Annotated in this window: 86 protein-coding genes and 1 pseudogene; 26 read left to right on the top strand and 61 right to left on the bottom strand. The window is 60.1% G+C overall.

The window, feature by feature from the left end; genetic code table 11:
* The 10 genes from IB248_RS23385 to IB248_RS23430 all read right to left on the bottom strand — a co-directional run.
* Nucleotides 1–715: NAD(P)/FAD-dependent oxidoreductase (locus tag IB248_RS23385; protein ID WP_192241707.1), on the bottom strand; the 715-nt coding region annotated here is incomplete at its 3' end.
* Nucleotides 715–1,659, bottom strand: a complete 945-nt coding sequence (locus IB248_RS23390; protein ID WP_192241708.1) for an electron transfer flavoprotein subunit alpha/FixB family protein — start codon at nt 1,657–1,659, stop codon at nt 715–717. The genes IB248_RS23390 and IB248_RS23385, both read right to left, overlap by 1 nt.
* Nucleotides 1,660–1,684: 25 nt before the next feature.
* Complete coding sequence (locus IB248_RS23395) at nt 1,685–2,446, bottom strand: electron transfer flavoprotein subunit beta/FixA family protein (protein ID WP_192241709.1); 762 nt, start codon at nt 2,444–2,446, stop codon at nt 1,685–1,687.
* A gap of 15 nt (nt 2,447–2,461) precedes the next feature.
* Nucleotides 2,462–3,322, bottom strand: coding sequence for a sugar phosphate isomerase/epimerase family protein (locus IB248_RS23400; RefSeq protein ID WP_192241710.1), 861 nt, complete (start codon nt 3,320–3,322; stop codon nt 2,462–2,464).
* Complete coding sequence (locus tag IB248_RS23405; RefSeq protein ID WP_192241711.1) at nt 3,315–4,475, bottom strand: dihydrodipicolinate synthase family protein; 1,161 nt, start codon at nt 4,473–4,475, stop codon at nt 3,315–3,317. The genes IB248_RS23400 and IB248_RS23405 overlap by 8 nt, the downstream gene beginning before the upstream one ends.
* 11 nt (nt 4,476–4,486) lie before the next feature.
* Nucleotides 4,487–5,266: a 3-ketoacyl-ACP reductase gene (locus IB248_RS23410; RefSeq protein ID WP_192241712.1), complete on the bottom strand. Its 780-nt coding sequence runs from the start codon at nt 5,264–5,266 to the stop codon at nt 4,487–4,489.
* Nucleotides 5,266–6,408 (bottom strand): acyl-CoA dehydrogenase family protein, encoded by a 1,143-nt coding sequence (locus IB248_RS23415; RefSeq protein ID WP_192241713.1) that lies wholly within the window; start codon nt 6,406–6,408, stop codon nt 5,266–5,268. Before IB248_RS23415 ends, IB248_RS23410 begins: the two co-directional genes overlap by 1 nt.
* An 85-nt stretch (nt 6,409–6,493) precedes the next feature.
* Nucleotides 6,494–7,546, bottom strand: coding sequence for a zinc-binding dehydrogenase (locus tag IB248_RS23420; RefSeq protein ID WP_246779286.1), 1,053 nt, complete (start codon nt 7,544–7,546; stop codon nt 6,494–6,496).
* Nucleotides 7,547–7,638: 92 nt separating this feature from the next.
* Entirely contained in the window at nt 7,639–8,148 is a 510-nt protein-coding gene (locus IB248_RS23425) for a VOC family protein (RefSeq protein WP_192241714.1), read from the bottom strand.
* A 248-nt stretch (nt 8,149–8,396) separates the two neighbouring features.
* Complete coding sequence (locus IB248_RS23430) at nt 8,397–10,049, bottom strand: GMC family oxidoreductase N-terminal domain-containing protein (RefSeq protein ID WP_192241715.1); 1,653 nt, start codon at nt 10,047–10,049, stop codon at nt 8,397–8,399.
* 82 nt (nt 10,050–10,131) lie between these two features.
* Here IB248_RS23430 and IB248_RS23435 point away from each other — a divergent pair, with 82 nt between their 5' ends.
* Entirely contained in the window at nt 10,132–11,151 is a 1,020-nt protein-coding gene (locus IB248_RS23435; protein ID WP_192241716.1) for an aldo/keto reductase, read from the top strand.
* 53 nt (nt 11,152–11,204) lie between these two features.
* Here IB248_RS23435 and IB248_RS23440 read toward each other — a convergent pair whose 3' ends face one another.
* Genes IB248_RS23440 through IB248_RS23450 form a run of 3 tightly spaced genes read right to left on the bottom strand, consistent with a single transcriptional unit; the run spans nt 11,205 to nt 14,852 of the window.
* On the bottom strand, nt 11,205–12,476 hold the full coding sequence (locus tag IB248_RS23440; RefSeq protein ID WP_192241717.1) for a glycerate kinase: 1,272 nt from the start codon (nt 12,474–12,476) through the stop codon (nt 11,205–11,207).
* A gap of 1 nt (nt 12,477) precedes the next feature.
* The gene (locus IB248_RS23445; protein ID WP_246779287.1) at nt 12,478–13,266 is read right to left on the bottom strand and encodes an enoyl-CoA hydratase/isomerase family protein; all 789 of its coding nucleotides are present in this window, start codon (nt 13,264–13,266) and stop codon (nt 12,478–12,480) included.
* Nucleotides 13,263–14,852 (bottom strand): acyl CoA:acetate/3-ketoacid CoA transferase, encoded by a 1,590-nt coding sequence (locus IB248_RS23450; RefSeq protein WP_192241718.1) that lies wholly within the window; start codon nt 14,850–14,852, stop codon nt 13,263–13,265. The genes IB248_RS23445 and IB248_RS23450 overlap by 4 nt, the downstream gene beginning before the upstream one ends.
* Before the next feature lie 154 nt (nt 14,853–15,006).
* Here IB248_RS23450 and IB248_RS23455 point away from each other — a divergent pair, with 154 nt between their 5' ends.
* Nucleotides 15,007–15,837 (top strand): aldo/keto reductase, encoded by an 831-nt coding sequence (locus IB248_RS23455; RefSeq protein WP_192241719.1) that lies wholly within the window; start codon nt 15,007–15,009, stop codon nt 15,835–15,837.
* A gap of 299 nt (nt 15,838–16,136) precedes the next feature.
* On the opposite strand, the gene IB248_RS23460 is transcribed toward IB248_RS23455, so the two are convergent.
* The 7 genes from IB248_RS23460 to IB248_RS23490 form a co-directional block, all read right to left on the bottom strand.
* Nucleotides 16,137–17,732, bottom strand: a complete 1,596-nt coding sequence (locus IB248_RS23460) for a GMC family oxidoreductase N-terminal domain-containing protein (RefSeq protein ID WP_192241720.1) — start codon at nt 17,730–17,732, stop codon at nt 16,137–16,139.
* The gene (locus tag IB248_RS23465) at nt 17,732–19,228 is read right to left on the bottom strand and encodes an aldehyde dehydrogenase family protein (RefSeq protein WP_192241721.1); all 1,497 of its coding nucleotides are present in this window, start codon (nt 19,226–19,228) and stop codon (nt 17,732–17,734) included. The genes IB248_RS23460 and IB248_RS23465 overlap by 1 nt, the downstream gene beginning before the upstream one ends.
* A 65-nt stretch (nt 19,229–19,293) precedes the next feature.
* A complete protein-coding gene (locus IB248_RS23470) occupies nt 19,294–20,334 on the bottom strand; it encodes an alcohol dehydrogenase catalytic domain-containing protein (protein WP_348648617.1) in 1,041 nt (346 codons plus the stop codon).
* A gap of 1 nt (nt 20,335) precedes the next feature.
* Entirely contained in the window at nt 20,336–21,277 is a 942-nt protein-coding gene (locus tag IB248_RS23475; RefSeq protein WP_192241722.1) for an ABC transporter permease, read from the bottom strand.
* Nucleotides 21,278–21,284: 7 nt separating this feature from the next.
* The gene (locus IB248_RS23480) at nt 21,285–22,790 is read right to left on the bottom strand and encodes a sugar ABC transporter ATP-binding protein (protein ID WP_192241723.1); all 1,506 of its coding nucleotides are present in this window, start codon (nt 22,788–22,790) and stop codon (nt 21,285–21,287) included.
* 8 nt (nt 22,791–22,798) lie between these two features.
* A complete protein-coding gene (locus IB248_RS23485; RefSeq protein ID WP_192241724.1) occupies nt 22,799–23,761 on the bottom strand; it encodes an ABC transporter permease in 963 nt (320 codons plus the stop codon).
* A 77-nt stretch (nt 23,762–23,838) separates the two neighbouring features.
* On the bottom strand, nt 23,839–24,954 hold the full coding sequence (locus tag IB248_RS23490; protein WP_192241725.1) for a sugar ABC transporter substrate-binding protein: 1,116 nt from the start codon (nt 24,952–24,954) through the stop codon (nt 23,839–23,841).
* A gap of 191 nt (nt 24,955–25,145) precedes the next feature.
* Here IB248_RS23490 and IB248_RS23495 point away from each other — a divergent pair, with 191 nt between their 5' ends.
* Nucleotides 25,146–25,829, top strand: coding sequence for a TetR family transcriptional regulator (locus tag IB248_RS23495; protein WP_192241766.1), 684 nt, complete (start codon nt 25,146–25,148; stop codon nt 25,827–25,829).
* A 1-nt stretch (nt 25,830) separates the two neighbouring features.
* On the opposite strand, the gene IB248_RS23500 is transcribed toward IB248_RS23495, so the two are convergent.
* From IB248_RS23500 to IB248_RS31380, 6 genes are all read right to left on the bottom strand, one after another.
* Entirely contained in the window at nt 25,831–26,256 is a 426-nt protein-coding gene (locus IB248_RS23500) for a heme-binding protein (RefSeq protein ID WP_192241726.1), read from the bottom strand.
* A gap of 85 nt (nt 26,257–26,341) precedes the next feature.
* Nucleotides 26,342–26,584 (bottom strand): helix-turn-helix transcriptional regulator, encoded by a 243-nt coding sequence (locus IB248_RS23505; protein ID WP_192241727.1) that lies wholly within the window; start codon nt 26,582–26,584, stop codon nt 26,342–26,344.
* 358 nt (nt 26,585–26,942) lie between these two features.
* Nucleotides 26,943–28,280 carry an HlyD family type I secretion periplasmic adaptor subunit gene (locus tag IB248_RS23510; RefSeq protein ID WP_192241728.1) on the bottom strand — a complete coding sequence of 446 codons (1,338 nt, stop codon included), beginning with the start codon at nt 28,278–28,280 and terminating at the stop codon, nt 26,943–26,945.
* 34 nt (nt 28,281–28,314) lie between these two features.
* Nucleotides 28,315–30,603 (bottom strand): cadherin-like domain-containing protein, encoded by a 2,289-nt coding sequence (locus IB248_RS23515; RefSeq protein ID WP_192241729.1) that lies wholly within the window; start codon nt 30,601–30,603, stop codon nt 28,315–28,317.
* On the bottom strand, nt 30,600–32,360 hold the full coding sequence (locus tag IB248_RS23520; RefSeq protein WP_192241730.1) for a type I secretion system permease/ATPase: 1,761 nt from the start codon (nt 32,358–32,360) through the stop codon (nt 30,600–30,602). The genes IB248_RS23515 and IB248_RS23520 overlap by 4 nt, the downstream gene beginning before the upstream one ends.
* A gap of 190 nt (nt 32,361–32,550) precedes the next feature.
* Complete coding sequence (locus IB248_RS31380; RefSeq protein WP_210333051.1) at nt 32,551–40,947, bottom strand: peroxidase family protein; 8,397 nt, start codon at nt 40,945–40,947, stop codon at nt 32,551–32,553.
* A 247-nt stretch (nt 40,948–41,194) separates the two neighbouring features.
* Here IB248_RS31380 and IB248_RS23550 point away from each other — a divergent pair, with 247 nt between their 5' ends.
* Complete coding sequence (locus tag IB248_RS23550; RefSeq protein WP_210333052.1) at nt 41,195–42,667, top strand: ATP-binding protein; 1,473 nt, start codon at nt 41,195–41,197, stop codon at nt 42,665–42,667.
* 50 nt (nt 42,668–42,717) lie between these two features.
* On the opposite strand, the gene IB248_RS23555 is transcribed toward IB248_RS23550, so the two are convergent.
* The 5 genes from IB248_RS23555 to IB248_RS23575 form a co-directional block, all read right to left on the bottom strand.
* Nucleotides 42,718–43,392: a response regulator transcription factor gene (locus IB248_RS23555; RefSeq protein ID WP_192241732.1), complete on the bottom strand. Its 675-nt coding sequence runs from the start codon at nt 43,390–43,392 to the stop codon at nt 42,718–42,720.
* 307 nt (nt 43,393–43,699) lie between these two features.
* Nucleotides 43,700–44,617 (bottom strand): MBL fold metallo-hydrolase, encoded by a 918-nt coding sequence (locus IB248_RS23560; protein ID WP_192241768.1) that lies wholly within the window; start codon nt 44,615–44,617, stop codon nt 43,700–43,702.
* A gap of 549 nt (nt 44,618–45,166) precedes the next feature.
* Nucleotides 45,167–45,934, bottom strand: coding sequence for an SDR family oxidoreductase (locus IB248_RS23565; protein WP_192241769.1), 768 nt, complete (start codon nt 45,932–45,934; stop codon nt 45,167–45,169).
* A 197-nt stretch (nt 45,935–46,131) separates the two neighbouring features.
* On the bottom strand, nt 46,132–47,586 hold the full coding sequence (locus IB248_RS23570; RefSeq protein ID WP_192241733.1) for a GntP family permease: 1,455 nt from the start codon (nt 47,584–47,586) through the stop codon (nt 46,132–46,134).
* Between the two features lie 23 nt (nt 47,587–47,609).
* Nucleotides 47,610–48,695 (bottom strand): patatin-like phospholipase family protein, encoded by a 1,086-nt coding sequence (locus IB248_RS23575; RefSeq protein ID WP_192241734.1) that lies wholly within the window; start codon nt 48,693–48,695, stop codon nt 47,610–47,612.
* Between the two features lie 224 nt (nt 48,696–48,919).
* Between IB248_RS23575 and IB248_RS23580 the strand changes: the two genes are divergently transcribed.
* The 4 genes from IB248_RS23580 to IB248_RS23595 all read left to right on the top strand — a co-directional run bounded on the left by IB248_RS23580 (nt 48,920) and on the right by IB248_RS23595 (nt 51,311).
* Nucleotides 48,920–49,426 carry a hypothetical protein gene (locus IB248_RS23580; protein ID WP_062369021.1) on the top strand — a complete coding sequence of 169 codons (507 nt, stop codon included), beginning with the start codon at nt 48,920–48,922 and terminating at the stop codon, nt 49,424–49,426.
* A gap of 97 nt (nt 49,427–49,523) precedes the next feature.
* The gene (locus tag IB248_RS23585) at nt 49,524–50,438 is read left to right on the top strand and encodes a J domain-containing protein (RefSeq protein WP_025660666.1); all 915 of its coding nucleotides are present in this window, start codon (nt 49,524–49,526) and stop codon (nt 50,436–50,438) included.
* 2 nt (nt 50,439–50,440) lie between these two features.
* Nucleotides 50,441–50,773, top strand: coding sequence for a chaperone modulator CbpM (locus IB248_RS23590; RefSeq protein ID WP_192241735.1), 333 nt, complete (start codon nt 50,441–50,443; stop codon nt 50,771–50,773).
* A 52-nt stretch (nt 50,774–50,825) separates the two neighbouring features.
* Nucleotides 50,826–51,311, top strand: a complete 486-nt coding sequence (locus tag IB248_RS23595; protein WP_018856033.1) for a cupin domain-containing protein — start codon at nt 50,826–50,828, stop codon at nt 51,309–51,311.
* Nucleotides 51,312–51,317: 6 nt separating this feature from the next.
* Here IB248_RS23595 and IB248_RS23600 read toward each other — a convergent pair whose 3' ends face one another.
* Complete coding sequence (locus IB248_RS23600) at nt 51,318–52,523, bottom strand: ROK family transcriptional regulator (protein ID WP_192241736.1); 1,206 nt, start codon at nt 52,521–52,523, stop codon at nt 51,318–51,320.
* A 223-nt stretch (nt 52,524–52,746) separates the two neighbouring features.
* Between IB248_RS23600 and IB248_RS23605 the strand changes: the two genes are divergently transcribed.
* The 6 genes from IB248_RS23605 (at nt 52,747) to ugpC (ending at nt 58,802) form a co-directional block, all read left to right on the top strand.
* Nucleotides 52,747–53,982, top strand: coding sequence for an extracellular solute-binding protein (locus IB248_RS23605; RefSeq protein WP_062369017.1), 1,236 nt, complete (start codon nt 52,747–52,749; stop codon nt 53,980–53,982).
* A gap of 75 nt (nt 53,983–54,057) precedes the next feature.
* Nucleotides 54,058–54,942, top strand: a complete 885-nt coding sequence (locus IB248_RS23610; protein ID WP_192241737.1) for a sugar ABC transporter permease — start codon at nt 54,058–54,060, stop codon at nt 54,940–54,942.
* A complete protein-coding gene (locus IB248_RS23615; protein WP_169680501.1) occupies nt 54,942–55,787 on the top strand; it encodes a carbohydrate ABC transporter permease in 846 nt (281 codons plus the stop codon). The genes IB248_RS23610 and IB248_RS23615 overlap by 1 nt, the downstream gene beginning before the upstream one ends.
* Nucleotides 55,784–56,806 (top strand): SIS domain-containing protein, encoded by a 1,023-nt coding sequence (locus IB248_RS23620; protein WP_192241738.1) that lies wholly within the window; start codon nt 55,784–55,786, stop codon nt 56,804–56,806. The genes IB248_RS23615 and IB248_RS23620 overlap by 4 nt, the downstream gene beginning before the upstream one ends.
* Nucleotides 56,806–57,735, top strand: coding sequence for a carbohydrate kinase family protein (locus IB248_RS23625; protein ID WP_192241739.1), 930 nt, complete (start codon nt 56,806–56,808; stop codon nt 57,733–57,735). The genes IB248_RS23620 and IB248_RS23625 overlap by 1 nt, the downstream gene beginning before the upstream one ends.
* Nucleotides 57,732–58,802, top strand: coding sequence for a sn-glycerol-3-phosphate ABC transporter ATP-binding protein UgpC (ugpC, locus tag IB248_RS23630; RefSeq protein ID WP_192241740.1), 1,071 nt, complete (start codon nt 57,732–57,734; stop codon nt 58,800–58,802). Before IB248_RS23625 ends, ugpC begins: the two co-directional genes overlap by 4 nt.
* 9 nt (nt 58,803–58,811) lie before the next feature.
* On the opposite strand, the gene solA is transcribed toward ugpC, so the two are convergent.
* The 6 genes from solA to IB248_RS23660 form a co-directional block, all read right to left on the bottom strand.
* Nucleotides 58,812–59,972, bottom strand: coding sequence for an N-methyl-L-tryptophan oxidase (solA, locus tag IB248_RS23635; RefSeq protein ID WP_192241741.1), 1,161 nt, complete (start codon nt 59,970–59,972; stop codon nt 58,812–58,814).
* A 9-nt stretch (nt 59,973–59,981) separates the two neighbouring features.
* Complete coding sequence (gene hutH / locus IB248_RS23640) at nt 59,982–61,475, bottom strand: histidine ammonia-lyase (RefSeq protein ID WP_192241742.1); 1,494 nt, start codon at nt 61,473–61,475, stop codon at nt 59,982–59,984.
* The gene (locus tag IB248_RS23645) at nt 61,472–62,248 is read right to left on the bottom strand and encodes an ATP-binding cassette domain-containing protein (RefSeq protein ID WP_018856023.1); all 777 of its coding nucleotides are present in this window, start codon (nt 62,246–62,248) and stop codon (nt 61,472–61,474) included. Before IB248_RS23645 ends, hutH begins: the two co-directional genes overlap by 4 nt.
* Nucleotides 62,249–62,276: 28 nt before the next feature.
* On the bottom strand, nt 62,277–62,981 hold the full coding sequence (locus IB248_RS23650) for an ABC transporter permease subunit (RefSeq protein WP_169680511.1): 705 nt from the start codon (nt 62,979–62,981) through the stop codon (nt 62,277–62,279).
* Between the two features lie 9 nt (nt 62,982–62,990).
* The gene (locus IB248_RS23655) at nt 62,991–63,716 is read right to left on the bottom strand and encodes an ABC transporter permease subunit (RefSeq protein ID WP_169680513.1); all 726 of its coding nucleotides are present in this window, start codon (nt 63,714–63,716) and stop codon (nt 62,991–62,993) included.
* A gap of 100 nt (nt 63,717–63,816) precedes the next feature.
* Nucleotides 63,817–64,659, bottom strand: coding sequence for a transporter substrate-binding domain-containing protein (locus IB248_RS23660; RefSeq protein WP_018856020.1), 843 nt, complete (start codon nt 64,657–64,659; stop codon nt 63,817–63,819).
* 189 nt (nt 64,660–64,848) lie between these two features.
* On the opposite strand from IB248_RS23660, the gene hutC reads away from it, so the two are divergent.
* Nucleotides 64,849–65,595, top strand: coding sequence for a histidine utilization repressor (gene hutC / locus IB248_RS23665; protein WP_192241743.1), 747 nt, complete (start codon nt 64,849–64,851; stop codon nt 65,593–65,595).
* A 117-nt stretch (nt 65,596–65,712) separates the two neighbouring features.
* On the opposite strand, the gene IB248_RS23670 is transcribed toward hutC, so the two are convergent.
* The 4 genes from IB248_RS23670 to IB248_RS23685 all read right to left on the bottom strand — a co-directional run bounded on the left by IB248_RS23670 (nt 65,713) and on the right by IB248_RS23685 (nt 70,287).
* Nucleotides 65,713–66,912, bottom strand: coding sequence for a mandelate racemase/muconate lactonizing enzyme family protein (locus tag IB248_RS23670; RefSeq protein ID WP_192241744.1), 1,200 nt, complete (start codon nt 66,910–66,912; stop codon nt 65,713–65,715).
* A gap of 17 nt (nt 66,913–66,929) precedes the next feature.
* Nucleotides 66,930–68,291: a mandelate racemase/muconate lactonizing enzyme family protein gene (locus tag IB248_RS23675; protein ID WP_192241745.1), complete on the bottom strand. Its 1,362-nt coding sequence runs from the start codon at nt 68,289–68,291 to the stop codon at nt 66,930–66,932.
* Nucleotides 68,292–68,355: 64 nt separating this feature from the next.
* Nucleotides 68,356–69,522, bottom strand: a complete 1,167-nt coding sequence (locus tag IB248_RS23680; RefSeq protein WP_192241746.1) for a mandelate racemase/muconate lactonizing enzyme family protein — start codon at nt 69,520–69,522, stop codon at nt 68,356–68,358.
* Nucleotides 69,523–69,576: 54 nt separating this feature from the next.
* On the bottom strand, nt 69,577–70,287 hold the full coding sequence (locus tag IB248_RS23685; RefSeq protein ID WP_062369108.1) for a GntR family transcriptional regulator: 711 nt from the start codon (nt 70,285–70,287) through the stop codon (nt 69,577–69,579).
* A 210-nt stretch (nt 70,288–70,497) separates the two neighbouring features.
* Between IB248_RS23685 and IB248_RS23690 the strand changes: the two genes are divergently transcribed.
* From IB248_RS23690 to IB248_RS23715, 6 genes are all read left to right on the top strand, one after another.
* Entirely contained in the window at nt 70,498–71,976 is a 1,479-nt protein-coding gene (locus IB248_RS23690; RefSeq protein WP_169680522.1) for a sugar ABC transporter substrate-binding protein, read from the top strand.
* Nucleotides 71,977–72,047: 71 nt separating this feature from the next.
* Entirely contained in the window at nt 72,048–73,007 is a 960-nt protein-coding gene (locus IB248_RS23695; protein ID WP_169680524.1) for a sugar ABC transporter permease, read from the top strand.
* Nucleotides 73,004–73,894 (top strand): carbohydrate ABC transporter permease, encoded by an 891-nt coding sequence (locus IB248_RS23700; protein WP_112641009.1) that lies wholly within the window; start codon nt 73,004–73,006, stop codon nt 73,892–73,894. The genes IB248_RS23695 and IB248_RS23700 overlap by 4 nt, the downstream gene beginning before the upstream one ends.
* Nucleotides 73,895–73,905: 11 nt before the next feature.
* Complete coding sequence (locus tag IB248_RS23705) at nt 73,906–75,003, top strand: ABC transporter ATP-binding protein (RefSeq protein ID WP_169680528.1); 1,098 nt, start codon at nt 73,906–73,908, stop codon at nt 75,001–75,003.
* A 33-nt stretch (nt 75,004–75,036) separates the two neighbouring features.
* Nucleotides 75,037–76,200, top strand: coding sequence for a mandelate racemase/muconate lactonizing enzyme family protein (locus IB248_RS23710; RefSeq protein WP_192241747.1), 1,164 nt, complete (start codon nt 75,037–75,039; stop codon nt 76,198–76,200).
* Nucleotides 76,201–76,222: 22 nt separating this feature from the next.
* Nucleotides 76,223–76,969, top strand: coding sequence for a ribonuclease activity regulator RraA (locus tag IB248_RS23715; protein WP_025660642.1), 747 nt, complete (start codon nt 76,223–76,225; stop codon nt 76,967–76,969).
* Nucleotides 76,970–77,215: 246 nt separating this feature from the next.
* On the opposite strand, the gene IB248_RS23720 is transcribed toward IB248_RS23715, so the two are convergent.
* From IB248_RS23720 to IB248_RS23745, 6 genes are all read right to left on the bottom strand, one after another.
* Complete coding sequence (locus IB248_RS23720) at nt 77,216–78,115, bottom strand: sugar phosphate isomerase/epimerase (RefSeq protein WP_169680532.1); 900 nt, start codon at nt 78,113–78,115, stop codon at nt 77,216–77,218.
* Between the two features lie 83 nt (nt 78,116–78,198).
* Nucleotides 78,199–79,137, bottom strand: a complete 939-nt coding sequence (locus tag IB248_RS23725; protein WP_192241748.1) for an ABC transporter substrate-binding protein — start codon at nt 79,135–79,137, stop codon at nt 78,199–78,201.
* A 65-nt stretch (nt 79,138–79,202) separates the two neighbouring features.
* Complete coding sequence (locus tag IB248_RS23730; protein ID WP_245307374.1) at nt 79,203–80,177, bottom strand: ribose ABC transporter permease; 975 nt, start codon at nt 80,175–80,177, stop codon at nt 79,203–79,205.
* 22 nt (nt 80,178–80,199) lie between these two features.
* Nucleotides 80,200–81,762, bottom strand: coding sequence for a sugar ABC transporter ATP-binding protein (locus IB248_RS23735; protein ID WP_192241749.1), 1,563 nt, complete (start codon nt 81,760–81,762; stop codon nt 80,200–80,202).
* Entirely contained in the window at nt 81,759–83,162 is a 1,404-nt protein-coding gene (locus IB248_RS23740; RefSeq protein ID WP_192241750.1) for a carbohydrate kinase, read from the bottom strand. Before IB248_RS23740 ends, IB248_RS23735 begins: the two co-directional genes overlap by 4 nt.
* Nucleotides 83,159–83,932 carry a DeoR/GlpR family DNA-binding transcription regulator gene (locus IB248_RS23745; protein ID WP_018856003.1) on the bottom strand — a complete coding sequence of 258 codons (774 nt, stop codon included), beginning with the start codon at nt 83,930–83,932 and terminating at the stop codon, nt 83,159–83,161. The genes IB248_RS23740 and IB248_RS23745 overlap by 4 nt, the downstream gene beginning before the upstream one ends.
* A gap of 174 nt (nt 83,933–84,106) precedes the next feature.
* Between IB248_RS23745 and IB248_RS23750 the strand changes: the two genes are divergently transcribed.
* From IB248_RS23750 to IB248_RS23760, 3 genes are read left to right on the top strand one after another with little or no spacing between them, the layout of a single operon-like run.
* On the top strand, nt 84,107–85,174 hold the full coding sequence (locus IB248_RS23750) for a class II aldolase/adducin family protein (protein WP_192241751.1): 1,068 nt from the start codon (nt 84,107–84,109) through the stop codon (nt 85,172–85,174).
* Complete coding sequence (locus IB248_RS23755) at nt 85,171–86,454, top strand: FGGY-family carbohydrate kinase (protein WP_192241752.1); 1,284 nt, start codon at nt 85,171–85,173, stop codon at nt 86,452–86,454. The genes IB248_RS23750 and IB248_RS23755 overlap by 4 nt, the downstream gene beginning before the upstream one ends.
* Nucleotides 86,451–87,317: a TIGR01459 family HAD-type hydrolase gene (locus IB248_RS23760; protein WP_192241753.1), complete on the top strand. Its 867-nt coding sequence runs from the start codon at nt 86,451–86,453 to the stop codon at nt 87,315–87,317. The genes IB248_RS23755 and IB248_RS23760 overlap by 4 nt, the downstream gene beginning before the upstream one ends.
* A 214-nt stretch (nt 87,318–87,531) precedes the next feature.
* Here IB248_RS23760 and IB248_RS23765 read toward each other — a convergent pair whose 3' ends face one another.
* The 13 genes and pseudogenes from IB248_RS23765 to IB248_RS31890 form a co-directional block, all read right to left on the bottom strand.
* The gene (locus IB248_RS23765) at nt 87,532–89,157 is read right to left on the bottom strand and encodes a GMC family oxidoreductase (protein ID WP_192241754.1); all 1,626 of its coding nucleotides are present in this window, start codon (nt 89,155–89,157) and stop codon (nt 87,532–87,534) included.
* Nucleotides 89,154–90,683 carry an FGGY-family carbohydrate kinase gene (locus IB248_RS23770; protein ID WP_192241755.1) on the bottom strand — a complete coding sequence of 510 codons (1,530 nt, stop codon included), beginning with the start codon at nt 90,681–90,683 and terminating at the stop codon, nt 89,154–89,156. Before IB248_RS23770 ends, IB248_RS23765 begins: the two co-directional genes overlap by 4 nt.
* 206 nt (nt 90,684–90,889) lie before the next feature.
* Nucleotides 90,890–91,732: a class I fructose-bisphosphate aldolase gene (locus tag IB248_RS23775; protein WP_246779288.1), complete on the bottom strand. Its 843-nt coding sequence runs from the start codon at nt 91,730–91,732 to the stop codon at nt 90,890–90,892.
* Nucleotides 91,705–93,468: a glycerol-3-phosphate dehydrogenase/oxidase gene (locus tag IB248_RS23780; protein ID WP_192241756.1), complete on the bottom strand. Its 1,764-nt coding sequence runs from the start codon at nt 93,466–93,468 to the stop codon at nt 91,705–91,707. Before IB248_RS23780 ends, IB248_RS23775 begins: the two co-directional genes overlap by 28 nt.
* A gap of 12 nt (nt 93,469–93,480) precedes the next feature.
* A complete protein-coding gene (locus IB248_RS23785) occupies nt 93,481–94,476 on the bottom strand; it encodes an aldo/keto reductase (RefSeq protein WP_192241757.1) in 996 nt (331 codons plus the stop codon).
* The gene (locus IB248_RS23790) at nt 94,473–95,480 is read right to left on the bottom strand and encodes a sugar-binding transcriptional regulator (protein ID WP_192241758.1); all 1,008 of its coding nucleotides are present in this window, start codon (nt 95,478–95,480) and stop codon (nt 94,473–94,475) included. The genes IB248_RS23785 and IB248_RS23790 overlap by 4 nt, the downstream gene beginning before the upstream one ends.
* 1 nt (nt 95,481) lies before the next feature.
* Entirely contained in the window at nt 95,482–96,471 is a 990-nt protein-coding gene (locus IB248_RS23795) for an ABC transporter permease (protein ID WP_192241759.1), read from the bottom strand.
* A gap of 16 nt (nt 96,472–96,487) precedes the next feature.
* On the bottom strand, nt 96,488–98,014 hold the full coding sequence (locus tag IB248_RS23800) for a sugar ABC transporter ATP-binding protein (RefSeq protein WP_192241771.1): 1,527 nt from the start codon (nt 98,012–98,014) through the stop codon (nt 96,488–96,490).
* 187 nt (nt 98,015–98,201) lie between these two features.
* The gene (locus tag IB248_RS23805; RefSeq protein WP_192241760.1) at nt 98,202–99,230 is read right to left on the bottom strand and encodes a substrate-binding domain-containing protein; all 1,029 of its coding nucleotides are present in this window, start codon (nt 99,228–99,230) and stop codon (nt 98,202–98,204) included.
* Between the two features lie 714 nt (nt 99,231–99,944).
* A complete protein-coding gene (locus IB248_RS23810) occupies nt 99,945–101,228 on the bottom strand; it encodes an ATP-binding protein (RefSeq protein ID WP_192241761.1) in 1,284 nt (427 codons plus the stop codon).
* A gap of 237 nt (nt 101,229–101,465) precedes the next feature.
* A complete protein-coding gene (locus tag IB248_RS31885; protein ID WP_246779289.1) occupies nt 101,466–101,630 on the bottom strand; it encodes a hypothetical protein in 165 nt (54 codons plus the stop codon).
* 271 nt (nt 101,631–101,901) lie between these two features.
* Nucleotides 101,902–102,549 carry a hypothetical protein gene (locus tag IB248_RS23820; RefSeq protein WP_169680561.1) on the bottom strand — a complete coding sequence of 216 codons (648 nt, stop codon included), beginning with the start codon at nt 102,547–102,549 and terminating at the stop codon, nt 101,902–101,904.
* Nucleotides 102,550–102,804: 255 nt separating this feature from the next.
* Nucleotides 102,805–102,921: pseudogene (locus IB248_RS31890) on the bottom strand (phosphate ABC transporter substrate-binding protein); the annotation flags it as partial.
* Nucleotides 102,922–103,176: 255 nt separating this feature from the next.
* Between IB248_RS31890 and IB248_RS31895 the strand changes: the two are divergent.
* The gene (locus IB248_RS31895) at nt 103,177–103,476 is read left to right on the top strand and encodes a Rap1a/Tai family immunity protein (protein WP_245267922.1); all 300 of its coding nucleotides are present in this window, start codon (nt 103,177–103,179) and stop codon (nt 103,474–103,476) included.
* Between the two features lie 5 nt (nt 103,477–103,481).
* The gene (locus tag IB248_RS23830; protein WP_192241762.1) at nt 103,482–103,838 is read left to right on the top strand and encodes a hypothetical protein; all 357 of its coding nucleotides are present in this window, start codon (nt 103,482–103,484) and stop codon (nt 103,836–103,838) included.
* Nucleotides 103,839–104,404 lie beyond the last annotated feature (566 nt).

Consider the following 104,404-nt stretch of genomic DNA (forward strand, 5'->3'; position numbering starts at 1 on the left):
ACGAGTGCTGCACGAGACCTCGGCTGTGGTGCTCGGGCTTCACCTGCCAGAGTTCCTTGATGCCGATACCGAACTTTTGCGGCTGGCGATCCCTCGACAGATCGAACTTGGCGATCAACTGCTTGGCGAGCGAACCGCGGACCCCCTCGCCGATCAGCACATACTTGCCTGTTAGCGCCATGCCGCGGGTGTAGTTCGGGCCGGGCTCGCCGTTCTTCTCGATGCCCATGTCGCCGGTGGCGACGCCAATGACGGCCCCCTCGTCGTTGTAGAGCACCTCGGTCGCGGCAAAGCCCGGATAGATCTCGACGCCGAGTTCTTCCGCCTTGGTGGCCAGCCAACGACAGACGTTGCCAAGCGAAACGATGTAGTTGCCGTGATTGCTCATCAGCGGCGGCATCATGAAATTCGGCAGGCGCACCGAGCCGGCCGGACCGAGCACCAGGAAGTGGTCGTCCTTCACCTCGGTCTTGAACGGATGGTCAGCCTCATCGCGCCAGCCAGGCAGCAGACGGTCGATGCCGATGGGATCGACAACGGCTCCCGACAGGATGTGCGCGCCGACCTCAGCCCCCTTCTCGAGCACGACGACCGACAGTACCGGATTGACCTGTTTCAGGCGGATCGCAGCCGACAATCCCGCAGGGCCGCCACCGACGATCACAACGTCGAATTCCATGCTTTCGCGCTCGGGCAGTTCAGTCGTATCGGTCATCACAACGCCGTCTGCAATTCCGGCAGTGCTTCGAAGAGATCGGCGACGAGACCGTAGTCGGCCACCTGGAAGATCGGGGCTTCCTCGTCCTTGTTGATGGCGACGATGACCTTGGAATCTTTCATGCCGGCGAGGTGCTGGATGGCACCCGAGATGCCGCAGGCGATGTAGAGATCAGGAGCGACGACCTTGCCGGTCTGGCCGACCTGCCAGTCGTTCGGGGCGTAGCCGGCATCGACGGCAGCGCGCGAGGCGCCGACGGCAGCACCGAGCCTGTCGGCAACCGGCAGGATGACTTCGTTGAACTTTTCGGCCGAGCCAAGCGCACGTCCCCCGGAGATGATGATCTTCGCCGAGGACAGTTCCGGACGGTCGGACGTGGACATCGCCTGGCTCACAAAGCTCGACAGGTGTTGATCGGCTACCGCTGCGACGCTTTCAACAGCGGTAGCCGATCCGCTTCCTTCGGCAGGTGCGAAGGAAGCCGTGCGCACGGTGATGACTCGTCTGGCGTCGGTCGCCTGCACCGTCTGAATGGCGTTGCCGGCATAGATCGGCCGCTTGAAGGTGTCTGCGGAGACGACCTCGATGATCTCGGAGACCTGGGCGACATCGAGCAGGGCTGCGACGCGCGGCATGACGTTCTTGCCGGTCGAGGTGGCGGCGGCGATGATCGTATCATAGCTTGCGGCCAGCGAAACGATCAGGGCGGCCAGCGGCTCGGCCAGATTGTTGGCAAGGCTTGCGTCCTCGGCAACCAGCACCCTGGAAACGCCCGAGAGCTTGGCAGCCTGTTCGGCCGCAGCCTTGGCGCCGGCGCCGGCGACAAGCACGGTGACGTCGCTTCCCTGTTCCTTGGCGATCTGTGTCGCCGCCGTCAGCGTCTTGGCGGTCTGGTCGGAAAGGTGGCTGCCGTCGTGATCAGCCAGAAGAAGAATGGCCATTGTAATATCTCCCTTTCTCGAACCTTTAGAGCACGCCGGCTTCGGTCTTCAGCTTTTCGACCAGCTCGGCGACCGACTTGACCTTGACGCCCGCCTTGCGGCCGGACGGTTCCTCGGTCTTCAGCACCTTCAGACGTGGCGCGGTGGAAACGCCGAAGTCGGCAGGGCTCTTCTTGTCGAGCGGCTTCTTCTTCGCCTTCATGATGTTCGGCAGCGAGGCGTAGCGCGGTTCGTTCAGACGCAGATCTGAAGTGACGACGGCCGGCAGCTTGACTTCGATCGTCTGCAGGCCGCCATCGACCTCGCGCGTCACCTGGGCCTTGCCCCCAGGGCCAGCAACGTCGATCTCGATCTTCGAGGCAAAGGTCGCCTGCGCCGTGCCGAGCAGGGCTGCGAGCATCTGGCCGGTCTGGTTCGAGTCGTCATCGATTGCCTGCTTGCCTGTTATGATCAGGCCCGGCTGTTCGGCGTCGACGACGCCCTTGAGGATCTTGGCAACGGCGAGCGGTTCGACTTGATCGTCGGTCTCCACCAGGATGGCGCGGTCGGCGCCCATGGCAAGCGCCGTGCGCAGCGTTTCTTCGGCCTTGGCCGGACCAATCGAGACGACGATCACCTCCTCGGCCTTGCCGGCTTCCTTCAGCCGCAGCGCCTCCTCGACCGAGATCTCGTCGAACGGGTTCATCGACATCTTCACATTCGAAAGTTCGACGCCTGTGCCATCCGGCTTCACGCGGATCTTCACGTTGTAATCAACCACCCGCTTGACGGGGACGAGAATTTTCATGGAACCGCTCCTGAGTTAACATACCGCGCGGAAGCGCTCGACAACGACGTCGAGGACCTCGTTCGGATCGCGCTTCCACCAGTTGTCTTTCGAAAATACTTCGACTTCGCAGACGCCGTTGTAGCCGGCTTCCTCGACCGCGTGCCTGATGCCGCGGAGGTCAGCGACGCCGTCGCCCATCATGCCTCTATCGAGCAGGATGTCTCTCGTCTCCGAAAGCCAATCGCAAAGATGAAAGCCATAAATCAGGTTCTCGCCCGCCCGTTTAAGCTGGGCGGCCAGATCAGTGTCCCACCAGACGTGATAAACGTCGATCGCGAGTCCGAGATTTGTCGCATTGACGGCATTGCATAGATCAACTGCATCCCGGACCGTGACCAGGCAAGATCGATCGCCACCATAGACCGGATGCAACGGCTCAAGAGCGAGTCTCACGCCCACCTTCTCGGCATATTCACACGCGTCCGCGACGCGTTCGGCGACAAGCTTGAGACTGTCGCGCATACCTTTTGTGCCGGGTTCGACGCCGCCCACGACAATGGTGAGGATTGGCGCGGTCAATCCCGCGGCCATGTCGATCGACGAGCGGAAGTCGTCGCGGATGGCGTCTTTATCTTTCGGAGCAAGCGGGCCCACCAGGAAAGGCGATCGGCAAAGTCCGGCGACCTTCAATCCTGCGGATTTCGCCCTCTCACCGATGGCGATCGCATTTACGCCAATCTCCCTCCGCCAGAACACCACGCCGCCATAGCCGCGGGCCGCGCAGCCATCAATCACCTGTTCCGGCGACCATCCTGCCCCGAAGCCGTCGAGATTGTGCCCGAGGGTGGCGGTGTTCAAAGCAAGCGCGGAGTGATCGTTTGAAAAATCACGCATTTCCGTCGGCTCCGTGAAGCGCCAGCAGCTGCTTGAAGCGATGAACAGCAAGCTCGGGATCGCGAAGTACCCCGCACTGGTCCGCAAGCTTGAAGACCTCTGCGAAATAGGGGAGCGGCCTCATGGCCTGATGCCCGTTCAACATGACGAAGTGGTTCTGGAAACCGTTCAGCCAAGCCAAGAATACGACGCCGGTCTTGTAGTACTGCGTCGGGCTACGGAAGATGGTTCTTGCGAGCGGCACCGTCGGGTCTAGCGTCCGGTGGAAGCCTTCCTTGTCACCGCCGGCAAGCTGCGACATTGCGAACGCAGCAGCGGAAGCAAGCGGATCGAAGATACCCAACAGTGCGTGCGAATATCCGACGTCATCGCCCGCAATGAGTTCCGGATAGTTAAAGTCGTCGCCCGTATACATCTTTACGCTCGGCGGTAGAAGCCGACGCATACGGATTTCCTTCTCCTTATCGAGAAGCGATATCTTGATGCCGTCAACCTTGCTCGCATTTTCAGAGATGATCTGGAGGCAGGTCTCCATTGCCTGTTCAAAGTCCTTACCACCCCAGTAGCCGGCAAGCGCGGGGTCGAACATTTCGCCCAACCAGTGAAGGATGACCGGCCTGTCGCAAAGCGCGAGCGCCTTCCGATACGCCGTCACGTAGTCGCGCGGACTCGCCGCCGTTGCTGCTAGCGCCCGACTTGCCATCAGGATGATGTCGCTTCCGGCATTCTGTACGGCTTCGATCTGGCTGGCGTAGGCACGGTCGACGTCCCCAAGCGAGCGCGTCTCCTTGGGATCGAGATGGTCCGTCCCGGCCCCGCTATAGACAAGGGCATCGGGTAGTTCGGACTTGGTACGACGAACAAGTTCCAGCGCTCCAGCCCAGTCAAGCCCCATTCCACGTTGAGCGGTATCCATCGCCTCGGCTATTCCGAGTCCCAAGCCGTGGAGATGATGACGAAACGCCAGTGTTGCCTCCCAGTCGACCGCTGCCGCGCTACCAGGGTTCGTCGATGCAAACGGGTCGGCAACCACATGCGCCGCGGAAAACACACGACGATTGAAAGATCGCGAGTAATCACCTGAGGGGAGCGGGTTGGCTACAAGCTGGTAGCTCTCGATACGTCCGGTTTCGTTGGGTATAGCAATGCGCATCGTTGTACCTTTCAGAATCTGGGGAGCAGGAGGCCAGCGTCGGCCGAAAGAACTTGGCCGGTCATGTAGGGCAACGCCCCGGTGGCCACGGTGCGGATGATAGTTCCGATGTCATCGGGCTGGCCGAGCCGCGGGAAAAGGGTCAGTCCCTCCTCGGCCCTGGTCCGGTAGCTGTCCTTCACGGCTGCAGTCATCTCGGTTTCGATCAGTCCCGGCTGGACGTCGAAGACCGCGATGCCTTCCTGCCCAAGACGAGCCGCGAACACTTTGGAAATCATTGCAGCCGCTGCTTTCGAAGCGCAGTACTCGCCGCGTTGGACCGCTACCGCTACCGCGTTCGAAGACGTCACATTGATGACGGAATAGAAGAGATGAGGCGAGCGCTTTGCATTGACGAGCGACTTCGCGAAGGCCTGTGTCAGAAAGAAGTGTGCCTTCGCGTTGACCGCCATGCAGCGATCGTAGCTCTCTTCGCTCACCTCAAGCAGATCACCTCTCGAGAGAACCCCTACCCCAGCATTGTTCACGAGCGTTGTCATCGGACCGAGGGCGTCGGTTGCGGTCCGCAACATCCACTCGTGCTTCGATAAATCGGAGACGTCTCCTGGAACGGCGACCGCCTTTGCGCCGTCGTCACTCAAAGCTTCCACAGCTCGAGCCAGTTCGTCATTCCGCCCGAAGTCATTGAGCGCCACCGAAAAGCCTGCAGTTGCCAGAGCCTTGGCAATCGCCAGTCCGATGCCACGCGCAGCGCCCGTGACAAGAGCGACTTGACTCGAAGTGTCCGCCATCACCGCGCACCGTTCTTAACGAGCTGCCGCGCGATAATCATGCGCTGGATCTGGTTTGTCCCTTCGTAGATCTGCGTGATCTTCGCGTCGCGGTAGAGTCTCTCGACCTCGAAGCCCCGAATATAGCCACTTCCGCCGAAGATCTGGACCGCGTCCGCAGTGCGAGCCACTGCCATATCCCCTGCGAAGCATTTGGCCATGGAGCATGCCTTGGTAGCGTCTTCACCTCGATCGATTTTGCTCGCTGCGCTATGGACCAAAAGGCGGGCCGCCTCGACATCCTTGGCCATGTCGGCAAGCAGCCACTGGACCCCCTGGAATTCGGCGATCGGCGAATTGAATTGCTTGCGCTGCACTGCGTAGTCGAGGGCGGCCTCCAGCCCTGCCTGACCGATACCCACTGCAAGTGAGGCAATGCCCACTCGGCCCTTGTCGAGAACGCTCATCATCATGTGAAATCCGCGTCCCTCCTCACCGAGAAGCGCGTCCCCGGGAAGCGAGACATTGTTGAAATTCAAGGCCCCGACCTGGCTCGCGCGCTGGCCCATCTTGTGTTCCTTGGGACCACGCTCGACGCCCTCCGCATTGAGATCGACTATGAAAATACTCATCCCCCGATGACCGGCATTTTTGTCGGTGCGGGCGAGAACGAATCCCACGTCAGCGACTGGGGCGTTGTGAATCCAGATCTTGCCCCCATTGAGCTTCCATCCGCTTCCGTCTCGCTCGGCAGATGTCCGCAGACCCGACAGATCGCTTCCCGCCTCCGGCTCGGTCAAGCAATAGGCGACCTTGGTGCGCATCGACATCACATCGGCCAACAATCGCTCCCGCTGCTCCTTCGTTCCGTGGCGGACGAGAAGTGTCGTGATCAATTCGACAAGTCCGCATTGGTCGGCGATGGAGGCGTAACCGCGCGAGAGTTCTTCCATAACCACCGAGTATGCAAGCGTGTCGAGACCGGGTCCGCCCATTTCTTCAGGCACACAGATCCCGAAAAGTCCGAGTTGCCCCATCTGCTCGTAAATCTCCGAGGGAAACCGCTCTTGCTCATCGAGCGCCTGGGCAACTGGGCGAATTACATCGTCCGCAAACTGGCGCGCAGTTTCTCGAACCTGCTCGTGAATCTCGGTCAGCAGCATGATAGTGTTCCTCATAACTATGTAACTGGTTAGTTACTGATTAACAAATAAACCAGCCTGCGTCAACGCGTTGGCTGGCAAACTTCTAGATTTCAGACGAGAGGTTCCAATCGAAAACGATGAACGGCTCTTCGAAGCCCCGGGCTTTCAACGTTTCATAGGCAGCGGCCGGGTTGGCAGGTGAAATTCTTCGGATCAGACCTGCGGCATGAATCCGATCGTCGGCCAGCCACGCGAGAATCTTCTCGAATCCGGAGAAGACACTCTGAGGGGTGTTGTTATACCCTTCGAGCAATTCTTCCCACTTGAACGACCTTGCCAGTATAGGCACTTCCCATTCCCAGCCACTTCTCAAGTGGACGAAATTGTTGAAGACAGCATGCAGGATATCGTGAGCGTGGATCTCCGTGAGACGTCTCCAAGGAACCCCCACCAGAACCACCTCGCCGTGAGGGCGGACGATCCTGCATCCGTCAAGCACAGCGCCTTCGTGACCGGAACAGTCGACCACAAGCGCTACCTTCCCCGCTATTTGCTCGTTGTCCAAAGGCATTGATGCATAGACGTTCCCGACGCCACCGGATTCGACCTGCCGCCGGCGAACCGGGTCTGGATCCACGACCGACACATCGTAGCCAGAAAGCCGGAAAAGCTGGGCGGCGAGATATCCGACGGGCCCGCCTCCGGCCACGACAACCCTGTCTCCAGGTCTCGCCTTTGTTGTCATCAACGTCGTCATCGAGACACCGGCGAGGCGGGCAAGCACCGCGATCTCCGCCGGCAGTTCTGGAGGCACCTTGAGAACATAATTGCAGTCGACCTGCTGCATGTTTTGATGAGGCCCCATGCAAAACAGCCGATCGCCGACCTCGATGCCAACCACCGCCGCCCCGAGTTCCTCAGCCTCAAAGATGGCGGCGTAACCCGGCCGGATTGGAAATGCCTCGCCGCCAAGCCAAGCAAACTCGGTCCCCGGACTGATCAGTGTAACCATAGTCCGCCCCCGGACCTCGGTAGGCTTGAGTGCCGGCAACTCCACGGATTCGAGGTGGGCCTGGTTCTTCCCGGTAAAAACAATTCCCTTTGCCATCTTCTCGTTCCTAATTCGCGTCCAGAGAATCGCCGGTCTCGCTGTCAAAAAAGTGCAGACTGATAGGATCGAAGGCGAGCCCGATGGAGCTATCGACTACGGCCCCATCCGGCGGCACGACCTTCAGCCGCGCGACTTTTTCAGTCGAGCGGCGACCACAATTTCGGCCCACCGTCCCTCGCGTAGCCAAGCGGGCCATCCATGCTGACGATCTCAAGGAACAGTCCCCACGGCGCACGCAGGTAGAGCCATGTAAGGCCAGCCATTGGACCGGATTCGACGAACGTGGGCCCCTCCAGCAGGTCGACACCCTTCGCGCGAAGGCGGTCCGCCGCTGCCTTCGCGTCGTCGACCTGAAACGCGATGTGAAAGCCGCCTGGCTGGCTGTTGCGCTTCGGTTCCACGCTGCCGTCATCGCCCGAGTACTGGAAGATTTCGAGGTTGCTGCCGTTGCCCACGCGCAGGACCTTAATATTCTCGATGCGGCAATTACCCGGCACTCCGAGCCGACGCTTCATGTATTCGTCGTCGGCTTCAATCTTACCGGTCTCAAGAGCGGTGACCGCGCCGAATATTGTTTCGAAGAACTCCACTGCCTCGTCCATGTCGGGAACTGTGAAGCCAAAATGCTCTATTCCGAAGATTTTCATGGTACCTCCCGCGCGGCGCAACGCCGTGCAAATGCTCGATTATTCGAACTGCAATTATGTATCTAGTTAGTGCGTTACATAGAGCTTATATTTCCCCGCTGTCAATCCGCGCAACCGCGCGATCTGCACAAAGTATGTTGTTATTTCAGTTGCTTGCAGTCAGATCTGGAAGCTCTACAGACGCGCGTTTACTCCGCGCCACCATCCCTTCGGACGCACGTCTCGATCATTGGTTTTTTGGTCCGCGACTACCTAGCCAGACGGACGCGATCGTTTCTTTCATGTTCGAAGATTGCTGGCGGCAATGCCGGCAGTCCGCGGACAAGGTCTGATGCCTTCTCGCCAATCATGATTGTCGGAGCATTCGTGTTCGAAGAGTTGATGAGAGGCATTATGGACGAGTCGCACACACGAAGACCTTCCAGTCCGTGAACCTTCAGTTCCGGTGATACGACCGCCATCGGGTCGCGTCCCATCTTGCACGCGCCTGCCGGATGATGATCGGTCTTTGCCACGCGGCAGGCGAAGTCCACCAGTTCCTGTTCGCCTGAAACGACTGAACCGGGAAGTGCCTCACGCAGAAGGAATGGCTTCAATGCCGGAGCACTCATGATCTCCCGCGCCATCTCAAGTCCGCGAAGCGACATCTCCCTATCATAAGGATCCGCCCAGTAGTTTGGGTCGATAAGAGGAGCCTCTGCTATGTCCGCGCTACGGAGTCTGACCGTTCCGCGCGAGCGAGGTCGCATGAACGCTGAGTTAAGCGTGACGCCTGGATTATCGAGTTTTGCGATCCCCTTTTCAATTCCAGACCCCTGGCCGAAGTGAAATTGGATGTCCGGCGAACGGGCGTCAGGATCTGCGTACCAGAAGCCTCCCGTCTCGAAGAGCGAGGATGCAACAGGCCCCGCGCGAAAGAGCAGGTATTGCAGGCCCGCGACAACGGTTCTGTCAAGTCGCTGGACCGTGTCGTAGCTGAAGTCTCCGGAGCATTCGGAGATCACGCTCAGGTCAAGATGGTCCTGGAGGTTTTCCCCGACACCCTTTAGATCGTGCCGAACCTCGATGCCAATGTTCCGCAGGTGATCCGCGGGGCCTATGCCGGAGAGCAGAAGAAGACGCGGTGATCCTATTCCTCCCGAGGTTACAAGCACCTCTCGATCCGCGCGAACGATCGCCTTCTTGTTCCGACGACGATCTACCAGCTCGACACCGATCGCCCGCCCTTTCTCTATGACCACGCGCGACACTTCCGTTGACGTCATGACGGTTAGGTTCGGTCTGGTCATCGCTGGACGAAGGAACGCCGAAGCCGCTGACGAACGCGCCACGTCTTTCTGCGTCAACTGGTAGAAGCCGACTCCTTCCTGCTTGCGCCCATTGAAGTCATGATTGTAGGGGATGCCACACTGCTGCGCCGCGCGAATGAATGCGTCGCATATTGGTAGCGCCGCACGGGGCATGGACACACCAAGCGGCCCCTCGCTTCCGTGGAAGTCGTCGTGAAAGCGCTCATTTCCCTCCGCCCTTTTGAAATAGGGCAGCACATCGCGGTAACTCCACCCTGCGCAATCAGCCTCGTCGTTCCACCCGTCGAAATCGCGGGCATTGCCGCGCGTGTAGATCTGCGCGTTGATGGTTGATCCCCCGCCGATCACCTTGGCCTGCGTATACCAGAGCACTCGCCCCTGCATGTGCTTCTGCGGCACGGTGGACCAACCCCAGCTGGCTATCCCTTTCGTCATTTTCGCGAATCCAGCCGGCATGCGGAAGAAGGGATGACTGTCTCGTCCTCCCGCCTCGAGCAGCAGCACTGAAACGTCGCGGTCTTCGGTGAGTCTATTCGCCAGCACGCACCCCGCAGGTCCCGCTCCGGTGATGATGTAGTCGTAATTAAGCAAGATCTCCCCTCCAAAGTCTTGTCACCCGTCGCCGGATCTGCAATGTAACTAACTACATGGTGCATTAGCAAGGAGGAAGCTCATGAATCCCGGAACCAAGGTAAAATTTGGAAGGACTAGCCTCGAAGTCACTTCATTCGCTTTCGGCGCAGCGCCCATCGGGAATTTCGCACGTCCGATCGATGAGGCGACCTCCGATGGGATGGTGCAACTGGCGTGGGATGCGGGCGTTCGGTATTACGACACAGCCCCGATGTACGGGCACGGCTTGTCTGAGCTTCGGTGCGGCCACTCGCTCCGCTGGAAGGATCGCGATCAATTCGTGCTTTCCACGAAGGTCGGTCGCCTCCTGAAGCCCAGAAAGCGGCGCGAGATCGACTTCTCTCCGTGGAGCAACGCCGCACCCAACGAGATGGTATTCGACTACACCTACGATGGAGCAATGCGTTCATTCGAAGATTCACTTCAGCGCCTCGCGCTGGAGCGGATCGATATCTGCTTCATCCACGACATTGATGTGTTCACACGCGGATCCGAGCAGCCCGACGTGTTCAAGGCGGCGATGGATGGAACCTGGAAGGCGCTATCAAGGCTTCGGGACGAGGGTGTGGTCGGTGCAATTGGTGTGGGCGTGAATGAGTGGGAAGTCTGTTACGAGGCATTGCAGCAGCGCGACTTCGACTGCTTCCTTCTGGCGGGGCGCTATACGCTCCTGGAACAGGAATCGCTCGATAAATTCCTGCCCCTTTGCGAAGAACGAGGCGCTGCCGTGGTGATCGGTGGCGGCTTCAATTCCGGCATTCTCGCAACGGGGGCGATCGAAGGCGCGAAGTACAACTACGTTCCGGCCTCTCCCGAAATTCTTGATCGCGTCAGCCGTATCGAGAAGGTGTGCAAGGAGTACTCCATTCCCCTTCCCGCCGCAGCCATGCAATTCGTCGTCGCCCATCCGGCGATCCCGTCCTTTATCGCGGGAACCCGAACGGTTGAACAGCTGCGGAAAAACCTTGAGTGGTTTAGCCACCCGATACCTGGCGAATTCTGGAAGGAGCTGAAGCGGCAAGGACTGCTTCGGGAGGACGCGCCTGTTCCGATCGCGTAGGGGCAGACGGCAAGAACAGCGAATGGGCCGGATCGAAAATCCGGCCCATTCTTTTAGGCCCTATCTCCAATGAGAATTGCTCGGAAGTCGTTCACATTCGTCCCTGTCGGACCAGGGGCAAAGAGATCACCCACCAAAGAAAACGCGGTCCAGGAGTCGTTGTCGGCAAGAAGCGAAGCGGGATCAAATCCACACTGGCGTATTCGGGCGGTCGTCGTTCCATCCGCGAATGCCCCGGCGTTGTTCTCACTGCCATCGATCCCGTCGGTATCTGCCGCGAAAGCATGAATGCTGTCGTTGCCTGCAATGCCCAAGGCCACCGAAAGAAGGAACTCCGTGTTGCGGCCGCCCTTTCCGCTACCCTTCAGCGTGACAGTCGTCTCGCCTCCCGACAAAAGCACTACAGGACGCTTGAACGGTCTATCGTTAATGGCGACCTCCCTTGCAAGCGCAGAGTGTACGTGACCGACCTCGCGAGCCTCCCCCTCGATGGAGTCTGACAGGATTGCTGCCCGAATTCCAAGGTTCTCCGCAACACGGGCAGCAGCCTCCAAGGAACGCCCCGCCGACGCCACGACATGGACCTCGTTCCGGCCGAATGCGGGATTATCCGGTCGCGGCGCATCTGCCTTTTCATCGTGGAGGTGGGCCAATATTCTTTCGGGAAGGGAGATCCGATGCTGATTGATTGCTGCAAGTGCATCTTCACGAGTAGTATCGTCAGGCACGGTCGGGCCAGAGGCGACAAACGCGGCGTTGTCGCCAGGAATGTCTGACACGACGAGTGTAACCACCTTTGCCGGGTAAGATGTCTGTGCAAGACGACCGCCCTTTATCCGTGAGAAGTGTTTCCGGATAGAGTTCATCGCTGAAATGGGAGCACCGGACGCGAGAAGCGCCCGGTTCAGCGCGATTTCGTCATCAAGCACAAATCCGGTCGGAGGAGCCGGCAGCAGCGCCGACCCGCCACCACAGATGAGGGCGACGACCAGATCGTCCTCGGTGAGACCCTCGACCGCAGCGAGCAGTCGTCCTGCGGCCCGCAAACCAGCCTCGTCGGGCAACGGGTGTGATGCTTCCAGAACTTCTATGCGCTCGCAGGGAACCGCGTATCCGTAACGTGTCACCACAACGCCTTCGAGGGGGCCGTTCCAGTTCTTTTCAAACGCCCTCGCTAGTTGGGCCGCACCTTTTCCCGCCCCGACGACGATTGTTCGGCCTTTCGGCTGTGCCGGCATGAAATTCAAGAGCGCTTGCTCCGGGTCCGCCGCAGCGATCGCCGCGTCGAAAAGCGCCGTTAGAAAGGCGCGCTTGTCGAGATCCATGTCATGAGTCCTTGAACCGCGCCTTGCGCTTTTCGGTGAATGCCGAAACACCCTCCTTCAGATCATCCGTAAAGGCGACACACATACCTGCGACCGTATCCAGCACACGGGGGCCCTCCTCTTCCTCGGCGGCATTGATAAGCATCTTGACGATCTCGGTCGCAAGAGGAGCGCGGGACCTTACGGAAGTCAGCACGTCCCTGGCCTTCGTCATGCCATCGCCCTTCGGGACAAGGATTTCGACGAGTCCCGACGCCAGGGCCTGCTCTGCGTTCAGGACCTCACCGAACAATGCCATGCGGCGTATCACTGCCGATCCGAAACGTCGCACCGCCCGTTGCGTGCCCGACCATCCGGGAATAACTCCAAGCCCCGCCTCAGGCAGACCAAACTTGACATGCGCCTCCGCAATGCGAAGGTCGGCTGCGGCCGCAAGTTCCAGCCCGCCTCCGAATGTATGGCCATTGAGCACCGCAACGACAGGCACCCGCAGACGCGCCACGGCATCAAACGCATCGTGACCGCGTCGGATCCAGTCACGACCGAACTGCTGGGGCGTCAGCGCGCCCCAGGCCTTGATGTCGCCTCCGGCAGAGAATGTCTTTTCGCCCTCGCCCGTGATTACGAGTGCCCTCACCGAGGTGTTACCCTCGATCTCCCTGCACGCCAGGTAGATCTGCTCCACCGCCATAGCGTCTATGGCGTTCAGGCTCTCCTTATGCCGGATGGTCATCACGGCAATGTCTTCCTCGTATTCGAGGAATATCCTCCGGGACGCCTCTTCCATCATGCGGCATCCAGTTTCCGCTGCGGGACGGCAGCTGGATGGGGAAGAAAGAGCTCAGGGTCCATGATCCTGAGGTTCGGCGAGATGCGTAGCGGGGTCTCGGCCTGGTCAAGAATGTGTGTCTGAAGGTCGACCCCCGGAGCTATCTCCGTCACCACCAGTCCGTCGGCAGTCAACTTGATAACGCAGCGCTCCGTCACGTAGGTGACGTCCTGTCCCTGCGCGATAGCCCGCTTGCCGGAGAAGGAAACCTGCTCCACCTTGTCGACGATCTTCGCAATTTTGCCTTCGCGATCGATGACGAGCTTTCCGTCAGCGATGGAGAGTTTTGCGGCAGCGTTGAAATAACCGGAAAACACTATCTTCTTGGCACGAGAGGTGATGTCTACGAAGCCACCCGCGCCGGCAGTCACGTGCGGCCTTGCCGAAAGCTTCGAGACGTTCACGGAGCCATCCTTGTCAATCTGCAGGAAGGACAGAAGTGAAGCATCAAATCCCGCCGCCTGGAAATACGCGAACTGATGAGGAGACGCGACGAACGCTTCGGCATTCGACGAGCAGCCGAACTTGAAGTCGAGCAACGGGATTCCGCCTACAGCCCCCTGCTCGATAACCCAGGTGACATCGCCGTGACGTCCTTCTTCCAGAAGAATGCGAGGAACGTTCGCCGATATCCCGAAACCGATGTTGACTGCCCAGCCACCCTGAAGTTCGCGCGCCACTCGGCGGGCAATCACTTTCGCAACGTCGAACTCGGGGATACGGAAGCTGTCGAGAGGCCGAAACAATTCACCCGAAATCGCCGGGTCATACGATGTCGCCGTTGTTTGCAGTTGCTCCGGTGCCTCTACGATGTAGTCAACCAGGATGCCCGGCACGCGAACGTCATGCGGCTTCAATGATCCAGCCTTCGCGATACGCTTTACCTGGGCGATGACGATCCCGCCGCCATTGTGCCCGGCGAGCGCCAGTTCCATCGCGCCGAGATAGGCACCCTCGTGCTCGAATGTCAGGTTACCGCGCTCATCGGCTGTGCTTGCCCGAATGATCGCTACATCCGGACGGATCGCCGGGAAATACAGCCAATCCTCCCCCGCGAAATTCTGGCGGAATACGATCGGCTCCTCCTTGGCTGCATCGTTCATTGCGCAGCCTTCGTTTTCCGGATCAACGAAGGTCTCCATCCCGACCTTCGTAAGGACCCCTGGTCGCATCGCTGCGCCCTCGCGGAGAATATCAAACAGCACGCCACTCGGAACGTTGTATGCCGCGATTTCGTTGCGTCCAAGCATCTGCCAGATCAGCGGCGGCTCCGCGGACGACGGACCGGAAGGGTACGATCCGCCGATGATCTTCTTGATCAGTCCCGGCTGCGCCAGGTGATCCACTCCTTTGGTGCCGAACATGTCACCGGCGGCGATCGGATGGATGGTCGTGAGGCCGCGGGGCGCGCCCTCGCCACGGTAGCGTTCGCCAATTGCTGCCAGCACCTCATCAGGGCAGCAGAGACCGCTCGAGGAGTTCACCGCGACGATGGCGTCGTTCTTGATTAGTGCCGCGACTTCCGCAGCGGTTTTCACCTTGGACATGTGTTTCCTTCCCGACCGTTGCAAGTAACTGGTTAGTGCGTTATAGGTGTTCATGCAATGAAGCGCAAGCTAGAAAAAACAATGTGTTCCGGCATGTTTTGCAACTCCGGAATTGCCAAACTTTTTCTGAGACTTATCGTGTGGAGGAGAGAAAATGTCTGTTTGCTTCAAGCCTGGATTCGAGCGTTCGTTCGGAACTTACCCCCTCAATGGGAAGGAGTTGGAGGACGCATTCGCGGCAGCCTATGAAATCGGATACCGGGCGTTCGATACCGCCCAGATGTACGGCAACGAAGCAGATCTCGGAAACGCGATCCGGGCTGCGAACGTCTCCCCCACGGAATTGCTCCTCACCACGAAAGTACATCCGGACAACTACCCGGAGGACCGCTTTCTGAAATCAGTCGAAACCAGTCTGAAGGCCCTTGGGGTTTCGCAGGCTGACGTCCTTCTTCTCCACTGGCCGGACCCGGCCGGAAGCAATCGCCCTGTGTTGTCTCTCCTTCGCGAAGCGAAGCGCCACGGACTGGCAAAAGAGATTGGTGTTTCCAATTTTACGGCCGCGATGATGCACGAAGCTCACTCCGTGCTCGACGGAGAAATCGCGATCAACCAGGTCGAATTCCACCCGCTCCTCGATCAATCAATCCTCCTCGAGGCATCGTATCGCACGGGCATTCCACTGGCGTCGTTTTCGTCGGTCGCCAGAGGTGAGATCTTCAGATATCCCGAATTTGGCCAGATCGGCGAATCCTACGGAAAGACGGCGGCTCAGGTCGCGCTCAGATGGATTCTGCAGAAGGGAGTGGCAATCAACACGATGTCGACCAAGCCCGAGAACATCAAAGCCAATTTCGAGGTCATGGACTTCATCCTCAGCAGCGTCGATATGCGACGCATCGATGCTCTGACGGCAATCAACTACAGATGCGTGGACAAAACCAAGGTTCCGTGGGCACCCGAATGGGACACATCCGAAGCGTAAAAATCCGGATGGGATACGACGTCCAAGGATAGTGAAGACGAGCGCCTAGTGCGCAATCGTCTTCACAATCAGCCAGCGGTAACTCTTCGCCACCAGCTTTCGCTGCAGCGGACACCAATTTCAGATTTTACTCGTGGGGAACGCCGAAGTCGGATTGTCGACGAGAAGGAAGCGCGAGTGTAGCTATTCGAAAATGGATCAAGACAAAGATAGCAACGACCGGTGTCTGATCAGCTATGGCCGAAGTAGCGACCCTCTGCATCACAGATGGGTCGCCTCTCGGCAGGCGTCTTTCGTGCTTAGCGGTTGCCCTTTATGAAATCGGAAGCGCGTTCCGCGATCATGATCGTCGGGGCGTTCGTATTCGAGCCAACCAAGGATGGCATCACCGAACTGTCGCAAATTCGGATTCCCTCCAGGCCGTGAATGCGAAGCTTTGGATCCACAACCGACATCTCGTCCGTGCCCATCCTGCATGTGCAGGTGGGATGATAGGACGTTCTTCCAAATTTGCGCGCATAGTCTTCGAAATCTGCCTGCGTTCGAACGTTCGGGTCCGGAAAATGGATCGTCTTCACGTATTTCTGAAGCGATGCCTGCCGCATGATTTCGCAACTTATTTTCACGCCTTCCACCGAGATCCTGAGGTCATCCGGATCTGAGAGGAAGTTGGGATCCACGAGCGGCAAATCGCGGGGATCAGATGACCTCAGCGTAACTGTTCCCCTCGACTTCGGTCTTAGAGTGTAACTGTTGAGGGTCACGCCCGAGGTTCCCTTCGGAACCGATGGAACGCCTGCCTCTGCTCCCGCTCCGGCGAGGAAATGGAACTGGAGGTCCGGCCGCGTCTCCGACTTGTCGCCGTACCAGAACGCGCCGCCTTCGACGACATTGGAAGTCACGGGGCCGGAGTTGAACAGCGCGTATTGAAGCCCTGCCCATAGCATCCAACGGAGCTCGTTATACTTGTCGAGGCTCTCGCGGTTCCTGATCTCCGCCACGATATCGACACCGTAGTGATCGGTAAGGTTCTGGCCAACCCCACCCAGATCCTGGATGATCGGAATGCCCAGCGATCGAAGATGCGCTGCCGGACCTACCCCAGAATGCATAAGCAACTTCGGCGTTCCGATCGCCCCCGCCGTGACGACGACCTCGGTCGCGGCGCCAGCATGGAGTTTTTTTCCGCCGACGACATAATCGATCCCGACCGCCCTGGCGCCCTCGAACACCACCCGAAGCACCAGCGCACCGGTGACAAGTGTAAGGTTTGGCCGTCCAAGAACAGGCTTCAGGTATCCTACCGCGGCCGAGCAGCGTCGATTGTTGCGGGTCGTTAGCTGGTAGATGCCCGCTCCTTCCTGACGCTCTCCGTTGAAATCCGGATTATAGGGGATGCCGTACTCCTGACAGCTCTTCGCGAAGGCTTTGGTGAGTGGGTTGGGGTCAGGAATATTCGAGACTCCCAGCGGCCCCTCGGTACCATGAAGAGCTCCGGAATAGACGGTGTTGCCTTCGGCTCGAAGGAAGTATTTCTGGACCTCTTTGAAGCCCCATCCTTCGGCTCCTTCTTGCTCCCACCGATCGTAGTCGCTTGGATGACCCCGCGTATATACCTCGGCGTTAATCGAGGAGCCGCCGCCCAGCACCTTCGCTTGGGCATAGGGTATTACGCGGTTCATGGCGTACTTCTGTGGAACAGTTTCGAGGCCCCAGGTCAGCGGCCCGGTCGTCATCTTTGCAAAGCCGACGGGCATGTGTATCAGCGGGTTCTTATCGCGGTCGCCAGCTTCGATGAGGCACACCCGCGCCGCCGGGTCCTCGGACAGGCGAGCTGCGAGCACGCAGCCTGCCGATCCGCCGCCGACGATGACATAGTCAAACGAATTGATCATCACACGATCCAGGGCTGGCGTTTGCCGATGTCGACGTGAACCGACTTTATCTGGGTGTATTCCTCAACGCCGTAGATGCCGGCTTCACGACCCCATCCGGACTGCTTGAATCCCCCGAGCGGCATTTCCGGCCCACCCGCCATGATAGTGTTCACCCAGAAACGTCCTGCCCGAACGCGACGCGTGACTGACAGCGCCTTGCTGACGTCGGATGTCCATAGGCTCGCTGCCAGGCCGTACACCGTGTCGTTCGCCAGTTGCACCGCCTCGTCGACCGTCTCGAAGCTAAAGCTCGACAATACGGGACCGAAAATCTCGTCGGTTGCGATCTCCATGTCGCGACGAACCCCAGTGAATAGGGTCGGCTGAATGTACTGGCCACCGTCATGCTCCATTTTCGAACCGCCCACAAGAACTCGCGCTCCAGCCGACTTGCCCTTTTCGATGTAATCGAGGATCGTTCTGTTCTGTGCCTCCGTCGTGATCGCACCGACCTGAGTAGCCGGATCGAGCGGGTCCCCAACGACGATTTTTTTCATCTTCGACGCCAAGAGCTCCTCGAACTGCTGGGCGACCTTGGCTTCGACGATCAGTCGGCTCGATGAAACGCAGCACTGTCCGGTATTGAAAGAAATGCCAAAGGCGGCAGCGTCCGCCGCCGCTTCAAGGTCGGCGTCGGCGAACACGATAATCGGGTTCTTGCCGCCGAGTTCCAATCCGAGCTTTTTGAAGTTGGAGTCGGCTGCGGCATGCACGCAGGCACGGCCTACGGCAGTCGATCCGGTGAACGACACCATGTCGATATCAGGATGTTCGGTAATCGCCTGCCCGATGGTGCGCCCGGACCCGGTGACGACGTTGTAGACGCCGCGCGGCAGCCCGGCTTCGACGAGAATCTCCGCGAGCAGCAACGTCGTGACGCTGGTGACCTCGGAAGGCTTCACGACGAGCGTGCATCCGGACGCGAGAATGAACGGAACGCGTTCGCACAGGATCAGGAAAGGAAAATTCCATGGCGTTATCAATCCAACGACGCCGATCGGCTCGCGCAGGACCATGCCGAACAGGTTCTTTCCGAGATTGTTGAAGCTGTCGCCGTGCAATGCGCGCGCAGCTCCAGCCGCTGTCTCGAAACACGCAATGCAGTGATCGATTTCACCGAGTGCCTGCGAGATCGGCTTGCCGTTCTCGAGCGTTTCCCAATAAGCCACCTCATCGCGTCGGCGCTTCAGAATTTCTGCGACACGCAAGAGGACGCCAGCTCGTTCCGCCCCGGAAAGGTCAGACCAGGAGCCATTTTCGAAGGCTGCCCTTGCAGCGGCAACGGCTGCGTTCAGATCCTCGACCGTGCAACGGGAGGTTCGAGAGACGGGCACACCATGACCTGGGGAGACTCGCTCGAAGTGGTCGCTACCCTGCCTCCATTGACCATCGACAAAAAAGCCGAAAGTCTTGGGTTGTTCGGGAAGGCGAAGCATTGGTGAGAGCTGATCCATGTGATCCTCCATTTAATCGGTTTCAGCAAGTCAACGCCGTTCAAGCGGCGGTGACCGATGGGGTCTCACGACACCCGCAACTGGGTTTTCAGATCGTTCGATCTTTTTGGCAGGCTCTCGAAAGCTTCCTGGATTTCCGCAAGCGGGAAGACCGCACCAGTGAAAGCCTTCACGTCGAAGCGTTGATGGGTCAGCAGTTTCAAGGCCTGATACATGTCTTCGCCCATCGCGGCGACCGAGCCCTTCAGGCCGTTCTCGTGGAGCACCGTTCCAAGGATCGGTAGGTCGACGGTATCCTGGGGGCCCGTGATACCGAAGAATGACACGTGTCCACCCTTCCTGATGAGATCGAAGGCCGTGGAGTAGAGTCTTGCATTCCCCACGCTCTCGATAACGAAATCCGCACCCACACCGTCCGTCGCGGCGAGAACCGCATCCTTGAGCTTGGCGGGATCCGTTACGATCACATCGGCTCCGGCTGCCAATGCTGCCTCGCAACGGGATGTGGACAGATCAAAAACGATGATCGGTGCAGCGCCGACCAACCGCATCATTTGAACATGAAGATTGCCGATGGGCCCTGCTCCGAGGACGACAACGGAATCGCCGACACCTATTCCGGCCTTCTTCGCGGCGCGCACAACGCACCCGACGGGTTCGGTGAGGGCCAGGACTTCAGGAGCTACCTCTGCGGGAGCGGGAATAACGAGACGCGCTGGAACGGCTACGTACTCAGCAAACGCACCGTCTCGCCCGATTCCAATCTGGGAGACTTCAGCGCAGTTCAATACCTCGTTCCGCCGGCACCAGTAGCAGTTACCACAGCCGATGTTTATGTCGGCCACGACGGTTGTGCCGACGCTCAAGTGCGTGACGTCACTTCCGACAGCATCTATCGTCCCGCAGAATTCGTGCCCGGGTATCAGGGGCAACGCATCGGCGGCGTATCTCCCGTGGAACATGTGAATATCGGTGCCGCAAATCCCGATCTGAGAAACCTTGACAAGTACGTCATTCGGTCCGATCCGGGGGATGGCGACCTGCTTTACCTCGAACTTTCCGGGCTCGACGAGTACCGCCGCCGTCATGGTTCTTTGCGCATTCATCTCATTTCACCGTCTTCAGTTTGGAGCGGTCAATCGTCAGCGCAATTGCCACGATGAGAACAAGGCCGAACAACATCTGCTGCTGCGTTGCTTCGATGCCGAAGTACAACATGGATGCCCTGATGACCGCGACAATCATTGCGCCAATCGCAGTGTTCAGCACACCTCCCACGCCACCAGTCAGCGGCGTTCCTCCAACGAGGACAGCCACAATTGCCGGAAGCAGGAAACCATTGGCGATAGTCGGCGCTCCACCTGAGAGCTTCACGGCGAAGAGAAGGCCGGCGATGGCTGCGAGTGCACCGGAGATTGCGAACGCCAAAATCTTGTAGAAACCGACATCGACACCGGACGCTGCCGCCGCGGGCTCGCCTGCGCCGATCGCCTTGAACACACGTCCGAGACGGGTCCGACGTTCAATAAAGAGGCAAATCAAAAGCAGTCCTGCCGCTATGAAGAGTTCGTTCGGGATGATACCGACATGCCCAATCATCCATCCGAATACCTCGTCCCGCTGGGCGGCGTCCATGTTGAGGGCGCGCTGGCCGGAGAGCCATTGAGCGACGGAGAAGGCAACGCCGCCCACCGCGAGCGTCGAAATGAACGATGGAACAAAGAGCCTGGTGGTTGCGTATCCCGACACCATTCCAAGAAGAAATCCGCAGGCGATACAGAGCACGGCCACCCACGGGCCCATACTGGCGAGGTAAACGGATGCGATGACCGTCACCATGTTCGCCATTGATTGGGCAGAGAGATCTATCCCCCCAATGTAGATAGCGAACGTCAATCCCAATGCCATAATGAACAGCGGTACGATATCGCTGGCCAGCTCAAGCAGATTTGTAAGCTTGAGAAAATCCGGGTTCGGAATCCCTACGATCGCCGTCAGTGCAAGCAGCGTAATCCAGGGAAGATGGGTTTTGAGTTTGTAGAGGTCCATGGTTCCCTCAAATCATGTAGTGGAGAAGGTCATAAAGGGTCGGCTTCGATCCAGGCGTATATTCGAACCGCTTGGTGACCTTACCGTCTTTGACGACAACTATGGTGTGAGCCAGACCGATGGCTTCCTCGAGCGTGTCGGCGACAAGGACGATGCCGACGCCCAAAGCGGACATGTCACGCACCATCTCGTAGACGTCTTCCTTTGCGCCGATGTCCAGTCCACGGGTGGGATGGTCTAGCAGCATGATGTCCGATCCGCCGGACCGCCACTTGGCCAGGACTACCTTCTGTTGGTTGCCACCCGAGAGATTGCCGCAGTCCGCGTATTCGGAGTGCGCCTTGATCGAAAGTTTGCGTATCCAGTCCCGCGCGAGGGCGCGTTCCTCGCCGATACGCATGACGCCAGCGTTCGAGCGCCGCCCGAGTTGGGAAAGGGTCATGTTCTCGTAGACGTTCATGCCGGCGACGATTCCTTCGATCTTTCGCTCGCGCGGCACGTAGCCAAGGCCCCGTGCGACGGCCTTCATTGGATTGAAGCGGGAAATTGATCGTCCTTTGATTTTGAGTTGTCCCTTGGTCGGCGACACCATTCCGTAGATCGCGCGCATGATGCCTTCGCGGCCGGATCCCTCCGTACCCACGAGGCAGACAACCTCACCCGCATGTACCTTGAGCGATACATCCCGGACCTTGCCGGGCAAGGACACGTTATCGAGTTCGACAAGCACCTTCGAAGCGTCGTAGGCCGTCTGTCGGGTCTCTCGATAATATTCGCGGTCAATGCTTCGACCCACCATCTTGTGCTGGATCGCGTCAACATCCGCTTTTCCGCTTTCGACGACGTCGACCACCTGACCGTCCTTCATGACGTAGACACGGTTGCTAAGTTCCATCACCTCATCCATGCGGTGTGAGACGAATATGAACGATGCTCGTGTGGTCAGTTCACGCACAAGCTTGAAGAGGAGCTGCACTTCGTCCTGGCTGAGAACGGAGGTCGGTTCATCGAGAAGAATAATGAGATCGCCCTTCACGCGCTCTTCGAGCGTCAGGACCTTGGCCAGTTCGACCAACTGCCGTTGTGCGAACGAGAGTTTCGACGTCACGGTCGCCGGGTCGATATCCAGCTTCACCTTCGCGAGTTGAAACTTCGCAGCGGCCGCCATCGCCCGCCAGTTTACGACACCCGCACGAGTGAACTGGCCTTCGTAACCGAGAAAGATGTTCTCCATCACAGACAGGTTGGTGATCAGCGACTGCTCCTGAAACACCATCCCCACTCCATGCTCCATGGCCTGGCGGGGATTGGCAAACCGGACAGACTTTCCGTTGATGGTGATCTGCCCGGAATCGGGCTGATAAGCGCCGTAGATCACCTTCATGAGGCTCGACTTGCCTGCGCCGTTCTCGCCCACCAAACCAACGATTTCGCCGCGTCCAATTTCGAAATTCACCGTCTTCAGCGCGTGTACGCCGGGGAACTTTTTGTCGACTGCTTTGAGCTGAAACATCGCCGGCCTCACTTCACAAAGGAAATCGAAAGACGGTCGGTGGAAAGCACCACCGATAGGATGACCAGTGCACCGAGGACACCCTGTTGCATGAAGTCCGGAAGGCCGATGACGACCATGCCGTTGTTGATCACGCCGACAATCAGCACACCGACGAGAGCGTTCCAAACGCCGCCGATACCACCCCAAAGCGCAACCCCGCCGACCACCACCGAGGTGATGGAAACAAACATGAAGTTTGCGCCGGAAATCGACTCAGCCTGCCCGATACGACCGACGACCAGGATCGCGGCGAGTGCGTAGAAGATGCCCGCGAGGCCAAATCCGAGCACCCTGACCTTCGCAACATTGACGCCGGACGCGTGTGCGAGATCCTCGCCACCCCCAACCGCATAGAAGTTCCTGCCAAGGATCGTGTAACGCTGAATGAACCATGCGACCAGCAATCCGAGGACGGCGACATAGACCATCAGCGGGAAACCGAGAAAGCGGAATGTCAGGAGACTACGGAACGCCGGATCGGATACCTTCACTATATCCCCACCTGTCAGGAGAATGCCCGCTCCGGTTCCAATGAAGCCCATCGCGAGGCTGGCCATAAAGGATGGTATTCGAAGCTTCACATGGACCAGACCATTCAGAATTCCGACCAGCCCACCGATTAGAAGCGTAGCCGGAATCGCAAGCCAACCGATCCAGTTCAATGTCTCACCGAGGCCGAGGAACATGTAGGCAAAGAGGACTGCGGCCAGAGTGACAGCGCCCTCCATCGAAAGGTCGATTGACCCCATGACGATAATGAACGTCACGCCGACGGCAACCATCAGAGCGGGCGCTGACGCCACGGCAATTCTGGAGAAGTTCCGGACTGAGAGGAACGTTGGGTTGATGACGGTGAACAGTATCACCAGTGCAAGCAGCACCAGAAATGGAGCCCACTTGATAAGATTCTCACGCGACACCGACGTCATCGGACCGCTCCTCCCTTACTTGTATGCGATGGCCTCGGGCGGGCGCGATCCGTCGAGGTCGCGCCCGCCCAATCCAATTAGTTGCTGTACTTGATCTGACCCTTGGTCGGCGACCAGTAGTCCTTCCAGTCATAGGCAGGGGTCGCATCCATGTACTTCGCCTTGAATTCCGCTGCATCCTTGCTGGAAATCAGGATTGTCGGTCCGTAGAACTCGCGATGTTCCTTGGGCTCTTCCGAAGGCTTGAACGCGCCTGTCGCAGCGTAGTAAGCAAGCGCTGCGGAAACGCCGCCACCCCAGTATGGATTGGTGAAGACGGTGGCGAGAAGCTTGCCATCCATGACCAGTTTGACGGCTTCGGGATTGCCATCGTACGCGACGATCGGCATGTCCTCGATACCCTCCGCGCGCAACGCCTCGATGACGCCATAGGCAATGTTGTCGTTCGCGCAATGTACGCCCTTGATCTTGTCTCCATAGCGCGTCAGGAACGACGACATCAGCGCAGCGCCCTTCTGCGTATCCCAATCCGCCGGCTGGGCGTCGAGGATTTCGATCTTCGGGAATTCGGCGGCGGCCTTCTTCAATCCTGCCAGGCGCTCAATTGCCGGGTTATTCGCGGCGATACCTCCCAAGTGAACGACGCCGCCTTCGCCGCCCATGGCTTCAAAGAGGATACGGGCCGTCTGGGCGGCGGGCTCAACGTCCGACCAAGTCATGTGGCTGACGTAACTGTCGCCAAAATCCCAGGGGTGAAGGTCGTCCGTCTTGTTCCAGATGGTCGAGACATATCCTCCAGCCGCCTTCACCGCTTCCACGACCGGTCGAGCGTTCGGGCTGTCATTGGCGTCGCAGGCAATGGCGCAATTTCCATTGTTCTTGGCCAGGAAAGCCTTGATATCGGCGAGCGACTTCTCGGACGAACCCTCGTTGATGAGGCTGACGAGGTCGCCTTTCTGCTTGCCGATCGACTCAGCGAAGGCTTCTCCGCCGGACACGATCGCATTCCAGTAAGCGGACGCGCGGTCGCGGTAGCTCCATGCGATCGCCGGGTCTTTCAGGGCAGCCTGCGCAACGCCGCGCTGGCCGACACCCGGCACGAACATCGCACCCATTCCAACTGCGGACGCCAGCATGAAGTTTCGACGCGAAATCGTCTCCCGCTCGATGAAGTCCTTGATAAAGGTCGACATGACTCTCTCCTCCCGTTTAGCCAAAAAACATGCGCCTAGGAACGCATCCATGTACCGCTCGGGGCGGTTCTGGAGCGTGTGCCTTATCGTAGAAACGCACTAACCAGTTACTTGGTTATGGCATCGTTCGTCAAGTGCAAACTGTTGACCTACGTCCACTTTCATGCACCAACCAGTTCGTGTATATTGAAATGCACGATTTGCTAGAATTTGCTTGGAGACGACCTTTGGATTCGAAAGTACGGACTAAATCAGCCAAGCCACCGCGCGACGCTGAGGCAACGAAGGCCAGAATACTGGAGGCCGCGAAAAAGGAATTCGCAAAGAACGGACTGGCCGGCGCCCGGGTGGACGTGATCGCTGAGCGATCGCTCAACAACAAGCGCATGATGTATCACTACTTCGAAGGTAAAGATCACCTTTTCCAAATGGTTCTTGAACAGGCGTACGTCGACATACGCACGGCCGAACAGAAACTAAACCTGGAAAGTCTCCCGCCGAAGGAGGCGCTTGAGGCCTTTGTGCGGTTTACCTGGGCGTATTATCTGAAACACCCCGAATTCATCACCCTGGTCAACAGTGCCAACCTTCACAGGGCGAAGCACCTCAAGGGCTCGGAGGTGGTCAAGGTCACCAATCGCAAGCTTGTCAGCCTGGTCGGCGGCATCCTCGCCAGGGGCGTAGAGGCCGGCGTTTTCCGGGATGGCATAGACCCCGTTCAGCTCAACATCACGATCGCGGCGATCGGATATTACTACCTCACAAACCGCTTCACAGGCTCCATTATTTTCGAACGCGACCTTATGGACAAGGATGCGCTAGATGATCGCCTCAACTTCAATATCGAGACGATCATGCGCATGGTGTGCGCGTAGCCTACTCCCAGGCGAGGCCCACACATCGAAGCGCCTCCTGCGCACAGGCGACATCCTCGAAGTCCTGTGCGCCGGACACTCCGATCCCGCCGACGATACTACCCTCGAATTTGACGGGAACGCCGCCGCCCCAGACTAGGAGCCGATCGCGGTTTGCGATGCCGAGCCGCAGTGAAGGGCTCTGATCCATCCTGTCGAAAAAGGCCGCCGTTGATCGTCTCATCGTCGCAGCTGTGAACGCCTTGTCCTCGGCAAACGTGAGGGTCTGGGAGGAAACCCCGTCCATACGCGCCGAGGCTACTGTCGCTCCGGCGGCGTCCACAACGCAGACAGCAATCTTCCATTCTTTCGTCGCAGCAAACTCGAATGCCGACGACACCAATTCCAGGGCAGTCGCCGTGTTTACGTGCGAAACCGTAACGATCATGCGGATTCCTTCCTCAAGGTGAACCTTCAAACTCTCTAACTAGATAGTTACTTTCTATGAGATCGACTTCGTTCGGTCAATCGCTTCAATCGGCAGTCGGCACCTTCAGAAGCGGCCCGCCTTGCGGACTACATGAGACCAAATTCCGATGCCTCCGCGACGGCATGCGTTCTGTTCTTGCATCTAGCTTCTTCACGGCAGTTTGCATGTACGAGTTGACGGTATGGGGCGAGAGGCTAGGTATCAGGCCGATTTCCACTGAGCCCTTGCCCTGGGCAGAAAATTTCAGACATTCGATCTCCCGCTCCGTCAAATGTTCGGTCTTCATAACGACCCAGCTTCGCGAATACTGGTCGATTGCCTGAACTGTGCGCCGGAGCAAAAGGCATATAAGGGGAGTTTCCGAAGGTGTTCACGCGCTTCCAAAAGCGCGAAGTATCTGGTCTCCCGTGCGTCGCGAAGTGCAAGCAGCGAACCGTGCCAGGTCGCAGCCTGCAATCTGTTTGTCCTCGTCGAACAAAGACCTGCCATTCACGACCAGAAGAGCCGATATCCAGTTGCAGTCCTGACAGGCTCTCAGCTCTCGGCGACGCCCTTTCCGCCGTGCGATCCACAATGTTTGAACCGCAGCTGCGCTGAAGCCTGCGCGCTTTCCAGTTGGCTAAAACCTTCCCGCCCAGCCGCCCCTATTCTTCCCTGAATGCGCGGCTGAATTGGTCCATCAGTGGCTTCGAGAGAAACGACATCGCAGTCCGCTCCTGCGTCGAGACGAAAGCCTCCACAGGCATTCCCGGAACGAGCTTGTTGTTTCCCAGTTTTGCCAGTTCAGCCGGCGAAACGACAATGTCGGCCAGGTAATAGGTTTGCCCGGTCGATGGGTCGCTGCTGGTCGCGGCAGAGACGTAGTCGACCTTGCCGTGAAGTTCGGGCGTAGAGCGCTGGTTGAAGGCTGAGAAGCGCAGTTTGGCGGGTTGGCCGACAAACATCTGATCAATATCGGTCGGCGACAGTTTCGCCTGTATCTTCAAAGCTGCGTCGGCAGGGACGAGCGTCACCAGCTTTTCAGCCGGCGTGATGACACCACCGATCGTATGAATGGAGAGCTCGTTGACGGTACCCGACAGCGGCGCCCTGATATCGGTGCGCGCCAGCCGATCCTCGATGGCGACGCGACGCTCCAAGAGCTCTGACAGTTTCGGTTCGACCTCGCTGAGTTCCCGCTGCGCCTCCGTGCGTGCGGTCTCATCGATCGCGAGGATCTGGAGCTGGATTTCGCTCATTCGGGCCCGAGCGCGGGCGATATTCGCCTGAATCTCGGCGCGCTCTCCGACAAGCTTTGCCATCTCCCGGTCGATCACGTATTTGCGCGAGGTTTCCATCAACCGCTTGTCGGTCAATCCCTTGATCTTGTCGTGCTCGGTCTGCACAAGGGCGATCTCGTCGGCTTTCGAATTGCTCTGCGACGTCAGTCCCCTTATTTCCTCGTCCAGTTGCGATATGCCCAGTTCCAGCTGTTGCTTCTGGCTCTTTCGATTTAGATGATTGCCTTCGAATAGGCGTTTTTCGCCGAAGAAGATGCTCGGGAATTCGTCACTCTTCACGATGAGTTCCGGTGTAAATTCGATCCTGTCCAGATTATCGCGCTCGGCCATGAGCCGCGCCCGACGGGCCAGCAGTTCGACGAGCTGCGTGCGAACGATCGAAAGTTCGGCGCGGGTCTGGGCGTCGTCGAGCCGAAGCAGGATCTGACCCTTGTGGACGAAATCGCCCTCCTTGACGGCGATCTCGCTGACGATGCCGCCATCGCGGTGCTGTATCGCTTTCAAATTCTGATCGACCGCGACCACGCCCGATGCGATCACCGCGCCGCTGAGCCGCGTGGTGGCTGCCCATCCGCCCGCACCGGCGAAAAGCAACGTGCCAAGCATGACGCCAGCGAAAACGCGCGCGCCCACCGGAAAGGCATTGTCGTCTTCGACATCCAGATCGGGGTGCCGCATCTTCCGTTCACTCCTGTCAAACATCGCTCACTCCAATCCGCCACAGGGCACGGCTCACTCAGGCGTTTTCCACAATCATCAACAGATGATGGCCGCTCAGGTTGATGGTCATCTCGAAGTGGTTGTCCTGGTCCATGTCGACTTCCACCAGCGTTTCCTCCAGCTCGCCCGTGCCCTGATGCCGGACCCGGATCGGCAGGACATCAGCCTTCGCATCCTCACCGTAAGCGTCCTCAAAACGGTCCTCGAGACTGTCCAAGACTTCTTCGAAGATCTGATATTTTGACATCTCGATCCGGTCGCCGACCATGAAGTCGAGGATCTGGTGGATGACCTCGGCGCCGGAGCTGCCTTTCGGAATCTGGAAATTGAACGTGTCGGCGCCCTCTCCGCCGGAAAGGACGACGGCTGCCGTCGACACCAGCACGGCGTCGTCACCGGACCCGCCAATGAATTGCTCGAACCCTTCGATGACGTCGCGGCCGACGTCGAAGCCGGTCGCGATGCCGGATGTCAGGTCGATGAGAACGCCGTGCGCCGCGTCCGAATAGTCGAGGGTGTCGAAGCCGGCCTCGCCCCGGTAGCAATCGTCGGACCTGTCGGCTGCTGCGAGCACCAGGTCATTGCCCGCGCCTGCGCTGACATTATCGGCACCTTGACCGTCGCTTACGCAGTCGTCGCCGCCGTTGCCGATCAGCGTATCGGCATCGCTGCCGCCGGTGATCGCATCGTTGCCTTCACCGCCCTTGACCACCTCGAAATTCGTGATGCGGTCATTGCCGATCTCGCTGCCGCTGGCGCTCGCCGCGGCAAGATCGACGACGAGCGACATCAGCGATGCCGAATAGTCGATCATGTCAACGCCCTGGCCGCCGTCATAGGTGTCGGCGGCCAGGTCCGCATCGCCGGCGACCATGTCGTTGCCGTCGCCGCCGCGTACGACGTCCTCTCCGGCACCGCCGGCGAGAAAATCGTCGCCCTCGCCACCGTCGATCACGTCGGAACCGCCCTCTCCGAGGACAATGTCGTTTCCATCGCCGCCGTCGAGCCTGTCGTCCCCGTCATCGCCACCGAGGAGGTCGTTGCCCCCCTCCCCGGCTACGACGTCTGCTCCCCCGCCCCCAAAAAGCATGTCGTCATCATCGCCGCCGATGATTGTGTCGTTGCCGGCCTCACCGAAAATGATGTCGCGACCGGCATCGCCGAACAGTCGGTCATCGCCGTCGCCGCCCCATAACTCGTCGTCGCCCGCGCCACCCAGGACAATGTCATTGCCGACGCCGGCAAAGACGACGTCGTTACCGCTGCCGGCGACAATGTGGTCGCTTCCCGCGCCGCCGAGCACCGTGTCGCTGCCGCTACGGCTGTCGATGTTATCGTCGCCATCACGTCCATCAATGTCGTCGGCACAGTCGGTGCCGAGCATGACGTCGTCGCCGGCGGTGCCAACGACCGGCGGCCTCGCCAGCACATTGAACATCGCGGTCTGAGCCACGGAGAATTCGCCATCGGTAATCTGGTAGCTTATGGTAACCGGACCGAGCATCGAGGGATCAAACAACCAACCATCCGCCGTCTGCGTGATATCACCCGATGACACGGTGATATTTTGGACCTTGAGAGCGTCGCCGTCCGGATCCCAGGCGCCGCGCAACAGGTCGGCCAAGCCGATCACCGTCATCGCGCAGCCGTAGACATCCAGGAGATAGATCGGACCGCTGGTCCGGCAGGCGCGGTTCGCTGCCTTGCCGTCCGGATTTCGCTCATCGGCAGTCTCCTCTTCGACGAGGTCGTCACCGCCTGGAGTGGCGGCGGCGTTTTCGCGCTCTGGCGCGAAACCTCCCGGATGATCGGAGCCGCCGGCAGTATTCGCACCAGCTTTCGCCGTCCAGGCGTTGTCGTTGGCAGCCGGGAACGAGACGGTAATTCCGCCCATTCTTTTCAGAAGCTCAAAGCTCGGAAGCTTCAGGTTCTGGAACTCGAACGCCGGCAGATCGCTTGGCATAAAGTCGTTCGGCTCACGGTAGGCGAAGGATCGCTCGCCGGAGCGCTTCGGTCCATCCGCTTCCTGGAAAAACCCTTCCGCAACCGGGCCTGGATCAGGCGCACTCGACGGAACAACCTCCGGCGAGGTTGGCGTCGGCTCTCCGGCAGCATCCTCCGGCTCAGCCGGCTCCGCCCTTGCCAGACTTGGGAAAGCGCTCTTCAGGTAGAGCGCAAGCCCCGTGAGAAGCACGGTGAAGAAAGCGGGTGCGCTCGAACGCTTGTCCTCATTCTTCAAGACATAGTGCTCGTAGGACTCCGTTGTCCCTGGCGTGACGGTCCTGGTTCCCTTGACGTCAATCATTCCGACATCCTCGATGCCATGCGGTGCGGGGGGTGTGCGGCCGGCGCAGGTCGGCTTTCAACGGGAGCGGCCGCTTTCATGATTTCATTCTTCGGTCCGAACGCGATCATCTTGCCGTTCTGGATTACGGCGACCAGATCGACCGCCGTCAGCGCACTTGGCCGGTGGGCAATCACAACGGCGATGCCACCGCGCGCTCGAACGGACTTGATCGCCTGGGTAAGCGCCATCTCCCCTTCGGCATCCAGGTTCGAGTTGGGCTCGTCCATGACCACAACGAACGGATTGCGATAGAGGGCGCGTGCCAAACCAATGCGCTGACGCTGTCCAGCCGACAACGACGCGCCTTGCGGGCCAAGGGCCGTGCGATACCCATCCGGCATGCGCACAATCATTTCATGAATGCCCGTGATTTGTGCGGCCTCGACGATCGCGCGAGGATCGGCCTGTGGCTCAAGCCGCGAGATATTCTCTTCAACGGTTGCGTCGAGGAGTGCCACGTCCTGCGGAAGATAGCCGATAAACTGGCCGAGGTTGCTGTCGGTCCATTGCGTGAGCTCGGCATCGTCGAGCCGGATGCTGCCGCGCAGCGTCGGCCATATCCCGGTCATGGCTCGTGCCAGGGTCGTTTTTCCTCCCCCGCTCGGCCCAATGATGCCGAGCGCCTGGCCGGCTCTGATCTCGAAGCTGACTTCGCTGAGCAAAACACGGCCCGACCCGGGTGCTGCGATGGTGATCTTCTCCACCTTCAAGGAATCGACGGGGGCGGGCAGAAGCAGCGGCGCATCCATGCCCGCGAGAGCAATGACAGTCTCCTTCAGCCGTTGGAACGCAGTGCGCGCGGCAACGACGCCCTTCCAGTTTCCGATCGCGAGATCGACCGGCGCAAGCGCGCGGGCCGATGCCACGGAAGCGGCGACAATGGCGCCGGCAGAGAGCTCGCCCATTATCGTAAGCCAGGCGCCGAGGCCAAGGACGGCCGATTGCAGGACCATGCGGAGCACCCGGGACAGAGCGCCGAACGTTCCGCTGATATCGTTGGTGCGCGTCTGCAGCTCCAGATGTTCCTGATTGGCCCGCCGGAAGCGATCGACGGCCCTGCCTGCAAATCCCATCGCCTTCAGGATGTCGGCGTTGCGCGCATTCGAATCCGCGATGGCGTTGCGGGTAATTGCGGCCTGATGCGTGGCGCCAGCCAGGCGGCGGGTCATGAGCTCCGTCACGATTGTCAGGATGGACAGAACGAAAGCGCCGGCGAAAGTGAGCGCGCCGAGATAGGGATGGAGCATATAGACGAAGATCAGATAGAGCGGCATCCAGGGCAGGTCGAACAGGGCTACCGGTCCCTGGCTGCCGAGAAAGCCGCGAAGGGTATCGACGTCCCTGCCTCGTTCCAGTGCCTCTGCCGTGGAAAACCCGAACCGCGGCATGTCGATCGCGACCTGATGTGCCATCGGCGCAATTTTCCGATCGAGACGCGCGCCGACACGAACAAGCACCTGCGAGCGAATGATGTCGAACAAACCTTGGAACAGATAAAGGCCGACCGCCAGCAGCGACAGGCCGAGCAATGTCGGAATGCTGCCGCTTGTAAGCGCGCGATCATATATCTGCAGCATGTAGAAGGAGCCGGTCAAAGCCAGAATATTGATGACGCCGGACGTTATGAAGAGAAAAACGAATATTCCTCGAAATCCTCGCGTGAGGCTTTCCGCGTTTTTCCGCCTGGTTCCGGTCAAAGGGGCTTTGGAGCGCATATTCGGGTACCGTTTCACTGTTGGACGAGTTGATCGACTGCAGCAATTTCAGGTGCGGGCTCGGAACTGCGTGCGCATTGGACGATCAATATCGAACCGATTGCGATTGGCGCGACGCACGATCCAGCCACTCGTGCCTCAGGGGAGATGGTGTGGCGGGCCGGCAAGTCGGCCCGCCACACCTTGCGGACTACAGATTGAAATCCGTGCTTGTGAGATTATGCGTTCCCTTGATGCTGAGGCGCAGCTCGGCAGCATTGTCGTCGTCGACATTCGCCTGCACGACCGTATAGTCACCGTCTTCACGCGTTTCATGCGTGACGATCAGTTGAGCCGCACTGCTCAGCGTCGATGCCGCGACCAGCGTGAAGGACTGGTTGCCACTGGCGCCGCCATTGGCATCGATGCCGCTGAAGTCGATTTTGTCCCCGGGCTGGAAGCTGGCGATCGTATCACCGTCGGCGTCCGCTTCGGAAAGGAAGCGGAAGGTGTCACTGCCGGCGCCGCCGTCGATAACGTTTGCCGCGCGGCTGGCGGTGATCGTATCGGCTCCTGAGCCGGTGACGACGTTTTCGACGTTCCAAACCATGTCGCTGCCGGACTGACTGCTCGATGCGCTTCCCCTGCCCATGAAGCCATTGCCGAGATCGACCGTCAGGTTGGCGGTGATCGCTGCCATGTCGAGCGTATCGCTTCCGGCATCGCCGTAGTATGTGTCGTCGCCGTCACCGGCCTCGGCGACGAAGAGATCGTCGCCCTCCCCGCCGTACGCAGTGTCGTTGCCGGCACCGGTGTGGATCAGGTCATTTCCGGCATCGCCGAAGATCCGATCGGACCCTGCATCGCCGTAGAGCATGTCGTTGCCGGCCCCTCCGAGGAGGTCATCATTGCCCATGCCGCCGAAGACGATGTCGTTGCCGCCTTCAGCACTCATGAAGTCGTCACCATCCTCGCCGCGCATGATGTCGGCGCCACCGCCGCCGATGGCCGTATCGTTGCCGCCAAGGGCGATGATCGTCTCGCCATTTGCAGTGCCAAGGAGCACGTCGGCATTGGCTGTGCCGACCATGGCCGGTCCGGTCGTTGCTTCGGTGGCCGGCGCCGGCGTATCGTCGCCGCCTTGTTCATTATCGTCACCGGCCGGTGTGTCGTCTTCGCCGCCGACTTGCGGCATGCCGCCGGATGCGGTGAATGTGATACTGTGATCGCCGCAGGTCATGGTCGTCACGCCATTTTCCGTCGTCGTCGTATAGTCGGCCGCCGTCTTTCCATCGGGCAGTTCGATCACGTCCTGCGGCCGCAGCGTCCCGACGATCGTGTCGTTGCCGCCGTTCGACCTGAAGACGATCCGATGTGCGGAGGTCAGCGCCGAGATATCGATTGTGTCGTCTCCCTCGTCACCGTCGATCGTAATGGTGTTGAGACGCAGGCTGGTTCCGGAGAAATCGCCGATAATCTGGAAGGTGTCGTTTCCCGCAGCACCGTTGACGACGGGTTCGACGTTGTTGATGCGGATTTCCTCGATGTCGCGCAGTTCTGCGATGATTGAAGCCGCGTTGGTGCCGTTGCGGGTAATGATGATCTCGGTGGCGGCATTGATGCCGTTGAGAGTGTTGCCCGCGACCGCGTCGAAGGCCGCCCGGGTGTAGATCCGGTAGATTTCGGCCGTCGTATTGCCGCTGATGACGAAGGTATCGCCTAGCGCTCCCTCGTTACCGCCGTCGATCACGTCCCTGCCGTCGGTCACGTTCCCGGCTGGGGGTGGTGGCGGATTGGCGTTCCAGTTGAACGTATCGTCGCCGTCCTGGCCGTTCAGCGTATCGTTGCCTGTGCCACCGTTGATGATGTCGTTGCCCGTCCCGGCATTGACCGTGTCATTGCCGGCAAGGGCGTTGATCGTATCGGCGCCGGCCGTGCCGGGGATCGTCGTGCCCGCGGCTGTCCCGTTGATCGTGTTGGTGGCGGTGGCCAGTATGAAGTCCGACGTCGTGATATTGGCTGGAGCGATGCCGTTGATGCGTATGGTGCCAATGGTGGCCCCGCCCGCATCGCGTACAGTGAGGAGCGTATTGTTGGGGCCGTCGACGGCGGCGATCCCGACGCGCGTTGCGAAGTTCGCTGCGGTGATACCGAAGGTACTGAGATCGATGAGGTCCTGTGTCGCAGCGGTTCCGCCGGTGGCATCGAAATTGTTGACGATGTCAGCGCCGAACCCGAGGGCATTGTAGATCAGGACGTCGTTGCCGCCGTCGTTGGCCAGCAGGTTGATCGTGTCGTTGCCGTTGCCGCCGATGATGTTGTCGACGTCGTTGCCGATGCCGCCGCTCAAGGTATCGTCGCCCTGACCGCCGTCAATCAGATCGTTGCCGTTGCCGCCATCGATCGTATCGCCGCCGCCACCGCCGAACAGCTGGTTGTTCGAGCCATTGCCGGTGATAACATTGGCGAGACCGTTGCCGCTGCCGTTGATCGCGGCTGCGCCGGTCAGCGTCAGATTTTCAACTTCCGCACCGAGCGTATAGGTGATCGACGCATTGACGACGTCGGCCGTGCCACCGCCCGCAAGTTCCGTTACCACGTCGCCAGCATCGTCGACGATATAGGCGTCATTATCGGCACCACCCTGCATGGTGTCGGCTTCCGTGCCGCCGTTCAGGGTATCGGTGCCGGCGCCACCAATCAGCGTGTCGGTACCAATGCCGCCGTTCAGCGTGTCGTTACCTGCCAGACCGCTCAGCGTATCGGCAAGGTCGCCGCCGCTGATGATATTGTTGCCCGCATTGCCTGTGCCGACGAACTGGTCGGCATCGAGGCCGGTGTAGGTGAGGTTTTCGACATTCGCCATGGCCTCGATCGAAAGCGCAGCCATCAGGGTCTCGACGGTATCGGTGCCGGCGCCGGCTGCTTCGACGACGACGTCCTCCAGGTCATCGACGATATAGGTGTCGTTGCCCGCAAGGCCGATCATGGTATCGATTCCGAGACCGCCATCGATGACGTCATTGTCGCCGGCACCCGAACCGCCGACGATGAGGTCGTCGCCGTCGCCACCGTCGAGAACGTTGTCGCCTGTCCCGCCGAAGATCAGATCGTTGCCGAGGCCACCGGTAATATCGTCGTTGGTGCCGTTCTCACCGGCGATGAAGTTGTTCGCCGTCGATGCGGTAAGATCGATGGTCCGGTTGCCGCCGCCATCGGCGCGGTTGATCAGGTAATCGGCGGCTCCCAGCAGGTAGCCTTCGTAGGTGGCATTGTTGAAGTTGATACGCTCGACGCCGGTCTGTGCGTTATTGCCGGTGTATTGACCGTTGACCGTGATCGTTTGCGTCACGTTGGTCGCGCCGCTCGGCATGGTGTAGTTGATGACCAGGTTTCCGGTGGCCGAGTTCGTGTTGTCGTCGAAGGCATTGAGCCCGGTCAGCGTCACGACGGGCTCGTCCGTGAGCGGATCGATGCCGGTGGTCGGCGCAAGGATCGAGATCAGGTCAGCCGTGCCGCCGCTCGTGGCGTTCACGGCTTCGTTGATCACGTCGTTTCCGTCGCCGAGGGAGAAGGAATAGATGTCGTTTCCCAGACCGCCGTTGAGGGTGTCGACCCCGCCGTTGACGGCCGGAACGGTGAAGTTGACCGACAGGCTGTCGATCGTCACGGACTCGCCGGCTTCGAGGCTGGACGCCACGAAGCGGATTGCGGCGTTGGCTGTGAAGGGCCCAGTGCCGAACTGAGTTAGGTCGATCGCGCGAGGGGTAATGGTGCTGGTCGAACTGATGATGTCGACCTGCACGAAGTTGCTCCCATCTCTCGAGAAGAACACGGTGACGTTGTCGTTGTCGGCACCGCCGTCCAGGCCATTCCTGGTCAGGCTGTAGTTCAGCGTTGGGGCGGTCGCATTGCTGAGGTCAAGCGTGCGCTGGATCTGCGCGCCATCGCCGGCAAGGAATGCCAGCACATTATTGGAGGCATTGTTCGCAGCATTGCCATCGATCTGGATCTGGCCTGTGGTCGTGCTGTTGTTGTCAGCGGTTTCAATCCAATCCGGTCCCCAATTGGCCGAACCATCGGTGTTGCCGAAGCTGCTGCTGTTGAAGTTGTCCGCATAGCTGGAAAGTGCAACGCTGGCACCCGGACCGCCGACGAGAATATCGTTCCCGGCAAATCCGTTGAGCACGTCGGCGCCAGCAAGGCCGAGGATCAGTTCATTCCCCGCCGTGCCGTTGATGACCGGGCGGTTGTCCGACGGCGGCCCCTGCGGAGCCACGCCGTTGTCGCTGAACGGGGTACCGACGACCACGCCAACCGTGGCGTCGGAAAATTGCAGGCGTTCGATGTTGCGCAGCGAGTCGGTGCCCTCGATCGGGTTGGCGCCGCCGGTATGGGAGACGCGCAACGTGCCGTCGGCGCCGGTCGCAAACGAGTAGTTCGCCATCACTTCGGAATAGACCGCAGTGTCGATGTCGCCCGATGTCGTGTCTGTCAGGATCTCGCGGACGATGGTCAGCTGTCCGGGGTTGATCGCCCCTTCGAGCATCCAGGCCGTCAGCGGCTTCGTCACGCCGTTCAGCGTCACGTTCGCCGTCATGCGCGAGGCGCTGGCGATTTCCGGGCCGGTGCCGCCGTTCGGACCGACATTCTGCCGGATGCTGATGCGCACATTGAGCCACTTGTCGCCGTCGATGATGTCGTCGCCGGCATTGCCCTTGATCGTGTCGCTGCCGTCACCGCCGAGGATGATGTCGCCGGCCGCAAAGGAAGTCACGCCAGCACCCACCACGTCCTGCAGGCCGTTGATCAGGGCAATCCCCTGCGCATCGAGCGCACTGCCCAAGAAGCCCGTCCCGCCGCCCTGAGCAAGCGGCAGGAGACTTGCCGCATCCTCGTTGGACCCGGCGAGAATGTCGTTGAACCGCGTGCCGGACAGGCCGTTGACCGACTCGAACTCGTCGAGCGCAGTGTTCTGCGGCAGCGTCGGCGCCTCGTCGAAGACGATAGGGACCGAAAGATCTGCGTTCACGAAGGCGCTGTTTTCCTGGTAGGTCGCCCAGTCGAAGCCGGACATGCCGGCCATCTTGCCGCGGCCGGGGCTGCCGACGAAGATGTCGTCGCCGCCTTCACCGATAAACTCGTCGAAGCCGCCGTCGCCGAGGAACACGTCGTTGCCGCGGATACCGTCGCGGGCGAAGATTTCATCGAAGTTGTCGCCTGGGGCACCGTCGAATGTGCCGGTTTCGAGCCAGTCGTCTCCCTCGTTGCCGAGGATGCGTTCGGCGTTCTTGTTGCCGAGAATGAAGTCGTTGCCGGTGCCGCCGAAGACTTCCGAACCCATGTCAGTGCCGAGCACGATGAAGTCCTGCCCGTCGCCGCCAAGCACGAGATCGAGGCCGGGGCCGGCGTGGACGACGTCGTTGCCTTCGTTGGCCTTGATGTTGTCGTCGCCGCCCGCGTCACGGATGATATCGTCACCGGCGCCGCCGTTGATGATGTCGTTGCCGAAGCCGCCCTCGAGCCGGTCGTTGCCGCCGTCACCGAAGAGGGTGTCGTCGCCGATGCTGGCGATCAGCACGTCAGCCGCATCGGTGCCACCGAGTAGCACATGCTCACCGCCGGTGTAGCGCAGGTAGTTGGTGTCGAGGGTCGGTGTCTGCGGATTGTCGCGGATCACCAGCGGCGTCAGGATGCTGCCGCCGGTCGGATCGTTGCCGAAATTGTCGGCGGCTTCGTTGACGGCCGTGGTCGGATCGTCGTCCATGATGCCGTCGGCGCCGGCAGTTTCGCCAAGCCCGGGATTGAATTGCTTGGTGCGATCGACCTCAAGAATGAGGCCGGGCGTCGAGAAGACGTCGGATGGCAGGTGCGTAGCGTTGGTGTTGCGCATGATCATTCCGGCGAAGGAATTGCCTTCCATCTCGCTGAACAGGTGCAAGCCATCGAGGCGCTGCAGATAGTAGAAGCGGTCGCCGTTCTGCAGACTTTCCATCTGCGTTTCGAAGACGAAGTTGAAGGTGGAGCCCAGCATGCCGCCGAAGGGCATGATCTTTTCGGCCAGACCACCAATCCAGAGATCGACCTTGTTCAGGCCGCCGAGATCGCCGGCATAGATCCCCGTGCCGTTCAGGAACGCCAGCCGGTCGGCTTCGTCCAGTGTGCCTCCGCCGAGGCCGACCAGGGCCATTGCGGCGGCACGCTTCTCCTCGAGCGTCGTGGCGTTCGTCAGCGTCGAGTGCGTGCCGTAGGCCGCGATGAAATTGATGATCGAGGCTTCGTGCTTGAGGTTGCCGGCGAAATCCACCCAGCTTTCATAGGGCTTCAGCAGCGAGTTCTCGTCGGTTGCTTCATAGAATTGAGCGCGCGCCTCGTTGAGGGTGGGAACGCCCGTATCACGACCGCGCGCCAGGTTGATGGTCGCAAGGTCGAGCGGCAAGCCGAGGAGGTTGTTGCGCAGCGCGCTGGTGACGAACTCGTCGATTTCGTTGCCCGCCTGGCGCGTCATGCCGCGAATGATGGCTCCGGCCGCGACCTCGGCGTCGATGGGGTTGTTGCCACCGTTGTTCGTGAACTGGACGGGATTGAGGAAGCCTTCGATCAGGCCGATCTGGTCCGGCGTGAAGGATGGGTCGAAACGGTCGATCGTTTCCGTCAGCATCGAATGACCGAAGCGATACACCACATGCGCAAACTCTGCGACGATCGAGGGGTCGATGGTGACGTCAAACCCGTCGGGAACAAGGAACACGTTGATGTTTGGCTGGATCTTGCGGGCGAACTCTTCAAAGACGAGATGCTGGTACTGCATCTCGGTGCCGAACTTTGCAGCCTGGAACAGGCGCTCGCCATCCCAAACCAGCGCATTTACTGCCGCTTGACCGACGGGAACGGCAGTGACGTCATCGATCAGCCATTCGTTGAGGAAGGCGACAGCCTCCGCCTGGGTCGCTCCGCCTGCAAGCATGGCAGCCGCATCGGCGATGGTGACAGCCTTGGTGTGCTCTACGAGTCGGTTATGCTCGGCATGGAAGACATGGTGGACCGCGGTCAGGCCGATATTCTCGTTGGCGCGGCCATCGCCCGCCACATAATGCGCATTAAGCAGTTCGTCGTCGTAGACACCCGGTAGGTTGCCGGGATTATCGAGACCGATTTCGATATCGCCGTCTGCAAGGCCGCCAGGCACCGCCGAATGGGCAATATCGGCGAGAAATGCGTGGCCTGTGCGCAAGGTGTTCGCAGGCAGCAACGTACCAAGACCGCCGTTGGCCGCGGGATCAGCTTCCACCAGACCGGTCGTCGTCATGATCTGCACGAAACCATTCGCTCCGCGGATGAATTCGCCATAGGGGTCGGTCAGCAGCAGCGGAACATTGCCCACGTCACTGTCGAGCAGCTGGATGCCAAGCAAATCGGCAGCCTGAGCCTTCAGGTCCGCCCAGGTGGCCATGCCGCCTTGCTGGCCCTGGATCAGTTCGCCGGTCGCAACCGGGCGCCCGTTGGCCATCACGTATTCGCGCAGGAACACCTGATGCGAGGGGTGCGAAGTATAGGTCTGGTTCTGATCGACAAAGGCCGTCGTGGTGTTGATCGGCCGGACATTGTCGGCGCTTTCATCGACAGCCGTGTTGGGGTTGTCGACGAGGATGCCATCTGCACCAGGACCAACGGTCGCGCGGGTCAAGACCATGAAATTGGTGCTGCTGCCGGGCACATAGAGCGGATCGTCCGGCATCAGGGGGATCATCACGGTGCCGCTTCCGCCCTTGCCGACGAGGTCGAGGCCGTGGTCGAAGAACTGGCCGAACAGCGTGAACCAGGAATTGAAGGGCGCCGAGAGGCCTTCGTCCGGCGCGCTGTTGGTGATGCGAAGGTTGGTGCCGTCGAGCTCGATGCCGTTATCGTCGAGCAAGGTTGTCAGCGTGGTGTATCCGGGATCGGTTGTGAGCGTCGTTCTCGCTAATTCGACCGCAGCGGCGGCATTGGCTGCGGCCGTCTGCAGGGCGGCGTTGTTCGGACTTGCCGCCGCGGCGGCGGAAGCGTTCGCATAGGCGCGTTGGGCATCGCCCAGAGCTTCGAACAGCGGCTGCAACGGTGCGTAGGCATCGGAAATTGTCCCGGTAATGACAAGGCCGGGATCATCGACGCCGGCGCGCTGCAGGGCGGTCAGGATCGCCGAAGGATTGCCAAGTGTCTGGTCGACAATGAGATTGGAGATGATGCGGACTTCAGGATCGATCACGTCGCCGGGGCCTGCGCGATTGCCGATGACCGTACCGTCGGGAAGCGTCATCGTCGGGCCGTCGACATCGACGCCTGGCGTATAGGTAACCTGGGTCATCTTGACGCCAGGTCCCGGGTCGGCATCGACAAACAGCGTTCGGAAGTCGGTTCCGAGCCCCTCCCGGAACGGCTCGTCCGATGAGCCCCAATTGGGATTGAGCAGATTGTTGTAGCTACCGTCGACGGTTCTGAGGCCCCAGGCCAGATTGTAGGTAGGGATCAGCCCGCCCGGACCGTATAGCGGTTGCCCGGCGGCATGCGCTTCGGCGATCTTGATTTGCGCGAGAATGAACTCGAGATCGGAACGAATATAGCTGACCATTTTGCTCTCCCTAGCACCAGCTGAATTTCTTCACCGCATGGTAAACTTGATGAAACTTGAACTATTCTCGTGCGTTGCTTGGCGCACGAATGTCTTTTCTTGTCGACTGCGTTCGCGAAACAGATACAAACGCAATAAAAGCCGACATAATCTTCGATCATGGGATAATGTCGCGAAGGGCACCGGACGGAATAGTTCCAAAGGTCCAGAGAATTGTGCGGACCTTCGTCGCCTGAAAGGAGGGACTTTGTACCCAAAGGAGAGCGTGACTTATGTCCCCGGCGATGAAACCGCCATCGGCCGCGGCTCCTGGGCAATCCGCTTCTGGCACAGTCTTGATCTGACGACCCAATTCTTGCTCGTCGCTACCTTAATCATCGGCGGCTCGATGGCGATCCTCGGCGAGTGGCTGAGTTCGCAGATTGCCGCGAACCAGCTTCGGAGCAGAGCGGAATCCGGTGCCCTCTACATGGAGGGCTTCCTTGCCGGCCATATCGAGGAAGGCCCGGACGGCCCACGTGTTTCGGCCGAGCGTCAGCAGCAACTGGACAGGCTGCTGATCGGCACGGACCTGGCGACGCGCGTAGAGGGGTTCCGAATCTGGGAGCGCGACGGAACAGTTCTCTACAGCACCGATAAATCGCTTATGGGCAAACGCCTTCCGTCAAAGGATATCGAGCAGGCGTTTGCTGGCCAGGTGGTGGCACAACTGGAAACTGAACACGATGACGACGAGGACGGTGGACAGCCGGAACAGCGCCCACTGATCGAAATCTATGGGCCGATCTATCGTTCCAACGTCCACGAGGTCGTGGCGGTCGGAGAACTTTACGAGGAGGCTGGCGAGTTTATTGCGCAACGCGACCGGGTTCAACGTAGGACGTGGGCCATCGTTGGAGCAACCACGGTCGCCATCATGGGCCTGCTCTTCCTGATCGTTCGGCGTGCCAGCAGGCTGATCCGGCGCCAGAGCGTGACGCTCAAGGCCCAACTCGCCAGCGCGCAAGCATTGGCGGAGCAGAACAGGCAGCTGCGCAAATCCGCCGATCAGGCGCGCATGGATGCCAGCAAGTCAAACGAGGCTCTCTTGAACCGTATCGGTTCAGATCTGCACGACGGGCCGATACAGTTGCTCGGCCTACTGATCCTCAGGCTGGGGACGCCGGCCCCGAAGACGCCTGGCGACCCGGCCGATGCCGTCGGCCCCTCGAACGTGACGCGAGCCGACATCTCGCCACTTCGCCTGGCGGGCCAGGTGTTGACGGAGTTGCGGGAGCTCTCGACGGGTCTGGTACTTCCGGAGCTCGAAAACATGTCCTTGGAGGCCGCACTTCGCGTTGCCGTCGAGCGGCACGAGCATGCGACCGGGTCGATCGTAAAGGCCCGCTACAGGGGACTTCAGAAGAGCACCGCTCACCCGCTGAAAATCTGTCTTTACCGCGTGGTTCAGGAAGGGCTCAACAATGCTTTTCATCACGCAGCCGGCCGCGATCAACGTGTTATCGCCATTGCGAACGAAGAATCCATCACAATCGTAATCAGCGACGGTGGACCGGGTTTCTCACCAACTTCGACGACAGAAGCGCGGCGTAGGCCGCTGGGCCTGCAAGGAATTCGCAACCGGGTTGAAGCTTTTGCCGGTTCGGTACAAATCAGGCGGCGAGGCAAAGGGGGAATGCAACTCGTGACCCGCGTGCCACTCGAAATCAACAGCGCCTAGACCTGGCAAGAGCGGCGAAAATAGCTACGAGTTAGAGGAGAAGACATTCATCAATGGCGCAGCACTGGCTCCCTGTCTTGATGATCGTCGACCTCAAGCTTCTGCGCCGCAATGAGCACCTCGAGGCGGTTTCGCGCATGAAGCTTCTGCATCAGGATGGTCATGTAGTTCTTTACGGTCTTTTCGCCGATACGCAAATCGGCCGCGATCTGCTTGTTTGTGGCTCCGCGCATGAGCATGCCGACAATTTGTCCCTCGCGAATGCTGAGCTTGACGGTTCCGGACGCCATCTTGCGCAGCGAAGAAATCTTAAGCTCTTCGATGACCTTGCAGGCAAACGCCGGCGTAATGAAGGTCTCGCCGTTATGCACAGCCCTTACGCCCTGAATAAGCTCGCCGGCATCACTGCCCTTAAGAACATACCCGGTCGCGCCGGCATTGAGTGCGCGAACGGCGATGTCGCTTCTCGTCAGGGCGGTGAAGGCGAGGAACTTTGTCTTTGGCGAAGTCGCGACGATCTTCGCGATGACCTCGAATATGTTTCCAGGCATCATCACGTCCACCACGAATACGTCCGGGCGGATTTCCGCGTTGATCTTGAGAACGTCGCTGGCCTTGCTTCCCGTCGCCGCGACCGTGAAATCCTCGTTCAGTTTAAATAGATCCACCAAACCTGCCAGCATTAATGGATGATCATCGACCAACGCGATAGAAACCGATTCCATACGGACGTCCCCAGGCCATTCGTTCCCTCGCGTTCATTATGGAGCCATTTTGCCAAAACTGTCCATGTAGTGAAAACGGAGTAGCCCCCTTGAAGCCGCGGCAGATGTATCCCTCGTAAGGCGAGAGGCGCGGTGCGGTGCCGGCGAGCGGCCGGCGCACTTCATTTGGGACATTCTTGCTGCCGTAGACTGCTGCAGCGACTAGGCCCATCAAGAGCCTAGTCGGTTTATTCCAGTGCAGGTTCGACCGTATACGCATGGGCGCTTGGTCGACGAGGCGCTTACGCGGAATGGTCGACCCAAGCGGTCAGTAGTCCCAGAAGGCCGGGACCCAGCGGAAAGCATCGCCATCAACCGCCACGTGGCCGACGGACGGGAACGGCAAGTGCGTGGCAACGAGCTGTGCGCCGGTCTCGGCCAACTCCCGCAAAAGTCGGACCCGGACGCGAGCCGCTTCTTCTGGATCGTGTTCGAAACCGTTATACCAGTCGGGGTGTTCGAACCCGACCGCAAACACGGCGTCGCCGGCAAACATCAGCCGATCACCGCCGGACGCCACGCGAACCACGCAATGCCCGGGGGTGTGGCCGCCGGTACGTGTGGCGACCACGCCAGGCGCCACCGCTTGCTCCTCATCGAACAGCCGCAGATGGCTGCGGTATTCTTCGGTGAACCGCTTGGCCGCCGCCCGAAGCGCGTCCGGGAACCCCGGCGGCATCGAGACGCGGGAGAAATCGGGCGCCTCCCAGAACTTGACCTCGGCGGCCGCCACGTGGATCCGCAGGTCCGGCCGCAGCCGTTCCTTCACCCCGTCGACGAGCAGCCCGCCAACATGGTCCATGTGCATGTGGGTCAACACGATGTCGGTGACGGATCCAAGATCGATGCCGGCGGCCTCCAGTCGCTTGGTCAACTGCCCTGCCCGCGGCAAGTTCAAGTCCGGGTCCAATCCCAGTCCAGCGTCGATGAGTATGGTCTGCCCGCCACTGCGCACAAGAACCGCATTCAGCGACCAGTCGAAAGCGTCCTGTGGCAGGAACATATCGTCGAGCCAGCCAGCTCGGACGGCAGGGTCGGCGTTATGTCCCAACATCGCGGTTGGAAGCGGCAGTACCCCATCGCTGATAACCAGCACGTCAATCTCGCCGACCCGCACCGCGTAGCGCGACGGGACCAACTCTTCGGACCGTGCTCTGGCGGGTTGTGAGGGGTTGTTCTGGGTCATGTTCGCCTCCTCCTGCCCAATCCTACGGCTCGCTGCTTCTGCCTGTGACATGGTGTGCTCCTATTTTTGCGTGTTCGAGACATGTCGGTCCCGAGCCCGTAGCGGACGCTAGGTCGAAGCGTATTGGCGGTCGAGCTACACCTGAGGACAGGGCAGCCTGTGCATGGGGAGGACGGCTGCGAAGATTTGGTGGTGAACATGCTGGTCTGAAGGCGTAGGTGCCCTTGCCTGCCGAAGGGTGCCATGCACACCACCCAGCGGCCACGAGCCACGGCCTGGCACGTCGAAGGACGGCACGCTACAATTGAATTTCGATATTCCGCGGCCGGACAAGCCGCGCGCGAACGCTCGGCAAGGCATACGACCCGGAACCGTATTTGCGGACGTGCAGAATAGGCCGGTGGACCTGCCCGGTGAATTTGTCCGACCCACTGAGGCTCTGAAATCCGAGGGCCGCCGCTATGCTGTATTTCTCGTACTCGCTGCCATTGGGCAGACGCCTCATGGCGTTGAACCTGATTTCAGCGGGCGCAACGGCGACGGGCATCACTAGAGGCAAGTCGTGATGCCACCGTCGACATAGAGAGTGTGTCCGTTGACAAAGGATGATCCTTTCCCGGACAGGAAGACCGCCGCACCGATCAGTTCATCCACCTCACCCCAGCGGGCGGCAGGCGTGCGCTTTTGAAGCCATGAGGAGAACTCCTCGTTATCCACGAGAGCCTGATTGAGCGGCGTCTTGAAATAGCCCGGCGCGAGGGCATTCACCTGGATTCCGAACTTGGCCCAGTCGGCGCACATACCGCGGGTCAGGTTCTTCACAGCGCCCTTGGTGGCGGTGTAGGGGGCGATGCCGGGGCGAGCGAGTTCGCTTTGGACGGAGGCGATATTGATGATCTTTCCTGCGCCGCGCGTGATCATGTGCCGGGCAACGGCCTGCCCGACATAGAAGATGCTGGAGATGTTGGTTTTCAGCAGTTGCTCCCAGCGATCGGCCGGAAAATCCTCCAGCGACGTCCGAAACTGCATTCCCGCATTGTTGATGAGAATATCGATTGGGCCAATGGCGCTCTCGATCTCGTCGATGCCATGTTTGACTGCGTCAGCATCGGTCACATCAAAGGCATTCACGGCAACATCGTAACCGGCTTCTCGCAGAGCCTTCGCGGCCGCCTCCAGCTTCGAGGCATCGCGCCCGTTCAGCACGACGGATGCGCCATGCTCGGCAAGCCCCTTGGCCAACGCAAAACCAATGCCTTGTGACGAGCCGGTTACCAATGCTCGCCTGCCGCTGAGATCGAAAAGCGGAAAACCCATCATCTACTCTCCAGTGTCTCGTATTCGAGATGCGCACTCGCCCGACCGGGTGACGCGGAGCTCAATCCAGCCGGTACAGTCTGTTGTCCTGAGTACACCTTGACGCTGGGAGTCGATAGAGGCACCGGCGTCCGCCCGTCTATCGTTGCGATCGCGTGGAAGCAGCCACGGACTCCCGGATGTGGTGTCGCAGCCGGTCAGAACGATCCGACAAGAGTTCCGAGCGTGATGACGACGACCAGCGCAACAAGGGCGCTTGCGATGGCGGCCATGGCGAGATCAAGGTAACCATCCCTGTGCGAGACACCACAGACAGAAAGGAGCGTCACGACAGCGCCGTTGTGCGGTAAGCTGTCCAGCGTGCCGGCGCCGATGACCGCAACCCGGTGCATCAGTTCGGGATCGAGACCCGTCTGGTGGGCAATTTCCATGTAGGTCGGCCCCAGTGCATCGAGCGCGATCGTCAGCCCGCCTGACGCCGAACCGGTCAATGCAGCAAGGATATTCGTCGCAATCGCAAGGGAGACCAGTGGCCCTCCCTCGATGCCCAGGACCCAGACCTTCACTGTCTCGAATGCAGGGAGAGCAGCCACGACGGCGCCGAAGCCAACAAGGCTGGCAACGCTCATGATCGGCAGGACAGCCGCGTTGACGCCGGCATCGATGATGGAACGGAGACCAGGAAGGCGGTTAAAGTTGGTAACGAGGAGCGCCACAATGCCCGCCGTCAATGCCACAATCACCGACCAGACTCCCGCAACCGCTGAAAGTGTGGTTGAGCCCCACGCAGTTTCCGCCAGATAATGCGCGTCGATACGCGGCAAAACGGCGAACGTCATCACCAGATTGGTCGCAACGACAACCAGCAGGGGCAGCGCTGCGATCAAAAAGCCTGGTCGCATCGCCGCATGACCGCCGCGCGCAATTTCACCCGGATCGAAGTCATGCGCGACTGCGCCACGCTCCCGCATCCTGTCGTCATGGGAAATGGCATCAGAGGCCGTCAAGCCAGCATAGCGATAGGTCTCCCCTGCCAGCTTCGCCTTTCGCCGCGCCATCTGCAGCCACCACATGCCGAAACCAAGCATGACCGCCGAGGCAATGACGCCAAGCCCGGGGGCAGCAAACGGATTGGTGCCAAAAAATGGCATCGGGATCGCATTCTGGATCGCCGGCGTGCCCGGCATGGCAGACATGGTGAAGGTGGATGTTCCAAGGGCGATTGCTGCCGGCATGAGCCGGTGCGGAATGTCGGCCGCCTTGAAGAGAGCATGCCCCATTGGAGCAAGGACGAAGAAAGCGACAAACAGGCTGACGCCGCCATATGTCACGAAGGCGCCAGCAAGCACGACGGCGAATATGGCTCGTCCTGCCCCGAGCTTCTCGGTCATCTTCACGGCAATTGCCTCAACAGAACCACTGGCTTCCATGAGCTTGCCGAAAAGAGCGCCAAGCAGAAAAATCGGGAAGAACTGGGCAATGAAATCCGCCGCGTTGCGCATGAAAGTCTGCGTCCAGCTGGCAAGCAACGGCTGGCCAGCCAACAGTGCGGCAAGCAGGGCACAAAGGGGTGCGAGAAGAAGGATGCTCCAGCCGCGGTAAGCGAGCGCGACGAGAAAACCAAGTGCGATAAGGATGCCAACAATATCCATGACGGGGCTTTGCGCTCTGACGTCTATTGCAGGACGGTATCGAGCAGGCTTTCGATGTCAAAGCTCGCCCGCTTTCCAATATCCGTGCCATGGCTGGCGAGAAATTCTTGCGCGGTCTCGCGCCCTTCCTGCCGCAGCATCGAAAGAAACTCCCACTCGCCGTTCATCTTGGATGATGCGCTGAGTTCCACCATGCGCGGTGGCGTTGCAATTCGATGGAGACGTATGCTTGACCATTCCTTCGCCCAGGCGATTTCATCCGGCGCAACGCCGCTTTCCGAAAGCATCCGCTGGAGTATGGCCATCGCTCGCAATTCCTTCTTCAGGCTGGAGTTAAAGGAGATCTCGTTGATGCGATTGAGAATTTCACGTGCAGTCCTTGGAACACCCGCACGCTCTACGGGATTGACCTGAACAAGCAGAATGTCGCGTGCCGCACTCTCCCGGACGACCGGCGTAAGCAGCGGATTTCCCGAAAACCCACCGTCCCAGTAGGGATCACCGTCTATTTCGATCGCCTGGTGCAGCATCGGCAGGCATGCCGAAGCCAGTACGGCGTCGGCACTCAGTTCGTCGTTGCGAAACACCCTCGGCAGCCCGGTTCGCACGTTCGTGGCATTGACAAACAGCTTGATCTCAGAGCGCCTCAAGGCCTCGAAATCCACGCTTTCCTCGAGGATGTCGCGGAGCGGATTGATGTTGGCCGGATTGATCTCATAGGGCGAAAACAAACGGCTCATAAGGTCGAAGAAGAGATAGGCGGGCGAGTGGTCAAGCGACCAGTTACCGGTCATCACGTCAAGCGCCGTTCGCTGAAACGGGCTGAACCGCGCCACGTCGCTGACCCGGGCCCAAAATGCCTCGAGAGCCACCTTCGCGCCCTCTCGACCATCAAGCGCATAACCATGCGCAAGTACCACCGCGTTCATTGCACCGGCCGAGGTGCCGGTTATGCTTGAAATCTCCAGCCAGGGCTCATCGATGAGCTGTTCGATCACACCCCAGGTAAAAGCGCCGTGCGCGCCACCCCCCTGGAGCGCCAGATCAATTGCGATCGGATCGCGATCGGATCGCGTGGCACGGGCATTGCTGTATGGTCTTGGCGGCATTCGGACCTCCGAGTTCAGCGTCTCTACCTTATGGCGATTATTGCAGTGCAGCAATAGCAGTTCTCAACCGACAAGAATTTCGCTCGATGAGGTCGAACCTCCAGACCAAGAGGAATTCGCTTGCGTTTCCCCACCGCGTTGGGACATTTTGGCGGAGTTCCTGCAGTGAGAGGAACTTTCGAGCATTCTGAGGCATTCCTGATCATCTCCAAGGGGAGGACGTCATGAAGTGCTGCCGACATGCTGCTGTGGCCGCGCTGTTCTGGCTGGTCACAGGCTTCGCCTATGCCGACGAGGCGCCTTTCCTCCAGTCGCTTGCTGGCGATTGGACGGGCGGAGGCATGATGAAGCGCACGACCTCCTCGTCCCCGATCAACCTGAGTTGCAATTTCACATCCCAGGCGAGTGGCGAGGCGCTTTCGATGAAGGGGACCTGCCGCGGGATGATCGTTATCACGCGACCGGTGTCGGCCAATATCACGGTCACCGGAACACAGTATGCCGGTCGTTACGTCGGTCCATCCGGTGGCGTATCCGGTCTTCAGGGAAGCCGCCGCGGCGACGCCATCAATCTCGCGGTGCGCTGGTCAAAGGTGATAAACGGTGACCGCAGCGCCAACATGACCATCCAGCGGGTCGACGCCAATGCGATCCGCATCCGAACGGTCGACAAGGATCCGGCATCCGGCCAGCAGGTGGTAACCAGTGAGATCAACCTGCAGCGCGATTAGGTGCCGAGCCCGATACAACCTCTCGTCGGAGCAGCCGCGCAAACCTATATAGATGGCAAAATGCCGGTGATGTCCGCCGGCTGAACCGGAGATATGTATGAGCCGCGATCCATACGAGCTTCTCGGCGTGAAGAAGGACGCCACGCAGAAAGACATTCAAAGCGCATTTCGAAAGCTCGCCAAGAAACTTCACCCCGATCTCAATCCCGGCGACAAGAAGGCTGAGGACCGCTTCAAGGAGATTTCCGCTGCCTACGAGTTGCTGAGCGATGAAGAAAAGCGCGGGCGCTTTGACCGCGGCGAGATCGACATGACCGGTGCCGAGCAGGCGCCGCGCCACTACTATCGCGACTATGCCTCTGCAGGAAACGCCGGCAACCCTTATCACAACAGCGCGGGCTATGCCGACTTCGGCGACAGCGACGATATTTTCTCGAGCTTCTTTTCGCGACGAACACGCGGAGGCGATTTCCATGCACAGGGCCAGAACCGGCAGTATTCGATGGAGGTCGATTTCCTCGATGCCGTCAACGGCACGAAGACCCAGATCCGTTTGCCGGACGGGCCGGCGCTCGACCTGCAGATACCGCCTGGCACGCGCGACGGCCAGACGCTCAGACTGCGCGGCAAAGGCGAGGCCGGCATTGGCGGCGGCCGGCCGGGAGATGCGCTTGTCGAAATTCGCGTGCGTCCGCATCGCTTCTATGTTCGTGACGGCGACGACATTCGCTTCGACCTGCCGATTACGCTGCGCGAGGCCGTGCTCGGCGGCAAGGTGCGCGCGCCGACGCCGTCAGGCCCGGTCAACCTCACATTGCCGCCGCACTCGAACACCGGGAAGGTTTTGCGCCTGAAGGGCAAGGGCGTTCCGAAGAAAGACGGCAGTGCTGGAGACATCTACATCTCTCTGAAAATCGTGCTGCCGAACGGACCGGATCAGCAGCTGACCGATTTCATGACCGGCTGGACAGCTGGCGACGAGCAGGATCCGAGAAAGGGCATGGGAGAATAGCCATGGATGATCTTGAATTCCGCCGTTTTCTTAAGATCGACGTGGGGGTGTTAGAGGTGTGGGTCGAGCAGGGATGGCTGCTGCCTCAGACACGTGACGGCGCTCGCGATTTTCGCGACACCGATGTCGCGCGGGCGCAGCTCATCCTCGACCTGACGCGTGACATGGGTGTCAACGATGCCGGCGTCGATCTGATCATGGATCTCATCGATCAGATCCATGGACTGCGCGGAACGCTTCGCGAAATGCTCGCCGCCATGGAAGGGCAGGACGAGGAGGTAAAGCGCAGATTGCGCGGCAAGCTCGATGAGCTCTCCGGCATCCACGGCCTTTAGCCAATAGCCAGGGAACACGATGGCAACGACCTGATTGCCGGAAGGAGATGCAATGACCGAGGTTCCGCATGATCACGACCACCATCCGATCGACTGGCGCGAACATGGCGTGAAGGTCATTCCGGGTAATTCACTCGACCCCAATACCGCCCAGACCCCAGGGATGAACCGGGCGACGGCGATCAACCATGCGCGTGCCGGGGCGGAGAAAATATGGGCCGGCACCGTGACCATCCATGCGAATGCGAAGACCGGCGCCCATCACCACGGGGATCTCGAAAGCATCATCTATGTGGTGAAAGGGAAGGCACGCATGCGCTGGGGCGACCACCTCGAATTCACGGCAGAGGCCGGTCCCGGTGATTTCATCTACGTGCCGCCTTACGTTCCCCATCAAGAGATCAACGCCAGCCGCGACGAGACGCTCGAATGTGTTCTTGTGCGCTCCGGCCAGGAACCGGTCGTCGTCAATCTCGATATCGAACCGGTCGAACAGCCGGAAGATGTTTTATGGATCGACCCGATCCATCGCGCATGAGCGCTTTTACAGCGAACCCTTGAGAATGGCCGCAAAGCTCGGGTCGAAAGCGCGGCTGATCGGGTCGGCGGCTGCGCCAAGCGCGACGGCCCAGGGATCAGTCATTCCAAGCTGGAAGCGAGGAATGACCCGGCCACGGCGATCGGCGATCGATGGCGGCAGAGGGTGCATCGCCTCGATCAGACGTCGCGCCAGGGCCTCAGGCGCACCGCCGCAGAGAATCACGGTTTGCGGATCGAAGATCGATTCGATCAGATGTACGCTCCAGCGAAGATCCATCACGGCTTCTTCGATCCAGCTCTGTATTCTCGCATCATTCTTCAGCGCCAGTTCGTTCACCATCGCATAGACGCCGGGATCCGCCGGGTCGATCGCCAGGTGCTGGTAGAGCGAGGCGAGCGAGGCACGATGCTCGAGTGGCGTCGGGCTGCCGCTTGCCGAAAGCAGCGCCATGCCGATTTCGCCCGCATTGCCGTTTGCACCGCTGTAAAGTTCCCCGCCAAGGATCAGACCTGCACCGATACCGTAGCCTAGATAGAGGCAAACGGCATGGTCGAGCCCATGGGCGGCGCCAACCATTCGCTCCGCCGTGGCGCATGCGGCGGCATCGTTTTGCAGACGAACGCCAAGACCCGTGCCTGCCGCCAGCGTTTCCAATAGCGGAAACTTTTGCCAGGCGGCCATCATCCAGGGATCGTCACCCGTCGCCTCGATCCCGAACGGACCAGGCATTGCCGCGCCCAGGCCAACGAGCCGCCGCTCCGATTGAGCAACGAGGCCCGCAAGGTCACGGCGAACCTTCTCGATAAGCTCGAGAATTACGGTTGCACCGCGCGACGGCCCGTCGGGAGGCAGGTTCGCCTCAGCCCGCGTGCGTATGTTGCCGACAAGGTCGACAGCTATGGCCCGGGTTATGTGACGATCGATCTGCAGCCCGATCGCAAAAGCCCCTTCCGGCACCAGGCGATAGGGTGTCGACGGCTGTCCCCTGCCCTTGCGAACAGCTTCCTGCGCGGTGACCAGCCCTTCCTGTTCGAGTTCGTCGATGATGTTCGACACGGTCTGTTTGGTGAGCTTGGTGGCACGCGCCAGGTCTGCTCGCGAGAGTGCTCCATTCACTCTCAGGGCATCCATCATCACCCGCCGGTTATGGGCGCTTGTGCCTTCATGATTGGTGCCTGCTTTTGCCCGTATCGGGCGCGCTTCGTTCATTCCGAATTCCCTCTTGACAGCAGTAGAATATTGAAGAAGAAATAAGTCAAGACAATTGACTTAATAAGGAACCAAAGAGTTCCAGGGAACGCAAGAGAGTCCGAAAGCGGCTCTGACGACGCTCCGAATCCGGCAGCCGGCTAACCGGCGCCTTTTCAACAACCGATGGCGACGACAGCCGCCTTCGGACATACGGGTGAATGTCAAAAAACTGGAGGCTGGAATGTTGAAATCCCTGAACAAGACGCTGCTTGGCGCAGCATTGATCGGCGCATCTTTCGCGCCGCACGCCTTTGCCGAAACGACGATCAATGCGCTGTTTATGGCACAAGCGGCCTATAGCGAGGCTGACGTCCGTGCCATGACGGATGCATTTTCCAAGGCAAACCCCGACGTCAAGGTCAATCTCGAATTCGTGCCTTACGAAGGCCTGCACGACAAGACGGTGCTCGCCCAGGGGTCCGGCGGTTACGACGTCGTCCTCTTCGACGTGATCTGGCCGGCAGAATACGCGACCAACAATGTCCTCGTCGACGTCACCGCGCGCATCACCGACGATATGAAGAAGGGTGTCCTTCCTGGTGCATGGACGACCGTTCAGTATGACGGCAAGTACTACGGGATGCCGTGGATCCTCGACACCAAGTATTTGTTCTACAACAAGGAAATCCTCGAGAAGGCCGGCATAAAGACACCGCCGAAGACCTGGGACGAACTGGCCGAGCAGGCAAAGACGATCAAGGACAAGGGACTTCTCGCAACGCCGATCGCCTGGAGCTGGTCGCAGGCCGAAGCCGCGATCTGCGATTACACGACGCTCGTCAGTGCCTACAAGGGCGATTTCCTGAAGGACGGCAAGCCGGCCTTCCAGAGTGGCGGCGGTCTCGACGCGCTGAACTATATGGTTTCCAGCTACAAATCCGGCCTGACCAACCCGAACTCCAAGGAATTCCTGGAAGAGGATGTGCGAAAGGTCTTCCAGAACGGCGATGCTGCTTTTGCGCTGAACTGGACCTACATGTACAACATGGCGAACGACCCGAAGGACAGCAAGGTCGCGGGCAAGGTCGGCGTTGTCCCGGCTCCGGGTGTCGCGGGCAAGAGCGAAGCGTCGGCCGTCAACGGCTCGATGGGCCTTGGTGTCACCACGGCCAGCAAGCATCCGGATGAGGCCTGGAAGTACGTCACCTTCATGACCTCGCAGCCGACGCAGAACCAGTATGCCAAGCTCAGCCTGCCGATCTGGGCATCGTCTTATCAGGATCCGGCCGTGACGAAGGGCCAGGAAGAACTGATCGCTGCGGCCAAGGTCGGTCTTGCCGCGATGTATCCGCGCCCGACCACGCCGAAGTATCAGGAGCTTTCCACGGCTCTGCAGCAGGCGATCCAGGAATCCCTGCTCGGCCAGTCTTCGCCGGAGGACGCCCTGAAGTCGGCTGCCGACAACAGCGGTCTCTAAGCGATGTAACCGTCCAGGCGGCGCCGTGCCGCCTGGTTTCCACTTTACCAGTCCGATGAATTGAGAGGGCGCCTCATGTCCGGCACCTGGATGACAACCCGCGCGTGGCTATTGATGTTGCCGCTGCTTGTCGTGATGATCTCCGTCATCGGATGGCCATTGGTCGACACCGTCGGCCTGTCTTTCACAGACGCCAAGCTTGTCGGCACATCAGGCAATTTCGTCGGCATCGACAACTACGTGAAGATGATCTCCGGTTCGAATTTTCAGCGGACCCTGATCACGACCACCTGGTTCGCGGTCATTTCGGTTGCTGCCGAGATGGTGATCGGCGTGCTTGCAGCACTTCTCCTCAACCAGGATTTCCGGGGCCGCGCGGTGCTGCGGGCCCTGATGATCCTTCCCTGGGCACTGCCAACCGTCGTCAACGCCACGCTCTGGCGATTGATCTACAATCCGGAATACGGCGCGCTCAACGCCGCGCTGATGCAAGTCGGGCTGATCGACGCCTATCGCTCCTGGCTTGGCGAACCGGGCACTGCACTTGCCGCCCTGATCGTCGCCGATTGCTGGAAGAACTTCCCGCTGGTCGCGCTCATTGCGCTTGCTGCCTTACAAGCGGTGCCGCGTGACGTCACTGCCGCCTCACTGGTCGACGGCGCCGGTCCCTTCGCCCGCTTCCGCTTCGTGATCCTGCCCTATCTCGCGGGTCCGCTGATGGTGGCCCTGGTGCTGCGCACCATCGAGGCCTTCAAGGTGTTCGACATCATCTGGGTCATGACCCGCGGCGGCCCGGCCAACAGTACGAGGACGCTGTCGATCCTCGTCTATCAGGAAGCGTTTTCCTTCCAGCGGGCCGGCTCCGGCGCCTCATTGGCCTTGATCGTCACATTGTTGGTAACGGTGCTGGCTCTCGCCTATGCCACGCTGGTGCGCAAGACCGCAGGGAGTGCCGCCTGATGGAACGCAAGAGCCCATTCTTTACAGCTTTCATCTACGTCTGCGCCTTGCTGCTTGCGGCCGTGATCCTGGCACCGATCATCTGGCTGTTCATCATGAGCATCTCGCCGGCCGCCGATCTGGCCGCCAAGCCGCTCCGCTGGTGGCCGCAAACGGCTGACTTCTCCCGTTACGCCGCCTTGCTGTCGACGATCGAGAACAGCGCCGGCGCCGCCTTCACATCGTCGCTCAGAAACAGCATCGAGGTTGCCGGCATGGCGACGATCGCCGCTATCGCGCTGGCGATTCCGGCCGGTTGGGCCGTGTCGCGAACACCTTCCGTCGGTTGGTCGCTTTCAATGGTCATCGCCACCTACATGCTGCCACCGGTTGCGCTTGCCGTGCCGCTCTACATGGGCCTGGCCTATCTCGGCATGCTGAACAACGTCTTCGGCCTCGCCCTCGTCTATCTGACGATCCTCGCCCCTTTCACGACATGGCTCATGAAATCCGGCTTCGATTCCATTCCGAAGGAGATCGAAGCCGCGGCAATGATTGACGGTGCCGGCCTGTTCCAGACCTGGAAGATCATTACCCTGCCGCTGGCCATGCCTGTTGTCGCCACCTCGGCGCTGTTTGCTTTCCTGCTCGGCTGGGACGAGTTCTTCTATGCGCTGCTCTTCACCTCCGATCAGCGCGCCAAGACACTCACGGTTGCCATCGCCGATCTGGCCGGTGGCCGTGTCTCCGATTACGGACTGATCGCGACTGCCGGTGTGCTCGCCGCTCTGCCACCGGTGCTGGTTGGTCTCGTCATGCAACGCGCCCTGATATCGGGGCTGACAAGCGGCGGCGTCAAGGGATGACAATGACCATGGAAAACACACGACCAGCCGGACTGATTGCAATTGATCGAGAAATGGCGCGTCAGCATGCGGATGCGCTCACATCCTATGACAATGCAAAGCAAACCGCTCAGGCCATTGCAGAATCGCTGGAGAAAAACGCCAGGCTGCTTCTTCTCGGCATGGGCGGATCTCATGCCGTCGGCCGAGCCGTCGAGCCGCTCTACCGTGCCTGCGGTATCGACGCGATCGCTCTACCGCTTTCCGAGCAACTTGGACAACCGCTCGCGCTCGACGGCCGAACAGTGATCATCACCTCGCAATCTGGCGAAAGTGCCGAGGTGGTGCGCTGGTTCTTTGAAACAGGAGGCAGTGGTGACACATTCGGGCTGACGCTGGAGCAAGGATCATTCCTGGCGCGTACGGCGCCTTCCCTCATCGGAGCGGGCGGCACGGAATTGGCGTTTGCTGCAACGCGCAGCCTGACAGTCTCCTTTGCCCTGCATCTTGCGGTGCTGGCAGCCCTTGGCGAGGATCCCGCGGCAGCCCTTGCCGCACTCACCGCCCCGGAAACACCAAGCATCGACATCGCTCTTGCAGCTCTCGATAACGTGGCGACGGTCGTTACCTCGGGCAGGCGCCTGCAGGGTCTTGCCGAAGCGCTGGCCCTTGGCCTGACAGAACTCTCCCGCCTTCCCTGCTTTTCGCTCGAAGGCGGGCAGTTGCGGCACGGACCGATGGAGATGCTCGGCCCGGCCGTCGGTGTCGTTCTTTTCCGGGGACAGGACAGCACCGCCGGTCTGGTCACGGCCATTGCCGTATCAGCCGTCGAAACCGGCGCTCCGGTCATCATCTTCGATGCATCGGGTGAAGCCCCGGTTGCGGGCGCGGTGACCATCGGCTTCAAGCCAGCTTCGGGCCTGGCTGCGGTCTTCGCAATGCTGCCCGTGGCACAGCGCTTCATGGTCGCCTTCGCCGATGCGCGTGTCGAGAACGCCGGCACGCCTGTGCGCTCGACAAAGATCACCCGGAGCGAATGATGCGCCCGCTTGCCGTCGTCGGAAACGTGAATATCGACCTCATCCTCGGCCCTGCTGCTCCCTGGCCGAAGGCTGGCACCGAGATCATCGTCGACCACGACGAACTGCGCGTCGGCGGGGCAGCGGGCAACAGCGCCCTCGCCTGGGAAGGTCTTGGCGTCGAATTCGAGATCGCCGCCAATGTTGGCAACGACCAGTTCGGTCGCTGGTTGACCGAGGCTTTCGGCAAGCGGTCCGCGAAGTGGCCGGTGCGCCCTGAGCAGACGACACTGTCGGTTGGCATCACCCATCCCGATGGGGAGCGCACGTTCTTCACCACCCGCGGTCACCTGCCCCGCCTCAGCCTTTCCGATGTCTTTGCCGTCCTTGATGGCACGACGCTGTCGGGGGGCTTCGTGTTGCTCTGCGGCTCATTCCTGACGGAAGATCTGACCCGCGAGTACGATGCTTTCTTCGACTGGGCCGACAAGCACCAGATTGCGATTGCGCTTGACACTGGCTGGCCGCTCGACGGCTGGACGAACGAGAATTGCGAGGCCACGCGAAACTGGCTTTCCCGCTGCGCGATTGCGCTGCTCAACGAAGTGGAGTCCACCACCCTCACCAGCCTCGACGACCCTGTCGAAGCGGGGACCGAAATCCGATCCCACATGCCGGAGGGTGCCATCGTCGTCGTCAAGCGCGGACCGGACGGAGCGCTCGCAATTGGTGCGGACGGGCAGTGCATCGCCGCTGCGGCTCCCTCCGTCACGGTTGTCGATACGATCGGCGCCGGCGATGTCTTCAACGCCGGTTTTCTGGCAGCGCTGGCGCAAGAAAAACCTCTCGCTGACTGCCTGCGGGCCGGAACCGCGGTCGCATCACGGGCCATTTCGACCCTTCCCCGCAACTACGGCGGACCATCCACATCTGAGGAGCCCGCTCGATGAGTGCTCTTGAAATTGCCAACATCCGCAAGACATACGGCAATGTCGAAACCCTGAAGGGCATCGACATCGCGCTCGAGAGCGGCGAGTTTCTCGTTCTGCTCGGCTCTTCCGGCTGCGGAAAATCGACCCTGCTCAACATCATCGCGGGGCTGGCGGAAGCAACAAGCGGCGACGTGCGTATCGGCGGACGCTCGGTCCTCGGCGTGCATCCGAAGGATCGTGACATCGCCATGGTCTTCCAGTCCTACGCGCTCTATCCAAACCTGACTGTCCACCGCAATATCGGCTTCGGCTTGGAAATGCGCAAAGTTCCGAGCGCCGAGCGCGACACGGCGGTACGCGATGCGGCGAAATTGCTGCAGATCGAAAGCCTGCTCGACCGCAGGCCAAGTCAACTGTCGGGTGGCCAGCGCCAGCGCGTTGCGATCGGCCGCGCCCTTGTGCGCAAGCCGGAAGTCTTCCTGTTCGACGAGCCGCTATCCAACCTGGACGCAAAACTGCGCATGGAGATGCGCACCGAACTCAAGCGCCTGCATCAGATGCTCAAGACCACGGTCGTCTACGTGACGCACGACCAGATCGAGGCCATGACGCTCGCCACCCGCATCGCGGTTATGCGCGACGGGCGGATCGAGCAGCTCGGCAGCCCGTCGGAGATTTACGATCGGCCGGCAACTCTTTATGTCGCCACGTTTGTCGGGGCGCCGCCAATGAACCTTTTGAACGCTACGGTTCGCGGCAGCGAACTTCAGATCGAGGGCAGCGACATCGTGCTACCTCTTCCGGGCGGACTTCAAGCCGAGCCCAGAGATGGCCAGAAGCTGATTGTCGGAATACGGCCGGAAGCACTTCGACTTGGATCGTCCGGCCTCACGCTACCGGCGAAATGCGAGGTTGCCGAACTGACCGGACCGGAGCTTGTCGTCACCGCTTTTGCGGGCACGCAACGGATCATGGCCTGCCTGCCGCCGCGCACGACTTTAGAGAATGGTCAGATGCTGACGCTTACCTTCGATCCGCAAGCAATCCACCTATTCAATGCGGAAACCGGATTGCGCTGCAGCTAGCCTGGAGCGTTACGCCGATTTGCGGGCCGCGACGAAGCGGTTCATCGCATCGAACGAGAAGGCTGCAATAGGCAAGCTGGTTCCACCTTGAAGCGCCAGGTCGGCGAGAATCTCGCCGACGACGCTCGTGAACTTGAAGCCATGGCCGGAGCAGGGCGACGCGACGACGACGTTCGGGTTGCCAGGGGCAACGTCGAGCAGAAAATCCTCACTCGGCAGCATCGTGTAGCGGCATGTCACGGCGCTGACCCGCGGTCCGGCAGCGGCCGGCACCCGCCTGGCGATAAAGCTATCGAGGAGTGCCGTATCTCTGTCGTTAACGGGCGGATTGGGCTGGTTGGGATCGATCGGCTCGCGGAAATGCGCGTGCCTCCCAACTTTGACGCTGTCCATGCCGATCGCCGGAAAACCGAAGTAAGAGCCCTCTGCCCCCTCATCCCGAAGGAAGCACGGCATGCGCTGCGGTTCCGTCGCAAATCCGTCCTGCGACCGATACCAGGCGACGACCTGTCGGATCGGTACTGCGTGTTCCTTCAAATCGGGAATGAGTTCGGCGATCCACGAGCCGGTGGCAACCACCACCTTTTTGGCACGATAGTGGCCCTCAGCCGATCGGATCGTCACCCCGCCGTCGCCCGGCTCGATCGCTGTTACCCGTTCGCCGAAGTGAAGAACCGCACCATCCTGCGCTGCAAGTTTGAGATAGCCTATTACAGCCGCCTCGGGCCTGAGATAGCCCCCCTCCGGATCGAGGACAGCAACGTCCTCGTCATCCAGTTGGAAGGCGGGAAACCGACGCGCCACGTCCATCTTGTCGAGGACCTCATGCGGCAGGCCGTGCATCTTGCAGGACGCGCGTGTGCCCGTAACGATCTTGCTGTCTTCAGCCCCGATCTGGAGAACGCCGGTGATCGTCAGAATTTCCGTGCGAAGCCGCGCCTCCAAAGCGCGCCAGTTGCTATAGGCGCGCTGCAGCAGCGGCACATAGGACGGATCTTCGAAGTAGCCCATCCGGATCAGGCGGCTGTCCCCATGCGAAGAGCTGAGCGCATGGGCAGGGAAATAGGCGTCGATGCCAATCGTCCTGGCGCCGCGCGCCGCAAGGAAGGAGATGGCCGCGCTTCCCATGGCGCCGAGGCCGATCACGGCAACGTCGAAATCAGCTGTCATTTCTGCTCCTCAGATCAATTCGGGCGGTGCTTCTTGCCGGATAAAGCTACGAAGCGCTTCGATGTCGGCAGCCAACGGGCGATCGTCGGCGTAATGCGGGACGACCTGACGTACCGCACGGTGGATTGCGTCCGTGGCCTTGGCGCGCTTTGCTGTCGACGCCAGGAAGTCATGCGCCTGGGCTGCCGCCATCAACTCGATGGCGACAATGTATTCGGCGTTGTCGATGACCGAAAGGAGCTTATTTGCCGCAGCCGTTGGATGCGCGAGAAAATCCTCCTGCAGGCCGGAGGTAACGCCGCCATCGGTGGAAGCGGGTGCGGCCAGCCTGCGGTTCTCGTTGCTGAGCGCGGCAGCGGTATATTGCGCGATCATGAAGCCGGAATTACTGCCGGCATCGCTCGCCAGAAAAGGCGGCAGGTTGCTGATCAGCGGATTGACGAGCCGATCCATACGGCGCTCGCTCATGGCCGATATCTGCGCAAGGGCGATCGCAAGGCTGTCGGACGCCTGCGCGAGGGCTGGCGCCACGGCATGAGCCTCCGACGAGACGACAGGATTTTCAGGTGTTCCCGAGACCGCCGGATTGTCGGTGACTGAGGCAAGTTCGCGATCGACAACGTCGGATGCATTGTCAAAGACGTCGCGAGCTGCTCCATGGGCGTGCGGGACCGAGCGTAGGCTGAGCGCATCCTGCGTGCGTTTTGCGAGCGCGGCTGCGATCAGCCCGCTGCCCTCCAGGCGCCGCCTCAAGGAAGCGCCGACATGCGCGATGCCGCGCGACGGACGAAGCGCTAGCACCGTCTCGTCGAAGGCCGCCATCTGACACCCGCAAGCTTCCAGCGTCATGGCCGCCACCGCATCGGCCCAGTCGAGCAGATGGTTCGCGCGTGCTAGCGCGACGCTGGCTAAACCCGTTGCACAGGCCGTTCCGTTGACGAGGCTTAACCCCTCTTTTGCACCGAGCACGAGTGGTGCAAGACCAATGGCATCGAGAGCCTCGAGGCCGTTCATGCGCTTGCCCGCCACCGATGCGCTTCCTTCCCCGATGAGGACGAGCGCAGTATGGGCATTGTGCGTGAGGTAACCGGCTGAGCCCCTCGACGGGACATCAGGCACGCAATCGTGCTCCAAAAATGCCGTGAGGTGGCGGATGATATCCGCCCGTACGCCGGAATGGCCATGCGCGAAATTGGCGACTTGCGCCGCGATGATTGCCCGGACCTCGCGGCCCGCCAGGAGTTCGCCGACGCCACAGGCGTGACTGAGGACGATGTTGCGCGACAGCCGGCTTTGGGAGTTGCGATCGACGACCGTATCTGAAAGCGCGCCGACGCCTGTATTGATGCCATAGGCACGTATCCCTGTCTCGACAATGCGTTCAATGATCCGGCTGGCATTGTCGACGCGGCCCCAGGCTGCGGGTGATAGTGCAAGCGTCTCGCCGGCCGCAACGCGTGCGATGTCACGCCAGCCGATCAGCGTGTCGATGGTGACCGTCATTGCCCGCTTCCGAAATGACCAATGAACTGCCGGAAGGCCGGTGACGCGCCCCCCCCGAACATTTCGTCCGGTGCACCGCTGCTCTCGACCAGGCCTTCCTTCATGAAGACAACGCGATTGGAAACATTGCGCGCAAAGCTCATCTCGTGCGTGACGACCAGCATCGTCATCCCCTCCTCGGCAAGCGCGCGCATGACACGCAACACCTCGCCGACGAGCTCCGGGTCAAGCGCCGACGTCGGCTCGTCGAAGAGCATGACTTTCGGTTTCATCGCGAGTGCCCGGGCGATCGCTGCGCGCTGCTGCTGGCCGCCCGACAAGTGCGCTGGATAGGCGTGGCGCTTGTCGGCAATGCCGACCTTTTCGAGAAGCGCCTCTGCCTCGGCGACGCATTCGGAACGCGGACGCTTGAGCACGTGGACCGGTCCCTCGATTACATTCTGCAGGATCGTCATGTGTGACCACAGATTGAAGGACTGGAAGACCATGCCCAGTTCCGAGCGGATATGGTCGACCTGCTTCTGGCTCGCCGGCCGGCTCGTGCCGCCCTTGTGGATCATGCGGATCTGCTCGCCGTCCACCCAGATCTCGCCGTCGGTTGCCGTTTCCAACAGGTTGATGCAGCGCAGGAAGGTGGACTTGCCGGAACCCGAGGCACCGAGCAGGGAAATGACGTCGCCATCCTCGGCATCGAGCGAGATGCCACGCAAGACTTCGTGCGTGCCGAAGCTTTTGCGGATGTTGCGGACGGAAAGTCGGGTAACGCCTGGCATGGAAGCTCCAATCGTGTCCGGAGGGCTCTCAGGCTTTCAGCGCCGGCGGGATCGCACGGCGGTGTCGCGAGAGCGAATATTCAAGCAGGGACATCGCCTGCAGGATGATGAAATTGAGAACGAGATAGATGATCGCCGCACAGAGGAACACTTCCATCGTGCGGTATGTTTGCGAGATCAGCCGCTGTGCCACGCCGGTCACTTCCCATACGGTGACCAGGCTTGCGAGTGCCGTCGATTTCATCATCAGGACGATCTCGGTGGAGTAGGCCGGAAGCGCGTGCCGGAATGCGATCGGCGCCAGGATGCGGCGCACGAGAAGAGCACCGGACATGCCGATCGAGCGAGCGGCCTCGATCTCGCGCGGCGAGACGGCGCGAATGCCACCACGGAAGATCTCGGCGGAATAGCCGGCGGTGCAGAGCGCCAGTGACAGTACCGCACAAACGAACGGTTCACGCAGGAACGGCCAAAGGAAGGAATAGCGGATGAAGCCGAACTGGCCGAGGCCATAAAAGACGAGGAACATCTGGATCAGCAGCGGCGAGCCGCGAAAGATGAAGATGTATCCCTTGGCAATCGACGACAGCACCGGATTGCCGGCGACACGCATCCAGACGATCAGCAGGGCCAGAAGACCACCGAAGAAGACCGACAGGGAGAACAGAGCCAAGGTCATCGGGACGGCTTTGAGCAGGGTCGACATCGTTTGGGCGAGAAAAGCGAAATCCATCGTGTTACCTCACGCCTTTCCCATGGCCGCTGTCGGCATGCTGCGATTGGCGCGCCGCTCTGCGCCATTGAAAACCCGGTCGGAGAGGCTTGTCAGGATCAGGTAGAGGATGCCGCCGACGATGAAGAACAGGAAATACTGTCGTGTCGAACCGGCAGCGACCTGGCTGGTGCGCATCAGTTCCGCCAAACCGGTCACCGAGATCAGTGCGGAATCCTTGAGGCTGAGCTGCCAGACGTTGCCGAGACCGGGGATTGCGAAGCGCAGCACCTGCGGAATGATGATCCGGCGAAAGCGCAGACCGCGATGCATGCCGATCGCTGATGCCGCCTCCAATTCACCCTTGGAAATGGCAAGGTAAGCCCCGCGGAATACTTCCGCCTGATAGGAGCCGGAGATGATCCCCACAGCCAGCGCACCGGCCAGAAACGACGGCAGCCCGAGGAAGCCCTCATAGCCCATCGCCTTGCCGATCGAGGTGACGGCGGAGGACCCTCCGAAATAGATCAGGTAGATGATCAGCAATTCCGGCACACCGCGAAAGACAGTCGTGTAGACGTTGCCGAGCGCAACAAGCCAAGCCTTGCCGGAGAGCTTGGCAGCAGAAATTATCGCGCCGAGCACCGCGCCGATCGCAAGCGCGCTTGCGGTCACGGCAAGCGTCATCAACGCGGCGAGCAGAAGCAGCGCCCCCCATCCGGTCGAGCCGAACCCAATCAGTTCCAGTGTTGCCATATCATGTTCCCCGCGCCCGCCGCTGTCCCGGCGGTGTCAGAATAGCATGCGGTCCCCGGCCTTGAAGCCGGAGACCGGGACCTCCGGCCTTTGCCGGAAATCAGTTCTGAGGGCTGACGTCGACCTTGAACCACTTCATCGACAGGTTCTTCACGGTACCGTCGGCGAGTGCGGACTTGATCGCTTCGTTGAACTTGTCACGAAGGTCGGTATCGGCCTGGCGGATGCCGAGACCCTCGCCCTCGCCCCAGATCGGGCCAACGATCTCGGGGCCGGTAAAGGCCAGCGTGTCGTTTGCGGACTGGAAGGCATTGGCGAAATACACGGCATCGTCGAAGCCAAGATCAATACGGCCGTTCTGCAGATCGAGATCGCGGTCGGCGCCGGTCTTGTACTCGCGGATCTCCGCGATATCGCCGAAATTGTCGTAAACGAACTTCGCGTAAACGGTCGCGGCCTGAATTCCGATCGTCTTGCCCTTGAAGGCCTCCTTCAGCGCATCGACTTCCTTAACGCCGGTCTGGCCGGGCGTCATCTTGATCGTCGCACCGGTACCGGCTGCATTGGCAAGCGGGCTGTCCTTGGCGGTCGCGAAGGCGGCCGGCGTCGCGGCATAAGGGATGGTGAAGCCGATGACCTTCTTGCGGTCATCGGTGATCGACAGCGCATCCATGATGACGTCGAATTTGCCGGCATTGAGTGCCGGGATCATGCCATCCCAGTCGGATGCGACGAGCTTGCAGTCGATCTTGGCACGTTCGCACAAAACCTTGGCAAGTTCGGGCTCGAAGCCACCGAGCGTGCCGTCGGCATTGGTCATGTTCCAGGGCGCATAGGCCCCCTCAAGCGTAATGGTGGCCGTCTTCCAGTCCTTGGCGGCGACGGGCGCGACGAAGGCCGAGAGCGCAAAGGCGCTGGAAAGAAGAAGCGCGCTGAATTTCATTGGTTCTATCTCCTCTGAAGTGACGATTGACCTTGCGGTCCGACACCGGTCTTCGCCGGCTTGCTCGACGCCGATCTTGTTGATCGATCTTTCGAGAGGTTGTATATGGTACCATATGAGATATTTTGTGTTATGCAAGAGGAAAGTCGACTTATCGAGCGGATTCCGCGATTGCAAAGGGAATAGGCAATGAAGCGTCCAAGCGAGATGATGAGGGATAACGATACCGCACCGCTCTACGCCGGCGTCAAGCAGATGATACTCGACCGCATCCATAGCGGCGAGTGGCCTCCGAAGCATCGCGTGCCTTCCGAAAACGAATTGGTGAACGAGCTCGGCGTCAGCAAGATGACCGCCAACAGGGCATTGCGTGAACTCGCAAACGAAGGCGAGCTGGTTCGCATCCAGGGCGTCGGCTCCTTTGTCGCGGAGCGCAAGGGGTATTCGGCCCTGTTCGAGGTGCGCAATATTGCCGAAGAGATTGCTGAGCGCGGCAACGCGCATGAGGCCTCGGTGGTGATTTTGGCGCAGGAGACAGCATCTCCCGAGACGGCCGACGCGCTGGAGCTCGACATCGGCGCACCCGTCTTTCACTCCCTCATCGTGCACAGCGAAAACGGCGTGCCGGTGCAGATCGAAGACCGGTTCGTCAATCCGGCAGCAGCCCCCGACTATCTGGCGCAGGACTTTGCCTCCCTGACCCCAAACGCCTATCTGACGGCTGCCGCCCCGCTGAGCGGATCCGAGCACATCGTCGAGGCGGCCATGCCGCAGTCCTGGGAGTGCAAGCTCCTGACGATCCTGAAGAGCGAGCCTTGCCTGGCCATCCGCCGCCGCACCTGGTCCGGGCGGCACGTCGTCTCCACCGCCCGCCTCATCTATCCCGGCAACCGCTACCGGCTCGAGGCTCGCACCGGCAAGTTATTCGAGGAATAGTGGTCAGTTGTATATGGAACACGATTTACGAGAAGCCGCCCCTAAGGATGCGGGAATATAGAAGACGCGGACCGGTTTCGCCGCTCATATCGCTGCTGCGGGCAAGCGGAGAAAGCTTCAGTCGAAAAAGCCTGCATCCTCTTCCCTCAGATATCTCCTGGCCGCGTCAGCGTCGATATCGAGGCCGAGCCCCGGCGCTTCCAGCAGGTCCACCATGCTGTCCTTGACGATCTGCGGCGGCAAGCCGATTACCAGATCCTCCCACCAGGGATCGGAGGCGGTGGGATATTCGAAAGCGATGTAATTTGCCGGCAAGGTGGCGCAGACATTGATCAACGCGCCGAGGCCGAGCAGACCGTTGGCAGTGCCGTGCGGCGCCATCAGGATCGAGTGCATGTAGGCGTGCTCGGCGACCCATTTGAGCTCGGCAATGCCTCCGACATCGGCTGGATCGGGGCCGATGACGCGTACCGCCTGCGTTTCGATCAGCTCCTTGAAATTGTGTCGCAGGTAGATCTGCTCACCAGTGTGGATTGGCGTCGAGGTGGAGGTTGTCAGCTCCCGATAGGCCTGCGGATTGACCCATGGCACGTAGTCGCCAGTCAGCATGTCCTCGAGCCACATCAAATTGTACTGCTCGACCGCGCGGGCGAACTTGATCGCATCGGGCAGCATCCAGCCGGGGCCGCAGTCGAGCGCCAGGCTGACCTTGTCGCCCAGCACTTCCTTCATTGCGATCACGCAGTCGATCATGTGATTGAAACCGCGCTCGCTGATCATGCCCTGATCCATGGCGCCGTGATAGCCGGCCTTCTTCTGCGTCACGCCGTAGTGGAAGCCCTCGATGGTGTCCTTCATGTTGGAGTGGAACGAGATCCCTTGCTTGATCATGAAGAAGTTCTGCGGCTGCTCCATCATCCACTTGACGTCAGCGGCGTAATCCTCCGGCCGGTCGCCCGTGCGTTTTTGGCGAACCGAACCGTTGTAGACGCGCACCTTGTCCCGCACCTTGCCGCCGAGCAGTTTATAGGCGGGCACGCCCGCGGCCTTGCCAGCAATATCCCACAACGCATGCTCGATAGCGCTCACCGCGGCGCCGTACGGCTTGAAGGAGCCGCGTTGGCGGATCTTCAGCATCACTCTCTCGACGTCGGTCGGGTCCTCGCCGACCAGCGCCTCGCGGAAATGCAGCACAAAGGGCTTGAGGTAGGACTTGGTGAATTCGACTTCGCCCAGGCCATAGAGGCCCTCGTCCGTAACGATGCGGACGATCGGGTGCTTGCCGATAACGGCGCAGCGCAGATCGGTGATCTTCATCTTCGTTCCTTTTTTCCTCAGCTCCAGGTGCGATCCCAGGAATACTCATTGTCCCAGTGATCCGTAGGCTGCCAAATGCCGGTGACACCCGGCTGCAGATGCCGCGAGATCACCTCGTCGACGACGTCGTCAATCCCGAGCCCCGGCTTGTCCGGAACAGTGATGAAGCCGTTCTTGACCAGCGGTTTGGGAAGGCCCGTGACGATATCGTCCCACCAGTCGACATCGGCGGAGTGGTATTCGAGCGCCATGAAATTTTCGGTCGCGGTCGCGACATGTGCCGCAGCCATTGCGGCGATTGGACTTTCCGCCATATGGATGGCCATGGCGACACCATCGTCCTGCGCCATGTCGCCAATCTTCTTGGTCTCGAGGATGCCCCCGCTGGTGAGCAGGTCCGGGTGGATAACGGAGACGCCGCCGCTCTTGAGCAGAGGCTCGAAGCCCTCCTTGAGATAGATATCCTCGCCGGTGCAGATCGGCACCGTGGTGGCCTCCTGCAGTCGCTGGTACTGCTCGGTGTATTGCCAAGGGATCACATCCTCGAGCCAGGCTGGCACGTATTTTTCAATTCGCCTGGCGAGGCGAATGCCGTTCTGCAACGAGATATGGCCGATATGGTCGATCGCGAGCGGCACATCCATGCCGATGACCTCCCGAACCTCGGCGATGTATTGCTCAAGCAGGTCGAGGCCCTTGTCGGAAAAGTGAAGGCCGGTAAACGGGTGCTGGACGTTATGCAAATCGTACGCAGCGTTGCGGACGCGCCGCTCGTCATTGGTCTTCAGCGGCCCGCGAGCGGGACTTTGGCGGTAGCCTTCCAGTGAGCCGGCCGGAAACACGACCGCACCGGGCACATCCGCGATCTGCATCAGCCCAAGATCCATCTTGAGGAAGGTGAAGCCGAGCTCCATGCGCTGCTTGAGGCGCTTTCCGGTCTCGGTGCCGCTCGGCACCGTTGCGTCGGTATCGCAGTAGACGCGCACTTTTTCCCGAAACCGGCCGCCGAGCATCTGGTAGATCGGGACGCCGTAGGCCTTGCCGGCCAGATCCCACAACGCGATTTCAACCGCCGATACACCACCGCCCTGCCGGCCGTGTCCGCCGAACTGCTTGATCCGGCGAAACAGTCGATCGATGTTGCAAGGGTTCTCGCCAAGCAACCGGCTCTTCAGCATCAGAGCGTAGGTGGCGCTGGCACCGTCACGCACCTCGCCAAGCCCGACGATGCCCTGGTTGGTGTAAATCTTGAGCAGCACCGAGGTGAACGGCGCGCCGATAATTTCGGCTACCCGCATGTCGGTGATGCGAAGGTCGGACGGCTTGGAATGCATGTTCACCCGATTGAGCGCCTCGTCGGCTCCATTTGCCTCTGGCATGACTTGTCCTCGTTTTGGTGGGTGGGGCTCGTCGCCGCGCTCGCTGGGGCGGCGTAGAGCGTTGCTAGGCCAGCTCTATCTCGTGGTCTTGAAGGTAGTCGCGGTTCATTTCAACGCCGAGACCGGGCCTCGGCGCAAGCTTGAGGCTGCCGTTCGAAACATCGAGCGGTCTGTCGATGAGGTGATCGTATTTGCCGAGGTTCCACTCCGACGTTTCGAGTTTGTAGAAGTTGGGAACGGTCATCATCACCTGCGCTCCCGCAACCACGTTGATCGGCCCTGCGGCGTCATGCGGCGAGACCGGGATGTAGTAGGCTTCGCACAGGGCAGAAATCTTCTTGAGTTCAGTAATGCCGCCGGTCCAGGTGACATCAGGCATGATGTAGTCAGCGAGCCTGTTTTCGAGCACCGGCACGAAATCCCACTTGGTGTGGCCGCGCTCGCCCCACGAGATGGCGGCGCTGACCTTCTCACGGACCTGTCGGAGAGCATTGAGGCTCTCCGGCGGACAGGGCTCCTCGAACCAGTCGATCTGACCAGCTTCCTCGAGGCTTCGACAAAGGCGAATGGCGGTCGGAACGTCGAACCGGCCATGCGCATCGATGAGAATGTCGACATCAGAGCCAGCCGTTTCCCGGATCAGAGCCGTGAGTTCGGCGGCTTCGCGCTCGTCCTTGCGGGACATGCTGCCATCGAGGTACCCGTCCCGCTGTTCGCGAGGCTGGCCATCGGCGACGCGCCCTTGGTAGGGGAAGGGATCGAACTTGAGGGCAGTGTGGCCGGATTCGACGATATCGCGAATTTCGCGGACGACAGCCTCCTTGCTGGTAAATTTGGCCTGGTTGGGGTGGGTGTAGAGCGCAATTTCATCGCGCACAGCTCCACCCAACAGCTCGTAAATCGGCTTGCCGAGTACCTTGCCTCGTATGTCCCAGAGAGCAATGTCAACGGCGCTCACGCATTCGACCGCGGCCCCGCGACTGCCCATGTAGGTGAAGCTGCGGAATATCTTGTGCCACAGATACTCGATACGCGCCGGGTCCTCGCCGGCTACGGTGGCACCGATCTGCCGCAGGATCGTGCAGAGGGCGCGATTGGCAAGCCTTGTCGTTGTGGTGATCTCTCCCCAACCGCTCACCCCCTCATCCGTCGTCACTTCGACGAACAGAAACTCTCCCCAATAAGAAGCATCGGACTTGATCAGCCACGGCCGCACGCTTGTGATTTTCATCTCAACTGCCTTTATCCGAAGTGGTTGGGATAACGATATTCCAGGCGATCTTTTCTATCCTGCCCGAGCGGCGTTGCGCGCACGCATGTGTTCGAGGATATGTCGGCCGGAGCCCTCGACATGGCGCGCAATAAGCTCGGCTGCCTCGTTCGCGTTGCCCGCCTTTACGTGCTCGATGAGCTCTCGATGCTCGCTAAGGATCGCCGCACGCCGGGCGAGTGTGAAGTTGAAACGCCGGCTCACGGCTCGAAGCACTTCGCGATGCTTCCACCAAAGCTCGGCGGCATGGCGGTTATAGTGCCTCTGGTACATTACGGTGTGAAAGGCGGTGTCGAGCTCACTGTGCCTGAGCGTGTCGGCGAAGTCGTTCTCTTCAATCAGCGCCTGGATGCGTTCGAGTTCAGCAATGTCTTCGACGGTCGCCATGCTGACGAACCATCGCGTCAGTGCCGGCTCGATCAAGACTCCGATCTCGTAGATGTCCCGAACAAAATCCTGGTCAATCGGCCGGACGCGCGCTCCGCGGTTGGGAACAAGGGTCACAAAGCCCTCCCCGCGCAGCAGCTGCAGAGCCTCGCGCACGGGGTTGGTCGAGGTGCCGTGACGTCGGGCGAGATCGGTGACCACCAGCCGTTCGTTGGCGGCGAGCCGCCCTTCGATGATGTCTTCCCTGATCAGTTGATAGAGCGAGGCACCCTCGCTGGAGGCCCCGATCGCGTCGATCCCTTCGGGTGGCTGTGCTTTGAAATCGCTCGTATCGGCCAAGACTGTCCCCAATTAATACACGCCTTGCTTAAATATCACGCGAGGCTCCTCCAAACAATGTACGATTTCGCCGGTTGACAGGCAATCGACGATCTGAAAACGTATGATTAGCTTTAAGGCATACACTGGATACAAACGTCCTGGGGCCGAGGAGCAAAAGACCGCTCGCCTTGAGGCAGGGCGGCATGGGAGCGAACCCGGAGGATACCTATGACGAGGATTTCACTCGGAGGTGCCGTCCTGCGCGGCACTGTCTCAACCGCTTTGATGATATCGTTGATGTCTGCGTCGGCGCTCGGTGCGTCGATCGATTTGAGCAAGTGGTCGCCACAATATGTGCGCTCCATTGCCGGCACCCAGAATTTTGACACGGCGGGCGATTGCGCCAAGGTCACCCCGCTCGACTATAAGGGGCGACTGACTTTCTGGTATCAGGGCGTGTTCGAGGGCGACCCCGACCTCCTGCGCGAGTATTACAAGGACTTCTTCCAGACCTTCCGCAAAACCTATCCAAACATCCAGCTTGAGGAACAGGCTCTCACCTATAACGACCTGCTGGACAAGTTCCGGACCGCACTCCTTGGCAATGCAGCACCGATGGCGGTCCGCCTGCAGATCCTCGGCGGCACGGAGTTTGCCTCAAAGGGCTATTTGCAGCCGCTCAAACCCGAGGATGTAGGGTATTCGACCGAGGATTTCTGGCCGGGCGCAATGAAGGCTGTAACCTGGGATGGGGTGACCTACGGCATACCCACCAACAACGAAACGATGGCTTTCATCTGGAACGCCGACATCTTCAAGCGTGCAGGCCTTGATCCGGACAAGGCTCCGGCAACCTGGGACGACGTCGTCAAGTATTCCAAGCAGATCCACGACAAGCTCGGCATTGCCGGTTATGGCCTCGTGGCGCGCAAGAATGCCGGCAATACACCGTACCGCTTCATGCCTCAGCTGTGGGCCTATGGCGGCGGCGTCTTCGACGAAGCCACGGCCAACCCGACGTATAAGGTGGTCGAGCTGAACTCCCCGCAGAGCAAGGCGGCACTGCAAGCCTCCTACGATATGTATGTGCGCGACAAGTCGGTTCCGGTTTCGGCGCTTACCAACCAGCAGGCCGACAACCAGCCCCTCTTCCTCGCTGGCCAGCTCGGCATGATGATCTCGCACCCGTCCGACTACAACGTCATGCTCGACCTGCAGAAAAAGGCGACGGATACCGACAAGGTCAAGGCGCAGACGGTAATCGACAACATGCGCTATGGCCTCATTCCCACCGGCCCGGACGGCAAGCGTGCCGTCGTGTTTGGCGGCTCCAACATTCATATCCTGAAGCCCGAATATGTAGAGGGCGGCAAGGTAGACGAGCCGGCTGCAAAGGCTATCATCTGCATGTGGACGAGCCCGGAATGGTCGCTGAAGATGGCCTATGCCGGCTCGAACCCGGGAAACCTTAACGGCTTCAAGACCAAATGGATGAAGGAACGTCTTGACAGCATCAAGTTCCTCGATGTCACGACCTCGATGCTGCCATACGGCATCCCGTTCCCGGCGCTGCCGCAGTCCCCCGAGATCATGAACATCATCGTCCCGGACATGCTGCAGAATGCCCTGACCGGAGCCATGACCGTCGACCAAGCAGCGGACGACGCAGCCAAGAAGGTAAAAGACCTGACGGATGGCGGACTCTAGTCCGGGCCTGACGATCTGACCGGCTGCGCTGATTGCAGCCGGTTTGCTCCGAAGAACAAGGGTGCGGCACAGTGACGATCTTGACTGGCAAGGCCGAGGTTAGCCGAAGACTGCACCCCGACAGGTCCGGCGTGCTGCGAAAGATGTGGGAGCATCGCGCTGACTACGCATACGTGCTTCCTGCGATTGCTGTGATGCTTGTCGTCATAGCCTACCCCATCTACTACACGGTCGAGCTGTCTTTCTTCAATACACCGCCTGGCCTGCAGCTTCGGGACAAGATCTTCGTCGGCCTAGACAACTACATCGCCATCCTCACAAGTCCGGTGTTCTGGAAGGTCACCTCGAACACTCTCATCTGGACACTGGGATCGACCTTCATCTCATTTGTCCTGGGATTTGCCTGTGCCCTGGCGCTCCATCGCGACTTTATCGGCCGGGGCATCCTGCGTGCCATCCTGATCATTCCCTGGGTCATCAGCGCGGTTGCCGCGTCCTATATCTGGAAGTGGATCTACCATTCGGACTTCGGGATCATTGGCGCGGTGCTTGTCGGCCTCGGACTGGCCGACCGGCCGCCGAATTTCATCGACAGCGTCAGCACGGTGCTGCCCTCGCTGATCGTCGTCAATATCTGGCGAGAGTTTCCATTTGCGATGATCATGATGATGGCCGGCCTGCAGACGGTTCCCGACCAGTTGCTGCGCGCCGCAAAAGTCGACGGGGCCAATGCATGGCAGCGGTTCTGGCACGTCACCTTTCCGCACCTGAGAAACGTTTCGACGGTGACGATCCTTCTGCTGGCGGTGGCCAACTTCAATTCCTTCATCATTCCCTGGATCATGACCGGCGGCGGGCCGTCGAATGCATCGCATATCTGGATCACCCACATCTATGAACTCGCCTTCGGCCGCCAGCGCTGGGGGGTGGCGTCCGCCTATTCTGTGCTGCTGTTCGTGATCCTGATGTCGCTCGGCTACTTCTACGTCCGTGCGCTGAGCGGCAACGAACAGAAGGATGGAAATGAATGAGCACAATTGCCGAAACTGCTCATCGAAGCCAGGCGCGCCGCCGTAGGCGCATTGATGGATGGCGCTGGGGCGGACGCATCTTCCTTGTGTTCATGCTGCTTTACACCGCATTACCGATGATCTGGATGCTGATCACCTCGATCAAGTCAGGTTTCGCGGCCATGCAATTCCCGCCGCAATGGTGGCCGGACCAGCCCACGCTTGCCAGCTACCAGAAGCTGCTCGACCCGCAAAACAGCGTCGGCCAGGACTTCCTGCGCTTCTTCTGGAACAGCCTTTTCGTCTCCACCGCCACAACCATCCTTTCGGTGATCGTGGCAGTTCCTGCGGCCTACGCCTTTTCACGCTTCACCTTCCCGGGCCGGAACTTTCTGTTCTTCACCGTCTTGCTTCGGAACATGTTCCCGGCGGTGATCTTTCTCGTGCCGCTCTTCATCCTGATGCGCGCGATCGGACTCGTGAACACGCATGGGTCGCTCATCCTTACCTACCTCACATTCGGCCTGCCGCTGGCAATCTGGCTCCTCAAGGGCTTCTACGACAACATCCCGGTGCAACTCGAGCAGGCGGCGCGCATCGACGGGGCCACGCGGTTCCAGGCATTTGTCCTCATCGTGATGCCGCTCTCGGCGCCAGGCATCATCGCCACGGCGATCTACTCCTTCATTGGCGCGTGGAACGAGTACATCTACGCCTACACCTTCCTCTCCAAGAACGAGCAGTTGACACTGCCCGTCGGCATCCAGCGCTTCTTCTCGGAAAATACAACGGACTTTCCGGGCCTGATGGCGGCCAGCTTCATGATGAGCGTGCCCGTCGTGGTCCTGTTCCTCGTCCTGCAACGATACTTCGTACGCGCACTCACAGAAGGCGCAGTCAAGCACTAGGGGAGTTGCCGGTGGCCCACGTGGTCCTCAAGAATCTGGTCAAGACCTATGGCAGCTTCAAGGCTGTCAACAATGTTTCGCTGACGGTCAACGACGGCGAATTCGTTGCGCTCGTCGGCCCTTCAGGCTGCGGCAAGACAACCACACTCAATCTTGTGGCCGGGCTCATCCCCATCACCTCCGGCGACATCGTCATCGGCGACCAGGTGGTCAACGATCTCGACCCCAAGGACCGGGACATCGCAATGGTGTTCCAGAACTACGCGCTCTATCCGCAGAAATCGGTCTATAAAAATCTGGCGTTCCCGCTGCAGATGCGCAAGTTGCCAAGGAACGAGATCGACAAGAAGGTCAGGGAAGCAGCGCGAGTGCTCGACATGACCCAGCTGCTCGAGCGCAAGCCACGCGAACTTTCGGGCGGGCAACAGCAGCGCGTGGCGCTGGGCCGCGCCCTCGTTCGCGATCCGGCGGTATTCCTGATGGATGAGCCACTCTCCAACCTCGACGCAAAGCTGCGCGTGCAGATGCGCTCGGAGATCAAGCGCTTCCACCAGGACCTCAAGGCGACGGTCATCTACGTGACGCACGACCAACTCGAAGCGGTCACGATGGCAGACAGGATGGCGGTGATGAATGGCGGCTACCTGCAGCAATACGATTCACCGGCACAGGTCTTTGCCCATCCGGTGAACATGTTCGTCGCGAGCTTCGTCGGCAGCCCGGCAATGAGCCTTGTTCCGCTGGAGGCATCAACGGCAAGCGGCAATACTGTGCTGACAAGCCCGGAGGGCTGGTGCCTCGAGCTCTCGCCAATCAACGCCCAGAAGGTCGCAAGGGCAACAACCAGGAAAGTTGTGCTCGGCGCACGTCATTCGACGATCAGGCTGCACAAGAGTGCGATGCCTGGATGCGTCCCCGCCAAGGCCTACACGGTGGAGCCGACCGGGGACGTCACCTTCGTACAGGCGTTTCTGTCCGGAGCCATCGTCAATGTCAGCGTGCCGCCGACCATTGCCGTGGCGCCCGACGAACAGATCTGGCTCGAGTTCGATCAGGAGCGGATGCATCTGTTCGACGGCGAAACGGAAATGGCCCTCAAGGCCGACTGAGACCAAGCGGATGCGTGTGAACCGAGGGCGTGGATGACCACGAAGCTTAAAATCACGGCGATCAAGCCCTATCCGGTATGGGTCGGAACGCGCAACCAGATGCTGGTCAAGGTCGAGACCGACAACGGCATCTTCGGCTGGGGCGAGAGCGGCTTGAGCGGTCGCGAGAAGGCCGTCGCCGGCGCGATCGAGCACTATCGCGAGTTTCTCATCGGCCGCGACCCGATGCAGATTGGTCGGATATGGCAAGAAGTCTATCGCAGCCAATATTTCGAAGGCGGGCGCGTTCTGCAGGCCGCGATTTCCGCCATCGACATTGCCCTTCACGACATCAAGGGCAAGGCGCTGGGGGTGCCGGCCTACGAACTGCTGGGCGGCAAGCAGCGCGACCGGATTCCCACCTTCGCCTCGACCGGCGACGAGGCCGAGGGCGATGTTGCCATCGAACGGGCCCGCGAACTGCGCGCACAAGGGTGGCAGGCGATCCGCTTCTTCCCCGTCGGGCAAAACAGCAAGGACATCTTTGAGCCGCGGGAGTCGATCGCCGTTACCGCAACTATGCTGAACAAGGCGCGCGAGGCGCTGGGCGACGAGGTCGTCCTCGGCATCGACTATCATCATCGGCTGTCGGTGGCAGAGGCGGCGAGCTTCTGTAACAAGCTCGGCCGTGGCGTGCTTGATTTCCTCGAGGAGCCGATACGCGACGAGACACCAGAAGCCTACGAGTCCCTGCGCAGGATGACCGACATCCCGTTCGCCATCGGCGAGGAATTTGCCAGCAAGTGGCAATTCCTGCCCTACATCGAGCGTGGCATCCATCAGTTCAACCGGCTCGATGTTTGCAATGTTGGCGGGCTCACCGAGGCGATGAAGGTCGCCGGCTGGAGCGAGGCGCACTACGTGGACCTGATGCCGCACAATCCCCTCGGCCCAGTCTGCACGGCCGCGACCATCCATCTCGCCGCCGCGGTACCGAATTTCGCCTGGCTCGAGACCAGGGCGCCCGAAGCAAAGCTGGGCTTCGACAATTCCGACTTCTTCCCCGTGCAACCAAGGCTCGACGGCCCCGACTATCCGGTCAGCGATCTGCCAGGGCTCGGCGTCGAGGTCAACGAAGAGGCGGTCAAGGCAGAGAGCTTTCGTTTCTGGGAAGCGCCTCACCTGAAGCGCCGCGACGGTTCTGTCACAAACTGGTAGTTTCATCCAACGGGAGCCTAGAATGACACATATGCCCGAGATTACGCGACCGCCCAGAGAGATGATCGACGCATTGAAGGAAATCGGCGCCGCGACGATCTCCGGCACGCTAGGCCACATGGGCTTCCGCAATCCGCACATGGTCGGTCCTGTGCCGCAAAATCACGGCAAGTCGATCGTCGGGCCGGCCTTGACGCTTCAATTCATGCCGCAGCGGCCCGACCTCTTCACCGAGGGAGAATATGCAGATCCGGAGACGCAGTTGCACCGCCATGTGCTTTACCACGTGCAGGAGGGCGATGTGGTCGTCGTCGACGCGCGCGGCGACATGAGCTCGGGCGTCTTCGGCGATATGATGTCGACCTATTTCAAAGGCAGAGGCGGCGCTGGCATCGTGATCGACGGGTGCATGCGCGACCGGCCCAATGTCGAGAAGCTGGATCTGCCTCTATGGCTGCGCGGCTGGACGCCCAACTATCATGTGCAGACCGGCATCTATCCCAACGCCGTCAACGTTCCAATTGCCTGCGGCGGTGTCACGGTAATCCCCGGAGACATCATCGTCGCCGACGATGACGGGGTGGTCGTGCTTCCAGTCGCAATGGCTGCGAGCGTAATCGAAGAATCGCAAAAGCATCACGACTGGGAGGAGTTTTCGCGAATGAAACTCATGGAGGGCGGATCGTTGCAACGCTACTATCCGCTGCATGACGATGCCCGCGGAGAGTACGAAGAGTGGCGCAAAACAAATCGCTTGGGAACGACCTAGCCAAGGGATTACCCAAGGCGGGCGGCGAACTTTCTACGGATATCGCCGGCGTCTACACAAAAAGCATGGAACCAAATTTCGCCTGACCGAGCCGCCTAGCGGGCGAAAGGACAACCGGTATGTCTGGCGCGCCGCACTTCCTGAAGAACGGCTATGCGCGAAGCCAGCCGTTCCGGGGACGGTTCGTGCGATTGAAAAGCCGTCGCTCAATGCGCCTACCGCATGAGTATGCGGTAGGGCCCATTCCTACGACCATGTCAAATGCGTCTGCTTGACCAGTTCGGCCCTGCGCTCGGCGGTTTCCAGCCCAAGTTCGATAAACTGACGGGCATGCCTGGCAAGCGCAACGTTATCGTCCCAGAGATTGCGCCAGATGGCCGTCTTCAATGAGAGGTCCTTGTCGACGATCGCAGTGGAGAAGGATTCAAAGGTTACATAGTCATCCCAACCGATCGCCACGAGAGCGTCGAAGATGGTGGCGAAATCGATATTTCCGGTGCCGAGGTAACCGCGGTGGCTTTCCCCGATATGGACATAGCCGATCTTGTCCGCGGCATGACGGATTGCAAGGCCGACGTCGGCCTCTTCGATGTTCATGTGGAAGGTATCGAGATGCAGAAAGACGTTCGCAGCGCCTGTATCTGAAATATAGGCCATCCCCTGCGCCGCCGTATTGAGCATATTGCTCTCGAAGCGATTGACGATTTCGAGGTTGAGCGTAACGCCGGCAGCCTTGGCTCGATCTGCCACTCTCGACAGGGTGGCGACGCTCGTATCCCATCCCTTCTTCGTCAGCGCATGTTCCTGCTTGCCGTGGGCCGAGCTCAATATGCCGGCAAGCTTGGTACCGCCCAGATCGCGCACGAGTGCCACAGCGCGGTCGAGAATATCCTCGCCCTTGGCAACAACTGCCGGATCATGACTGGAGATGTCACCCTCCAAGGGCAGCCCCATGCTGATTGCGACATCAAGGCCAAGTTCCTCGATGCGAGACGCCAGCCACTTCACGTCCACCTGTTTCGGATCGAGGTACGAAAACTCGATAAGCTTGAACTGAAGTTCGTGGGACCTCGATAGAGCTTTATCGAGCTCATCCTTCGACGAGCCGGCACTCCAGACAAATGAGTGGACACCGATCTTGGACATGGGCAAACCGCTTCCTGAGATTTTCATTGAGGGAAGGCGACCCGCCGTGCACGTGGCAACGGCGGGCCACTCGGGAGGAGACCTTAGCGGGCTGCCGTCCAGCCCTTGTAATCCTTGAGGTTTTCAGCCGTGATCAACTTCGGGTCGAGAAGCACCGTCGTTTCGGCCGGCTTCTTGCCATTCAGGACGTCGACGGCCATCTTCAGCGAGTCGCCGGCCATGATGTAGGGATCCTGCGAAGCGGAGGCCTTGATCATCGAGTTGCCGCTGGCGAGCGACTTTTCGATATCAGGAGCGCCGTCGACTGCGGTGATGAAAAACTCGTTCCGGTTCAACTGCTTTGCGGCAAGCTCTGCGCCAATGCCGGTCGGATCGTTGATTGCAAAAACGGCGTCTATCTTGTCGAAGCGCGTCAGCAGTCCCTGCATGACAGCAAGACCACCATCGCGCGATCCCTGGCCGTTCTGGTCGTCAGAAAGGATCTTGATGTCAGGGCTCTTCGACAGGACGTTCTTGCAACCCTGGACGCGATCGAGGATCGAGGACGAGGCCGGGCCGTTAATGATGACAACATTGCCCTTGCCGCTGAGCTTGTCGACGATGTACTGGCAGGCTTCTTCGCCTGCCTTGACGTTGTTTGTCATGACGGTGACGTCTGCACCGGGTGCGGACACGTCAAAGGCGGCGACGATAACGCCGGCGGCCTGAGCCTTCTTGACGGCCGGTGCAATTGCCTTGGCGTCGACAGCGTTGAGCATGATGATGTCAACGCCGGCGGCAATGAAGCTGTCGATCTGCGAAACCTGCTTGTTGAGGTCGTAATCGGCAGAAACAGAGGTCACCTGAACATTCGGATTGATTTCCTTGGCTCGGTCTTCAATGCCCTTGATGGTCGCGACAAAGAATGGATTGCCCAGGAGGCCGACCGAAATGCCGATCTTTTGAAGATCCTTTGCCGCGGCCGGCATTGCAATTGCCGCGGCGAGCGCGGTGGCGGTGAGCAGTTTAGAGATCATGCGCATGCTTTCCTCCTTATGGCGCCTCCTGCGCCTTTGTTATCCGGTAACCCGGTTCCTTCAGCCGCAGCTCAGGTGCGGCTAAGCCCTCTCAGCCTGTAGCGGTCGAGCCCGACGGCAACGATGATGACAAGTCCCTTGATGATGTACTGCCAGATGTCGGAAACCCCGACGAGGATGAGACCGTTCGACAGGACAGCGATGATCAAAGCCCCTATCAGCGTGCCCCAGATCGACCCGACGCCGCCGACGAAACTGGTACCGCCGAGAATGACGGCTGCAATCGCGTCGAGCTCATAAGCCTGGCCAAGCTGCAATCCGTTTGCCGCGTACAGGCGGGCCGCCGACATGACACCGCCGAGGCCCGATAGCAGGCCCGACATCGAATAGACGAACAAAAGCACCAGCGGCACTTTGATGCCCGTAAGGCGTGCAGCCTCGACATTACCGCCAACAGCGTAGATCCAGGTTCCTAGCACCGACCGCTTGAGGATCACCCAGGACACCAGGATCGTCACCAATGCGATGATCGCCAGCCATGGCACGCCGAACAGATTGCCATTGCCGATGAAATCGAAGGGCAGATCGGGATTGAAGACGGTCGTGTCGTTGCCGAGAAGACGGGCAATACCGCGCATTGCCGTTAGCGAACCCAGCGTGACGATGAAGGGCGGGAGTTTCAAAAACGCGATGATAACTCCGTTGATGAGGCCGCATCCCAGTCCGACCGCAATTGCTGCGGGAATCCCAAGCATGCCGACATCCGGCCACAGCGAAACGATGACACCGACCATGGCTGAGGCGGCAAGGATCGATCCGACGGAAAGATCGATGCCGCCCGTCAGAATCACGAATGTCATGCCGGCCGCAAGCACGGTGTTGATCGATGCCTGCTGCATGACGATCGACAGATTGTTGACGCTCAGGAAGCGACCGCTGAGAAGATGAAAGCCGACGGCCAAAAGAATGAGGACGGGTAGCATACCAAGGGCGGTCAAGGTCGACCTCAACCTCATCCTGTCTGTTGCTGTCTGTCCGCTCTGCATTGCGCTCATTTCAGGTTCTCTCTTATGTCGCGCTCATTGTGTCTCGACCGACCGGACCGGTCGAAAGGGCCATGATGGTCTCCTGCTCGATCGGTCGGTCCGGCGATGCGACGACCTCGCCGGCGATGTGTCCCTCGCGCATCACCAACACGCGGTCGGCGATACCAATCACCTCGGGCAGATCGCTTGAGATCACGATGATGGCGATGCCGCTTTCGGCAAGCTCGTCGATGATCCGATAGATTTCCGACTTCGCACCGACGTCGACGCCGCGCGTCGGCTCATCAAGGATGACCACCCGCGGCTTTGTCTCCAGGAGGCGCGCCAGCAACACCTTCTGCTGGTTGCCGCCCGACAGGGCCCCGGCATTGATGGACGTGCTCTTCGTTCGGATCGACAGGGACGAAACGGCGTCATCGGCGCGCTTCTTCGCCTTGCCGAAATCGAGGAACCCGCCTGGTCGCGCATCCTTGGCGATCACACCGACATTGATGTTCTCGTTGATCGTCATGTCGAGGAACAGGCCAAGTGCCTTGCGATCCTCGGTGAGGTAGGCAATCCCGGCATTGAGCGCATCATGGGGGCCGCGCAGCGAAAGCTCCTGACCGTTCAAGGTCACGACACCGGTGGCCTTGTGGTCCGCACCGAAGACCAGCCGCGCAAGCTCCGTGCGGCCCGAACCGACAAGGCCCGCGATGGCCAGCACCTCCCCGGCACAGGCATCGAAAGAGCAATCGTGCACGCGCCGCCCGTCTCCCACATTCTTGACGGCAAGCACGACCTGGCGATCGTGCGCGGCAGCGCGGTGCTCCTTCTTATAGAACGACGACAGGTCGCGGCCGACCATCATGGAGACGAGCCGCTCGGCCGACAGTTCGCTGCGCCTCAGCGTTCCAACATAGGCACTGTCGCGAAGCACGCTGACGCGGTCTGCAAGCGCGTAGATTTCTTCCATGCGATGGCTGATGTAGATGATCGCAATTCCATGCGCCTTGAGGCTGGCGATCACCTCGAAAAGCTTTTCGGTTTCCCGGCTCGTCAGTGACGTCGTCGGCTCGTCCATGACGATAATGCGCGCGTCCGTGGTAAGAGCGCGGGCAATTTCGACCATCTGACGCTCGCCCAAGGAAAGGGACGACACAAGCTGATTGGGAGAAAAGCCGATGCCGAGGCGCTTCAGAATGGGCTCGGCGCGCTTCCTGATATCCGCGCGGTCGACGAACCCCAGACGTGACGGCTCTTCCCCGAGAAACATGTTCTGGGCGACAGTCAGATTGGGAGCGAGCGACAGTTCTTGATAGATCACCGCAATGCCGTTGGCTCTTGCCTTGATCGGGTCGCCGGTGACCGCCGGCCGGCCGCTGACCAGAATCGTACCGCCGGGATCCGCGAGGTAAGCACCGGAGAGAACCTTCATCAGCGTCGACTTGCCGGCGCCGTTCTCACCCATCAACGCATGAATTTCACCGGGATACACGGTCAAGGAGACTTTCGTCAGTGCGCGCGTATTGCCGAAGGTCTTGCTGATATTCTGCATTTCGAGAACGGGAGCAATGGCCGGGGACGATGCTACAACTGGGTTCATCGGATCCCCTCGCTCAGCATGGCCGGCTGCGACACGTCACGCATCAGCTCTATCGCACGCCTCCATTCCCGCCTGTAGTCGCCAAGGCCGGCGATCTCGACAGCACGGATACGCTCACACTGATTTTTGAAGGGCCGGACATTGGACTGGCGAAATACGAGCGCAGCCGCCCCGAAGGCGCTGCCTTCGGGATTTGCACTGGTAAAGACGGTCTGATCCCGCAAGGCCGCAAGCAATGGTGCATAGAGGTCGGCCTTGACCAAGCCGCCATCGATCACAATGTCGTTTTGCGAACGGATAAGATCGAGTGACAGATCCGTCATCAGGATCACGTAGAGCAACGCTACGGCCGCCCGCTCCTCGCCCTCAACGGCTGGTCCGAGGAAATGACCTTCTGAACCCGGAAACGGCCCACCGGCGGCGAAAGACGGCAGGGCGAAACTTCCCTTGGCGATGACCGCTTCTACCGCTTCGATACTGATCGGCTTTGTCCACTCTTGGCTTGCCGCGTCGTATTCGCGACCACCCATGAACCGGATCGTTGCGGCAGGTGCATGGTCTACCGTGACATTGGCGAGCATGTCGCGCTCACGATCGAGGGCATTCAAAGGGCACGCCTGATTGAAGATAATCACCCAGGTGCCAGTCGAGATCAGCGTGAAATCGTCAAAGCCGACCGACCTGTAGTAGAACAGTGCGGAATTGCTGTCATGGACACCATTGTGGACCATAACCTCCACAGTTTCGCCTGCTGCCGTGACGGGGTATGTCCCAAGTGACGAACCTGCCGACACAAGATCAGGCATTTTCGCGCGCCAACCCTCTTGGTCGACGAGGCTGCTGAAGTCATCGGCCAACGGTGCCCAGAGATGGGAATGGCAAGCGAGATAGGACACTTCGGAGGCGGCGCTGCCGGAGAATTTCCATGACCAGAACTGAGGGTAGGCAAGGATCGCATCGGTAGCGTCGAGCGTGCTCGGATCCCTGTCCCGAAGCCACAGAATGTGGCGGCCGTAGTTCAACCCGAGCGGCAGACGGGGTGAGTAGGTTTCAGAAAACGGTGGAATGAGCGGATCAATCCTGGCTGCGACCGATGCCGGAGGCTCCTGTTCGTAATCAAGTATCGGATGGCAAAGTTCGCCTTTTCCGATCAGCGCGAACGTGCAGCCATGCGCGGAAAACGTCACATGGCGAACGCCATGCGCTTCGACGGCCTGGCTGAGCTCGTCCTGCATCCAGGAAAAAAGAGCTTCGTCATCGAGGACACGAATGTCGCCGTGCTCGCGCCACACCGGCTTGGCGCGTCGCTCCGCTACGACATCGCCCTTGCCGTCGATGATGAACAGCTTCGAATTGGTCTTTCCGAGGTCAAAGACCGCAACTGGACAATGCTCTGTCAAATGACGCCTCCGACATCTGCGATGAGGATCGTCACACCGGCATTCTCAAGCATCTTGGCGTTTGCGTCGGACAAACCGTCGTCGGTCACGATCGTTCCGACGCGCGACAGCGTCAAAGCCAGGTTACGTGGCTGAATGGAAAACTTTCGGCTGTCTGCCAACAGCACCACTTCATCAGCGCAGGTGCTGAGCTCGCCGATCGCCTTGACGAGCAGCGGGTGTGACTCCAAAAGCCCCTGTGAATCGATGCCTTGCGTGCCAACGAAGAACCGCGAAGCGAAGTAATCGGGCGCACCCGAGGCCGGATCATGAATGATCCCCGGCTCGCGATAGAGTTCGCCGCCTGAAAGGCTGAGATGGCAGCTGCCGTGTTCGCCGAGATAGGCAGCAAGCGGCATCGAATTGGTATAGATGCGCAAGTTGCGGCGAGCCAGAAGCACGCCCAGCTGAAAGCAGGTAGAACCGGCATGAACGATAATGGAGTCACCGTCCCGCACCAGCGAGGCGGCCTTTTGCGCTATCGCGCGCTTGGCCTCGACCGCAATATCGCGATTCTCGTCGTATGGTCGGGCCGCAAGCCGGCCGCCGACTTCGAAAGCCGAGATCCCTCCGTAGACCTTCTTGGCTCGCCCTGTTTCGTGCAACTTGTCGATATCGCGTCTGATGGTCGCCGGGGAAACGCCGAGGCGGACTTGCAGGTCGCGAACCGAAGCGAACGGTGTTTCGCGAAGAAGGTCGGTGATGAGTTTATGCCGGCTGGCATCGTTCACTGTGTTTCCTCCCGGCCGCTCCCTGCCGATGATTAAAGATAATCACAACGAAACCTCATCCGCAAGCCGATGTGACGCAAAAACTTCATCATTGACGATATTCAATCGCTTACATACGATCGATGAAAAATTCGCTCATTATTGTGAGTGAACATCTCAAACGCGGAGGTCTTGATGGCGGTAGGTAGCTCGGAGGGCGAGTTCAACCGGTTTCTGGCGCTGTCGAAGCAGATCGGAACCGACATCCTCAAAACTCAGGGAGCAGGCGGGAATACCTCGCTTAAGGATGGCGATACCATGTGGGTCAAAGCATCCGGCACCTGGCTCGCTCAGGCCGGGGATCGCGATATCATGGTGCCGGTCCGTGTCGCGCCGCTCGTCCAAGCCCTTCGCAAAGGCGACCAACGCGCCGAAAAGGCCACCGATTTCGTTATTGCGTCACTGAATACAAGCGGCCTGCGACCATCCATCGAGACGAGCTTTCACGCGGCCTTGCCCCAGGCAGTCGTCGCGCATTACCACTGCGTCAACTCGATCGCGCTCTCGGTTCTGAAAGATCGCGATCGGCTGCTGAAAGCAAGGCTGGACGTGACCGGGTTGCATTGGGTGACGGTTCCCTACAGGCGCCCCGGCACGCCGCTTGCCCGCGAGGTCGACTTGGCGGCCGCAACGCGTCCCGACGTTTTAGTCCTGTACAATCACGGCATCATCATTACCGGGGCCACCATTGACGAGGTTGCGCGCCGCATCGAGCAGGTCTCCGCTGCACTGGAAATGCCTGAACGGCAAGTTCCCTCCCCGTCCATCGAGACACTCGAGCGGCTGAGCCGGGATAGCAGGTACTCTCCAGCAAACGACACCGAGACCCATCAGCTAGCGCTCTCACAGGAAAGCGTCCGGCTGGCGACAGCCGGTTCGATGTATCCGGATCACGTGATTTTCCTCGGCGTGAAGATCGGCCTCCTGGACGCAGACCAATCCGTGACCGCTTACCTCGAAAGCTTGGCACTGACAGGAGAAGGCCCGCCGAAAATGATCATCGTGCCTGGCTCCGGCGTACTCTTGTCGAACGAGTTGACGGCTGGCGGCCAGGCGATGGCTCGATGTCTTGCAGAAGTCGTAGCACGCATCCCCGACGATTCCGATGTCAACTATCTTTCCGAAGCCGACGAATACGAGCTGACAAACTGGGAGGCTGAGCAGTACAGGCAGGCGCTTGACCGCGGAGCCGTGACCTCGTGACAAGCTCGCCCAATCCATTGCCCGCAACTGTCATAGGAATCGACATCGGCACGTCCGGCGTACGCGCGGCCGCAATTTCCGACAACGGTGAGGTTGTTGCTCTCGCCAGCACTCCGTTTTTCACCGCTGAGGAAGGCCGCACCCCTTCCATATGGTGGGAAAGAACGTCAACCGCGCTCACGCAACTTGCCGCAAAAACAAGCCTCGCATCCGTCGGAGCAATCGGTATCGACGGAACTTCCGGAACCGTCCTTGCGCTCGATCGCATGGGCGAACCGGTGGGCGCGCCTTTGATGTACAATGATAACTGCCCCGATGGCGATATTGTCGAACAGATATCCCGGCATGCGCCGGCCGACAGCCCCGCGAAAGGAGCGAGCTCGGCTCTTGCGCGAGCAATCTTTCTTGCCCGTCAGCCAGGTGTATCCAAGGTCGTTCATCAGGCCGACTGGCTGTTGCTGAAGCTCGGTCTTCAGGAAGCAGCAACAGACGAAAACAATGCCTTGAAGACCGGTTACGACCTGCAACGGGAAAAATGGCCGGACTGGATTGAGATGGTCGGCCTTGATCGCGAGCTGCTTCCCAAGGTCTACCGTGCCGGTGCTGCGCTCTCGCGCGTCAAAGGTTTCGCTGCCAAGCTTGGCATTGCAGAGACTTGCCGCTTTCACGCCGGCACGACCGACGGCTGCGCCTCGTTTCTGGCGACCGGCGCCTCGCAGATCGGCGATGGCGTTACCGCGCTCGGCTCGACCCTCGTCCTCAAGCTCGCTTCCGAACGGCCGATCAACGCACCGCAATATGGCATCTACTCGCACAGGGTACTCGATTTCTGGCTCCCCGGCGGCGCCTCCAACACGGGTGGTGCCGTCATCAAATCACTGTTCGGAGATGACCGGCTCGCCGAGTTGACGGCTCGCCTTGATCTCTCGCGACCCACGGGTTTGAACTTCTATCCGTTACTTAAACGCGGGGAACGCTTCCCCTTCAGCGATCCGGATTATGCCCCTCGCCTGGAGCCTCGCCCGGAGGATGACGCAATTTTCTTCCAGGCAGTGCTTGAAGGAATCTCGGAAATTGAACGGTTGGGATATGACAGGCTGGCGGAGCTTGGTGCCGCGCAGCTGAAATCGATCCGAACCGTTGGCGGCGGCTCGAAGAATCCGACGTGGACATGCATGCGGCAAGCCGCGCTTGGTATCGCTTTTAAGCCTTCGAAGTCGACGGAGGCTGCAATCGGCACCGCAGCGCTCATTCTTCAATGGCAAAGGAAGAACCAGTGAGCTCTGTTCCCGAGACATCGCTCGCAAACCTGATCAATCAATACGACTATTTCCTGATCGATCAGTTTGGCGTGCTGCGTGATGACGAGGGCGCCTATGAAGGCGCCGCTGCAGCGTTGCAGAGGCTGAAAGAGAATGGCAAACGGGTGATCGTGCTTTCCAACTCCGGGCGAAGCGGGGACTATAATGCCGAACGCTTCGTTCGCCTCGGCTTCGAGCGTGGCCTGTTTGAGTGGTTCGTGACGTCGGGCGACGTCGCCTTTGATATTCTGTCCCGTTCTGAGGACATTCGGCGCGGGATGCGCGCTTTCACAATTTCCAGCGGCGATGACCAAAACCTCGCGGACCGTCTTCATCTGACGACTGTGCCTCGATCGAATGATGCCGATCTCGTTATCATCTCGGGCAGCGAGGCGGAACGCATAACGCTCGATGCATACCGGCGCATGCTGGAACCCGCTGCGGCCAATCACACGCCTTGCATCTGCACAAATCCTGACATTCACAAGCTGGCGGGCGGCAAGAACGCACCTGGCGCGGGAGCAATCGCGAGGATCTATGAGGAACTCGGCGGCAAGGTCCAGTGGATCGGCAAGCCGTATCATCAAATTTACAGCCACGCCATGTCAGTATGGGGCAGTCTCGATCGAGCAAAGGTCGTCTGCATCGGGGACAGTATCGAGCACGATATCAAAGGCGCAGCCAATGTCGGACTCGCATCGGTACTTGTGCGCACCGGAATACTGGCGAGCAAGTCCGACAAGGAATTATTCGCGCTCATGAAAAGCTGCGAGGCGGTTCCAACCTATCTCATGCACGAATTTGCCCCGGCAGGAAGGTGCCGTCAGCCAGGCGGCCGCTGACAGCCGCGAATGACGTCAGCTGTTTGACGAAATCGGCGTTACACAGACTGCCGACACAATGCTCCAAATCATCGTGAACTGTGTCGATTTCGAAGATTTCTGGTATCCGAAGGTGTACGGACAAGGCACTTTCGAGAGCTCTTATTGATGCATGCCGAGGCGAGGCGCGATCGTCAGGCGGCGAGATAGTCGGATCAAAGAATATATCATCCAGCTATTGCACCCTCAGCGCCATCTCCGCTGCTTTTTCTGCGATCATGATCACCGGGGAGTTCGTATTGCCGGACACGATCGTCGGCATGATCGAGGCATCAACAACGCGCAGCTTCTCAAGCCCATGCACGCGCAACTTGGCATCCACCACCGCCATCGGATCGCTTCCCATCCTGCAGGTGCCGACAGGATGAAAGATCGTGGTGGCGATATCACCTGCACGCCGGATCAACTCGTCATCGCTCTGATATTCCTGGCCCGGCAGCATCTCCTGCGGTCGAAAACGGGAGATAGCCGTCGTTTCCATCAAGCTGCGCGCATGGCGAATTGAATTTGCCGCGAGCAGCCTGTCGCCCGTGGTCGAAAGATAATTGGGACGAATTTCAGGGGCGACCGAGGCATCACGTGTCGTAATATGCACGGTGCCGCGACTTTCCGGCCGGAGGTTGCAGACGGAGACAGTCACGGCAGGATAACGATGCAGCGGCTCGCCGAGCCGGTCGGTGCTGAGAGGCTGGACGTGATATTCGAGGTCGGCGGTAGCGACGGACGGATCGCTCTTGGCGAAGATCCCGAGCTGGCTTGGAGCCATCGAGAGCGGACCGGAACGGCTGATCGCATATTGCAATGCCATGCCGGCTCGGGTGAACAGGTTGTGGTAAAGTTGGTTCAGCGTGCGCGCGCCCTCGATCCTGAAGACGGTTCGGATCTGCAGATGGTCTTGCAGGTTTTCGCCGACACCCTGGAGCTCATGATGCACGGGAATGCCGAGGCTCGACAACACATCCGGCCGCCCGACGCCCGAAAGCTCCAGAATTTTTGGAGAGTTGATCGAACCCGCAGATAGAATGACCTCGCGCGATGCGCGGGCGACGCAGGAGCGGCCATTGAGGCGAAAGCGCACGCCGGATACAGCTTTGCCGTCAAATTCCAGCCGCTCGGTTTCCGCGCCTGTCAGCACGCGCAAGTTTACCCGCTTCATCGCCGGGCGCAGGAAGGCTTTCGTCGTGTTCCAGCGCAGGCCGCCCTTCTGATTGACCTCGAAATAGCCGGACCCTTCATTGTCCCCGCCGTTGAAATCTCCGGTCTTACGAATACCGAGTTCCTCGGCCGCATCGCGAAAGGCATCGAGGATCGGCCAGGACAGCCGCTGGCGTTCGACGCGCCACTCGCCCCCCGCTCCGTGCAAGGCCGATTTGCCGCGATAATTGTCCTCCGATTTCAGGAACCAGGGCAGCACGTCATCCCAGCCCCAACCGGCATTGCCTGCCTGCCGCCAGCCGTCGTAATCCGCCGCCTGCCCGCGCATGTAGATCATGCCGTTGATCGAGGAGCAGCCGCCGAGCACCTTTCCGCGCGGATAGTTGAGCGCCCGGCCATTGAGGCCGGCCTCGGCTGCCGTCTTCATCATCCAGTCGGTGCGCGGATTGCCCATGCAATAGAGGTAACCGATTGGCACATGCACCCAGTGATACCGATCCGAGCCGCCGGCCTCGATCAGCAGCACCCGGTTTCTCGGATCAGCCGAGAGCCGGTTTGCCAGCACGCAGCCGGCCGACCCCGCACCGACGACGATGAAATCGTAAACGCCTTCATCCATAGGCGCTTCATTCAGGGGCATGGTCACGCTGCAACTCCTGTTGCGAGGCTTTGGGCCTCCGAAAGCCGCCGCCACAGCGGCGTCATCGCCTCGTTAATATCCGTGTAAAGCCTGTAACGGGTGGCGTAGTGGGCCGACAGCACAGCATTGGGCTGATAGTGCCGATCGGTCCGCACCATGGCGGTGGCGCCTTCGGTGAAATCGGCAAACAGCCCGACACCCGTGCCGGCCGCAATCGCAGCCCCGAGCGCCCCTGTCTCCCGCGACACGGCAACAATGACGGGAACACCCAATACATCCGCAAATATCTGCGGCCAGAGCCTGCTGCGCGAGCCACCGCCAGAGAGCACCGCTTCCTCGAAGTGCGCACCCGCCTTGCGGATGGTCTCGATATGCTGGCGATGACCGAAGGCGACACCTTCGAGAACTGCCCGGATCAGATGCCCCTTGGTGTGCCAGCCAGCCATGCCATAGAAACCGGCCCGCGCATGGCCGTTCTGCTGGGCGCCATAGAGAAAGGGGTGATAGAGCGGATCATCCGCAGCCGGCGCGACCGCAGCCGCGAGCGCGCAAGCCGCATCGAAGGGCGAGACGCCTTCTGGATGCTCGTCCTCGAAGAATTCCCGAACCAGCCATTCAAGATTGGCGGCCGACGTGGCGCTGTTTTCCATCGCCATGTAGCGCCTGCGGTCGAAGGTGGAGGACATGAAAACCGGGCCATCAAGGTCGGGACCATCGATGATCACCTGATTGATGCTCCAGGTGCCGGCGATGATCGAGGCGCTGCCGGTGCGCGACACGCCCGAGCCGAGCGCCGAGGCGACGACATCGAACAGCCCGCCGACGACCGGTGTGCCGGCCGCAAGCCCGGTCTCAGTCGCTACCTCTTGCGTCACATGACCGGCGATATCGGCGCTTTCGATCAGCGGCGGCAGCATGTGCATGCTCTCGGCAAGGCCGTAAGCGGCCATCAGCGCCTTGTCGTAGCGACGGGCGGCGAGATCGAGCAGGCCGGCGCCGGACATATCGGAGACCTCGCTGACGCGGCTGCCGGTCAGCCGGTTGACGACGAAATCCTTGGAGAAGAAAACCGTACCAATACGCTGGAAGAGGTCGGGACGATGGCGTTTCAGCCAGGCAAGCAGCGTCGGCGTCTGGGATGGCCAGGGGCGCTGGCGGGCGATCGGTGCGGTGCGGTCGCCGACCCCTTCAGCCGCCCATTCCTCGACAAGTCCCGTGGCACGGGTATCGAGGGACTGGATTGCGATCAGCGGCTGGCCATCGCGATCAAGGGCATAGAGGCCGTTGCCATGGCCGGCGCAGCCGATGGCGGCAATATCGGAGGCAGCAATGTTTGCCTTGTCGAGGCACGTTCGGATCACGCGTTTGGCATTGGCCCAGAGTTCGCCGAGATCGCGCTCGACATGGCCGGGGCACGGCATGCGGCTATGGCCCTCCTCCCCGGCATGCGCCAACTCCCGGCCTTCGAGATCGAAGATCACCGCCTTGATGACGGTGTTTCCGGCATCGAGCCCCAACAGATATTTTGCCATTGCGAACCCCTCCCAAGGTTCTGTCAGTCTTGCGTGGTTTTAGCCGAAAGCCTAGCGCCGATCCCCAATTCTCCCCATCCGGGAGAAGGCGGCCAGAAGGGCCGGATGAAGGGCTCGCTGCATGCTCAGGATTTGCCGCAGCACGCCCTCATCGCCTCGCATACGCTCGGCACTTCTCGCCGCTCGGATCAAGGTAACCACCAACCTCACCCCTGCTGATAAACTGCAAACGCCTCTTCGCCGCTTGCATCCTCGTGGATGATCGCCATCAGGCCGCGCACGACGGCGCTTGGATTGGCGTGCTGATAGATGTTGCGCCCATAGACCATGCCCATCGCACCCTGCCGCATCAAGGCCGCGGACTTCGCGAAGACCGCGGACAGATCCTCCTTGCCGCCGCCGCGGACCAGAACCGGGCAACGCGCCGCCTCGATGACGCGATGAAAATCCTCCGGGTTGGTCGTGGGATCGGCCTTGACGATATCGGCGCCCATTTCGCGGGCAAGCCGCGTCAGCGTCACAATCTTGTCGGCATCGCCATCGACCATGTAACCGCCGCGCTCCGTCACAGGCTGCATCACCAGCGGCTCGATCATCAGCGGCATGCCGTATTTCTCGCAATCGGCACGCACGCGCGAAATATTCTGGACGCATTGGCGGAAGAGATCGGGCTCGTCCGGCAGCATGAACAGATTGACGACGACGCAGGCCGCATCCATCTGCAGCGCGCCGATCAGCGGCTCGGCCTCGTTTTGCAACACGGCCCACATATCGCGATGGCGGATGCGGTTGTAGGGGTTGCCCATGTCGAGACGCATGACGAGCGCTGGTTTGTCCTTGCCGGGCAGGTCCTGCAGCAGGTCGGCCTGGCCGTAATTCATCTGGATCGCGTCGGGCCTGGCTTCCACCAGCGCCTTCACGACGGCCGGCATGTTCGCCAGGCCGTCAAGGAAGGACGGCTCGTTGCAGACGCCATGATCGATCGCCACATCGAGGCAACGGCCGTTGCCGAACAGCCGGTTCATCCGGACCTTGCTGACGTCTCGCATTGTTCACTCCTTTGTTCGTTCCTTGCGGAAAGGGTTTGCTCCGAAACACCGTGACGGTCGTTCAGGAGGGTCAGAAAACGGGTGCGCTCCTCGGTCGCGCGCTGCGGCGGCCAGCCTTTTTCGGCGGCGAGAATGGCGAGGGCGGCATCGGCCATGTCGAGCGAAAGTTCGCCGGTGATGGCGAGCGTCGTGCGGCGCAAAAGAAGATCGTCCAGATGCTCCACCGCTTCCGAGCGGATGAGATGGATGAGCTCGCGGGCGCTGTAGCCGGCATGCGGCAGAGCGTGATCGGGAGCCAGGGCATGATCCGCTGCGACGAGGAAGCGGGCGATTTCGGCAGCGTCCGTACCATAGCGCGTGAAGAGGGTGGCGATGCGATCCTCCTTAAGGCCGGTCGCGCGGGAAAGCTGCCGTAGCCAGTCGCTGCGATCCTTGGGAAAGCTGCGCCCGCCGCCGAAGGTGCGATCGGCGGTATCGATGCGGCGCTGGCGGCCGAGCCGGTCGAGCGCCATGTCGGCGGCGAGTTCGCCGAAGGACCGGAAGGTGGTCCACTTGCCGCCGATCATGCAGAGCACCGGCGGGCCGAGATCGCGGCCCTCGACGACCGTGCAGAAATGATCGCGCGGGATGCGGCCGGTGAAGCTGTCGTTGCTGGCCGGCAGCGGCCGAACGCCCGCGAACTGGAAGACGACCTCTTCCGGGCGGATGACGATGCCCGGCAGCACGAAGGCCAGCGATTGCAGGATGTAATCGCGCTCGTCGGCCTCGCAGCGCACCGTGCCGGGATCATCGACGCGGATATCGGTGGAGCCGACCAGCACCTTGCCGAGATACGGAAAGAGGATGCAGATGCGACCATCCTCGTTCTCGTAATAGATCATGTGGCCATCGAGCAGGTCGCGCAGGCCCGGATGATCGATGATCAGGTGCGAGCCCTTGGTGCCGCCCATCAACGGCGCGGGACGGGCATCCTCGGGGAAGAGCGAGCCATTGGCGATGTCGATCCAGCCGCCGGTGGCGTTGACGATCAGCGCTGGCCTGATCGGCAGCGATTGTCCGGAGATGGCATCGTGCAGTAGAAAGTGGCCGGCGGGGGTGTGTTCGAGCGTCGCATAGTTGAGGGCCTGCGCGTTCGGACCAGCCGAAAGCCCGTCGCGCAGAAGCTCGATGCCGATGCGTTCCGGGTGGCTTACCCAGGCATCGTAATAGGTCGCGGCGCTCCGGATTGCTGGGTTGAGCGCGGGCCATTTGGCAAGCGTGCCGCGGCGGCCGCGAAACTGGTGTTTCGGCATCAAGGCCCGTTTGCGGGTCAGGAAATCATAGATGGCAAGGCCCGTCTTGATGGCGATGGCACCGCGGCGGCTCGGGCGGCGGGTGAGGCCGAGAAACCGCACGATGCCGTTGCCGAGGCCGGAGAAAATGTCGAAGATAGGCACTGTGGTCGGCAGCGGTGCGACGTAATGCGGCGCGTTGCACAACAGCCGGTCGCGCTCGACCAGCGATTCCCGCACGAGGTCGAACTCGCCGTTTTCGAGATAACGCAGGCCGCCATGCACCATGCGCGACAGCGCGGCACTCGCGCCGGAGCAATAGTCGCCCTTCTCGACCAGCAGCACGTTCACGCCCTGCAGCGCCAGCTCGCGGAAGACGCTGAGCCCATTGATGCCGCCGCCGAGGACGCACACATCCACCTTCGGGCTTTTGCGAAACCCGTTCCATGTCTCTTCACGGTTCATGATGACAGCCTGTTATCCGTCCATGTGGGCCAGTTTTGCCGCCAGCGCCGCGTCGATGGCCTTGAGATCGTCAGCCGAAAGCCGGAGCGTGCCGGCCCTTGCATTGTCGAATGCCTGTGCCGGGTTGCGCGCACCACAGAGAGCAAAGGTCACGCCCGGCTGCGCCAGCGTCCAGGCAATCACCACCTGAGCGACGCTCGCGCCATGCAGCTCGGCGACGGGTCGGATCGCCTCCGAGAAATCCTTCGCCTTCTGCCGGTTGGCGACGGAAAAGCGCGGATTGTCCTTGCGCTGGTCGTCACCCGAGAAAACGCGATCCGGTCCGATGGTACCGGAGAGCAGGCCGAGTGCCAGCGAGGAATAGCTGAGCGTCGACACGCCGTTTTGAACAGTGAGCGGCAGCAGGTCCGCCTCGATCCCGCGATCGATCATGCTGAACCGCTCCTGGATTGCATCGAGTGATCCGGTTTGAATGTATTGCCGAAGCTCAGAGCGATCGACATTGCTGGCGCCGATGGCACGGATCTTGCCGGCCGCCTTCAACTCTTCAAGCGCCCGCACCGTCTCCTCGATCGGTGTCGTTACGTCCTGCCAGTGGGTGATGTAGAGGTCGATATAATCCGTGCCGAGCCGGCGCAGGCTTTGCTCGACCTCATGGATGATCGAGTCGCGCCCGAGATAGCGGTGAACCGGCTTGCCATCCTGATCGAAGAAATGCTTGCCGTTCTGCGTATGCCAGACAAGGCCGCATTTGGTGGCGATGACGGCCTTGTCGCGGCGGCCGGCGATGGCCTTGCCGACGATCTCCTCCGAGCGGCCGAGGCCGTAAGCCGGCGCCGTGTCGATGAGGGTCACGCCGGCATCAAGCGAGGCCTGGATGGCGGCGATGGATTGCGCCTCGTCGGTGCCGCCCCACATCCAGCCGCCGATCGCCCAGGTGCCCAGCCCTACGGCCGAGGCCCTGACGCCGGAGCGCCCAATCTCGCGGATCAACTGCTCGCCGCTCATGCCGAAAACCCTTCCCCGGATGCTATTTCAAGGATACGCGCCCCGGTCGCCTCGTCGGTGACGAGCGTATCGAGATGGTTGCCGCGTAGCACGCTCAGGATGGAGCTGGCCTTGTTGAGGCCGCTTGCCACGCCAATCTTGGTCGGGATCGCCGCGAATTCCTCAAGCGTCAGCGAAACCAGTGCGCGGTTGAGACTGTAGTCGCAGACCCGGCCTTCGCCATCGAGCAGATGGGCGAGCAGTTCGGCCCTTGCCCCGGAATGTTCGATGGCCTTGCGGTCCTCGCTGGAAGAGGGGTGCAGGTCGTAATAGGTCGAATCCGAGCTCAGGATCGAGCCGATGCCGACGACGGCGACCTTGGCTTCCCGCGCCCGCTGGAAGACATCGGCGACGGCGCGCATGTTGATCAGCATGCCCCGCTGCACGGCATCATCGGCAAAGAGCGGCGCGTGGATCTGGTAGGAGCGTCCGCCGAGCCGATCCGCCATCAGGGTAGCGACATGGTTGACGTCGGTATAGTGCTTGCCCTGCACGCAGCCGGTCGCCGGGATCACCTCGACATCGAAGCGACGAGCGGGCTGCAGGCCGGCGACGACGGCGCCGACACCCTTGCCCCCGGTGATGCAGATGGTATCGCCATCGGCGATCTCATCGATCAGCAGGCGGGCCGCCGCCTCGCCCACAGCCTGCAGCGCCGTCTGCGGATTGTCGGATACGGTCGGCACCACTACGGCACGGCTGATGCCGCCGAGCGCCAGTAAGCGTTCTTCCATATCCACCAGCGGCTCGACCGGGGATTTGATCTTGATCTCGACGAGGCCGAGCTGGCGGCCGCGCTTGATCAGCCGGTTGACGGTGGCATGCGAGATGCCGAGCTGGTCGGCGATCTGTGCCTGCGTCAGGCCTTCGAGAAAATGCAGCACGAGCGCCTGGTGCATCTGGCGCGCGATGACGATTTCCTCGCGCGGCGCTGTCGTCTTTTGTTTCAGTTTGGCGATTGGCATATCAGGCGGCCTTCCGCTTGTGCAGAAAATGGTCGATGGAAACGGCGGCAAGCAGAATGCAGCCTTTGATCATGTCTTGCCAATAGACGGAGACGTCGAGCAGGATCAACGACGACGTGACGACAGAGAGCAGCGCAATGCCGAGGATGGCGCCGAAGATCGTGCCGGAGCCACCGTTGAGCGAGGCACCGCCGATGACCGCCGCCGCGATGATGTTGAGTTCCATGCCCACGCCGAATGTCGGGGTCGCCGCCCCGAAGCGGGACATGTAGATCACCCCTGCGACACCCGCGAGGGTCGAGCAGAGAACCGTCACCCAGAACTTCACCTGGTTGGTCCTGATGCCGGAATAGAGCGCCGCCTTCTCGTTGCTGCCGGTATAGAACACCTTGCGGAAGGCGATGGCCCGGCGCAGCAGGAAATCGAACAGGACGACGACGGCAACGAAGATCAGGATGACGTAGGGAATGCCGTGGAAGGTGCCCTGTCCAACCGCCTTGAAGCCTGCCGGCAGGGTAAAGAGCGAGAGCGGCGTGCCCTTGGTGATGATGAGGCACAGCCCGCGCACGATCACCATGCCGGCGAGCGAGGTGATGAAATGGTTGAGCCCCACCACGGTCACGAAGAAACCCATGATCGCGCCTATGACGCCGCTGGCAAGAATGCCGATCAGTGAGGCCGTCCATGGATCGAGCCCGGCAAGAAACAGCGAGCCGGAGAGCACCATGGCGAAGCAGACGACCGAGCCGACGGCGAGATCGATGCCACCGACGATGAGCAGGATTGTCATGCCGACGACAACGATGCCTTCCACCGAAAAGCTCATCAGCATGGCGCGGAAATTGCCGAGCGTCAGGAAGTGTGGCGAGGCGAAGCTCATGGCGAGGCAAAGCGCCAGGATGATCGCGATCAGTCCCGCTTCGCGCATGCTGCCGATGCGTTTGAAGTGCCCCGTTTTCGGGATATCCGCCGTTATCGTGTCGATTGCCATTCCCGTCTCTTTCTCCTTACGCGGCATGATCAGCCGTCCTTGCCGCACTGACCCCCGATGCAAGGCGGATCACCGTTTCTTCCGTCATATCGTCCGCGCCCACTTCGCCGGCAATGCGCCCTTCGCGCACGACCAGAACGCGGTCGCAGAGCCCGAGCAGTTCCGGCATTTCCGATGAAATGACGACGATGCCGATGCCCGAGCCCGCGAGATCGCGCAGCAGCCGATGGATTTCGGTCTTCGCGCCGACATCGATGCCGCGTGTCGGCTCGTCCATCAGGATCACCTTTGGTTTGACGGCAAGCTGCTTGGCAATCGCCACTTTCTGCTGGTTGCCGCCTGACAGCGATTTGACCGGGGCCTCGACGCCGCCCATGCGCACCGCAAGCCGCCGCGCCAAATCCTGCGCCAGCGCCGCCTCGGCGCGACCGTTGAGCAGGCCGGCATGGTTGGTGAGTGCCTTCAAGTTCAGCACCGAGATATTCTGGGCGATCGACATCTCCAGGAACACCCCGGAGCCCTTGCGGTCTTCCGACAGATAGACGATGCCCGCCTTGACCGCATCCGCATAGGCGCGGATTGCCTGCGGCCTGCCATGCAGTCGGACTTCGCCGGCGGCATGGGCGCGTAGCCCGCAAATGCCTTCGGCGATCTCCGTGCGGCCGGAGCCGATCAGGCCACCGATGCCGAGGATTTCACCCTGGCGCAGATCGAAGCTGATATCATGGAATCGAGCACCATCACCAAGGCCATCCACTTCGAGGATGGTTTCGCGAGAGGCGACTTCGGCCCCGAGCTTTTCCGGATAGAGCTGGGTGATCTCGCGGCCAACCATGCGGCGCACCACATCATCAGCCGTGACATCGTCAATCTTGTCGGTGCAGACATACCGACCGTCACGAAAAACGGTCACGCGGTCGCAGAGGCTGAAGATCTCGGCCATGCGGTGGCTGATATAGATGATCGAGATGCCGTTCGCCTTGAGGTCGCGGATGATGGCGAAGAGCTGCTGCGTCTCGGTTTCGGTCAGCGCTGCGGTCGGCTCGTCCAGAATGAGCACACGGCAGTCGAGCGTCAGGGCCTTGGCGATCTCGACAAGCTGCTGACTGGAAATCGGCAGATCCGCGACCTTCTGGCGGACGTCGATGGCGGCGAGCCGGTTCATCACCTTTTGGGCATCGCGCTCCAAAGTGCGGTAATTCATGAAAGGGGCACGCCGGCGGTTGGTCGCGGCCATGAACATGTTCTCGGCCACCGTGGCATCAGGGCAGAGGGCGATTTCCTGATGCACCAGACCAATTCCGAGCGCCTGCGCGGCAGCCGGTGAAGCGATGCGGACGGGCTTTCCATCGACGCGGATTTCGCCTTCGGTCGGCTGCAGCACGCCAGCGATGATGTTCATCAGCGTTGATTTGCCGGCACCATTTTCGCCGCAGAGCGCATGGACCTCGCCGCGCTCGAGCATGAAGTTGACATCCGTCAGCGCCCGGATCGCCCCGAAATGCTTGCTTATGCCATGAATGGTGAGCACCGGCTCCGCCATCGTAATTTCCTTATTCATGACCGGTCCCCGATCGAGACGGCTGCGATAATCTGTCTTCTTCCCAGCACGGAAAAAGCCGAGGTTACAAGGCGTTGAGGGGGTAGTGCGGCAAGTTCTGGCCCAACCATCCCCCTCATTTAGCCCTCCAGGCGCACCTTCTTTCCGAAGGTGACAAGGGCCGATGCCCTTACTCCTCGATACCCTTCGTGCCGCGGCGCTTCAGGTACTTGTCCCAATAAAAGTCGTCGGCATTTTCGGCAGTGACGATCGAAAGACCATTGTCGACCACCGGGATGCTCATCGGGTTGAAGCCCGATCGCTTGGCGTCGTTCATTGGGTCGATCAGCTCCGGATGCTTGGCAAGCCACAACAGCATGAAGCCCATGTAGCCCTGCATGCCCTGGTTCGGGTTGATCGAGCCGAAGACTTCACCGGCCTTGATCATGTCGAGAATGTTGGCGTTGACGTCGGCGCACATGACAAGAACCTTGCCTCCATTTTCCTTGGACGCCTGTGAGGCGCCGATAGCGGAGTTCGCTTCCGGCATGAAGACCGCGCCGAGATTCGGATTGGCCTGGATGATGCTCGAAAGCCCCTGATAGGCCTTGGTCGGGTCCTGGTTAGAAGCGGCGCGACCGACCAGCTTCATGTCGGGCCACTTTTCCTCCATACGGCCGATGAAGGCGGCGATGCGCTTGTCATGATTGTCCTGGCCCGGATTTTCCAGAACCGCATATTCGCCCTTGCCACCCAGCTTCTCGGCGATTGCGTCGGCAGCATAGATGCCTTCGCGGGTGTTGTCCGAAGTGATGAACGAGACGCGCTTGGAAAGCGGCGAGTCGGCGGCAAAGGTGACGACGGCGGTACCCTGCTCGGTGGCGCGGTTGATCGGCTCGATGAACGGATCGGAATTCATCGGATGGACAAGGATGCCGGCCGGGTTCTGGGCCAGCGCCTGATCGAAGGTGGCGATCTGCTTGTTGACGTCATATTCCGGTGTACCGGTATATGCAGTTTCGCAGCCGAGCTGCTGACCGGCCTGCTTGAACATCTCGTAGACCGGGAACCAGTATTCCACGCCCGAGACCATGACGTTCATGACGTATTTTTCACCCGGCTTGCAGCGGAACGGACTGTCCGTTTCCGCGGATGCCGTGCCCGAAAAAAGCGTTGCTGCAAGGACCGCCATGGCGGTCGAGCTGATAAATTTGCGCAAGATTCCTCCTCGAGGCCGAAGCCCCTCCCAAAAGCCTGAGGGCGTCACGTTGACGCCGCTGATCGCGTTGAAATCGAACTTCCTCCTCGAAGTCCGATGAGAGCAATAAAGGCGAAGATCAAATGCGTGTCAATATAATTCACGTAATGAAATATATTTCAAGTCCGCAGGGAAAAACAGCGGGGCGATCGAGGTTAGATAGCAAATGCCACAAAGATTCCAGGCACAAGAATTGTTACCTCCAGCTCTGTCGGTGGAGTTCGATTGTATTGTGGTGGTCGTCGAGGAACTGAGGCCGAGCTGGCTGAACTGGAAGCCAGACTTGAGGAGATCAAGGCGGAAGCGCTCGCCTCGGAAGCGCACAAGGTCGCTTTCGTGACCGTGATCAAGGTCTTCGATCCAAGAGTAGCGTCCGAGCCCTGGCCGCCGCGTCACCGACCTCCTCGAAGGCCGTGATGTCCGCCGCGGCGTCCTCGAACTACTCCGAGATGCCGAAGAACCGGTCCTTGCAGGTGATCTGTCGAAACAGTTTGCCGAACGCGAAGGGCCAGATTGACGGGATCGGTTCTAATCTGGCTGGAAGGTTTTCTGGCCTGCTCGAACACATGGAGCAGACGGGCCAGGTTCGCTTGTCAGGTGCTCCCGATGGTCGTCGTAGATTGTGGGGGATCGCCAGGAAAGCATTTGAGGATTAATCTGGGCTGCCCGCTCAGGCTAACTGTCTTCAAATGACCAAAATATCGACAGAGGGAGCGCGAATATGTTTTCGCCGAAACTGAGTACGCGCTCTCCCATGTAGACGACGATGCCGACGAAGGGACGGTTCACCCCTGGGCCTTCATCTCGAAACCATCGCAGATGTTGGAAGTCCTTTGCTTCAACCGTAGTCGATGTCTTCATCTCGAAGCCGATTATCGTTCTGTCTGACTCAGCAAGAATGTCTATCTCGCGTCCTCGTTGATGCCTCCAATGATAAAGTCGCCACTGACGCATTTGATGGGGGACGGATTTCCACATTTCATTGAAAACGAAATTTTCGAACAGGCCGCCAAGCGCTGTGGGATTCGCGCCGATATTGAAGCTCTGGGTGTTCATGCTCCTCAAAGCTGCGACGATCCCAGTATCCACAAGATGGATTTTTGGCTGGCGTATGTCGCGCCCGGTCTCTCCAGAGGTCCACGCAGGCAATCGTCGCAATAGGGAGAGCTTGGTCAGAATATCGAGGTAGGTATCGGTCGTATTCCGTTGTAAACTGATGTTTGAACACAGTTCGTCTATATTCAGCTCGTTTCCGACACGCGTAGCTAGCTGATCGATCATTCGCCTCATGGCGTCTGATTTTCTTATTTTTAGGATGTACGCAACGTCGCGTTCCACGACACTGTCAACGTAGTCTCTGTATCGATTTTGCCTCCAGCGCTCTTCCAGAATTCGTATCTCGGGGAAACCGCCTGCGACTATCAAGTCGATGTATTGTGCCCGGGACAACGTTTCTGCTTTAGGCAGGTCTAGCGGATCGGGACGGTCATTCGCCGATGCCCAGTCGAGAATTTTCGCAGGCCCCATGCGTTTTGTTTCGGCGACACTCATTGGAAGCATCGTCATTGTATGGACCCGACCTGCCAACGAGTCCGCCACGTCCGCGGAAATGAAAACGTTGGATGAGCCTGTCAGGACGAACTGACCCATTGCTCGGTTCTCGTCCACGATTCTCTTCAACGCCAAAGCTAATTTCGTTGATCGTTGGGCTTCGTCGATAATGAGGGGACCCGCTTTCGTCTCAGCCAACAGGGAATCCAGCTGTCCTTTTGGATCGGCCTCAATAGCCGCAAGCACACCCTCGTCATCCAAGGTGATGAATTTTCCAGCGCTCAATAGATCGCGTACCAGTGTCGTCTTCCCGACCTGGCGCGGTCCAACAATGTTAACCACTCGCGCTGATGCAAGTGCAGCCTTTAGTTGGGACTGCAGATGACGCGGGAGGAGACCCTCGTCCATGATGGTCACCTCACAGTCGACGCAATTCGATGTGGGGAAAGTTGTAATAGAGTTGCGGTGAAAGTGTCAATAGAAGTTGGGGGAAAGTGTCAATAGAATGCGGGGGAACCCTTCAATAGGAATCCGGTGAAACCGTTAATAGCGTCCCGGTGAACCTGACAGTACACGTCGGAGAAATCACGAACCCCAGATCGGTCACCGCAGGTAGCGCTGCCTCTCGACCGTCGTGTCTTCAATTCACACCTGGTCTTCGATACGCTCTGCCGCACCTTGCCAGTATCCGCAGAGGTGATCAGACCGCGTGCGGTGGGTGACCGTACGCAGCACGCCGGCGAGCTGCCAGCGCAGACCCATGTAGCGGGTGTCTTCCTTCCAGGCGGCCATCGCCATGTACCAATCCAAGTACTTCACCGAGAAGCGGTGGTGGATGCCGTCGTACGAGCGCTCGGCGCGGGAGCAGAAACTCTCGATGCTGTCGGTGTCGGTACCGTCCTCGGTCTGGTAGGCGTGGGTTGCTTTTCACGCCGGACACCAACCTTGTGGAATTTGCTACCCAAACCCGCAAAATCGCGCACACATCCGTTGGCGCTAACAAGTCAACGTCATCAGGCGAACACGGACCCGCACATTTGACGATCAGGCCGACCGAAATCTCATAACGGAGAGAGCGATATCAGTGATGTGCGTGTCGGGCGTCGGTACCGGCGGAAACCGCTCGGTTGCAGGCCTCTCTCAACTTCGTTTTTGCCTCTTCGAGGGCCTCCTCACCATATAAGGTCACGAAGCTCTCCTGATAGTAGCCATTCGCCGCCAGTCCCCCATGGATTTCCATGGGCAGCGCATGCGGGGAAAGCCGACTGATCTCCTGAAGATTATCCTTGCCGACCGTCTCCATCAGATGAAGGCTATGTTTTCCATCGACAATCACGCTTACCATCGAGATTTCCCGCCCGGGACTTGAACGGTCGGCCGGCATGATGCGGCATTCGACGGACATCTCTTCCGGCAACCCGTGCTGCTTGCCTTTCTCGGCCTCGGGAAAGATCGAATAGCCAACGATCTTCGCATTGCTGGTGGCCGGCCTGAAGGCATGGGCGTTCGGCTGGCGGACAGGGTGTTCGCACAGAAGGGCGTTAAGGCGGGCCAGTATGGCATCCGCGGACCCGACAAGGGGCTGACTTCCGAGCATCGTCAGGCGGAGCTGCCCGTCCTTTACGCGAGGTACGCTGAAGATGAAGTTGGGACTGTTGAAATTCCTCTGCACGATCTTGAACGCAATTTGGGAATCAACGAGGTCGTAAAAGAGACCGGATGGGATCACGGCACTTCTCCTTTGAGAGTCTTGAAACACCAAACGAGAAACAAGGGCTGGGGCAACGCTGATCGCCGCATACAAGTTGGCAGCGAACCGAATCGCTTGCACTAGGGTCCCTTTTATCCCGTGCTGTGTCAATTTGACGGAGCGGAAGCCGAGAAGCTGGCTTTGAAGCGCCGCGATCCTGGTCAGCGCCTGGCGGCTAGGAAAGACACCACGCGAGCCCGATGAGCGCCTCCTGCGGCAGGGTGACGACTCGATTGGCGTATGTCTCGAGGTATTGTACGGCAAGCCTTTGCGACGTGCCGTCCACCCTACGACCGTGACGTCTCTCGCTGCCGGTTCGAAACGCTGTGCCAGGGCAAAGGTCTTACAATTCCTCACCGCAAGGTATACGGGTTCGATCCCTGTCGATCGCACCATCTTGAAATCATTCATAAAAAGAAGATCTCCCTTCCTCAAGCAGAAATCCCGATTTTTCAGCAGGGGGCACAGCAGGGGGCACGAAACCCATACCTCGTGGTATCCTCACGTCGCCGGATGGTGTTGGCTTGGCATTCGAATGCTGACACCGCTACCGCATCACTGGGGATTGTCATGAAAAAGTATCTATCGGCTGCCGTGGGCTTGGCCATGGCGTGCGCCATTCCGACTGCGCCTGCCTTCGCTAATACGAACATCTACGGCGGGTTTATCAACGGAAACGAATTATACGGTTGGTGCACGGCAAGTGATGAGCGCACTGCGTTATGCGTCGCCTATGTTGATGGTGTGGCCGATGTAATGGGCGACAGTTGCTTGCGAGCGGGAGTGAGTGAGAAGCAGGTGGTCGATGTTGTGACCAATAGCTTGCGCGACCACCCGGAAGAACGGGACAAACTGGCGGCGACCCTCAGTATAGCGGCAATCACGAAAGCCTTTTGTCCGGGGTGAAGTAAATGACGTTCTGGGATGGCTTTTTGCCCGCGCTTGGGGTGTTTGCTGCCGCTGGTGTGGCCTATGTGACGTGGCATTTCTGGAAATGGGTGTTGGGGGCCGTCACGATGCTGGCTGTCGCCGCGCTCACATCGATGTGGGCTACTGACAGGGCAGACGCGTACTATGCCGCTCTGTTTCGCAACGAGTTGGTGGCGAGTGGCTCAGTGGCTACCACATGCGATGGGCTTTTGGATTGGCCGAATGGGCAAGCCTGTCGTAACGCTAAAAATCTCGCGTGGCTTAGTCTCCCCGATGATGAAAAACAGATCGCGCTGGATCCTTGGTTGCTGCAATCCATGATGCGAAGAGCCAACTAGCTCTCGATAACGCGACCTACCGTGTCAAGCTGAAGGTCAACCGTTGCGAGAAACTTGGTCATTTCGTATCCGGGGGTTCCGTCGGCCCCAACCTGGGGATAAGGTCGTCGAAGTCAGTGCCCCAGGCTTTGGCTTTCCGCTTTCATCGAGGGTCCACGTCCCCTTCGCCTTGCGCCTGGCGATCTCTATGTCCACTACCCACTCCCGCGGTGCTGAAAAGCTCAAGATGATCTGTTCGGATGCGACGAGAAATCGAAGCAGAACCCGACGGGATCGTATTCAGCACTGCGGAACCTCCGGTGAGTGGAGTTGACCCATTTCTCAGCGAACTGATGTTGAAGGCGATGCCAGGCAAGTTCGAACGCCGATGGCACACTTTCGGATTAGCCAATGAAAAAAGAGGCCCCTAAAGGCCTCTTTTCCACTCGCAACTCAAATCTAGAGCGGATCATTGCTTATCGGAATCGGTGCGCGATTCCCAAATCAGCAGATTTGTGATTCATCATGGATGCTGGAATGGAGGCCAGCATCCATGACACGACCCTATTCGAATGATCTTCGTGAGC

Origin of the sequence: Rhizobium sp. RHZ01 (assembly GCF_014851595.1) — a bacterium.
Lineage (GTDB): Bacteria > Pseudomonadota > Alphaproteobacteria > Rhizobiales > Rhizobiaceae > Rhizobium > Rhizobium altiplani.

Excerpts from the sequence above, each read along its gene's own strand:
- IB248_RS31380 (WP_210333051.1), bottom strand. The coding sequence starts at position 40,947 with ATGGTCAGCTATATTCGTTCCGATCTCGAGTTCATTCTCGCGCAAATC.
- IB248_RS23735 (WP_192241749.1), bottom strand. The coding sequence starts at position 81,762 with ATGAACCCAGTTGTAGCATCGTCCCCGGCCATTGCTCCCGTTCTCGAA.
- IB248_RS23830 (WP_192241762.1), top strand. The coding sequence starts at position 103,482 with ATGACGTTCTGGGATGGCTTTTTGCCCGCGCTTGGGGTGTTTGCTGCC.
- IB248_RS23720 (WP_169680532.1), bottom strand. The coding sequence starts at position 78,115 with ATGTCCAAGATCGGTGTCCACTCATTTGTCTGGAGTGCCGGCTCGTCG.
- IB248_RS23565 (WP_192241769.1), bottom strand. The coding sequence starts at position 45,934 with ATGGGTTTTCCGCTTTTCGATCTCAGCGGCAGGCGAGCATTGGTAACC.
- IB248_RS23620 (WP_192241738.1), top strand. The coding sequence starts at position 55,784 with ATGACAATGACCATGGAAAACACACGACCAGCCGGACTGATTGCAATT.
- IB248_RS23590 (WP_192241735.1), top strand. The coding sequence starts at position 50,441 with ATGGATGATCTTGAATTCCGCCGTTTTCTTAAGATCGACGTGGGGGTG.
- IB248_RS23475 (WP_192241722.1), bottom strand. The coding sequence starts at position 21,277 with ATGGACCTCTACAAACTCAAAACCCATCTTCCCTGGATTACGCTGCTT.
- IB248_RS23770 (WP_192241755.1), bottom strand. The coding sequence starts at position 90,683 with ATGGCAAAATATCTGTTGGGGCTCGATGCCGGAAACACCGTCATCAAG.
- IB248_RS23560 (WP_192241768.1), bottom strand. The coding sequence starts at position 44,617 with ATGACCCAGAACAACCCCTCACAACCCGCCAGAGCACGGTCCGAAGAG.
- IB248_RS23425 (WP_192241714.1), bottom strand. The coding sequence starts at position 8,148 with ATGAAAATCTTCGGAATAGAGCATTTTGGCTTCACAGTTCCCGACATG.
- IB248_RS23715 (WP_025660642.1), top strand. The coding sequence starts at position 76,223 with ATGACACATATGCCCGAGATTACGCGACCGCCCAGAGAGATGATCGAC.
- IB248_RS23780 (WP_192241756.1), bottom strand. The coding sequence starts at position 93,468 with ATGAACCGTGAAGAGACATGGAACGGGTTTCGCAAAAGCCCGAAGGTG.
- IB248_RS23500 (WP_192241726.1), bottom strand. The coding sequence starts at position 26,256 with ATGATCGTTACGGTTTCGCACGTAAACACGGCGACTGCCCTGGAATTG.
- IB248_RS23670 (WP_192241744.1), bottom strand. The coding sequence starts at position 66,912 with ATGAAGATCACCGATCTGCGCTGCGCCGTTATCGGCAAGCACCCGATC.
- IB248_RS23600 (WP_192241736.1), bottom strand. The coding sequence starts at position 52,523 with ATGAACGAAGCGCGCCCGATACGGGCAAAAGCAGGCACCAATCATGAA.
- IB248_RS23750 (WP_192241751.1), top strand. The coding sequence starts at position 84,107 with ATGGCGGTAGGTAGCTCGGAGGGCGAGTTCAACCGGTTTCTGGCGCTG.
- ugpC (WP_192241740.1), top strand. The coding sequence starts at position 57,732 with ATGAGTGCTCTTGAAATTGCCAACATCCGCAAGACATACGGCAATGTC.
- IB248_RS23730 (WP_245307374.1), bottom strand. The coding sequence starts at position 80,177 with ATGCAGAGCGGACAGACAGCAACAGACAGGATGAGGTTGAGGTCGACC.
- IB248_RS23400 (WP_192241710.1), bottom strand. The coding sequence starts at position 3,322 with ATGCGTGATTTTTCAAACGATCACTCCGCGCTTGCTTTGAACACCGCC.
- IB248_RS23480 (WP_192241723.1), bottom strand. The coding sequence starts at position 22,790 with ATGTTTCAGCTCAAAGCAGTCGACAAAAAGTTCCCCGGCGTACACGCG.
- IB248_RS23450 (WP_192241718.1), bottom strand. The coding sequence starts at position 14,852 with ATGTCCAAGGTGAAAACCGCTGCGGAAGTCGCGGCACTAATCAAGAAC.
- IB248_RS23515 (WP_192241729.1), bottom strand. The coding sequence starts at position 30,603 with ATGATTGACGTCAAGGGAACCAGGACCGTCACGCCAGGGACAACGGAG.
- IB248_RS31895 (WP_245267922.1), top strand. The coding sequence starts at position 103,177 with ATGGCGTGCGCCATTCCGACTGCGCCTGCCTTCGCTAATACGAACATC.
- IB248_RS23625 (WP_192241739.1), top strand. The coding sequence starts at position 56,806 with ATGCGCCCGCTTGCCGTCGTCGGAAACGTGAATATCGACCTCATCCTC.
- IB248_RS23660 (WP_018856020.1), bottom strand. The coding sequence starts at position 64,659 with ATGAAATTCAGCGCGCTTCTTCTTTCCAGCGCCTTTGCGCTCTCGGCC.
- IB248_RS23680 (WP_192241746.1), bottom strand. The coding sequence starts at position 69,522 with ATGAAAATCACAAGCGTGCGGCCGTGGCTGATCAAGTCCGATGCTTCT.
- IB248_RS23785 (WP_192241757.1), bottom strand. The coding sequence starts at position 94,476 with ATGAGCGGCGAGCAGTTGATCCGCGAGATTGGGCGCTCCGGCGTCAGG.
- IB248_RS23605 (WP_062369017.1), top strand. The coding sequence starts at position 52,747 with ATGTTGAAATCCCTGAACAAGACGCTGCTTGGCGCAGCATTGATCGGC.
- IB248_RS23485 (WP_192241724.1), bottom strand. The coding sequence starts at position 23,761 with ATGACGTCGGTGTCGCGTGAGAATCTTATCAAGTGGGCTCCATTTCTG.
- IB248_RS23520 (WP_192241730.1), bottom strand. The coding sequence starts at position 32,360 with ATGCGCTCCAAAGCCCCTTTGACCGGAACCAGGCGGAAAAACGCGGAA.
- IB248_RS23570 (WP_192241733.1), bottom strand. The coding sequence starts at position 47,586 with ATGGATATTGTTGGCATCCTTATCGCACTTGGTTTTCTCGTCGCGCTC.
- IB248_RS23775 (WP_246779288.1), bottom strand. The coding sequence starts at position 91,732 with ATGCGAGACGTCAGCAAGGTCCGGATGAACCGGCTGTTCGGCAACGGC.
- IB248_RS23440 (WP_192241717.1), bottom strand. The coding sequence starts at position 12,476 with ATGGATCTCGACAAGCGCGCCTTTCTAACGGCGCTTTTCGACGCGGCG.
- IB248_RS23555 (WP_192241732.1), bottom strand. The coding sequence starts at position 43,392 with ATGGAATCGGTTTCTATCGCGTTGGTCGATGATCATCCATTAATGCTG.
- IB248_RS23505 (WP_192241727.1), bottom strand. The coding sequence starts at position 26,584 with ATGAAGACCGAACATTTGACGGAGCGGGAGATCGAATGTCTGAAATTT.
- solA (WP_192241741.1), bottom strand. The coding sequence starts at position 59,972 with ATGACAGCTGATTTCGACGTTGCCGTGATCGGCCTCGGCGCCATGGGA.
- IB248_RS23650 (WP_169680511.1), bottom strand. The coding sequence starts at position 62,981 with ATGGATTTCGCTTTTCTCGCCCAAACGATGTCGACCCTGCTCAAAGCC.
- IB248_RS23790 (WP_192241758.1), bottom strand. The coding sequence starts at position 95,480 with ATGCCAATCGCCAAACTGAAACAAAAGACGACAGCGCCGCGCGAGGAA.
- IB248_RS23495 (WP_192241766.1), top strand. The coding sequence starts at position 25,146 with ATGCACGATTTGCTAGAATTTGCTTGGAGACGACCTTTGGATTCGAAA.
- IB248_RS23575 (WP_192241734.1), bottom strand. The coding sequence starts at position 48,695 with ATGCCGCCAAGACCATACAGCAATGCCCGTGCCACGCGATCCGATCGC.
- IB248_RS23460 (WP_192241720.1), bottom strand. The coding sequence starts at position 17,732 with ATGATCAATTCGTTTGACTATGTCATCGTCGGCGGCGGATCGGCAGGC.
- IB248_RS23675 (WP_192241745.1), bottom strand. The coding sequence starts at position 68,291 with ATGCCAGAGGCAAATGGAGCCGACGAGGCGCTCAATCGGGTGAACATG.
- IB248_RS23645 (WP_018856023.1), bottom strand. The coding sequence starts at position 62,248 with ATGCCAGGCGTTACCCGACTTTCCGTCCGCAACATCCGCAAAAGCTTC.
- IB248_RS23395 (WP_192241709.1), bottom strand. The coding sequence starts at position 2,446 with ATGAAAATTCTCGTCCCCGTCAAGCGGGTGGTTGATTACAACGTGAAG.
- IB248_RS23465 (WP_192241721.1), bottom strand. The coding sequence starts at position 19,228 with ATGGATCAGCTCTCACCAATGCTTCGCCTTCCCGAACAACCCAAGACT.
- IB248_RS23410 (WP_192241712.1), bottom strand. The coding sequence starts at position 5,266 with ATGGCGGACACTTCGAGTCAAGTCGCTCTTGTCACGGGCGCTGCGCGT.
- IB248_RS23455 (WP_192241719.1), top strand. The coding sequence starts at position 15,007 with ATGTCTGTTTGCTTCAAGCCTGGATTCGAGCGTTCGTTCGGAACTTAC.
- IB248_RS23415 (WP_192241713.1), bottom strand. The coding sequence starts at position 6,408 with ATGCTGCTGACCGAGATTCACGAGCAGGTTCGAGAAACTGCGCGCCAG.
- hutH (WP_192241742.1), bottom strand. The coding sequence starts at position 61,475 with ATGACGGTCACCATCGACACGCTGATCGGCTGGCGTGACATCGCACGC.
- IB248_RS23610 (WP_192241737.1), top strand. The coding sequence starts at position 54,058 with ATGTCCGGCACCTGGATGACAACCCGCGCGTGGCTATTGATGTTGCCG.
- IB248_RS23510 (WP_192241728.1), bottom strand. The coding sequence starts at position 28,280 with ATGTTTGACAGGAGTGAACGGAAGATGCGGCACCCCGATCTGGATGTC.
- hutC (WP_192241743.1), top strand. The coding sequence starts at position 64,849 with ATGAAGCGTCCAAGCGAGATGATGAGGGATAACGATACCGCACCGCTC.
- IB248_RS23800 (WP_192241771.1), bottom strand. The coding sequence starts at position 98,014 with ATGGCGGAGCCGGTGCTCACCATTCATGGCATAAGCAAGCATTTCGGG.
- IB248_RS23725 (WP_192241748.1), bottom strand. The coding sequence starts at position 79,137 with ATGCGCATGATCTCTAAACTGCTCACCGCCACCGCGCTCGCCGCGGCA.
- IB248_RS23700 (WP_112641009.1), top strand. The coding sequence starts at position 73,004 with ATGAGCACAATTGCCGAAACTGCTCATCGAAGCCAGGCGCGCCGCCGT.
- IB248_RS23470 (WP_348648617.1), bottom strand. The coding sequence starts at position 20,334 with ATGAATGCGCAAAGAACCATGACGGCGGCGGTACTCGTCGAGCCCGGA.
- IB248_RS23595 (WP_018856033.1), top strand. The coding sequence starts at position 50,826 with ATGACCGAGGTTCCGCATGATCACGACCACCATCCGATCGACTGGCGC.
- IB248_RS23435 (WP_192241716.1), top strand. The coding sequence starts at position 10,132 with ATGAATCCCGGAACCAAGGTAAAATTTGGAAGGACTAGCCTCGAAGTC.
- IB248_RS23810 (WP_192241761.1), bottom strand. The coding sequence starts at position 101,228 with ATGGACGAGGGTCTCCTCCCGCGTCATCTGCAGTCCCAACTAAAGGCT.
- IB248_RS23585 (WP_025660666.1), top strand. The coding sequence starts at position 49,524 with ATGAGCCGCGATCCATACGAGCTTCTCGGCGTGAAGAAGGACGCCACG.
- IB248_RS23445 (WP_246779287.1), bottom strand. The coding sequence starts at position 13,266 with ATGATGGAAGAGGCGTCCCGGAGGATATTCCTCGAATACGAGGAAGAC.
- IB248_RS23655 (WP_169680513.1), bottom strand. The coding sequence starts at position 63,716 with ATGGCAACACTGGAACTGATTGGGTTCGGCTCGACCGGATGGGGGGCG.
- IB248_RS23615 (WP_169680501.1), top strand. The coding sequence starts at position 54,942 with ATGGAACGCAAGAGCCCATTCTTTACAGCTTTCATCTACGTCTGCGCC.
- IB248_RS23690 (WP_169680522.1), top strand. The coding sequence starts at position 70,498 with ATGACGAGGATTTCACTCGGAGGTGCCGTCCTGCGCGGCACTGTCTCA.
- IB248_RS23580 (WP_062369021.1), top strand. The coding sequence starts at position 48,920 with ATGAAGTGCTGCCGACATGCTGCTGTGGCCGCGCTGTTCTGGCTGGTC.
- IB248_RS23390 (WP_192241708.1), bottom strand. The coding sequence starts at position 1,659 with ATGGCCATTCTTCTTCTGGCTGATCACGACGGCAGCCACCTTTCCGAC.
- IB248_RS23405 (WP_192241711.1), bottom strand. The coding sequence starts at position 4,475 with ATGCGCATTGCTATACCCAACGAAACCGGACGTATCGAGAGCTACCAG.
- IB248_RS23710 (WP_192241747.1), top strand. The coding sequence starts at position 75,037 with ATGACCACGAAGCTTAAAATCACGGCGATCAAGCCCTATCCGGTATGG.
- IB248_RS23795 (WP_192241759.1), bottom strand. The coding sequence starts at position 96,471 with ATGGCAATCGACACGATAACGGCGGATATCCCGAAAACGGGGCACTTC.
- IB248_RS23490 (WP_192241725.1), bottom strand. The coding sequence starts at position 24,954 with ATGTCGACCTTTATCAAGGACTTCATCGAGCGGGAGACGATTTCGCGT.